This is a genomic window from Pseudomonas sp. Root329 (assembly GCF_001424925.1).
Classification (GTDB): domain Bacteria; phylum Pseudomonadota; class Gammaproteobacteria; order Pseudomonadales; family Pseudomonadaceae; genus Aquipseudomonas; species Aquipseudomonas arabinosi.
In genome coordinates this window covers 1-115,343 of sequence record NZ_LMCV01000007.1, presented here as the reverse complement: position 1 = coordinate 115,343, position 115,343 = coordinate 1, and the positions used below count along the sequence as shown (strand labels likewise).

Sequence of the window (115,343 nt, the reverse complement as noted above, 5' to 3'; positions counted from 1 at the left end):
GCTGAACACCTGCCAACGCACGGCATCCGGCCAGCCGATACGCACCGCGGCATACATCGCACACGCATACAGCGCCATCATCAGCAGTTGCCCGCGAATATCGCGCCATAGACTGGCAAGGCCCTCGGCCTGAACCAGCACCAAAGCCTGAAAAATCACACACGCTGCGGCGAACCCCACCATCAGCGCATCAAGCATGCCTGCGATTTCGTCGATCAGCAGCGGTGCCAGGCCAATCTTGCCCAGCACCGGCAGCAGACCGATGTGCAACAGCCACAGGCCGCCAACCCACAACATCTGAGTCAGTTGCCAAAGCATGGCGCCCGCACGTAGCGGGCGCCTGCGCTCAGATGTGGCGAACTTCGACAATCTCGTACTCGATAACGCCGCCAGGCGTTTTCACGGCAACCACATCACCCTCTTCCTTGGCAATCAAGGCGCGGGCCAATGGCGAACCGACCGAAATCTTGCCGAGCTTGAAGTCAGCCTCATCCTCACCAACGATGTGGTAAGTGACGCTTTCATCCGTCTCGACGTTGGCGATTTCAACGGTGGTGCCGAAGATCACTTTGCCGGTGTGAGGAATGGTCGTGACATCAATGATCACCGCGTTTTGCATGCGGCCTTCGATGTCGCGGATCCGCGCCTCGACCATACCTTGCTGCTCGCGAGCAGCGTGGTATTCGGCGTTTTCTTTCAAGTCACCCAACTCGCGGGCCGTACCGATGTCCTGGCTGAGCTTCGGACGAACGACCTTGGTCAGGTGAGCGTGTTCTTCTTCCAGGGCTTTTGCGCCCTTGACGGTCATTGGGTATTTGATCATGCCTTCAATCCTGCGTGTAGATCCTGCAAGCGGCGCACGGTCTTCTCGGGACCGAACTTCAGCGCTTCGCAGATAGCTTCGCCAGCAGCAATGGTAGTGGTGCAGTAAATCTTGTGCTGCAAGGCATTACGACGAATGGAGTACGAATCAGCGATCGACTGACGACCTTCGGTGGTGTTGATGATCAGGGTGACTTCGTCATTCTTGATCATGTCGACCACGTGCGGACGACCCTCGGTCACCTTGTTCACACGACGCACTTTCAGGCCTGCGGCTTCGATCAGCTTGGCAGTACCGGCAGTGGCAACCACTTCGAAGCCCAAGTTGATCAGATCACGGGCCACGCCTGCAACCAGTGGCTTGTCGTCATCGCGCACGCTGATGAATGCGGTACCGCCGGTCGGCAGCACTTCGCTGGCGCCCATTTGGGCTTTGGCAAACGCTTCACCGAAGGTGTCGCCCACGCCCATCACTTCACCCGTGGACTTCATCTCTGGGCCCAGGATCGGGTCCACGCCAGGGAATTTGGCGAATGGGAACACCGCCTCTTTCACACTGTAGAAGTTCGGAATGATTTCTTTGGTGAAACCGATTTCCTTCAGGGTTTTACCGGCCATCACGCGAGCCGCGATCATCGCCAGGGAAACACCGATGCACTTGGACACGAACGGTACGGTACGGGAAGCGCGCGGGTTGACTTCGATGACGTAGATGTCTTCGCCTTGCAGCGCCAACTGAACGTTCATCAGGCCGACAACGCCCAGTTCCAGGGCCATTTTCTTGACCTGTTCGCGCATCTCGTCCTGGATGTGTGCAGGCAGCGAGTACGGCGGCAGGGAGCACGCGGAGTCACCGGAGTGAACGCCGGCCTGCTCGATGTGCTGCATGATCGCGCCGATCACCACGTCGGTGCCGTCGCAAACTGCATCCACGTCCATTTCGATGGCGCAGTTGAGGAAGTGGTCGAGCAGCACCGGGCTGTCGTTGGACACTTTCACCGCATCGCGCAGGTAGCGCTTGAGCTCTTCTTCTTCGTAAACGATTTCCATCGCGCGGCCGCCCAGTACGTAGGACGGACGAACGACCAGCGGGTAACCGATCTTGCTGGCCGCACGAATCGCTTCGTCTTCGCTGCGCACGGTGGCGTTTGGCGGCTGACGCAGGTTCAGGCGCTCGACCATTTGCTGGAAGCGCTCACGGTCTTCGGCACGGTCGATGGCATCAGGGCTGGTGCCGATGATCGGCACGCCAGCTTCTTCCAGGGCACGAGCCAGTTTCAACGGGGTTTGGCCGCCGTATTGGACGATCACGCCTTTTGGCTTCTCGACGCGGCAGATTTCCAGGACGTCTTCCAGGGTGACCGGCTCGAAGTACAGGCGATCGGAGGTGTCGTAGTCGGTGGAAACGGTTTCCGGGTTGCAGTTGACCATGATGGTCTCGTAACCGTCTTCGCGCAGGGCCAATGCCGCGTGTACGCAGCAGTAGTCGAACTCGATGCCCTGACCGATACGGTTAGGACCACCGCCGAGGATCATGATCTTGTCGCGACCCGATGGCGCGGCTTCGCACTCTTCCTCGTAAGTCGAGTACATGTAGGCAGTGTCGGTGGCGAACTCGGCCGCGCAGGTGTCAACGCGCTTGTAGACCGGGAAAATCTCAAGTTTGTGACGGTGGCGACGCAGAGCCTTCTCGGTCACGCCCAGCAGCTTGGCCAGACGCATGTCGGAGAAGCCTTTGCGCTTGAGGCGGAACATCACGTCGCGGTCGATGCTGGCCAGACCCAGGGTCTTGACCTTCTCTTCTTCCTTGATCAGATCTTCGATCTGCACCAGGAACCACGGGTCGATCATGTTCATGCCGAAGATGTCTTCGACCGACAGGCCGGCGCGGAACGCGTCAGCCACGTACCAGATACGCTCGGCACCCGGCACGGTCAGTTCGCGCTTGAGGATGCTCATGCTTTCCGGATTGCTCAGGTCGAGCTTCTCGTCCAGGCCGCAAACGCCCACTTCCAGACCGCGCAGGGCTTTCTGCAGGGATTCCTGGAAAGTCCGGCCGATGGCCATGACTTCACCCACCGACTTCATTTGAGTGGTCAGGCGCGCGTCGGCTTTCGGGAACTTCTCGAAGGCGAAGCGTGGCAGCTTGGTCACGACGTAGTCGATGGACGGCTCGAAGGATGCAGGAGTAGCGCCGCCGGTGATTTCGTTCTGCAGCTCGTCCAGGGTGTAGCCGATCGCCAGCTTGGCGGCGATACGCGCAATCGGGAAACCAGTGGCTTTCGAGGCCAGCGCCGAAGAGCGGGATACCCGCGGGTTCATCTCGATCACGACCATACGGCCAGTGTCCGGGCAGATGCCAAACTGAACGTTGGAGCCGCCGGTTTCCACACCGATCTCACGCAGTACCGCCAACGAGGCGTTACGCATGATCTGGTATTCCTTGTCCGTCAGGGTTTGTGCCGGAGCAACGGTGATCGAGTCACCGGTGTGCACGCCCATCGGGTCAAAGTTTTCGATGGAGCAGACGATGATGCAGTTGTCCTTCTTATCGCGGACAACCTCCATCTCGTATTCTTTCCAGCCGATCAGGGATTCGTCGATCAGCAGCTCTTTGGTCGGCGACAGGTCGAGGCCGCGGGCGCAGATTTCTTCGAACTCTTCACGGTTGTAAGCGATACCGCCACCGGTGCCGCCCATGGTGAAGGACGGACGGATGATGCACGGGAAGCCAAGCTTCTCGAGGACCACGTTGGCCTCTTCCATGCTGTGGGCGATACCCGAGCGCGGGCAGTCCAGGCCGATGGATTTCATCGCCTTGTCGAAGCGCGAACGGTCTTCAGCCTTGTCGATGGTGTCAGCATTGGCGCCGATCATCTCTACGCCAAACTTCTCCAGAACGCCTTCGCGCTCCAGATCCAGTGCGCAGTTCAGAGCGGTCTGGCCACCCATGGTCGGCAGCAGCGCGTCCGGACGCTCCTTCTCGATGATCTTGGCAACGGTCTGCCACTTGATCGGCTCGATGTAGGTGGCGTCAGCCATGTCCGGGTCGGTCATGATGGTCGCTGGGTTGGAGTTCACCAGGATGACGCGGTAACCCTCCTCGCGCAGGGCTTTACAGGCCTGGGCGCCGGAGTAGTCGAATTCGCAGGCCTGGCCGATCACGATCGGGCCAGCGCCGAGAATCAGGATGCTTTTAATGTCTGTACGTTTTGGCATGGGTTTGTCACTCAAATCCGCAGGTCAGTCGGCAAGCCGTCTTGTTCAATCTTTGAAGCCTTGAGGGGGTCGCCGGTTGCGGGACCGCCCTCAAGCTATGCAACATCAAGGCGAGCGATCAGCGTCGCTTGGCCATTTCGTTGATGAAGCGATCAAACAGTGGTGCTACGTCGTTCGGGCCAGGGCTGGCTTCCGGGTGACCCTGGAAGCTGAAGGCGCTCTTGTCGGTACGCTCGATACCTTGCAGGGTGCCGTCGAACAGCGATTTGTGGATCGCGCGGACGTTGGCTGGCAGGGTCGTTTCGTCTACCGCGAAACCGTGGTTCTGGCTGGTGATCATCACCACACCGGTATCCAGATCCTGGACCGGGTGGTTGGCACCGTGGTGGCCGTGACCCATTTTCAGGGTCTTGGCACCGGAGGCCAGGGCCAGCAGTTGGTGACCAAGGCAGATACCGAAGACCGGAATTTCGGTTTCCAGCACGTCTTTGATCGCCTGGATCGCGTAGTCGCAAGGCTCCGGATCGCCAGGGCCGTTGGACAGGAACACACCGTCCGGCTTCAGAGCCAGAGCTTCAGCAGCTGGAGTTTGAGCCGGCACTACGGTCACGCGGCAACCGCGCTCGACGAGCATGCGCAGGATGTTCAGCTTGACGCCGTAGTCGTAGGCAACCACGTGGTACGGCAGCTCAGAGGCTTCGATGGTCGCGTGGCTGTCGGTTTTCAAATCCCAGACAGTCGAGCGCCACTCGTACTTCTCTTTGGTGCTGACGACTTTCGCCAGGTCCATGCCTTTGAGGCCAGGAAAACCCTGAGCGGCGGCGATGGCGGCTTCTTCGGAAATGTTGTCACCGGCCATGATGCAGCCGTTCTGCGCGCCTTTTTCACGCAGGATGCGCGTCAGGCGGCGAGTGTCGATACCAGCGATTGCCACAACGTTATTGGCTTTCAGGTAGTCGGACAGAGACATCGTGTTACGCCAGTTGCTCGCAACCAGTGGCAGGTCACGGATAACCAGGCCCGCGGACCAGACGCGGTCGGACTCGGCGTCTTCCGGCGTGGTGCCGGTGTTGCCGATGTGCGGGTAAGTCAGGGTAACGATCTGTTGGGCGTAGGAAGGATCGGTAAGGATTTCCTGATAGCCGGTCATGGCGGTGTTGAACACCACCTCTCCAACGGTCTGACCGTCGGCTCCAATGGCTTCGCCGCGAAAAATGCTGCCATCAGCAAGGGCGAGTATGGCTGGCTTAGTCAAGAAGACCTCCCGTAAATAAAGCCTGAAAGGGCGATCGCAGGTTGTAAAAAAGCGGAGTGACGTATGGACACGTCACCCCGCTTCTTCACCGAATAATTCTGCGCGCTTTTAGTGGACACACTAAAGCTGTAGCTTACAGAAAAAGGCATTTTTGGTCTACCGCCAATGAGCCTTAAAGGCCGGGGAATGCGACAGGACGTCGCTTGGCGTAATAAAACCGGGCCCAAACACTGTGTTGGAACCCGATTTCAGGGGCATCTTAACGCAGATCGAGCACGTCTTGCATGTCGTAAAGACCCGGCTCACGACCGTCCAGCCATAACGCAGCACGTACCGCGCCCTTGGCGAAGGTCATGCGACTGGACGCTTTATGCGTGATCTCCAGTCGCTCACCCTCACAGGCGAACAGCACCGTATGATCGCCGACCACATCACCACCGCGAACAGTCGCGAAGCCGATCGTTTCACGCTCTCGCACACCGGTGTGACCTTCACGACCATAGACCGCGACCTTTTGCAGATCACGATCCAACGCATTGGCGATGACTTCGCCCATGCGCAGGGCCGTACCCGAAGGCGCATCGATCTTGTGCCGATGATGAGCCTCGATGATCTCGATATCCGCATCATCACCCAGCACACGAGCAGCCATGTCGAGCAGCTTCAGCGACAGGTTTACACCGACACTGAAATTGACTGCGAACACGATCGGAATATCCTTGCCGGCCTCGGCCAGCAACTGCTTCTGCGCGGCGTCCAACCCCGTCGTGCCGATCACCATGGCCTTGCCCGCCTTACGGCAGAACGCCAGGTTTTTCAGCATGACTTCCGGGAGCGTGAAGTCGATCAGCACGTCGAACTCATCAGCCACCGCGTCCAGATTGCCGGACAGCGGAACGCCGATACGCCCCAGCGAGGCCAGTTCGCCAGCATCCACGCCAATCAGCGTACTGCCGGGGCGTACGATGGCTGCCGTCAACCCGGTCAGCGGCGCACGTTGCTGAACCGCCTCGACCAGGATCTTGCCCATGCGCCCGGCAGCGCCCATCACAGCTATACGTCGCATGCCGACTCCTTACAAATCGCCGAAGAAGCGCTTCACGCCTTCGAACCAACCAGTGGTTTTAGGCGAATGACTGTTGTCATCTGCCAGCGAGCTACGGAACTCTTCCAGCAGTTCGCGCTGACGACGCCCCAGATTGACAGGGGTTTCGACCGCCACACGGCACATCAAGTCACCAGCACCGCCGCCGCGCACTGGCGCAACACCCTTGCCGCGAACACGGAACTGCTTGCCGGTCTGAGTCCCTTCAGGGATTTTCAGTTTGACTCGACCATCAAGGGTCGGAATCTCCAGCTCACCACCCAGCGCAGCATCGACAAAGCTGATTGGCACTTCGCAGAACAGGTGCTTGCCGTCGCGCTGGAAGATCGCGTGCTCACGCACGTTGATCACCACGTACAGGTCGCCCGTCGGACCACCCTGAGCACCCGCCTCGCCTTCGCCGGACAGACGAATGCGGTCACCGGTATCGACACCGGCCGGCACTTTCACCGAGAGGGTTTTGTACTCTTCGACACGGCCCTGGCCATCGCAGGAGTTGCACGGATCAGAAATGATCTTGCCTTGGCCATGGCAGCGCGGGCAGGTTTGCTGCACCGAGAAGAAGCCTTGCTGCATGCGAACCTGGCCGATACCGCCGCACGTCGGGCAGGTCACCGGCGAGGAGCCTTTCTTGGCACCCGAACCGTCGCACGGCTTGCAGTTGACCAATGTCGGAACACGGATATTCACGGTCGTACCGCGCACCGCTTCTTCCAGATCCAGTTCCAGGGTGTAACGCAGGTCGCTGCCGCGCTGAGCGCCGCCACGAGAACCGCCGCGACCACCGCCGAAGAAGTCACTGAAGACATCACCAAAGATGTCGGAGAAGTTCTGACCGCCAAACCCGGCACCGCCGCCGCCCATGCTTGGGTCGACACCGGCATGACCGTACTGGTCGTACGCCGCGCGCTTGCTGGAATCGGACAGTACTTCGTAGGCCTCGTTGGCCTCCTTGAACATATCTTCCGACGCTTTGTCATCGGGATTACGGTCCGGGTGGTGCTTCATCGCCAGGCGACGGTAGGCCTTTTTCAGGTCTGCTTCGCTTGAGCCACGCTCAACACCCAATACTTCGTAATAGTCACGCTTTGCCATAAGTCTTTGCACTCTTAAGGACGTTCGGCAAACCTCTCCTGAGCCTTGCCAAACTCGTTGAGCCCCAATACAGGCCCGGACCCAACTCACGTCAATTCAACGATCCTGGTCTTTGATTCGATGCGGTACTTTCGGCTCGAAAAGCAGGAGCATTCCCGGCCATACCATCAGCACCCGAGCGTTGTCGCATGCTGTAAAAATTCGCTAACTCCAGACACGCCAACGCGGGAGCAAGCCCCCGCGCGGCGACATCCTACCAGTCACTGCCTAAAGGCAGTCAACCGGCCGACCAACAACTTACTTGTGGTCTTTGACTTCTTCGAACTCAGCGTCGACGACGTCGTCAGCCTTCTCAGCCGATTCGCCTTGCGGTGCAGCACCTTCAGCAGGTTGAGCCTGCTCGGCGTACATCTTCTGCGCTACTGGAGCGGAGACTTTCGACAGCTCTTCAACCTTGGCTTCGATTGCAGCCTTGTCGTCGCCTTTGACAGCGGCTTCCAGCGCAACAACAGCAGCTTCGATTGCAGTCTTCTCTTCAGCAGTCACTTTATCGCCAGCGTCTGCGACCATTTTGCGAGTCGAGTGAACCAGTGCATCGCCCTGGTTGCGAGCGGTTGCCAGCTCTTCGAACTGGCGATCTGCGTCGACGTTGGCTTCAGCATCGCGAATCATCTGCTGAATTTCTTCCTCGGACAGACCGGAGTTGGCCTTGATCACGATCGACTGAGTCTTGCCGGTAGCCTTGTCTTTGGCGCCTACGTGCAGAATGCCGTTGGCGTCGATGTCGAAGGTCACTTCAATTTGTGGCACGCCACGTGGTGCTGGTGGAATCTCGGCCAGGTCGAACTTGCCCAAAGACTTGTTCTGAGCGGCTTGCTTACGCTCACCTTGCAGCACGTGAATGGTCACAGCGCCCTGATTGTCGTCGGCAGTCGAGAACACTTGCGATTTCTTGGTAGGAATCGTGGTGTTTTTCTCGATCAGCGCGGTCATCACGCCGCCCATGGTTTCGATACCCAGAGTCAGCGGGCTAACGTCCAGCAGCAGAACGTCTTTCACGTCACCGGCCAATACTGCGCCCTGGATAGCAGCACCCATGGCAACCGCTTCGTCCGGGTTCACGTCTTTACGTGCTTCTTTACCGAAGAACTCGGTCACCAGCTTCTGAACCAGTGGCATACGGGTCTGACCGCCGACCAGGATCACGTCGTTGATGGCGCCGATGTCGATGCCCGAGTCTTTCAGAGCGATGCGGCAAGGTTCGATGGTGCGCTGAACCAGGTCTTCTACCAGCGCTTCGAGCTTGGCGCGGGAGATTTTCACGTTCAAGTGCTTAGGACCGGTGGCGTCTGCAGTGATGTACGGCAGGTTCACGTCGGTCGAATTGCTCGAAGACAGTTCGATCTTGGCTTTTTCAGCGGCTTCTTTCAGGCGCTGCATGGCCAGCGGGTCACCTTTAAGGTTCATGCCGCTTTCTTTCTTGAATTCGTCGACGAGGTAGTCGATCAGACGAATGTCAAAGTCTTCACCGCCCAGGAACGTGTCACCGTTGGTGGCCAGTACTTCGAACTGGTGCTCGCCATCGACTTCAGCGATTTCGATCACGGAAACGTCGAAAGTACCGCCGCCCAAGTCGTAAACGATCACGGTGTGATCGCCCTTCGCCTTGTCCATACCGTAAGCCAGAGCAGCTGCGGTTGGTTCGTTGATGATACGTTTTACGTCCAGGCCCGCGATGCGGCCGGCGTCTTTGGTGGCTTGACGCTGGCTGTCGTTGAAGTAGGCCGGAACGGTGATCACCGCTTCGGTCACTGGCTCGCCGAGGTAGTCTTCGGCGGTCTTCTTCATTTTCTTCAGAATTTCAGCCGAGATTTGTGGCGGCGACATTTTCTGGCCGTTCACTTCAACCCATGCATCGCCGTTGTCAGCCTTGGCGATTTTGTACGGGACCATCTTGATGTCTTTCTGTACGACTTCTTCGTCGAACTTACGACCGATCAGACGCTTCACCGCATACAGGGTGTTGTGCGGATTGGTCACAGCCTGACGCTTGGCCGATTGGCCAACGAGGATTTCACCATCGTTGGCGTAAGCGATGATCGACGGCGTGGTACGCGTGCCTTCAGCGTTTTCAATAACTTTGGCTACGCCGTTTTCAAGCACGGAGACGCAGGAGTTGGTAGTCCCCAGGTCGATACCGATAATTTTGCCCATGTTCACTCTCCCGAAACTTTGGATTTGGTTACCGCAGCAGTGGTGGCTAACTGCGGTAGCACTTAAACGCTTGACTTCTAAATGGGGGCCTTGCGGCTAATTTCAAGCCTGCTCGTCAATCGAAGGCGAAACCGGCGCCGGAGCCTTGCTGACCACGACCATGGCCGGGCGCAGCAGGCGACCGTTGAGCTGATAGCCCTTCTGGAACACCTTGAGCACGCTGTTCGGCTCGACGTCGGCGCTTTCCTGCATGGCCATTGCCTGATGCTGAACGGCGTTGAACGGTTCGCCATGCGGATCGATCGCTTCCAGCTGATAACGCTTCAGGGTGTCCTGGAACATTTTCAGGGTCAGCTCGATGCCTTCGCGCATTGGACGGATGCTTTCGTCATCCGGGCTGGACAACTCCAGACCACGCTCCAGGCTGTCGATGATCGGCAACAAGTCACCGGCGAATTTCTCCAGTGCGAACTTGTGAGCCTTTTCTACATCCTGCTCGGCGCGACGGCGGACGTTCTGCAGATCAGCCGCAACACGCAAAGCCTGATCATGAGCGCCAGCCAATTGCTCTTCGAGCACTTGAACACGCGCCGCCAGTTCATCACCCGAATCCGGGGCAGCCTGATCGGCGTCTAGATTTTGCGTATCCACTGTCTGTTCGTCAGCCATAGATTTCTCCTTTCAATATCGTCCGCGAGCTCAACTCGCGCTTCTGCCCAGCTATATGGGGCCGCAAAATTCAGCTTCAAGGGGCGCTGATTTATTAACCCTACAAAAAACAGCTGCATTGTCATTCCCGGGCGCACTAAGGATTTCGTCGGATCAAGCAAATAGAGCTAAGTGAGGGCATTGTCAGCCAGAAACAAAACACTGTATAAATAACCAGACCTAAAGCCTGGGAGCGGCCTTTATGCTGGTGCACCTGTCCGTACATAACTACGCCATCGTTGAACATCTCGATCTCGAACTCGATCGCGGGATGAGCGTGATCACTGGGGAAACCGGCGCCGGCAAGTCGATCATGCTCGACGCCCTCGGCCTGACCCTGGGCGATCGCGCCGACAGCGGCGTGGTCCGTCCCGGCGCCGACAAGGCCGATATCCTGGCAACCTTCGACCTGGTCGATATTCCAGAAGCCAGCGCCTGGCTGGCCGAGCGCGATCTGGAGAGCGACGGCCCGTGCATCCTGCGCCGGGTGATCACCGCCGAAGGGCGCTCGCGTGGCTACATCAACGGCACGCCCTGCCCCCTCGGCGACCTCAAAGCCCTGGGTGAGCTGCTGATCGATATCCACAGCCAGCACGAACATCAATCCCTGCTCAAGACCGACACGCACCGCCGCCTGCTCGACGAGTACGCTGGTGCAACGGACCTTGCCCGTCAGGTACACCTGGCCGCCCAACGTTGGCGCCAGACCCGCCAGGAGCTGGAACGCCTTTCCAATTCCGGCGACGAGCAGCGCGCTCGCCATCAATTGCTCAGCTATCAACTTGAAGAGCTGGAAAACCTCGGCCTCGGCGAAAACGAGCTTGAGCAGCTGGAACAGGAACACAAGAACCTGACCAACGCCGAAACCCTGCTGGGCATTTGCCGGCAGGTGGTCGAGCAATGCAGCGAAAGTGATTCCGGGAATGTGCTGAATGCCCTCACCGCCAGCCTCAATCGCCTTTCGAGCGTCAACAACTCGATTGGGGCCCTGGGTGAAGCCAGCAGCCTGCTGACCAGCGCACAGATCCAGGTCGAAGAAGCCGTGGGAGAACTGAACCGCTTCCTTGATAACTTCGATGCCGATCCAGCGCGTCTTCAGTACCTGGAGGAACGCCTTGATGCGATCTATACCATGGCGCGCAAACACCGCATCCAGCCGACTGAAGTGGCCGAGATGCAGCAGCGCTTGCTGGATGAAATCGAAACCCTGAATGCCAACGACGAATCCATTGAGCGACTGAGCGATGAACTGGCCTCCTATGCCCGTCATTATCAGGAGAAGGCTCGTGAGCTGAGCGACTTGCGCCACCAGGCGTCGAGCAGCCTGGCCAGCGCCGTGGAGCAGGAAATTCAGCGACTGGGCATGCCGGGTGGGCGCTTCACTATCGAGCTTCGCCCCAACAGTAGCGATGAACTGCTACCCAATGGCCTTGAGCAGGTAGAGCTGCTGGTGAGTGCTAACCCGGGCCAACCTTTGAAAGCGCTGGCAAAAGTGGCATCCGGCGGCGAATTGTCACGGATCAGCCTGGCGATTCAAGTGATCACCGCGCAGACCTCCCGCGTACCGACTCTGGTGTTCGACGAAGTGGACGTGGGCATCGGCGGCCCGACCGCCGAGATTGTAGGTCAGTTGCTGCGTCGACTTGGGGAGCGCGGGCAGGTATTGACGGTAACTCACTTGCCGCAAGTAGCTGCGCAGGGACATCAACATCTATTCGTACACAAAGTGCGCGGCGAAGATGCCACTCACACAGCCGTCTCCAAGCTGAGCAAGAACGATCGTGTCGAAGAAGTGGCGCGGATGCTGGGAGGCATCGACCTTACAAAGGAATCTCTGGCTCACGCCAGGAAAATGGTTGTCACCGCGAAAATTTAAGACCGGCAGAAAGCACGAAGGCGACCCTGGGGTCGCCTTCGCTCGTTTCGCGAACCTTAAGTTCGCGCGACATGCTTACTTTTTCTTGCGTACGTACAGTACAAGGTTGTGATCAACCATCTCGAAGCCATACTTGTCGACGATTGCCTTCTGCAGTCGCTCGATTTCTTCGTCGAAGAATTCGATCACTTCACTGGTCTCGACGTTGACCATATGGTCGTGATGCTTGCCGTCGTCCAGCTCGAAGACCGCATGGCCCCCGTCGAAGTTGTGCCGCACCACAAGGCCAGCTGCCTCGAACTGGGTCAGGACACGGTAAACCGTGGCCAGACCGACGTCCTCACCAGCCTCCATCAGCGCCTTGTAGACATCCTCGGCACTCATGTGGCGTTGCTCGGCGGAATCGAGCATTTGCAGAATTTTGACCCGTGGAAGGGTCACTTTGAGGCCGGCTTTGCGTAGTTCGCTATTTTCAACCATGGTCAGCTTTCTCGCGATGCTGCTTCGCAGCTTCTCTTAATGCGGGTATGATCGGCGTTTACGTTGTCCCAGCCAAGATAGTGGAAGTCGCCCACCGATGCAAAACACCAAGCTCTTGCTAACCAGTTTCACCTTTGTGGGACTGCTCGCACTCGCCGGTTGTTCATTCCCCGGGGTTTACAAAATCGACATCCAGCAGGGCAATGTCGTCACGCAGGACATGATAGACCAGTTACGCCCGGGAATGACCCGCAAGCAAGTACGGTTTATCATGGGCAACCCTCTGTTGACCGACACGTTCCATGCCGATCGCTGGGATTATCTGTACAGCCTGCAACCGGGTGGCGGCGAACGCCAACAGGAACGCATTAGCGTTATCTTCAACCCAAATGACCAGCTTGTCAGCCTCTCTGGTGATTTCATGCCAGGCGTGAGCCGCGACGAAGCCATTCTCGGCAAGGACAGCGGCACTACAGTTGCTGCGCCAGCAGAAAACGCCGAGAAGCCGAAACCAGAAAAACCGGTCAAGCCAGGTTCGTTGCTGGACCAGATCCAGAAGGACGTCGACGGTGTAGAAACCGTTCCAGTCCCGACTCCAGAACCTCTGGAAACCTCGCCGCAATAATTTGCGACGCAATAAAAAACCCGGCATGTCCGGGTTTTTTATTGTCCAGCGCTTGAGCGAGTTACTGATTCCGGGTTTTGGCCTCAGCAGCCTTGGCTGCGCGCAACCGACGAACCTCTTTCGGATCAGCCAGCAATGGCCGGTATATCTCGATGCGATCTCCAGCCTGGACAGGATGCTTGTCCGGATCAGCGATCACTTTGCCGAAGATTCCTACCGGGCAATCGGCCAGATCCAACTCAACAAACGCCTCGCCGACACCTGACATCAGCAAAGCCGCCCTCACGGTTGTTCCTGCCGGTACCGACACCGACAGGAGCACCTGACGATCAATGGCGGCATACACCACCTCAACGTCGATCATGACCTCAACCATGCATCTGTTTGGCGCGCTGGCAGAAGGCATCCACCAGCGTATTGGCCGCCTGATTGAACAACGGCCCCAAGGTCGCGCGGACAATCGGCCCGGCGTAATCGAACGACAGGTCCAGGCTGATCTTGCAGGCTTTCTCGCCCAACGGTTTGAACACCCAGACGCCATGCAGTTGATTGAACGGGCCTTCCTCGAGGTTCATCTCGATCGAATGCCCAGGCACCAGCGTGTTGCGCGTTACGAAATGCTGGCTGAGACCGCCCTTGGCCACACCGACGCTAGCGCGCATATGCTCAGGAGAACTCTCCAGGACTTCGGCCGATGAGCACCACGGAAGAAATTCCGGGTAACGTGCCACGTCGTTGACCAGGTCATACAGCGCTTGTGCCGGATACGGCAGCAGGGCCGAACGTTGAATGTGTGTCGTCATGTCAGCGTCACTTCCACAGCTGGGCGGCAAACACTACAAGAATGCCGATGGGCGCCACATAGCGCATCAAGAACAAGGACAGGGCGAACAACGCAGGGTTGCGGATCGACAACTCGTCGCGTACCGCTTCACGCCCCATCACCCAGCCTGCAAACACCACGAAACACAAACCACCGAGTGGCAACATGATTCGCGAGGTGAAGAAATCGATCACACCAAAGAAGTCCAGGCCACCGGCCGCACCCCATTGATAGAGGTGGAACATCCCGCCTTCGTTCACGAAAAATTTGGCTTCCTTCCAGATATTGAAGGAAAACACTGTGCCCAGACCGACAAACCAGCAGATAAATGCCAGCCAAAAGGTCACCCAGGCGCGGCTGACTTTCGTGCGTTCAACCAAGTAAGCCACCATCGGCTCAAGCAGGGAAATCGCCGAACTCCAGGCTGCAATCGCTACAAGCACGAAGAACACTACGCCCATCAACTGGCCGAACGCTACGTTACCAAACGCAAAGGGCAGGCTGACGAACATCAAGCCAGGACCTTCGCTTGGGTTCAGGCCGCCAGCGAACACAATCGGAAACAACGCCAGACCGGCCACCAGGGAAACGAAGGTATCGAGCAGTGCCACGCCGACGATGGTGCCGGAAATCGATGAATTCTTCGGCATATAGGCGCCGTAGATCATGATCGAGCCGACGCCCACGCTCAGGGAAAAAAACGCGTGCCCCATGGCGGGCAGCAAGCCGTCGAGTACTTTTTCCGGGTGGAAGTCGAACATGAAATGCACGCCTTCCATGAAGTGGCCGGTGGTCATGCTGTAGCCCAGCAACACCAGAATCATCACAAATAGAAGCGGCATCATGATCCGCAGACTGCGCTCCAGGCCGGCGACCACGCCTTTGGCGATGACGACAGCAGATAGCAGCATGAAAATCGTGTGCCAAAGTGTCAGGCGCCACGGATCAGCGATCACATTGCCGAAGTAAGCGCCAACCTGGTCGGGCGTTGCACCCTGGAAGTCGCCACGGCCCATGTCGATGATATAATCCAGCGACCAGCCGCCGACCACACTATAGAAAGACAAGATCAGCAACGCCGTGATCATCCCGGCAAATGCGCCCCAGGACCATTTACCCGAATGCCCGGCTTCCAGCGCCAATACCTTCAAGGCGTTGGCCGGACTCTGACGGGCGCGGCGGCCGATCAGGGTTTCGGCGAGCATGACCGGCACACCGATCAGCGCGATACAGGCCAGGAACATCAGCACGAAGGCGCCGCCGCCGTAGACGCCGACCATGTACGGGAATTTCCAGATACTACCCAGGCCCACGGCCGAACCGGTCGCGGCGAGTATGAAGACCCAGCGGCTAGCCCAACTGCCGTGGACAGAAACCTTGTCTGTCGACATCGTTATCACGCCCAAGCGTTCAAAAAAGAGGCCGCATTGTCCGGGATTCAATCAACCTGCTCAAGCACGTAGCGATACCGTAGCCGACTCGCGTGCAACTCCCTATAATGCCGCCCCTATGGCTAAACAGAAGAAACACCCAACAGGGACCATCGCGCAAAACAAAAAGGCGCGACACGATTACTTCATCGAGCACAAGTTCGAGGCTGGTCTGGTCCTGGCCGGCTGGGAAGTAAAAAGTCTGCGGGCAAGCAAGCTGCAACTGGTTGACAGTTACGTACTGCTCAAGGATGGCGAAGCCTGGCTGCTCGGCAGCCACATTACGCCGCTGATGACCGCCAGCACCCACGTCATCGCTGATCCGACCCGCACCCGAAAATTGCTGCTCAACCGGCGCGAGCTGGAAAAGCTGGCCACGGCTGTGCAGCAAAAAGGTTACGCCTGCGTGTGCCTGTCCTGGTACTGGAGCAAGCACATGGTCAAGTGCGAGATCGCTCTGGGCAAGGGCAAGAAGGAATACGACAAGCGTGATACCGAACGCGAACGCGACGCCGGTCGCGAGTTGCAGCGTGCGGTGCGCAACAAGGGCAAGGAAGATTAATCTTTCTGCCTGAGTGTTTGGCGCCAGCGAAAAGATCGCAGCCTGCGGCAGCTCCTACATTGATCGCGTATCCATGTAGGAGCTGCCGCAGGCTGCGATCTTTTGCTTTAAATAATCACATTCCCTTGCGCCGCTCCGCCCGAGCCATGCGCTGTACTTCCTGACGCACTTCTTCCAGCACTTCCTGCACATACAAAATGTGTCGACTGGAGACCTCCCGCGCCTGCTCGGCCCTTCCTTCAATAATCGCCAGGTACAACTCCCGGTGCTGAGTGATCAGCATGTCGCGGGTTTCCGTACGCTGCTTGTACATACCGCCGATGTTGGTCACCACGTTACGCTTGAGCAGATCGAACAACCCGCGAATGGTGTGCAGCAACACCGCGTTGTGACTGGCCTCAGCAATCGCCAGATGGAATTTCGCATCCGCCGCCCCCTCTTCCGCCCGACTTACCTCGTCGTGACGCGTATAGCAGTCCTGCAATTCATTGAAGGCCGCGGTCAATCGCTCGCGATCAACGTCCGTAGCACGCATGGCTGCGTAATAGGCGCAGGAGGCTTCCAGGGTGTGACGAAATTCCAGCAGATCGCGCTGCGCTTCAGGGTTGCTTTCCAGCAGATGCAGCAGCGGATCGCTGAAGGTTGACCCCAGCGACTCCACCACATAGTTGCCGCCACCCTGGCGACTGACCAGCAAGCCCTTGGCCGCCAGTTTCTGAATCGCTTCGCGCAACGAAGGGCGTGACACGCCGAACTGCTCGGCCAACGCACGTTCGGCCGGCAAGCGCTCACCCGCCTTCAGCGTGCCCTCGAGAATCATCCCCTCGAGCTGCTCGACAATATCGTCAGACAAACGGCGCTGACGAATTTGATCAAACCCCATAACTCATTTCTCCACGATCCCGACGGCTCGCCGGGGTCTCTATTCTGGCCTATCAGGGCTGTGTCAGCACCTGCCAGACGGCATTTGATCGAGCGGACCAGATGACTTCTGCACCACGTATTCGACAAAAGTTTTAGGGCGGCAAATTGACACGTCGCCTACAAGGCTTTTACCCTAGCCAACAGCGATTGTAAATTGGTATTACCAATTAACCAAGAACGCTGACCAGTGCCTGACCAACAACAATTAGGGGCCACCCCATATGCAAACCTGGCAACAGCTCTATTCTCCGCTCGGCAGTCTCGGCGTGTCCGCACTCGCGGCCGTTATCCCCATCGTGTTTTTCTTCCTGGCATTGGCCGTGTTCCGACTCAAAGGACATGTGGCCGGCAGCATCACGCTGGCCTTGTCCATTGCCGTGGCGATCTTCGCCTTCCAGATGCCGGTCGACATGGCCTTCGCCGCCGCCGGCTATGGTTTCGCCTACGGCCTGTGGCCGATTGCCTGGATCATCGTGGCGGCGGTATTCCTCTACAAACTGACGGTCAAGAGTGGTCAGTTCGAAGTGATCCGCAGCTCGGTGCTGTCGATCACCGACGACCAGCGCCTGCAAGTGCTGCTGATCGGCTTCTGCTTCGGCGCCTTCCTGGAAGGTGCCGCCGGTTTCGGTGCGCCGGTCGCGATTACCGCCGCACTGTTGGTAGGACTGGGCTTCAACCCGTTGTACGCCGCGGGCTTGTGCCTGATCGCCAACACCGCGCCGGTTGCGTTCGGTGCCCTGGGGATTCCGATCATCGTTGCCGGGCAAGTGACCGGTATCGACGCATTCAAGATCGGCGCCATGACCGGCCGCCAACTGCCGCTGCTGTCGCTGTTCGTGCCGTTCTGGCTGGTGTTCATGATGGATGGCCTGCGCGGCGTGCGGGAAACCTGGCCGGCAGCACTGGTGGCGGGTTTGAGCTTTGCCATCACTCAGTACTTCACGTCGAACTTCATTGGCCCGGAACTTCCGGACATCACCTCGGCCCTGGTCAGCCTGATTTCCCTGACGCTGTTCCTGAAAGTCTGGCAGCCAAAGCGCGCCGCAGGCCAACACATCGCTGGTGCCGTCTCGGCGTCCGTGGTGACGGCCAGCGTCGGAGGTTTCGGCCAGAAGCGCACAACCGTGGCTTCGCCCTACAGCCTGCTGGAAATTCTCAAAGCCTGGTCACCGTTCCTGATCCTTACAGTGCTGGTGACCATCTGGACCCTGAAACCCTTCAAGGCAATGTTTGCCGCTGGCGGATCGATGTACAGCTGGGTGTTCAACTTCGCCATCCCGCACCTGGACCAAATGGTGATCAAGGTCGCACCGATCGTGGCCGCCCCGACCGCCATTCCCGCGGTGTTCAAACTTGACCCGATTTCCGCGACGGGCACGGCGATTTTCTTCTCCGCGCTGATCTCGATGCTGGTCCTGAAGATCAATGTCAAAACTGGTCTGACCACTTTGAGAGAGACCTTCTACGAGCTGCGCTGGCCGATTCTGTCCATCGGCATGGTGCTCGCCTTTGCCTTCGTCACTAACTACTCCGGCATGTCCTCGACCATGGCGCTGGTTCTGGCAGGCACCGGTGCAGCATTCCCGTTTTTCTCGCCGTTCCTCGGCTGGCTGGGTGTGTTCCTGACCGGTTCCGATACCTCGTCCAACGCGCTGTTCAGCTCGTTGCAAGCGACCACTGCGCACCAGATCGGCGTCAACGATGTGTTACTGGTTGCGGCGAACACCAGCGGTGGCGTGACCGGCAAGATGATCTCGCCACAATCGATCGCCGTGGCCTGCGCCGCGACCGGCCTGGTAGGCAAGGAATCGGATCTGTTCCGCTTCACCCTCAAGCACAGCCTATTCTTCGCAACGATCGTCGGCCTGATTACCTACATCCAGGCCTATTGGCTCACCGGCATGCTGGTGCACTAAGTACTACACGATAAAAAGCAAAAACCGACGCCGGACCACGATTCCGGCGTCAGCTATTCACAACCCGGTCTGTAAGGCTGCTGAAAGCTTGCCTCTCTATATTCAGCAGCCTCAACAGACGGATAACCGGGACCACCCGGAGACACGCCTGATGAGCGAGCTTTTTTACAACGCAGTGCCGAATGCGACCCGCGTCGCCCCGCCACTGCCCGTGCCTCGGCAATACCCCAGCGAGAAACCGTCAAGGGTCTACCTGTTCGGAACTTGCGTGGTGGATTTGTTCTACCCTGAAGCCGGGATGGACGCGATTCACTTGCTGGAACGCGAGGGCATTCGTGTCGAGTATCCGCAGGGGCAAAGCTGCTGCGGGCAACCGGCCTACACCTCGGGTTACACCGAGCAGGCGAGGACCGTGGCACGCTCGCAACTGGCGCTGTTTGCCGGGGACTATCCGGTGGTGGTGCCATCGGGATCGTGTGCCGGGATGTTGCGCGAGCACTACGCCGACTTGTTCAAGGACGAGCCGGACACGCTGAAACAGGTTCAGGCGCTGGCTGCCCGGACTTATGAACTGGCCGAGTTTTTGTTGTTTGTCTGCAAGGTGCAGCTCAAGGACAGTGGCGAGCCAGTCAAAGTAGCGTTGCACACGTCGTGCTCGGCACGCCGTGAGATGAACACCCACTTGCATGGCCGCGAGTTGTTGGCGCAGCTCCGTAACGTGGAGCGAGTCGAGCACAGTCATGAAAGTGAATGCTGTGGCTTCGGTGGGACTTTCAGCGTCCGTATGCCAGACATTTCCGGCGCGATGGTGGCTGACAAGACCCGCTCGTTGAAGGAATCCGGCGCGCACAAGGTACTGAGTGCCGACTGCGGTTGCCTGATGAACATCAACGGTTCGCTGGAGAAACAGAAGGCAGCATTGCGCGGCCAACACCTGGCCAGCTTCCTTTGGCAGCGAACCGGAGGTGTTCTATGAACGCTTCCGCGATTATTCCTACGGTTGCCGTAGAAGAAGATTTTCGCATCCGGGCTCACAAGGCGTTGGATGACAAGCAACTGCGAAACAACTTTCGCACGGCGATGGATTCGCTGATGACAAAACGGGCAGCGTCCTTCAGCGATGCCCACGAAAGAGAACATTTGCGAGTGCTGGGCAATGCTGTCCGCGCCCGTGCTTTATCCAAGTTGCCCGACCTGCTCGAGCAGCTTGAACAGAACCTGACCCGCAACGGTGTGACAGTGCACTGGGCGGAAACGGTGGACGAAGCCAATGGCATCGTCCTCTCGATCATCCGCGCTCACGAGGGGCGGCAAGTGATCAAGGGCAAATCGATGGTCAGCGAAGAGATGGAAATGAATCATTTCCTCGCTGAACAGGGCATTGAATGCCTGGAATCGGACATGGGCGAGTACATCGTCCAGCTCGACCACGAGAAGCCTTCACACATTATTATGCCGGCGATCCACAAGAATGCCGGTCAGGTCGCGTCCTTGTTCCACGACAAACTTGGCGTGGAATACACCAAGGACGTTGACCAACTCATTCAGATCGGTCGCAAGGTCTTGCGGCAGAAATTCTTCGAAGCGGACATCGGCGTCTCCGGCGTCAACTTCGCCGTGGCCGAAACCGGCACCTTGCTGCTGGTGGAAAACGAAGGCAACGGGCGCATGACCACCACGGTGCCACCGGTGCACATCGCCGTCACCGGCATCGAAAAAGTCGTGGAAAACCTGCGCGATGTGGTGCCACTGCTGTCACTGCTGACCCGCTCAGCCCTCGGCCAGCCGATCACCACCTACGTCAACATGATCTCCGGCCCGCGCAAGGAACATGAGCTCGACGGCCCTCAGGAAGTGCACCTGGTATTGCTCGACAACGGTCGCAGCCAGGCCTTCGCCGACAGCGAATTGCGCCAGACCCTGAACTGCATCCGCTGCGGCGCCTGTATGAATCATTGCCCGGTCTACACCCGAATTGGCGGCCACGCCTATGGGGAGGTTTACCCTGGGCCTATCGGAAAAATCATCACCCCGCACATGGTTGGCCTGGCGAAAGTCCCGGACCACCCGAGTGCCTCGTCGCTGTGTGGCGCCTGCGGTGAAGTCTGTCCGGTAAAAATTCCGATTCCGGCACTGCTGCGGCGCCTACGGGAAGAGAACGTCAAAGCCCCGGACAGCCCCCATCAAGTGATGCGCGGCCAGGGCAGCAAGTACTCGCGCAAAGAACGGTTTATCTGGAATGCCTGGGCGAAGCTCAACAGCTCACCCACGCTTTATCGACTGTTCGGCTTCTTTGCCACTCGCTTGCGTGCACTGGCACCCAGCAACGTCGGCCCCTGGACGCAAAATCACAGCGCACCGAAACCCGCTGCCCGCTCACTGCATGACATGGCCCGCGAGCATCTGGCCAAACAGGGAGATCGCTGATGAGCGCCAAGCAAAATATCCTCGCCAAACTGCGCAAAAGTCTGACGGGCACCACGCCGGTGCCTGACGATTTTGACGTCGAACTGGTGACAGCGCCCTACACATACACCGCCGAGCAACGCATCCCGCAGCTGCGCAAACTGATGGAAGCGGTGCACACCGAAATCCACCTGACATCCGGCGAAGGTTGGCCTTCGTTGCTTGCTCAGTTGTTGCGGGACCGTCAGTTGCCGAGTTTGTTGATCGCACCGACTACACCTCACGGGCAACGCGTCACTCAGCACTGGGCGAAAAATCCTGACCTGCCGACACTCAAAGCCTACGACCGTCCGGCTGAAGAATGGAAAGCCGAGTTGTTCAACGACACTCCGGCCAGCCTGACCACCACCCTCGGCGCAATCGCTGCGACAGGTAGTCTGATTCTCTGGCCGACGCGGGAAGAACCGCGACTGATGAGCCTGGTGCCGCCGGTGCACTTCGCCCTGCTCAAGGCCAGTGAAATCCGCGACAACTTCTATCAAGTGCAGCAGGAATTCGAGTGGGCCCAAGGCATGCCGACCAATGCCCTGCTGGTGTCCGGCCCGTCAAAAACCGCCGATATCGAGCAGGTCCTGGCCTACGGCGCTCACGGTCCGAAAGACCTCGTGGTCTTGATCCTGGAGGACCAATGAATCTACCCGCGGCTTTCCTGCGAGATGCGCAGCAACTGATTCCCCAAGAGCGACGTTTCGACGATCCGCTGTCGACCTTGGCCTTCGGCACTGACGCCAGTTTCTACCGGTTGATTCCGAAACTGGTGATTCGTGTCGAGTCCGAAGATGAAGTCGTCGAGCTGCTCAAACTGGCGCAACGTGATCAGGTCCCGGTGACCTTCCGCGCCGCTGGCACCAGCCTGTCCGGGCAGGCCATCAGCGATTCGGTGTTGATCGTCCTGGGGGATAACTGGAACGGTCGCGAGATTCGCGGGCAAGGAACGCAAATCCGTCTGCAACCGGGCGTGATCGGCGCACAGGCCAACGCATGGTTGGCACCGTTCGGGCGCAAGATCGGCCCGGACCCGGCGTCGATCAACGCCTGCAAAATCGGCGGCATCGTCGCCAACAATGCCAGCGGCATGTGCTGCGGCACGGCGCAAAACACTTATCACACGTTGGCGGGCATTCGTCTGGTGCTGGCCGACGGCAGCCGTCTCGATACCGAAGATGCGGCGAGTGTTGCGGCGTTTCGTGAAAGCCACGCTTCGCTGCTTGAACGCCTGGCAACGTTGGGCCGCGAAACCCGCGCCAATGCCGAATTGGCGGCGAGAATTCGCCACAAATACCGTCTGAAAAATACCACCGGGCTGTCACTCAATGCGCTGGTGGATTTCGACGAGCCTGTGGATATCTTGAGCCACTTGCTGGTGGGCTCCGAAGGCACTCTCGGTTTCATCAGCGCGGTGACTTACGACACGGTGATCGATCATCCGAACAAAGCCTCGGCGCTGATCGTGTTTCCGGACGTGGAGACCTGCTGCAACGCCGTCACCGTGCTGAAAAGCCAACCGGTGTCGGCCGTGGAACTGCTGGACCGGCGCAGCCTGCGCTCAGTGCAGGACAAACCCGGCATGCCCGCTTTCGTACAGCAACTGTCGAACAATGCCTGCGCCTTGCTGATCGAATCCCGCGCCGCATCGTCCACTTTGCTACAGGAACAACTGGCGCACATCATGGCGTCGTTGACCTCGTTCCCTGTGGAAAAACAGGTCGACTTCACTGAAGACCCGGTGGAAAACGCCCGGCTCTGGGCGATCCGCAAAGACACCTTCCCCGCCGTCGGCGCCGTGCGCAAAACCGGCACCACGGTGATCATCGAAGACGTGACCTTCCCGGTTGAACAACTGGCCATCGGCGTAAACCGCCTGATCGAGCTGTTCGACAAACATCACTACGACGAAGCGATCCTTTTCGGACACGCGCTGGAAGGCAATCTGCACTTCGTCTTCACCCAAGGCTTCAACAACCCGGAAGAAGTCGCACGCTATCAGGCGTTCATGGACGACGTGGCACAACTGGTAGCGGTGGAATTCGGCGGCTCGCTGAAAGCCGAACACGGCACCGGGCGCAACATGGCACCCTTCGTCGAACTGGAATGGGGCAGCGATGCCTACCAGTTGATGTGGCAGCTTAAACGTCTGCTCGACCCCAACGGCATTCTCAACCCGGACGTGGTGCTCAGCGAGGATCCGCAGATCCACCTCAAGCATCTGAAGCCGTTGCCGGCCGCCGATGAGATTGTGGATAAGTGTATCGAGTGCGGCTTCTGCGAACCGGTCTGCCCGTCGAAAGGCCTGACCCTGAGTCCGCGCCAGCGCATCGTGATCTGGCGTGACATTCAGGCGAAGAAACGTGCTGGTGTGGACACCACCGAACTCGAAGCCGCGTACGAATACCAAGGCATCGACACCTGTGCCGCCACCGGCCTCTGCGCGCAACGTTGCCCTGTAGGAATCAACACCGGCGAGCTGGTGAAAAAGCTCCGCAGCCGGAAGGCAACTCATACAACAACCGCCAATTGGCTGGAAGGTAATTTCGCCACTGCGTTGCAAGGTGCACGTTTCACCCTGCACGTGGCCAACGGTGCACGGATGCTGCTGGGGGCGCCACGATTGGCAAAGCTTTCGGCAACATTGACGCGCCTATCCAAAGGTCAGGTCCCACAGTGGACCAACGCCATGCCGCAACCGGAAAAAGCCATTCGCTTCAGCCCGGCCGTGTCGGACGAACGCCCTCGAGTGGTGTACCTGGCGGCCTGCGTGTCGCGGGCAATGGGCCCGGCGGCGGGTGATAAAGAGCAAATGTCGCTGTACGACAAAACCCGTGGGCTGCTGGAAAAGGCCGGTTATCAAGTGGTCTTCCCGGACAACCTGGACAACCTCTGCTGCGGGCAACCGTTCGCCTCCAAGGGCTACGCCGAACAGGCCGAACACAAACGCCAGGAACTGATCGGCGCCTTGCTGCACGCCAGTCGCGGCGGGCTCGACCCGATCTATTGCGACACCAGTCCATGTACGTTGCGGCTGGTTCAGGATTTGGGCGATGTTCGACTGGACCTTTACGACCCGGTGCGTTTCATTCGTACGCACTTGATGGACCGCCTCGAATTCACACCACAGGAGGCGCCGATTGCAGTGCACGTCACTTGCAGTACCCAGCACCTTGGCGAGAGTCAGGCTCTGATCGATCTGGCGCGCAAATGCAGCAAAAACGTGGTCATTCCCGAGGGCATTCATTGCTGTGGGTTTGCTGGCGACAAGGGTTTCACCACGCCGGAACTGAACGCACACTCGTTAAGGACGCTCAAGGACGCGGTGCAGCAGTGCAGCGAAGGGATTTCCACCAGTCGCACGTGTGAGATCGGGCTGACGCAACACGGCGGAATCGACTATCACGGGCTAGTCTATTTGGTGGACAGGGTAACGCAGGCAAGGGTTACGCAAGAAAGATAGAACACCGACGCGCTGCCATAGTCCACTCATTAAGCCCGGACATTGCCGGGCTTTACCCAAAATCGGCAGCCCGTCCTGATGGCCAGCGATGCCTGGACCCTCAGTTCAAGGAGATACTCATGAAACGTTCTGTACTGTTAGGTCTGTTCGTTACTGTCTCGCTGATGGCGTCCACCTCGTTTGCCGCAGAAGACCTCTGTGCGGTCAACTTGAAAACCATCGAAAATGCCAAGGCACAGACTCCTCCGGAGATGACTGATCAGGTAATGGACAGCGTCAAGCAAGCCAAAGCCGATCAGGCAAAAGGCACCAAGGAAGGGACTGATGACTGCATCGCCGAGACCGAACAAACTATCCAGCAAATCAAGAACGCGAACAAAGGTGCGAAGTAATCCAGCACAAGGCCAACCTTCGAGTTGGGTTTGTGGCCCCCGGTGCCACCCAATATGAAGCAAACCAAAACCCGCCAATTGCGGGTTTTGTTGCATCTGGAATGGTCATGTGGAAGAGGCCACCAGCGAAAAGAAGCGATTGCGCCCGCTTTTAATGCCATTGCTTCTATCAAAAAATTTTTCCATAGCCTGTCTGCTAAAACCGAATTCCTGCGCCGCGCCGTAGTCTTTTAAGTAGGCCCCATCAATCGTGGCTTATTTTCCGACCTCGGCCGAGCCGCCTGCTGATACGGCAGCTCCGAGACCATCAGCTCAAGGAGATACCCATGAAACGTACCGCACTCGCCGGTCTTTTCATTTCTGCTGCAATGTTGGCCTCTCCCGTATTTGCTGCGGACAACGACCTTTGTACGAGCAAACTGCAGGAGCTCGAAGCCAAAGTGAATGCGCTACCAGCGACCTCCACCAACGCACCGGAGATCAAAAGATTGCTGGCCAGCGCCAAAACCTCAAAAGCCGCCGGGGACGACAAAAAATGCGCCACTGAGGCCATCCAGGCATTGGCGCTGACAAACTGAGCAACGAACCCAACCCATAATCACTCGCGGCCAACCTTCCGGTTGGCCTTCTGACGTGTGTTGGCGTACACTGCGCAGGCTTGTTGCTCACTTTGATTCACAGAGCAACAGGCTCGGGGCCGTTTAGGATTCGACGCCGGTTGCGAAACTTTAGGTGCATGCCGAGTTGGTAACAGAACTCGTAAATCCACTGTTGCAACTACTTATAGTTGCCAATGACGAAACCTACGGCCAGGAATTCGCTCTCGCTGCGTAAGCAGCCTTAGCTCCTGAGCTTCTGGTACCTTCGGGTCCAGCAATCACTAGGGGATGTCTGTAAACCCGAAGTGATTGTCATATAGAACAGAATCGCCGTGCAGTACGTTGTGGACGAAGCGGCTAAAACTTACACAACTCGCCCAAAGCACCCTGCCCGTCGGGTCGCTGAGGGTTAACTTAATAGACACGGCTACGCATGTAGTACCGACAGCGGAGTACTGGCGGACGGGGGTTCAAATCCCCCCGGCTCCACCATTTCATCATCTAAAGACGTCCACGGACGTCTTTTTTTGTGCCTGAAATCCAGAAAAATCAAGGGTTTAAGCGCTACTTGGCTCCGCAGAGGGTTTTTGAGTTCCAGCCGTTTGGGTATTCCAAATGGTATTCCAAGCCATCCGGTGCTATTTTTTGGAATACCAAAACGGTGTCAGAGGTAGCTCTCATGCCTGCTCCAGCCCTTCGCCTTTCCGACCGCCAGCTCAAGGCAGTCAAGGCAAAAGACAAGGATTACGTCCTCAGCGATGGTGACGGCCTCCAGCTCCGAGTCAGGAGCAACGGCTCGATGCTGTGGAACTTCAACTACCGCGAGCCGGTAACCAAAAATCGCATCAATATGGGGCTGGGCACGTACCCAGAGCTCTCACTAGCGAACGCCAGGAAAAAAGTGGTGGAAGCGCGCGAGCTGCTTGCACAAGGCATTGATCCCAAGGTGCAACGCAATGCACAGGACGAAGCCAAACGAGCAGAGACGGAACATACGTTCGAGAACGTGGCCACCGCCTGGTTCGAGCTGAAGAAGGACTCCGTCACGCCGGCGTACGCCGAAGACATTTGGCGCTCGCTCACGCTGCATGTATTTCCAGACCTGAAAACAACGCCGCTCTCAAAAATCAGCGCACCGATGGTCATCGAACTGCTTCGCCCAATCGAGGCCAAAGGCAGCCTCGAGACAGTGAAGCGATTGAGCCAACGGCTCAACGAGATCATGACGTACGGGGTCAATTCAGGACTGATCTTTGCGAACCCTCTCAGCGGCATTCGCGCAGTGTTCAAGAAACCCAAGAAACAGAACATGGCCGCGCTACGACCCGATGAGCTTTCCGAGCTCATGATCGAAATCGCGAACGCCAGCATCAAGCGGATCACCCGCTGCCTGATCGAATGGCAACTGCACACCATGACCCGTCCTGCCGAAGCGGCTACCACCCGGTGGGCAGACATCGACTTCGACAAACGCATCTGGACCATCCCGCCGGAGCGCATGAAAAAGCGTCGTCCGCACACCATCCCGCTGACCGAACAGGCACTCGCCTTACTAGAGACGCTCAAGCCCCACAGCGGCCACAGGGAATACGTGTTCCCGGCAGATAGAAACCCGCGTACCCACGCCAACAGTCAGACTGCCAACATGGCGTTGAAACGCATGGGCTTCCAGGACCGCTTGGTCAGCCACGGCATGCGCTCCATGGCCAGCACCATCCTGAACGAGTATGGGTGGGATCCGGAGCTGATCGAAGTCGCGCTGGCGCATGTCGACAAGGACGAAGTCCGAAGCGCTTACAACCGAGCGGACTACATCGAACGCCGGCGCCCGATGATGGCTTGGTGGAGTGAGCACATCCAAAAAGCAGCAACGGGAAGTCTGTCGGCAGCTGCCATCAATGACACCAGGAACTGCAATGTCGTGCCGATACGGTGAGCGCTTACCGGACGCCGCCGGTAACCGAAAATAACTCCCCAGATAGAGTGATGGTTGATTTGGCGACAGCGGCGACACCGGCGACAACCCGCGTCGTACTTGGCCTGCAGCATGGCGACAGAAGTGGCGACTGTCGCCGTTGCAAGCCTTGCTCTTGGGGCCTTTTCGACTAAGTCCATGCGGGCGGGAAAGCTCCGCATTCCCACTCGCATGGGCTCTGCGTAATTGCATCTCACTTGACCACCTAATTGCATTGCCACCGACTAGTCAATTGCATTCGCGCTGAGCAGCCGTTTGCAGTTGATGGATGTCAGTGGATGCCACTCAGCGCGAGTTCGTCAGCAAAGCACTGAAGGACTGCAACCGACCCAGGCTGTAAAAAAATACTCGCGAAAAATCGAACTGCGCGCTCCTGATTAAATTCTGAAAAAGATCGACTGGTGTACAGATCTAGAATTTACGTAGCGACGCGTTTTTCTGTTCGTTTTTTAGCCACCCGGTTGGTACGGGACGTTCTTACACAGCCTGGAGCCAGAGCTGCCAATCGTGGGCTATAGAAAGCCGAACAGATTACCGTACTAGAGAGCGGCCCAGCCGTCAGAGCCCTTTGATTGACGCTGCACAACAAGCTCGAAGATGAGCCGAGGCCGGCCATTCTCTCGGCCAAGCGCCTTCTCAACGAGTTTGCCAGTCCTATCGCCCGTCCAAAGCCCAATTACATCTTCCAACAACCAAGTGCCGAAACTCCTGCCTAGACCGGCAGCATTTGACGGAGACAGTGACATTGAACTGTTCTGTTTCATCAGATCGACCATAAGACCGGCTGGTATTACCGGCAGACGGCTACTTCCGTGCGCTGGCCCCAAGAGTAGCAGGAAGCTGGCGAGCGTTTGTGTTGCGATATCATCGAGCTGATCGCGCTTTATCGAATACACAAACGGCCGTCCATTGATCATTTGTAGTCTTTTGGCCTGGATCAGCGTTGCTCGTTGGCTCAAACAAACTCCATCGTCCATAGCTTTGAAGATAAGACAGACATCAGTAGAAAAACGTGGGTGGTCGATACCCGCACCACCCTCCTCTGGCTTTCCGATAATTCTTTGCGAAAGGCTGAAATCAAATCTCTCGTGTGCATCCAGCTCATTAGCTGCGAAGGCGAGCTGACTGGACAGTTTTTCAAGGCAGAACTTCAATTCCTTGAACAGCTCACTTAAGTGTGATTCTTCACCAGCATGTAGATTGTCGAAAATTTCGTCTCCGACGATTCTTGCCATCTCATTAACACTGCACTCAAAAAGCTGTTCTACACGAGCATCACCTAGCCAGGTTTTGGGTACTGGAGCCTTTGCGTTTACGCCGTTTTCGAAACTGCTTTGATAAGCATGGATCATCAGATCCAGGACGTCGGACGATCCCTCCATCATGCTCATACACGCCCGAGCCCGTCGATTGGCTAGTGTTGTCTCAGGGCTGATGTGGGCTGCCAAGCCGTCCTTGGGCAATCGCTCTGCGAGTTTGATGGTCGCTGATAGCAACTCATGGTCTTGTCCAGCCGGCCCCATAACAAAAAAGGTTTCCAGTACAGCTGCCGCCAACTCACTATTTTCGCCAACAACGGTTGCAAGCTCATCCCGCCAAGAGGTTTTTGCCGCACTGGGTAAATTGGATATGTTGTAATGATTTTTACCTGCCTTTGCGCCTAAGCCAAACTCAACGAGCAAGCTAGCAAGTTTTTCCACCTGAGGTGGGATATGCATATTAACCATAGTTTCATGACGATCACGCTTGGCGGGGTCGTACCACAACGCGTATTGCAGCTTTCCGTAAGCGCTTTCTCCGGCCCATTCCGCACACAACAGAGAAAATTGATGATGGACCGAACGATGCCCTGCAGCCCCGATTGCACGAAGCACTCGAGCAACACGTTTTTCGTCCCCGCTTAGAACCCGTATCTGAGAGAGAGAGGTCTCAAGATTCGCACGTTGGAATTCGATTGAATGAATGAAGCTGTTAAAAATCTCATCATCATTTGCAAGCTCTGGGAAGTCACGGATAACGCCTCCAAAGTGAACATAAGAAGCACCTGTATCGCGGTCAGGGATGTACCCAACCACCAAGGATCTAATAGTCTCGGAAAGTTCATTCCAGCGAGCGCAACCATATTTAACGATTTGAGCTCGCAAGGCGTTGCCGGAATAGCCGATCGCTACGAGTGCTTTGTAGAAATTCGAGTACTCGGCATCGCTAATGTCGAGAGTAGCTAGCTCACCAGACAATACTTCTTCCGCTGCAACCCAGTTGATCGGAACTTGCTCATATCGTCCTTGATGTTGGGGAAAGGCAATGATGGCATCCATTGCTGCGCGTGCGGATTCATAGCCCTCCGGCGCCGTCAAAGCTTGCCGTGCAGAACCATGAAAGCTGGCGCCATAAAAATCCATACGATGCAGATCCTTAACTTGTTCTGGCAAAGGTGACCGAATTCACCTGAAACAGCCAAAAATTATTGAGATGAAGGTTTAAGGATAAGGGGATTGGCAGAGGATATCAAAGTGCCACGTCATGGTTTAGCGGTCAACGCGACTGGCCGCTTCTGGCCGTTCTCCAGCGGTCGTCACTACGGCATTTGCTGGTCAAGTCGAATGCAAACGGTTGATCAGCACGAATGCAATTGACCGGTCAGTTACGAGGCAAATCGGTGGTCAAGTTATGCAATTACGCAGGCTCACCTAAAAACCGACGAACGACCACCCGGCCATAGAAAGCCACCGGCCTCCAAGGTCTTCCAGCGCTACCGATTGGCGCAACAGCCGCCCCCCAAAATACTGTTGACCGCGAGCAGAACGAGCGCTACACCAGAACTGTACCAGCGCTGTCCTCGACAGCACCCAGGTAGCCAGAGCCGTTGAGGCTACGCCACATTGTGGTGGTTCTCCCAAAGTGCGATTAGCGTCCGGCGGCTCGCACGGTCACAGCGATGTGATGGATGCCACTTCTTCCAGAATGCCCACTGCGGCAACTCATGCCCCCTCCTGGCTGCTCTGCAGCAATTTATCCGCTTGGCCATTTCTTGCGCCAAGTTTTTGCCCGTCTCTTTGCCCCCTAAAGAGACGGGCGCTCCTACCGCTGCTGCAGCCCAACTCGTACAAGGCTTTGCGGTATTCCCCCTCGTGACAATCGGCGTGACAAACACCGAAGTCACCAGCAACAGCGATGCCGATGACGGTGCCGCAGTCCATGGAATGGACTGCACCTGACTGACAGTCAGGCATGCCCCGGTCATCACCTCGCTGCCTTCACCCGACTCAGGATCTCGCGGCGCCGGTCTCGTCAGCCAGTGCAGCCTCCACCCGCCCACCGCTATCGGTGTTCAGGAGGCCAGATCATGAGATGCCCAAGCTCCCGGTCGTAAGGAGCCGTCAGTCCCGCGTAAGTGGACAAACCTCACAGGTCGCAGGGGCCTTGATCCCTGATAACACTCAACAACCGTGGCGGGATGAGTGAGGACGAAGTCGATAATCTCAGGAGAAGGGCGATGCAACTGTGCGAAGCGTTCGAGCCACCACAACCGTTGCTGGAATACCAGCAGGCACCACTGCCCTACCCGGTCGAAGCACTCGGGGATCTGCTGGGCCCTGCGGTCGAACGACTGGCCGAGGTGATCGGCGTGCCCTGCGCCATGGCCGCGCAATCGGTGCTGGCCAGCGCTGCCCTGGTGAGTCAGGGTCATGCCAATGTCGAACTCGATGGCCGAACCTATCCATTGTCCCTCTACCTACTGACGGTGGCGTCCTCGGGTGATCGCAAAAGCGCGGTGGATCATCTGGCACTGAAGGCGGCGCGCGACTGGGAACGACAGCAGTGGACCCTTTATGCGGAAAAGCTCAAAGTCTATCGCGCCGCTACCAGCATCAGGGACAAACCCAAAACCTCAAGGAGACACGCGGAGGCGGAAGGCGGTGAGCCATCCGAGCCGGTACCGCCGAGACTGATCATTGCCGAACCCACCATTGAGGCCCTGGTCAAAAGTCTGTGCCATGGCTTGCCCAGCATGGGCTTGTTTAATGATGAAGGTGGCCAGTTCTTGGGCAGCAGCACCATGAGCAAAGAGAATCTGCTCAAGGCGATCACCACCTTGTCGACACTGTGGGATGGCAGCCCGATCGACCGGGCGCGCTCCATGACAGGCGAAAGCCTGCGGGCCTATGACCGCCGCCTCAGTCTGCATCTGATGCTGCAACCCTACCTTGCCAACCAGCTGTTCAAAGACCCGGTGATCAATGGCCAAGGCATCCTCGGCCGTTGCCTAATCAGTTGGCCCGAGCGCCTGGCCGGCCAGCGGCTCTACAAGGCGATCGACTTGAGCCGGGATGCCAGAGTCCAGCGCTACCAACAGCGGATCACCGCCCTGCTGCAACAGCCCTGGTCGCTTCACAAGGATGGCTCACTCAATCCCACCACGCTGGAGCTGACTCCCCGGGCCCGTCGTGCCTGGATTGATATTCACGACACCATCGAATGTCAGTCTGGCGAGTTCGGCGAGCTGGCCTGCGTCCAGCCTGTCGCAGGCAAGGCCGCGGCGAATGTACTGCGCATCGCAGGTGTGCTGGCCATGGTTGAAGAGGCCAGTTCGTTGGACGAAGCACACATCCAGCGCGCTTCCACGTTGATGGATTACTACCTGGCCGAGATCCAACGCCTGACCGAACAGGAGCCGGTGAATAGCCGATGCGAAGAGGCGGATCGACTGCTGCGCTGGCTGGTGCAGAAAGGCTGGACTCACTTCGCCCTTCGCGATGTCAATCGCAACGGCCCGCGTTTTGCCCGCAAGAGCGCTGACCATACCGCCTCTCTATTGGTCGTGCTGATCACTCATCGCTGGCTGAGCAGCCGTGACGGAAAAACTTTCGAGGTCCGCCATGTTTCGCCTCAATGACGCGGTGCGCCGCTACCAAGCGCAACATCAACTACAACCTGAATCGCGTCGTGTCGCCGCCTCTGTCGCCAGCCTGTCGCCACGCGTCAGGCCAGAAACGACGCGGGTTGTCGCCACTGTCGCCGCTGTCGCCACACCACCTCCTGAGCCTGCCCACATTGCCCTGCTGATCGAGCAACTGCGCGAGGAAGGGGCGCTACTGCAACACCAGGAGAACACCCTCCTGATCCGCCCGACACACTGGCAGCAGCTGGACAGGCTCAGCCCTCACTGGAAAGCCCTGCTGCTCTTTCTGCAAACAAACGAAAACGGTGATAACGATGGCCTTGGTCGGTCGGCGTGAGGGTCGCAACTTTGGCTATGGCCGCCAGCTAAGCTATGCCGGCCCACAAGCACTCAAGGATCTGTTTGCCGGCGGCCACTTTGCCACGGTCAAAGCGCATAGCGATCGCTGGCAAGCGTTTGTGCGTTGGTGCCGGTCAGAGGACGGCCCGGGTTATAACGATGCGCGCCAGATCGACCGACAGACACTGCAGGACTACGCCGCGTACCTGCGCCAGCAGATCCAGCAAGGCGAACTCTGCATCGCTACCGCGCAGAACCGCCTGAGCAGCGTCAATCGCACCCTCGCTGCGCTGCGCGGTGATCAGGACGTGAGGATCGCCAGTCCGAGCCAGGCGTTAGGCCAACAGCGTTCGAGCGTACGCACCCGCGCACCGGATGGCCAAGACCGCCAACAGGTGCGGCGAGTACTCGAGGCGCTTGGCGAACAGCAACACGAGCGGGTAGCCGCGATTGTTCTTTTGGCCCGAACAACCGGTATGCGCCTGCGCGAAGCGATCCTGGCTGACCTGCCACGACTGCAACGCGAAGCCGAACACTTAGGTCGCATCAACATCCAGGACGGCACCAAAGGCGGCCGCTCAGGGGCTTTAGCACAGCGATGGGTCGTGGCCAATGAAGAGGTGAAGGCGGCACTGCAGTTGGCCCGTGATGCGTCGCCGACCGGCAGCCGCAACTTGCTGTCCCGCGTCGAAAGCTACGCCGCATTCCTGCAACAGACCGTGCTCCCCGCCCGCGAAACGCTGCATGCACAAGAGCTGAAGGGTTTTCATGAACTGCGAGCGGCCTACGCCTGCGAGCGTTACGAGCAGCTCACGGGCCACGCGGCCCCGATCAATGGTGGCCGCTGTTATCGCATTGATCGCGCCATTGATCAACAGGCGCGGCAACAGATCAGCCTTGAACTCGGGCATAACCGAGTCGATGTGGTGTCGGCCTACATTGGAGGCCGAGCGTGACCAAACCCTTCGATATGGCGCTGTTCCTGAGTGGCATACTGACCGGCTCGAAGGTCACGCAGCAACGACACCTACGGCAAGCCCGAGCCATGCAAGCGGCCATTCAAGAACGATGGCAACGGGATAACCCCTGGACTTGGCAACTCAAGCATGTTCGTTGGTTTCTAACTCACTATCTGAGGGATCGCTCCGAGGCTACCCGATATTGCTATCAACTTACCGCGCTGCTGATCTGGAAGCGGCTAGGTAACCGCCCGTTTCGTATTTAGACTGGCCTGACTGGTATATGTGATATCACCGGTATCAAGGGGCTGCGGTCGGCTAGAAGCGTAAGCTCGACATTGACTCAGCAACCGCAGCAACCGCAGCAACCGCAGCAACCAGCCTCGAGCTGGCGGCTCGCCCTGTCCCATTAACTACAACGCGGTTCCATTCCCTCAGACTACAGCTGGACTTGATGGGCGAAGCGTCAATTCCTTGTCCTCAGTTGAAGATTACGACGCCCTGTTGCCATGGAACTGCTTGCCGACGTCACCTAACTTCATCGCATGGCCGTACGTCATCATCGACTTAATAATGTTCTTCAATATAGGCGTATGCCTTCTCAAACAGGTCTTTGTCTTTGCTCAGGCCAAACTGCGCTAGGGTCAGCATCAATGCTTTCTGGATTTCGCGTGGGCCACTGTTAGAGTTTTGCCAGCCCTCAAAGCGAGTAGCATTGACAATTTTGTCGATCTGCTCGACCACATCACCAATCAGCTTCGGCGTGGTTTCCGGGCGGGTTTCCAGGAAGAGTTTGGTCAGCGCCTGCTTGTTGTCTGCCTCCGTTACCACCGGGTCACCGGTTTCACGCTCGGCCTGCACCGTATCTTTGGCGGCATCCAATAGGCCCTTGAGCCAATCAATGGCCTTGATTACGCCCGCTTCATATTCTCGGCGCAGCTTCTCCAGGCGCTCGCCCAGCTCGACGAATACAGCCTCGCCATGGCCGCGCAGACGTCCCATCAAGTCTATTTCCAGCCGGCGGGCACGTTTCTCCTGCTCTTTCTCGGTCAGGGTGAATATCGCGTGTTCATCCATGATCAGCTCATCGATGTCATCGCGTATGCGACTGATATCGGTGTGCTCGTGAATCATCTTAATGGTCTCGGGCCCTAACGCGGCCCAGACCAGCGCCCCCGTTTGACCAACCGGGCGTACTGATTCATAGATTTGCGCCAGCCATTTGTAATCCTGCCGGTAGGGCGTCAGGAAAGGGTCGGGGTTGATGGCCGACCAGAGTTTGGCCAGCACGCCAAAGGCTGCGGCAAACTCATCGCGTTTTTTATTGTCCGGCAAGCACTCCTGTGCGGCCAGGATGCCATCGAAACCTTCAAGGGTGCGGTCTACACTCGGGAAGAAGGCCAGGCACTGTTTCAGCTGCTCCGGCAGCAACTCCTTGAATTTCTCGATGCCTTCGACAATCCCGTCGATCTCTTCCGGGTTATAAGCCAGCGCCGTGCGCAGGTTTTCGAATACGCCCAGATAATCGATGATCAGGCCCATACGCTTGACCACCCCGTCCGCCTCATACAGGCGGTTGGTGCGGCACATGGCCTGCAGCAAGGTGTGGTCGCGTAGCGGTTTATCCAGGTACATGCAGTAGCAGATCGGCGCATCGAAACCGGTCAGCAGCTTGGCGGTCACGATCAGCAGTTGTAGGGGTTGTTTCGGGTCTTTGTAGGTTTCCAGCAGGTTTTTCTGCGCCTGTTCTTCACCATCGAATTTCTGCCAGCGCTCAAAGTCGGCTTGCTTGATCGGTAGATCGAGCTCTTCCTTCCACTTGTTCCAGTCCTTGTTGAGCTTACCGTTCTCATCCTTCACCGGAGCCTGGTCGAGGTTCATGACTACCTCCAGTGCGTCGAAACCCAGCTTGCTACCAAGTAGGTAATACATCTGCACGCAGGCATCGCGGTCGTAGACCACCACCATGGCCTTCATCTTTTTCGGCTGCACATGGCTGGTGAAGTGTTCGGCAATGTCGGCGCTGATGGCCTCCATGCGCTTCGGCGCCTTGAGCATCACGGCCAGCTTGCCGGCGCGTTTGGACAGGGCGGCCTTTTCGTCCTCGTCCAGGTTGTTGTCTTTGACCAGTTGTTCGAACTCTTCATTGATCGCCTCACGGTCAACCCGCAATTCGGCTAAACGGGGCTCGAACTTAACCGGATTAGTGGCACCGTCGCGTATCGACTGTTTGTAGCTATAGCGGTTCATATAGCGGCCGGGGTCTTCATCGGCACCGAACAACTTGAAGGTATTGCGCTCGATACCAGAGATCGGCGTGCCAGTCAGGCCATAGAAGTGAGCATTGGGCAGCGCCCAGCGCATCTTCTCGCCCAAGCCGCCTTCCTGGGTGCGGTGAGCTTCATCCACCAGCACGATGATGTTCTCGCGACTATTTAGGCCAGCCGGATTGAGTTCATCAATCTCAACATCTTTGAACTTGAAAATGGTGGTGATTAGGATACCGCGGCTATCCTGCTCGATGTGTTCACCGAGCTTCTTACAGCTCTGCACCTTGATCAGGTTTTTCACATCGGCACCGCCGAAGGTTTCGCTGATCTGGCTGTCCAGGTCGCGGCGGTCAACCACGATCAGCACGGTGGGGTTTTTGAGCTCATTGTCGGCACGCAGCATTTTGGCCGCGTAGAGCATCAGCAGCGACTTGCCCGAACCTTGGAAGTGCCAAATCAGGCCTTTTTTCGGGTAACCCTGTTTGACCCGCTCGACGATCTGCTTGGCCGTCTCGAACTGCGGGTAACGCGGCAGCAATTTGATGCGTTTGGGCGGCGTGTCTTTACCAGTTTTATGGGTAGAGAACAGCGCGAACGAGGCCAGAAGCTGCAGCAGGGTTTGCGGGTTCAGCAGCCCTTCGGCGCTCGACAGCACGGAGGCCAGCGTGGCGGGAATATCTTCGCGCTGATCCGTGTGGTGCCAGGGGCCCCAATCCTTGACCCGGGCATTAATCGCGCCGTAGGCAAAGGTCTTACCCTCGCTTGCAAAACAGAGCAAGTTGGGCACGAAAAAAGCCTGCACATTCCGCCAGTAGTGCTTCTTGCCGCCCATAAAGTCTGCGGCGCCGTCTTGCCAACTGACACTGGGGCGAGTGGCGCTTTTCACTTCACCTACTACCAGCGGGATGCCGTTTACATACAGCACAATATCGAAGAACACCTCGCCAGCCGCTACATAGTGCACCTGCTGGGCCACCACAAAATGGTTGTTGTCGAGGTTGTCGAAGTCGATCAGATTGATGGTGACGTGCTCACCGTTCTCGCCAAAGGCCAGGGTTTTTTCGGCCAGCAGCCACGCTTGGAAATTTTCGTTGGCCCTGACCAAGCCACTGTGCGACGCCTCCAACAGCACACCGCGCAGCTTGTGGATCACCTCATCGGCATAATCCGGCTGTTTTTCGATAGCTGGGTTTAACAAACATAACGCGTCTTTTAGCCACTCATCGACAAAGATATCCTGCGCCTTCTTGGGCAGGCTTTCGCCGTGGCAGTAAGTCCACTTTACCCCGCTTAAATTTCTTAAACGGTCGATAATTCCATTTTCGGTGACGGTTTGCTCGCTAAACACTATTGTTCTCCAATATCGGTACCGTTTCCAACTAAGTTCCGAAGCCTGAAAAGCTCCGCCAGCTTACTTTCAAGAATCACCCTCTCTTGAGTCAACGAGTTAATAAGCGAGACAAAATTAACCTTTTCGTTACGTGGAGGATAAGGGAAAAGCATGTTATCCGCCTTGTTTTTATTTAATTTCGGCTGGGCAGTACCAGTAAGATGCTGGGATATTTCCATACACTCAATTAACGCCACAATATAGTCGATATCGATAACGTCTTTAGGTTTGTACACATGAGCATGATTATTTACAAAGGACTTCCCTTCCACCTTGAAAGCAATAGGTGTTTTTCTCTCGACTAAATTAGCCCCATCTTCAGAAAGCAGCATTATAGGCTCGTCAAATATATGCCTATCAACGTAATCAATTATTCCCGATGCACCGTAGTATGGAATTTTTCCAGAAATCTTCTTCCTATCAGAAGATTTAATCGGGACTCTCATATTGTCTTTATTTATAAAAATATCTTCGAGCGAAACAATCTTCCAATTACTAGGCAGCCTTCCATTTGGCGCACCGTTAATAGGATTAGCCTCTCCACTCCCTTGCAAAAACGAATTAATTAATCGCTTTCTCAACTCATCAAGGGCGATTAACGCGTCCTGCGCATGAAAGATATTTAACTGCAAAGATGCAAATAAACTTACAAGAGCCAGCTGCTTTGCTTTCGTAGGAACTTTGAACACCTGCCTCTCAAGCGCCTTCCATTTTATTGTTGGAGAAAGGGAGCCTTCCGAAATGGAAACAGCACGACTCATAAACACATCAGACTGCATAAAAAACGGCAGAAACTCTGGAATCACTTTCTCCGGATTTGCTTCCAGGACCATCGCATGAGCAGAACAAATACAGTCCCAATCCGCTACGGCAACCTTGCGTTGATAAGCACGACGCTTACCAAAGATAATTTGGCCTTTTTTAACCAGAAGCTTTTGCCCAGCCACATCACTGGGCACGCCATGCCGCTTGATCTTTAAGCTATCTGGATCCAGATGTTCTAAGCCAACATAAATATCAAGCTCGGTTTCGCTGGGTTCGACGCGCGAGGAAATATGTTTGGCTATATCGCCAAACGTCACCATTTGCCAACCTTCGGGTAACTGCTGCGCTGTCATGTGTTGCTCACCTCGTACCCCATTACTGCGAGGCTTTTAAATAATTTACTGGTCTGCTTCTTTAACTGAACCCGGCTGATTTTCCAGGCTTCAATGGCATGTTCAATATCGTGCACCTCTACATCGCTGCGGGCCTGCACATATAGCGGTATCGATAGATTGTGCTGGTTCTCGCGAATCGTCTCGATATCCACTAGCTGGGCAATGGCCAGCTGCTTGCCCGGGGCAAAATAGGCTTCGGTGAGCACAGCCAGGTCGTCATCCGAGAGCCGGCTATGGGCGCGCTCGCGGGTGACATGCTCGATACCATTTATAAACAGGACTTTGCCTTTGCTCTCAGCGGGTTTGTTGCAGTTGAGCACCACCACGCAGGATTCCATTGGCGAGTTGTAGAATAGGTTGGGGCCGAGACCGATCACTGCTTCGATAATGTCTGACTCGATGACCTGTTTGCGGATGGCCTGCTCAGAGTCGCGGAATAGCACGCCGTGGGGCCAGAGCATGGCGGCGCGGCCTGTGCCGGGCTTCAGGCTTTTGATGATATGGGTGTAAAAGGCATAGTCGGCGCAGCCTTGGGGCGGTACGCCGTAGAGATTGCGGCCATAGGGGTCGGCAGCAAACTTGTCGCGGTTCCATTTTTTGATGGAGTACGGCGGGTTGGCGAAGATCACGTCGAACTGCTTGAGCTGATCGTCCTCGATAAATTTGGGCTCGGCCAGGGTGTCGCCGCGTAGCACTTCGAACTCTTCGATCTCGTGCAGGAACATGTTCATACGGGCGATGGCGGAGGTGAGCAAGTTCACTTCCTGACCATAGAGTTTGACACTACGCCATTCCTTACCTTCGTCCCGTAGGTCCATCACTGCATTAAGCAGCATGCCGCCAGTGCCGCAGGTGGGGTCATAGGCGGTTTCACCGGGTTTGAGCCCCATGATACGGGTCATCAAGTGCACCACGGTGCGGTTGGTGTAGAACTCAGCGGCAGTGTGGCCGGAGTCGTCGGCGAACTTCTTGATCAGATATTCATAAGCTTCGCCCAAGTCGTCCTGGGCCACTGATTTGAGGCCTAGGGGGATTTTGCTGAAGTGTTGAATCAGGTCTGCCAGCAAGTGATCGGGCAAACGCTCCTTGTTAGTCCACTGTGCATCGCCGAATACGCCATGCAGGCGTTCGTTGTGGGTCTCGATCAAGCGCAGGGCATTCTGGATGGCTTCGCCGATGTTCTTGCTGGTGTGGCGCACCTTTTCCCAGCGCGCCTCCTGGGGAATATGGAAGCGGTGAAACATGGGCATGACGGCATAGTCAGCATCGCCCTCGTTGATTTCCATGGCCTCGACATACTCTTCAAGGTAAACGTCGGACAGGCGTTTATAGAACAGTAGCGGGAAGATGTACTGCTTGTAGTCGGAGGCGTCGATCTGTCCGCGCAGAAACTCGGCCGCTCCCCAAAGGAGGTCTTCGAGTTTCTTTTTGCCGAGCTGGGAGGCCCGATTTTTCTGGTAATCAATCATTCTTACGGGTCTTGTCTGATAGCTGATGAGCAAGCTGGCTTAGGTCGGCGAGGCGTTTGTTTGCGTCGGCGGCATCTGCATTTTGGCGCCGCTGGTGAAACTGCTCGTACTGCGACTCGGCGTGTTGCTTGGCCATGTCGTGGGAGATCTTGCCGGCATTGTCGAGAATGTCGCGGTCGTTCAAGGTCAGGAAGCCATCGAGCTTTTTCACCCAGTCAGCCATGGACATGGGGATGCGGCGCATGGCCTGGCCCTCGGCAAACACCAGGTATTGCTCGACCAGGTTATTCAAGGCGCTGAGTTCATCTGCCGTGAGGTAGTTCTTGGCGTTGGCGATATCCTGCTTGCGCACCTTGGCACCGCGCCAGTTGGTCAGACCCATATGGGGTTTGCTGCTGTCGGCGCGGCGGTGAATAAGCTCGGCAGCGGTTTGCCCGGTAATTGCCCAGTGCACTTTGTTTTGCACGGTTTTGAAGAAGCCGATACTGGCATCCTGGGTTGGGTCGTAGTCCACGCTGGTGGCGTAGATGTCGGTGATCTTTTGGTAGAAGCGTTTTTCGCTGGTGCGAATATCCTGAATGCGCCGCGTCAGCTCTTCAAAGTAGTCGAAGGGCTGGTCAGGGTTTTTCAGGCGTTCATCATCGAGCACGAAGCCTTTGACGATGTATTCGCGCAGCTGCCGGGTGGCCCATTGGCGGAAGCGGGTTGCCGTATGGCTCTGTACGCGATACCCCACGGAGATGATGGCGTCCAGGTTGTAGTGTTTGAGGCTGCGTTTTACCTGGCGTGTGCCTTCTTGACGAACTACTAAGAAATCCTTAGTGGTTGCATTTTGATCAAGCTCGGCCTCGCTGAAGATGTTCTTCAGGTGCATCAGCACGTTCTCTGGCGTGGTGCTGAACAGCTCCGCCATCAAGGCCTGGGTCAGCCATACTGACTCGTCGACAAAGCGCACATCCAGCCGGGTTTGCCCGTCTTCGCTCTGATAGATGATGAACTGCGAGGTATTGCTGTCGGCGCTATCCGTGCTCATAGCTCAAACCCTTCCTTGATCAGCAACTCTTCTAGCTCCTGCTCGGCCTGCTCCAATGCGGCCAGTTTCTGCTGGAAGTCTTTCAGCGCCTCTTCGACGGTGATGGTTTCTTCTTCCAGCGGCTTTTGCACATAGCTGGCAATGTTCAGGTTGAAGTCGTTTTCTGCGATCTCGCTCAGTGGCGCCCAGCGCGCTACGCCTTCCAATGGCATGGCAGAGGGGCCTTGCTGATACTGCTCTAGGTAGATCTGGTAAATCTGATCCGCCTGGGCATTGCTCAGGGTGTTCTGCGCGCGCCCTTTGGTGAAAATCTCCTCGGCATTGATGATCAATACATGGTCACGATGCTCATCAGGGCGCTGCTTGCGCAGCAGCAGGATGCAAGCAGGGATAGTGGTGCCGTAAAACAGGTTGGGGGCCACGCCGATAATGGCTTCGATGCGGTTCTCTTTGAGCAGGCTGGTGCGGATTCTGCCCTCGGCAGCACCGCGAAACAGCACGCCATGAGGCAGCACAACCGTCATTCGCCCATCGGCATTGAGGGAGGCGAACATGTGCTGCACCCAAGCGAAGTCACCGTTGGTTTTCGGGGCCACGCCGTATGTGTTGCGGCTGTAGGCGTCCGCCGCCCACTGTTCATATCCCCACTCGCTGAGGCTGAACGGTGGATTGGCGATCACGCAATCAAAGGTTTCGAGCCGGTCATAGATCAGAAACTTGGGCTCACGCAGGGTATCGCCGCGAACAATCTCAAAGTCTTCCTGGCCATGGAGAAACAGGTTCATGCGGGCAATGGCTTCAGTGGTCAAGTTCTTTTCCTGACCTTTGAGCTTCAGCAGCCGGGGATCACCCGCGTTTTCTCGAACGTGGTGAATGGTCTCCAGCAACATGCCGCCCGTACCGCAAGCCGGGTCATAAACGCTTTCACCCGCTTTGGGGTCAAGAATGTTGACCATCAGCCGCACAATGGTGCGCGGGGTGTAGAACTCACCGGCTTTCTTGTTGGCTTTGTCGGCAAAGCGCTTGATCAGGTATTCGTAGGCGCGCCCCATATCGTCGTTACGAACGCTGGCAACCCCGAGATCGACTTTGTTGAAGTGGTTGAGCAGCGTGGCTAGCAGCTCATCCGGCAAGCGTTCTTTATTGGTCCAACTGGCATCGCCGAAGATGCCATGCAACTGGGTGTTGGCTTGCTCTATGCCTAGAAAAGCATCCTTAAGTGCCTTGCCGATATCGTGGGACTTGGCGAACACATCATCCCAGTGGCTGCCAACAGGAACCTGGATGCGATGGAAGATTTTCTCGCGCGCCAGCTCCGCGCTCCCGACCTTGGCCAGCACCTCTTCAAACTCTTCGTCATATACATCGCAGATCCGTTTGAAGAATAGGATCGGGAATATGTAGGTTTTGTAGTCGGAGGCGTCGATGGGGCCGGTGATGATGTGTGCGGCATGCCATAGGTGCGCTTCAAGGTCTTTTAATTTAATCAGGGTCATTTTTACTCGAAAAAATCTTGAGCAGCTGTTCGGGTAGCCTGCTCCGCTGGCAGGCTAGAGATGGGGCAAGTGTACTGGATATCATTGAATAGGAGGCCAGCATGTCGAAACTACGGGGCCTTAACGCTGTGATGGTGGAAGCGCTACAGGTTAGTAAAGATAATTGGCAGAGATATCGCTGAGCCAGCCGCCTGAAGTAAGCCCCTTACTGCCCAGTGACTGGGAGCAGTCAGCGCCTTCGCCCCCGTTACCGCGCCTTTACCCATCACCTTGCGCCGAGGGCAACTAGGAGATGCGAGAGTCATGCCTGTGGGAAGCGTCCATGCAGACCAATCAACCACCTTTTGATGGCGACGAGACGGACGCACGCCGATAGTGAGAAAAAAGGATGAAGGGAATCAAGAGATTCACTCAATGTCATCGCATTCAAGCATGAAGTTATAAGCGAGAGGCTTATCTGAACCCCGACAACCATGCGGAAATTTTTGGTGTTCCAAAAGGTATTCCAAACAAATCTCTAACGGAAAATTACCTATTACAATCAATAAGTTAACAATCCAGTTCAACTTACCCGGCCCCACTATTTCATCATCTAAAGTCGTCCACGCACGTCTTTTTTGCGCATGAAATCCTTTAAAATCAACTGTTTACAATACCTATGTGGGCAAGGGAGGTCTTGGAAGTTCCAGCTGGCTTGGTACCCCAGAAGGCATCCCGCCTACTCAAGCATCTGAATAGCGCAGCTTCATCGCTACCCCAACCGTGACTGCCAGCTTCATCCGTATGAAGAGCACACAATAAGAACACTTCGGTTACAACCCTCAGCGCCGCCCACAAGCCCCAAAATGCGCCACGCGACTCGCCAAGCGAGCTTCAGATCCAATGCCACTCATTTGGGTAATGACAGTTGCCAGTCGCAAGCATGGCAAATTGCTACCGAATCACGGTAAATTTGCCATATAAGTGCTGTCAGCAAACGTCACTACGGCTCAATACGACAAGGAAGAAGCTATGCCCGAAGCCAAGGACTCTCTCCTCAGGCAACTGCTCCTGTTGCACCTGCTTCTAGCGTCCTCGCACTACCCCTATTCACAGACGCTGCTCGAAAAGCGGCATGACCGTGGATAGGGAGAACTCACATGCCCCAACCATTTCATTTCCAGACTTCACCATCTGCCAGCCCCAACACGACAGAAGCCAACATATTTATCCACGGGTACAGCGCTGGGCATAGTGACCAGGAAAAAAAGCTCTTACTCGAAAAAATTCCCGATCAATTCAGCAACTACACCAACATCTTCGCGTTCTGGCCTTCAAATCACTATCTCCACTTCGACAAATCGTCGCTCTGGGCGCTAGGCGCAGCAGGCCTGTCCTCTGGGGTAGGAAGCACTGCTGGGCCCGTCAGTTACTGGGGCCTTGCGGGCTCTTTCGCCAAGGACCGGCTGAAGAATTTCACCGATGCCCGCTCACGGGCGGAAAGAATGGGAGTGGTTTTACTAGAGCAGTTGAAAGAGTACCTGCGCTGCAACCACCCACAGATCGACACCATCAACCTTATCGGCCACTCGCTCGGCAGCAGGGTGGTCGTCAGTAGCCTGAGAAACTTCACGAACAGGCAGCAGTTGGCCATCAACGATGTGCTGCTGATGGCTGCCGCAGTCGAGGTAACGTCCATCGAAGCGCGCCAGCTGCGCGGCCTGCTCCAAGGGCGACTGATCAATGCCTATTCAAAGGCAGACAAAACCCTGCTGCTGAACTGGGGTGAAACCTGCTTGGGACGTAACGAGGTCGAGCACTTCGAAAGCATCGAGATGAACGACTTTGGCCACACCGATTACTGGGAGCGGCTACCCGAAGTGCTGGCCGCAACTCGCTTCAAAGCGTGCACGCCCAGCTCGCCTGAGCCTGCTCAAACACCTGTTGACACACTCATGCCAACTCTGGCGCCCGAACAACCCGCCGAAGAGCGCGACATGACACTCGAACTGAACAGCCCACGTGAGGTTTACCAGCAAATCAACGACGAGCTGGCACTCATCATAGGTGAACTGAGACATCCCTCGGACGACGAAGCCTTGAACCAGGCCCGAGAAGAGGCACTCCGGCGGCTTACCGAGCATCGGACAGCACTGTTCGAGCGGCTCGCCGAACTGGAGAAAAACGCCGAGTGGAACACGTTTACCATTGCCTTCTACGGCGAAACCGGCGCAGGCAAATCGACCCTCATCGAGACCTTGCGCATCCTGCTCCAGGAGCCTGGAAAGCGAGCCAGTCAGCAGGCGTTCCGCAAGCTGCGCGAGCAGTATGGGTTGACTGAAGAAACCCTGCAGCGGTTGCAACAGAACATCGAGCAAGCTGAAGCTCGGCTTGGCGAATTGACGCAGCAGCTGAGTGTCACATTGCAGCAATTCGAACAGCCTTTCAGGGAAGCCCAGAGCGCCCTCGACCAAGCCAACGCCCAATTCAGTGAGTTGACGCAACGGCTTGGCAGCGCACTTGAAAAACGCGAGCAATCGCACAAGCACGCCCTTGCAGCCGTCACCCGCCTGCACACCCTTCTCGCCACGCGTAAAAGCACCGCCTCACTCTGGCAGACTCTGTTGAACCTGTTCAGAAAAATGCCGGAAGAGGTCGAGTTGAATAAGGCCACCGCGTCACTGACAGAGACCACTGCGGCACGCGACAGCGCTGCCGCGACCCTGGACGCCGAACAGCAGAACGCCGGGCAGGAGCGCCTTGTTCTGGAGCGGCAGCTGGGCGTGATCGCAACGTCGCGCGACGATGCCTGTGCGGCGCTTGCCGCCCAGCAGGCAGAGGCAGCACACCATCAGCGAACTCTTGTCCAGCAGCGCCTGGAAAATGAAACCCAGCTGGCACACTTGCTGGCGGAACTGCAGGTTCATGCCGATGGTGAAATCATCGGTGACGGCAGGGCCGACTTTACCCGAGAGACACAGCGCTATGAACTCGAGCTGGACGGCCAGCCCTTCGCTCTGTTGGATGTACCCGGTATCGAAGGCAAGGAAGGCCTGGTACTCGATCAGATAGAACGTGCCGTCCAGACAGCTCATGCGGTGTTCTATGTCACCAACCAGCCCGCACCGCCACAAACGGGCGACGGGCAGCACCAAGGCACACTGGAAAAAATCAAACAGCACCTGGGAGCTCAAACAGAGGTATGGACCATCTTCAACAAGAAGATCACCAGCCCCAAGCACTCGCTGACTGACCGCCCACTGATCTCCAACGACGAAAATACCAGCCTTGCTGGGCTTGACGAGAAGATGGTCGAGCAGCTTGGCAAGCACTATCAGGAGGTGTTCCCGCTAAGCGCGCTGCCTGCATTCCTTGCCTCGACCGACCACCTCGCGCCGGGGTCGCAGGATGCCAAACGCCGCAGCAAGGTGCTCGCGGACTTTGGTGCCGACGAGTTACTGGAAAAGTCCCGCCTGCGCGCCTTCCTGCAGCTGCTAAACAGTCGGTTGATCCATAATGGCAAGGCCAAGATCATTCGGGCCAACTTTAACAAGGCCAATGAGGCGCTCAACCAGACCACCGAAACACTCTCAAGTGTTCAGCAAACCCTGATCGGCCTGTCGAACAAGCTCTCCCAGGAAGAGCAAAGCGCCAAAAGTCAGTTGAACAGCAGCTTCCAGGCGCTGAAAAAACGTCTGGAGGCTTGCGGCGAAACCTTGATTGACGACTTCGCCAGCAACGTGCGTAACAGTGTCTACGCACGCATTGAAGACGATATCAGCAACGATGCCTTCAAGAATGCCCTGAGTGACCACCTCGATACCCAACAGCGACAGCTGGGCAGGCAACTGCCCAAGGAAGTGATCGCAGAGGTCGGCAAATTCCAGAACGCGGCCGAGGATATTCTTGCGCGCTTCGAAAAACATGCCCAAGAGCTGACCGCCAGCTACGCAAAGCTCGGCAGCATGCGATTTAACGAGCATTTCAACCTCAACATAAAGATCGACAACGGCATCAAGGTTGCGGGACTGCTGGCCAGCCTTGTCGGTATTGCCGCGGCACCGTTCACAGGCGGGGCCAGCCTGTGGCTTGTTGGGGCCTCAGTACTTACCGCACTGGTCTCGATCGGCAAAGCATTATGGAGCGCGCTCAGCACGGACTACAAAAAATCCCAGCAACGCCAAGCCCTTGATAAAAACCTGCGCAGCGCCACCGAGCAATTGCGCGACACGCTGCGTGTTAGCCTGGAAAATGCCCTGAGGGAAATGCAGGGGACTATCGACCAGCTCGACCTCGCATTGGAAGCGCCTGGTAAACAAGCCGCTAATCAGGTGCATACGCTGGCTCGCTCGACCAACCGCCTAAAAACCCTCTCCCGCCAAATCGAAATCGCAGGAAATCTGTAATGGAAAATACTCTCAAGACGTTCAAAGCCCAACAGACAAGCGCGCTGACGCTGCTCGACAGGCTGAAAGATTTTCTTGGCCAGGGCGCGCAGGCCGGAGTACCGATTGACCCTACTTTGAGCAGCAAACTGCAGAATGTCATCAACAGCGTGTCTGGTGAAAAACTCAAGGTCGCGCTGATTGGCGGGTTCTCTGAAGGCAAGACTTCGATTGCGGCGGCCTGGATGGAGAAGCTGGACAGATCCAGCATGAAGATCAGTCACCAGGAGTCTTCCAATGAGGTGAAAGTTTACGAAGTCGACGAAGACTTTGTGCTGATCGACACCCCAGGGCTGTTCGGCTTCAAGCAACAGGAAAATGCCGAAACTCACACCATCGAGAAGTACAAGGACATCACAAAAAAGTATGTGAGCGAATCTCACCTGGTGCTCTACGTGATGAACTCGACCAACCCCGTCAAAGAAAGCCACAAGGATGACCTGACCTGGTTGTTCCGCACACTGGATCTGCTACCGCGCACAGTTTTCGTCCTCAGTCGCTTCGATGAAGTGGCCGACGTGGATGACGAGCAGGACTACCAGGCCAACCTGCAGGTTAAGCGCGACAACGTGACAGGCCGGCTTCGCGAACAGATCGGCCTGAGCGACCAGGAAGCGGCCGAACTGTCCATTGTCGCTGTGGCTGCCAACCCCTTCGACATGGGTGTGGAGCACTGGCTGGACAATCTAGAGCAGTTCAAGGCTCTGTCGCATATCACCATGTTGCAGACGGCCACCACAGGAAAGATGCAGCAGAACGGTGGAAGCGTCGCGCTGGTCAACGAAATGCGCGCCAGCGTTATCCGTGACGTGCTCAGCAACCAACTACCCGTTGCCATCGAGAACGATCAGAAGGTTTCCCTGGAGGTCGATAAGCTCGACGAGCTCAATGCTCGCCTGGGCAAACAGTTGACAATTACCGGGCAGCAAATCGAACACGCACGCATCAGCTTGCGCGAGTTTGCCACTCGCTACTTCTCCGACCTGATCCTGCAAGCCAAAGGTTGCAGCCTGGAAACCTTCGCTGACTTCTTCGAGCGAGAGGTCGGTGCCGAAGGCATTATCTTGTCTACCCGCCTGCAGAATGAATTCAGCCGCCAGACCCAGTCGATCACGCTTGAGGTCGAAAAGATGCAGGTTGGCTTCGATAGCGAGGTCAACCACTTCAACACCACCGTCAAAGCCTTGGGCAAACAAGGCATCAACCACGTGCTCAAAGGCAACCTGATCAACAACACCACGGTACTGGCCGCACGTGATGGCCTCACTACGATTGCCAAGACGGTGGGTATGGATATCGGCAAGTACCTGAAGTTCAAACCATGGGGCGCCGTGAAGTTTGCCAAAGGCGCCAACGGGGCACTGGCCTTGGTCGGTGTGGCCCTTGAGGCTTGGGACAGCTGGGAGCAATACAAGCGCGAAGAAGCATTCAAGAAGACCATTGCAACAATGGTCGACAACTTCGAACAGCAGCGTCAGGACTTTCTCGCTCTTGTGAACTCCGAGCGCTTCAAGGAGGAGTTCTTCCCCGACTACCTGCTGCTCAATACACGCCGACAAGAACTGCAAATCAATCTGGATGAAAGCCGTGTACGTCAGCAGCGCTTTCAAGCATGGCGCGTTGAAGCTGAGGCCATCGACGCAGAATTCAGAAGATTGAACTGACTCTGCTCAGGTGCCCCGAGCAGGATGCAACGGGCGCCTGAACGGCCAGAGCTAATCCACTATCGAATATCAGGTATTTGCGAACGGAGTTGTAAGTTACGACATGCGAGAAATGGCGAGCGCCATCCTCAATGAACAAGGTCGGTATCCCGAGTTAATCGAGATTTCGCTAGCCCACGTCGATAAAGATGAGGTACACAGTACCTACAACCGGGCCGACTACATTTAGCGCAGATGCCCGATGATGGCTTAGTGGGATTTTATTGGCACAGCCCCTCAACTTCCGGGATATGCCAGCTCGATCTGCTGATCGAACTCCCCGTCATACCCGCAATACTCACGCGGAATGCGCTCGACATCCTCCGCAATTTGCACAATAACCTGACGCAATTCCAGTCGATCAAACCATCGAGCAGGAATCGCTGCAGCACCATACTGTGCCCCCAACAAGTGCCCGGCGATGAGCCCGGTACTGTCACTATCACCGCCGTGATTCACCGCTCTGATCACGCCCTCTTCAAACGAGGAGACTACCCGGTGGTGCGGGTCTGACGTCCTCAGTCTGTACCACTGATTGCCGCATCCATCTAACAAGTGAAGCACCGCTTTCCTTTCAAAAATCGTGCAACAAGGAAATTTGCAATGAACAAGATGTTTGTCAGTCCCTGGCTAATGGTTTCCCCCGAAGGCCCTGTTACCTGCGCCCTCGACAAACCGGGCCTGATACACATGCGTCAAGGTGATGCCGACGCCGCTTGCGGCCCCTACGCCCTCATGATGGGCCTGATCACCCTGGGTGCGCTTGAGCGGGAACATATCGCCTACATGGGTGACTGGGATGGACGCAGTCGCGAAGGCCGATTCCGTAATGCACTACGAGAGCATGGCGCACTGGTTTCCCGGGGCACAACCACCAAGGACCTGATTGGCCTGGCGGGGCATTTTCGGGGTGAGGGAATTTTGTCTGAGCTGATCAATGGCAATAAGAAAGAGATCGTCGACGCTGTACAGGACGCCATCAAAAGCGACGCTGTCGTCCTGGTCTGCGTGAGCTGGTCGAAGCTGGAAGGCCACTGGTTGATGGTCGTGGGGCATCAGGGCTATGAGGATGGCGGTGTCTACCAACCCACTCATCTGCTGTGCCTGGATCCTCTGAGCGAAGCACCAAAGGCATCACTTTGGAACGCGGTCATTGCCGTCTATGACGAAGAAGGCAAAGCGGTGCGCGGCGGCACCTACTCTTGCGATCATTGGGGCATGGACGGTCAGGTATCGCCATGCAAGCTGGATCAGTTGTTGACGCTCTGCCCGGAAAGTTAATGCACAGTGCCCAAGCCCTGGGCCTCAAGGATCATGCGGTCGAGCATTGCGAGCATGTCATCGACATCGATTTCCTGGAAACAGCCATTCTCCTCCTGTTCCAGGTTCATGGCGGCGAACTCCTCGCTGTACTCGACCTCACTATCAGCCTCAACTACTGAGGGAGATGGGGTATCCGAGGGACTTTCAGTTTTATCGTTACACATCGCAAATCTCGCACCGAATGAATCTCTAGCTGAACGGTCGCGTCAGCTTGGCCTTGAAGATTTCCAGCCCGGTCGCAGGCCGGACATCCAGGTCGAAATGCTCGCATGCAGGGCAAGCTGAAAACCAGTCTTTGCCCTCACGCAGCGCATCGCTGGGTGGCACAGTTGTTTTATGCCAATGGCATTGGGGGCAGGTGAATGTGAAGGGATGTGGTGGCCAGGGCATTAGAGAAGAACCTGCTGGTGGTGGAAAAAACGCGGTCGACAGTGCCGCAGTTATCAGGCCGATTCAGCCGCTCGTTTTTCCAGCTCCTGTTTCATCTCCATGTATTCACGGAAGAACTCGTAGCCTTTTTTGGCGACGACGATGACGCCAACAATTGCGAACAGTTTTTTCATGGTGCAGCCTCTCGGGGTTACAGATCTCAGTGGCTCGGGTCGATGAAAACCATCGCTTTGCCTGTTGATGAGAGAAGCATGAGGGGCTTCGCGACAAGGAGTGTCGTGATCGGTCGAGTCGACAGTTTTCGCTGAGAACCGCATCCTGGGCCTGAGCGCCATTCCGGATGCGGTGTTCAAAGCGAGGTTGTTGAGTTACCAGATGCACCTGCATCGTTACTCGGTTTCGTGTTTACTGGCGAGGCTCTGGAGCAACACGGTTTTCATTTGTTCGCAATGCGTACGTATAGCGTCGACATCCCAAGATGTTGTTTCCATCATCAGATACTGCTTGACACTATCGATGCTGTTGTCCTGATAAAACTCTTTCTTCGCCATAGGCATGAAATTGCTCAAACGAGAGTTCTTGCTGTGGCTGATCAGGCATAGATTACCGAATGAATTAAGCGTGTCAGCGTCGAGCTGAACTTGTCCGTCTAATGGATGCTGCGGGTAGTAATGCTCTACCGAACTACGGAAGGTGAATTCATAGGATTTAACCGGCTCGCTTGCGCCGTGCTCAAGCCAAAGCAGGTAGTCCAGAAAGTTGAACACCAGGTTGTTTTCGATGTTGCCAAACGTCAATCTGGACTCAAATTTCTCCGCCGTAATGCTTTCGCGGCGTGTCTGACATCCACCCTTGTTCTGATAGATGATCGCGTAGTACTCCAGGCCAGCCTCTGGAGCGAGAAAGCGGTCAAAGACAAACGCCTTGGCGACCGACTCCATGTGCTGAAGATAAGCTTGAGCGTCAATCTGATCAGCATGAAACAGGTGATGCAGCGCCGCATTCAGCCAGTGTTTGTAGACCAGCGTTGGCGTAGAAACATGAAATGCCGACAGCAGCATCAGAATGCGACGGTTGATGCCTTCATTACCGTCCTCTTCGCCGAAGGTATTCACATAACTTCCTCGACCAGCGCGGCTGCGCTCACCGCCCTCATTCCACTTGAAGCGTTTGAGGCTCCAGCCATCAGCGCCCTTGATGAACTCGCGCTTGATTACATACTGGTCAAACAGATACTTGCAGCGCAACAGGCTGAAGGTAAAACGCTTCACCGCGGCCACTGGGTCAGGTTGTTTTAATACGTACTCTTCAAAGGTGTCGAGCAGGCGTTTGTCATCCAGAGGGATGTCCACTTGGATATCGACGCGCAGCACATGCAACAGGAAGTTCGGGAAGTTGATAATCGTGTTGAAACGCTCTGGCAAGTCCTCGCTTGGCTCATCCTGCTTCGCAGCGACCGGTGCCTTGGCAATGATCTGATCAAGGGTCAAGCGAGTGTCCTGCTGGGCAGCCACCTCTTGCGTACTGTGCAACGCAGCCCGAAGCGAATCGAAGTCAGCGAGTTCAAACCGTCCCCAGTTCTTTTCGCCAAAAATGCTGCCACGCTGGCCAGGCGTGAAGCCCATTTGCACATAGCGCTCCATGTTGGCACAGGCTTCCCACACTGCGTGCAAGCAATTCTGACTCTGCTCGCAGCCCTGCAACTTCTCCATCATCCGCGCCTTGAGCACTTCGTGCTTTTCCAGCTGCTCACCCCGGTTGTTCATAATCTCGAAGTAATGGTTCAGGTCCGTATCAGCCGGTACCTTAACCCGCATGATTTGTACGAAGTCAAACAAGTAGTCGGCGAATTGCTGAGGCGAAATTCCCTTCTCCTTCAGCTTCTGAGGCAAGACTTTCTGGATCAGCCGATAGCCATTGAGGATTCCGGTATTGATCTGCCTCTCGACCAATACCTCGGCAGGATCGTCGTTGAACTTCCCCTCGAAGATGGCCTCAAAGGTCGCGCGCGAATGTTCGCGGCTGTCAAAGTGAATGCTCAAAGTCGAATACCAGGCGAGATCCACCAACCGGGTGTTTTTCAGATACGACGTCAACAACGACAGGGTCGTCAGCCGCTGTTGGCCGTCAATGGTTTCAAACACCGGGGTTTTGCTATCCGGGCGCTCATACACCACCAGAGTGCCAATGTAGTAATTGCGCGCTTTATCAGAGGTCATTGGCAGGTAGTCGATCACGTCCTGAATCAGCTGAGTTATCTCACCCTCCTCCCAGGCGTAATTACGCTGATACATCGGGATAACATACTCAACGCTACCGCTCAGCAGCGCCTTGATGGAAAGCTGGCTGATTTCATTACTCATAATATTTCATCGCCTTGAACAGAGCCTCGATCTCACCGGTCTTGGTTGACTTCGTACCGCTCATCACCGCCAGGCTGCAGTTGGTAAAGTCGGCAGGACGTGTGGCGTCCTTGATCAACCTGAACAAATTGTTCTCCAGCACGTGGTTATCCATGCTTGCCAGCTGCACTACCTGCATCTTCAGGCGCAGGCTATAGGCCCAGATGAAAACCTTTTCGATGGCGCGGGAGATATCCGCGTGACCAAACTTGTCGATGTAATAGATCAACAGGCAATCGAACATCGCCCGTACATAACAATCGCCGGTTCGGGTTCTTGCCGGGTAAGTGTTGAGGGTATCCATGATAGTTTTCGCATAGCCATCGAGCCCTTCAGCCCCCACCAGTTCATGCCCGTTCCAGGACTCGGCGCTGATCCGCGCCACTTTACTCTGGTAGTGGCTGATCAGCTCAAAAAAGCGCCGACCATTGATGATGAGCTGGTCCAGATGGAAGGGAAAACCGAGCTCGCGCGAGTCGATCTTGCGCTCGTACTGCCCGTTGTAGTTATCGACAAAATGGTGGGCGATGCGCAGTTGCTCCACATAGGGATAGCTGGCCACCGTGTCGATGTTCACGCCCTTGAACAAGTCGCTGTCATCTTTGCTGAAGTAACGAGCCGAAACCCCTTTCGACCAGTTGCGGATGCGGTACAGGTACTGGGAGAACAGTGTGGCCAACTCCTTGGAGTCGCTGTTCTCCCAACGCGCTACAGTTGCCGCCTTCAATGGCTCGTCATGCGGGCCGAACTCACGCAGATGATAAGCCTTGAGCAAATCATGGGGCTCCAGGTCCCGGCCCCGCGCATTCTGCGAGTCGAAGAATTGGAAGGCTTCCGACACATCGTTCAAGGCCACGGCCACGACCTGGCACTTGTTCAGGAAGAAGTCGATATGCACCTCGGTGAAGTCCGCACGGGAAACGATGCGGGCCACCTCAAGGTAATTGCTGTGGATGTTCTTCTGCGAGATCTCGCTGCTAAAGCTTGGGTTCACCATCGCTTGCTCAAGTTTAAGCAGGCGCTCTTGCAGATCTTTGCGTTCGAGCTTTTTTTCTTTGTTACGCTGAATCAACGCACGGGCCGCCAGCAGCAGGCTGACAGTCCGCTGCTGGCCGTCGACGATGTTCCTTGTCCCACCCTCTTGATGAAAAACGATAGTGCCCAAGCGGTAGGCGGACTTGTCCTTGTGGATGGCGATATCGGAGAACAGTTGGTTGATATTCTTCCCGGTCCACTTGTAGGGACGCTGGTACTGGGGAACATCCAGCGCAGAATCCATAAGCAGTTCATAGACACTGACGATCTTGCTGGATAGTTCAGTGGGTTGCGGCAGGTGAATCGCTTCCGTGCTCAGATTGGTCATAGCAGTCGGGTTCTTCCGGTTAGGAGTTCTTGCATCATGCCTTGCTCAGGAGAGCGGGTTAAGGTGGGCAGCAGACTCGGATGCTGCGCACAGTAAGCCGCTGAGCTTTCGGCGCCAATACTGCACGTGTGCACAGGTAAGCAATCCGCTCACAGGTTGTACCAGACAAGCGCCACTTGGCTGGTTTTTGCCTATTTGCAAACCCGAGCAGGAACTTACCTGTACTTATATTTGACATATCGCCAAGCAACGTTTTCCTGCAAGTCGGGCTCAGCGTGTTTTCAGCAGCGCCTCAAAGTCCGAAGCCTGAATATCCGAAGCCCCACTCAACATGTCCCGCGCCAACGCCCGCCGCTTACTCAGCAACTCATCGAGTGTCGCTTCGAACGTCGGCATCTGCGCATCACGAACCGTCGGGTAGTACACATAGACATCCTTCTCCTGCCCAATCCGATAAGCCCTGTCAGTTGCTTGATCTTCCTTGGCCGGGTTCCAGCAACGGGTGAAGTGAATGACGTGGTTGGCTGCCTGCACGTTCACCCCAAACCCGACAGCGATGGTCGACAGAATGATGACTGCGAATCCCGGCAGCTCCTGGAATTGGTCGATCAGCCGCTGCCGGCTATTCGCACTCTGGCTGCTGGTACTGGTATCGCCGTTGATGACGGTTGCCCGAAACCCGAAATGCTCCTGGATCGAGTGCTGCAACTCCCGCTGAATATCACGCAACTCGGTAAAGACAATGACCTTGTCGCCATTTCCAGCTCTTTTGATCGACTCAAGGGTCTGCATCAACCATTGCAGCTTCGGCGAGTTGTCGCGCAATCGCTTGTCTGGCTGAACGCTGTAAGGATGAGCACAAATGAGCTTGAGCTTGTGCAGCAACCCGAGCATGCCGGAGGTCTTTTGATCGAGCTGTTCTTCAATCTGCTGCTTCTGGCTGTACGCGGATATTTCGGACAGGTACAGATTGCGTTGCAAGGCATGCATGCTAAGTGAACGGCATGCTGTGTCTTCGATTTTGGCGGGCAGGTCTTTGGCAATGTCCTGCTTGGTTCGGCGCAAAGTCTGCGGATCGATAAGCCCTCGAAGGCGCTCCAGGGCAACCGTGTCACGCTCCAACGCGGCTTCGATTGGGCGCTGATACTCGCGACCGAACTGGTTCAAACCACCTAGAAAACCTGGTTGAATGAAGTCGAACAGACACCAGAGATCGATCAGGGTGTTCTCGACAGGCGTACCGGTACACGCCACTCGAAATCTCGCAGGAATGGCTTTGATCGCTTGAGTCACCAGTGCCGCGGGGTTCTTCAGCTTCTGCGCTTCATCGCACACGACGATCGACCACTGCTGGCGCGCCAGGGAAAACTCCTGATCGCGAAGTGTCTCGTAAGTCGTCAGGACGATTCGGGCGCCGCCCACCCAACCTGGGCGCAGCAAATTCTTGATGCCTTTTGCTTTCAAGTCAGCAGGTATTTCTTCCTTCTTGAACTTCACTGCACTCAAGGCTGAGCCATACAGCTTCAACACTGGTAGTGCATCAGCGAAGAAGAACCGATGAAGCTCACGCTCCCAGTTATCAAGCAACGAAACTGGGGCGACGATAAGTGTCGGTTTGTCTTGTGGATATTTTTCCAGGTACCAGACAAGGAAGGTGAGCAACTGGATCGTTTTCCCAAGCCCCATGTCATCAGCGAGCAAGCAACCTGACACGTCCGCGGGGGACAAGCGGAACAAATGCTGCAACCACGCGACGCCTTGAAGCTGGTGCTCACGCAATACGACCTCAGGCTTGAGCAAGCTGGGCAACTCTGGTATTGCATCCAAAGCGGCGCGTAATGCTGCTTGGCGAATCTCAACGTAGGTCGGTTCGTCGATGTTGTGGCCGATTTGCAGTACGGCGCGACCAACTTTTTCCTGTTGCTGGACCAGGCCGGTCTCGACAGGGGCGATCTTCTTGGACCAGGCATTAAACAGTCGCTCGGCGGCGGCAATCGACAGCGGTGTTTCGGACTCTGGCAAACAGACCGTTTCATCACCGGCAGCGCGAGCTTCGTCCAGCCGCTGCTCAAACGCTTCAAATTGAGCACGGTCGGATGGATCCCAACGCCCAAGAATTTCTGCGTCAATGCCCAGCGCCGCCACATCCTTCGGCAACCAGTTCTCGGTCGCCTCCTTGACGAGGAAAGGCGAAGTAATTCTTTCCGCTTCCCCGATGCCAGTCACACGGTCTCCGTAAAGAGACAGGTCTAGGACTGAGTCGAACTCAATACCGGCCGCTTCGTTTTGCCAACGCTTAAGCAGATCGCTGATGCCTGCCAACTGGCGCAAATCAAAATCGCTGAGTTCCAGCTCATAGCCCTGCCAGAAACCAGCTGGCATTCCAGCGGCTAACTTCAGTTGCAATTCATGCACGAACGGCGCGAGCTCATAGGCCGCTTTGAATTCAACTTCGATGGGCGCTTGCGGCGTTGGCGAGATCGGTTCGAGAGTCAGATTTACCTGCTCGATGCGCTGTCCCGCTTCATCCAGTTTGGGCTCCAGATGAAAGCGATGAAAGAAAATCCCAGCCTCGGCCAGGTCGTCTTCATAAGTCTCGGCATCCAACACTTGCGCGGCACTTTCGCCGAGTGCGCTGTAAGGGTTGCGGACGAAAGAAAGAGCATCGTCCCCAGCGACCCGACGCCCGGGCAACGAGCGCACATAGTCCAATACAGATTTGACTTCGGGATCAATCAGCACGTGTGTCAGCGATCCATCATCACCAGTCACCCGATATCGATCCTGAACCTGATTAGCGCCGTCGAAACTTTCAAGCCAGTTTGCCGGCTGGCCTTCAAAGGTGGGTTCCAGTTCGATAACCGGTATATTGCCTACTGTCGATTTTCGCGGGTTGAGTCGCAAGCTTTCAGGTTTGATAACGACGGTCTTATCCAAGAAGCCATCCATACCGGCACCAGCCTTGCGCGCCAACTTCCTGATGCTAGCCCAGCCAATCTGGTTAGTTACTTCACCCGGCTCATTTTGCTGAGCCAGATAAAGTTGCCGTACCGCACCGGTCAGTTTCCACGACGACTCGGGCAGAATTTCCATTATTCCGTTGCGCTGGACGATGGCACCTGTACGCTGCACCTGCACCTGCACATTTGCATTGGACTGCGGGTCGCGCCATCCACTGACAGCGACCTTGAAGTCGTCAGAGGCAAGACTGCCTTGGCTGCTCAATTGAGGGATGAGGGCTGTCTGTGGCGGCAACCCCAATAGCGGCAGACTTGTTAAGTGCTCTGGCTCATCAAGAAGCCGATAAAGCTCGTCCCACGTCAGCAACCAACGATCGCTGAGCTGAGAGACGAACTCCTCCTCTTCCAACTGATCCAAATAGCTTGCCAGCGGCCAGGACTGCGCATTCTCCGCCAAGCTCAGGGGATAACAAAACCCCTGCTCCTCAATGGAAAAAACAGGCTCAGTATTTTCTACCGCCGAATTCGGCTGCCGGCCGATGCCTTTCAGCAAACGCTTGAGCATTACTGTCTCCAAAACCTGAGTGGCTGGTGATTGACGGGCTTGAAGCCCAGGCGTTGGAGCGCTGCAACGGCAGCCTGATCATTGTCATCAAGCTGGACCTGAAACGCGCCACCGCGCGCGCGCTGGTCATAGACTTTGTGCTTGACCGACTTCAGGGCGTCACGGACTTGGTCTTCGAAAGCCATGGGTTTGGATGACCCTGGCGTGCCGGCCTGACTCTGCACGCGAATGCCCAATTTCCCTAGAGAGTCATCGAATTTGCTCAGCCAACCCTCTATACGGTTTGGGCGGCTCGGTGCAGGTGAATGCCGCATTCGATCCAGCGCACGATTTGCCTGCTTCAGCTCGGCGGTCAGCTCAAGCTGGGATTTGTCTGGGTTGAATGGCGAATCATCTGCTTTGTACACATAGCAGGCATTGCCTGTGCCGGAGAACTCCACGAAAAAGTAGTTCCCAATCTGCATCACTACAGCGTTGTTGTGCCCAGGACCGCCTATCAGCTTGCTCAAGCGCCCTTTGTTTTTCTCACGGAAATGGACGAAGTCCCGCCCGCGGTCATTCCACGCATCCGCCCCCATAACAATTCGGGTGTAGCTCATTTGGTTGGCAAATCGCAGCCAATAGTGCAGACGCGATTGATCGACCTCGGAGTCTCCCTTCAACAGGTTGAAGAAGTGTTCAAGATCTTCCTTTGCGAACCATGCAACGACCATTGCACAGACATCTTTTTCAACATACTGCAGCCAGCTGTTTTGCCTGGAACGGATCTGAGGGCTGCCCCAATTGTCGAGTGCAACCTGTTTGAGCAGCGACGACGGCTTTTCTCGATAGGCTGCCAAGTGATAACGCGACAGACATGCACTCAGAATGTCGTTCATGTACCGCGGATGCTGCCGACCGATATCGACAAGGTCGGCTAAGCGCTGAGAAAACTCGGCGTCATCCAACATAAAAATACGAGAGATAAGTACGTTAAAGATCCTTCGCCACAGCCAACTGCTGTCAGGGATCTGCGCAATCGTCTGCAATGCCGAAAGGTCGCTGATCTCTCCCTTGAACATCTGGTCACCCAGCCTGGCACCTGCCTGCTCGGAGAAAAGCTCCTGATGCTGCTGGACGATGTGAACCCATTCCTTCTCGCGTTTTTGCTGGCCTCTGACGCATTCGAAGCCAAGCTGAACGTCTTCCCGCAACAGACACCAATTGGCGCTCTTATCAGGCGTGGCGGCCTCGTACCCAAAGTAGCTAAAGCACAGCGCCAACCAGTCTCGGCGGCTCAGCCTCCGCTTTTCGATACGGTGATGGATTTCTTTGTGCACTCGGTCAAAAAGCTGGTCATCGTCCAGTATCGGTCCGACTCGCTCACTCTTGTCCGAGAGACCGGCAAAAACCAAACGCCATTCTGAGGCGTTGAGTGGGAGTACATTGCGGAATTTGTTTATCGCAGCGCGGCGCTTTTCCTGAGGTGGCGGCAAAGCTTTTTCAGCGCGTTCGAATCTTTCGTAAAGATCAATTCCCGCAGCACCCAGACGGGGGAATCGCGCCAACGGTTCAGGCGCCGGCCCTGTGCGATGTGCCAACAGACTCAGGTTAATAGCGGCGGAAAGCCTCGCGATTGGGCTAGTCATCGGCTCATCGCCAACTGACACTTTTCCATATCAGTGTTATTGAACACCGGTACCTCTGGCTTGAGGTTGTCCTCCTTTTCCTTCAAGCCAAAGAACTGCATGCGCAACTCCACTCGCCGGCTTTCTTCTTTGGTGTCCTTTGCATTGTTGAACGACACACCGCCCGCCAGGAAAATCGATCTGATTTGCTGTTGGTGCTCCGGCGACAATCCGACTTGGAGCGGGCTGCGGCTATCGAGCAGGCTGCACATCACCCACTCTGAACGCTGCAGTGAAAGGTGCAGGTTATAAAGATAAGAGCCGTCGGTGTCTGTCGATCCCTCGATCACAACCTGTTTGAACCATTTTCGGCCTTCTTCACTGTTAGCCGCGTCCAGAATCATCGGCACAACCTCCTGAAGTGCCGACTGGCCATCGTTGCTCAGCGCGTACTGGTTATGCCCAAATCGGCCAGCATCGCCGAAGCTAATCCGATTGTCCTTACAGTCCACAACGATGGTTTTACTGGCAGTCTTCGCCTTAAGGCTCAGGTGCTCGCAGATCTGACTGATGTCCCTATTACGTTGCTTCTCTCCTTGCTCCGCTTGGTTAATACGCTGCGTCACAGAACTCAAAGCCGCCACCATGACCACCAGAAATAGAATCATCATCGCAGTCATCAAATCAGCGAAGGAGATCCAGAACGGCTTCTCTCCCTCGTCTTTTGAACGGACAACCGAAGGCATTTGCTTACCAAACATCGACTAGTCTCCGTTACTGCCTGATTCGTTCCATGATGTCGCCGAAGTCTTCGAGACTTTCCTTGACCCCTTCTACACCGCCAGCGAGGCTCTTGACTGCTTTATCTAGCTCGGCATCCAGACTACCCAGCGTTTGTCTCAAGGTCCGATCCATGCCATCACCGAACTCTTTAAAGCCGTTACCCAACACACCACTGATGTTTTCCAGGTATTCATAAACTTCACGGTTAAGCGCCTGCATCCGCTCGCTTTGAACCTTCAGGTCCTGGAGATACTGGCTGCGGCCGCTGGCCTCCCCTTGTGCACTTGCGACAACCCCTTCGATGACCGCGAGAGTTTTCGCCAGCGCTTCACGATTGTTTCGATAGTCCGCGACCACGGTGTTCAACTCACGTGATGCTTGTGCAAGCTCAGTACCTGCGCCCTGGACTGTGCCCATCAGCCCCGCAGTCGACTCACTGGCTCGCGCAACGCTTTGTCCGGCCGTTTCGAACCGCTCAGCCGCCGCCCGCATCTTGTCTGCGCCTAGCTGCATGCTTTGCAAATGCTGCTCTGTTTGGGCACTCAACGCCTTAACGGTGTCCTGTGCAGACTTCTGTTGCTCTGACACTGTTTGCAGCAACGCCTTGACCTGCTCGTCAAGGCCGCCCACCAGGTCGCGGGTGCCTTGATGCAGGTCAGCCTGTGCAGCGCGGGTGGTTTGATCCATCTGCTGCTGGCCGTGCTCCAATTGCTTGAAGACTGCCGAGAGTTGCTCACCCAGCACCTCAACGGAGCCCGCAATTTTCGCCATGGTTTCCTGTTGACCTTGGCCGATGTTCTGCTTGATCGACTCAACAAAAGCCTGGAGATTCTCAGCCATTGCCTGTTGGCGAGCCTCGCTTTGAGCAAACAACTTCTCCAACTGCTCGGCCATTCGAGCACCTGCCCCCTCCCCTTCGTTGCCGATACGGGCAACCGAAGCCTGGAGATTGGCGAGCATCTCGTTCATCCCCGCTTGCATGGCGTTCTGTCCGGCCTGCATATCGGAGAGTAACTGAGCGATCATAGTCGAGCTGTTTTGGGTCGAGGACTCGCTAGCCGAACGCATATCTTGGATCAGCGTCGAAAAGCCTTGCTGCATCGACTGCATGGCGGCAACGGACTGACCCATCAGTTCGTGTAGACCGTTGAACTGTTGGCCGAACGTACCTTCCAGCTTGTTCATGAAGGCAACTAGAACATCCTGAAGAAGGTTCTGTACTTGCCCTGACTGGTCGCCACTGGCGGCCTGAACCGCACCCGCGATAGCTTCAAGGGGGGATTTGAGACTGTTCTCAATCGCACTGCTTACCTGATCGGCCAACAACTGCCCAGAGTCACGGTAAGTCGTAGACAAGGTATCCGCTAATTTGAGGCTTTCGCGGACTTGGGTATCAACGAGGTTCTGCAGCATTTCCCGCAGATCGGTTACCAGGCTGTCCTTGAGCTGACGGGTTTGCACGGAGCTTTCAGCACTCGAGCGCACAAGCTCCGCTAGATATTCCTCACCGACACCACTGTCGAAAAGCCCGTCGATGGTTTCGTTGAACGCTTCAAGAAGCCTGTAGCATTGGCCCAGACGCCACTTTTCAGTAATCGTGACGGCTATAGAGGCCATGATTGAAATAAAGGAGCCGATGAACGCAAACAACACGTCCTTGAGCAGCTTATCGACGCTGGCATTTACCTGCTCAGGGGTGCTTGGATCAAAATGCTGTAGGCCTAGCATCAAGCCGAAGAAGGTGCCGACAATACCGATGCCGGTCAAAATACCAGGCAGGTGTTTATAAAACTCGGTTCCCAGCGGGGTATCAACCACGCTTTGAGGTGAGAAAAAATGCGCGGCTCCGGCGGTGGCGCGCGACCGGACAAGAACCTGTTCGCCTTCTTGAAACTCAAACTGGTCGTGCAGCGTTTCAGCGTACTCGTGCCAGGAGTGCTCCAGCTTGCTTCCATTGAACAGTCGCTCCAATTCAGAGCGCCGTTGAGACGGGGCGAGCGCTTTCACACCGTGCACACGTTTAGTCAGTTTTTTCAGCTGACTGCTAAGTTTGAAGGATGGACAAAAATAACGGACAAAGTACCAAGCGCACAAAATGAAAACGAAGCCAACTACCGTTATTGGCGCGATCAGTTGCTCGGAGCTTGCTGCACCCCATAGATGCAACAGCGTCGAAAAATCCATACTTTCCGCCTTCAATTTAGCAATTTTTTGATGTTCGGGACGCCTGCAACACCCACATTGATGCGTCAATCGCCAATCCCGTTGGTGATCGATGACAGCACCTTGCTCGGCACGCGTTTTTTAGGGCACAACAAAGTCGGAAAGGAAGGGCGGTAGTTTCACTACGGCTAATCAGGAACCTTCCGTGGACAAATGTTAGAAAATCATGTCCTTATGCCAGCACCTTAGCCTGAGCCTTGACCGTCGTAAAGCCGGACGCGATCAATGGATCCCTGATCTGAGAGATCCGATAGGCTTATCGGGTGTGTGCTCCGCGACCACTGTACAGAGACACCAAATCCCCTCCAGCCCCTCTGCAATTTAATCCGTGTGGAAACTTTGATTCTGCACAGCCAATTCGCGAACCATCAGCTCAATACGAGCGACATCTTGAGGAGTTGGAGCACGAGCGCATTTGCCGTACGCGACAGCAATAAGGCACGCGCCGACTCGCCAGAGCGAGTGAAGGAATGAACCAAGCGCCAGCAATCGCTATCAGTAGCCGTTGGTTCCACTCAAAGGCGAAATCCGAAGTACAGCTGTGGAATTGAACTTTGGTCGACGTAAAGGCAGGAATTTAAGAAGATTCGCGAATGGTATTCCATAAGGTATTCCAATAGAAAATCCAACCGAAAATAATCAATAAAAATCAATACGATACAGAATCAATTCAGATTACCCCGGCCCACCAAATACGAAGCAAAACAAAACCCGCCAAGTGCGGGTTTTGTTGCATCTGGGGTTTGGTCATTTCTGTAGGCAGCATCACCATCCCCGGCAAAAGCAGGCCTGCCCGCGATAAGGCTCGCAAGACCACCACAAAAAACCCTGCGGCCAAGCCATCATCGTCGCGACCTCCCACGGAGACGCCCAGGCGCCAAGCCCTCGTCCAGCCCAGCTTCGCCCCACCTCAATAGCTCCTATGCTGCGGGTGCACCTGCAACCGCTTGAGCAACCAACGCACTCAGGAAGATCAACATGAACGTATGGATTGCAGCCGTTCTGGTCGCCATGGTTTCTGTGCCTGTACACGCCGCCACCGAGATCGCTCCTCGTGTCGAGCAGGTCACCTTCAAAAAGGGCTCCGACACCGTCAGGTTCGCCCGATCCATCAAAGGCCCGCTCACCGCGCAGTACCGTCTAGACGCGAAGGCCGGCCAAATGATGACCGTGGACTTCAAGTCTTCCAACGCATCTGCCTACTTCAACATCACCGCGAAAGGTGCGGACTACGCGTTGTTTAACGGATCGATCATGGGCAATCACTTTCTGGGACCATTGCCCGCCGATGGCGAATATACGGTTCAGGTATGCCTGATGCGCAACGCCGCTCGGCGCAATGAAGTGGCCAACTACAGCCTTTCATTAAGCCTCTCGGGTGATACGACGGACAGCAACCAGCCGTTCGACCAGACACTTGAATTGCAGGGCATTGGCTTTCACGTGACGAGCGTGTCGGTCGATGGAAATCGTGCTCTACGCATTGCCCCCCAAGGTCTGGAAATCGATAACTCAGAGATTGTACGTCCCCTCACCGGCACCATCGTCCGAGTAGAGGTCGCCGACCTTGATCGCAATGGCGCTCCAGAGATTTACGTCTTCATCAGGTCACCGGAGCGCGGGATGCCGGGCGAGCTCATTGCTTACGCTGCCAACCGCAAGAAGTCGCTGAGCGAGATTTATCTACCACCTGTCAGAGAGAACCCGAAAACAGCGGTGGGCTACCAGGGCGAGGATGAGTTTGCCGTGGTGGAAAATGCGTTGGTGCAGCGGTTCCCGGTTTATGACAGCACGGATGCCGATGCGGGCAGGACGGGGAAAATTCGGCAGGTTCGGTACACGTTGCTGCCTGGTGAGGCAGGGTGGGTTTTGAGGGTTTTGGGGGTGACGGAATGTTGAAAGATGCTCGTTGGCGAAGTCGCCCATTTTTTTGACTGCCGCCACCCATTCCTGCGGTATTACATTTTGAAGCCCGAGCCCTGAACGCTTTCATGGCCGCTCAGCGCTTTCTCTGTCATCACATACAACTCACGTATATGACCCACCAAAAATGTCCAGAACGCAGGTTCATTCACGGTTTGCGCTACCAATTCACCCGGTAGAAACCGACTCATTTCCTTGCGAAACTCAATGACAACTTTCGGATCGGTCTCAAGCTGTGCGGAACGCTCTTTGAACTGCCTCAAGAAATCATCCTGCTCGCAGTGATGATCACCCAGCTTCTTCGCGATCAAATCCAGTTGTGGCGTTATGCCCAGCTGACGCAGCCAAACCATATCCCAGAGATCACGGTTCTTGATTCGGTTGGGACGCAGCGCAAAAGCCACGATCTTGTCGGCATAAATTTCTTCGCGTGTTTCAGCCTGCAAAATCAGGCCACTCGTGCCCATGTCGACACCATAAGGATTAAGCAACTGCATAGGTTGCGGCTGATAACTTGGAATGGAACACACATCGATATTAATGCGCTGTGCCGGTAAATCCTTGCGTCCTGCCCGGGTTTGGACCTTTAACTTCCAGGTAGCGACATTACCCTCCTCACGAACAGGCTCACCGACTTCGACCTCAAGACCATATTTGGTTTTTAGTGTGCTGACTAATACTTGGGCCAGCTCGGTCAGGCTCTCGCAATTGAAATCTGCGCCCCCGGTAAAGTCCAGGTCCTCGCTCAAACGGTTGGCCCCGTAGCAGGTGCGCAAACAGGTGCCGCCGATGAAGGTAAGTTTGGCGAGCATACCGGCCGAACTCAGCGCCAGCATGATGTCGTGATGCAGTAATTCCTTTTCCACGACGACCCGCAACGGCGCGAGATCCTGTTTGTTTTTTAATGCTTCATTTACCAGCTCATCAAACAAACTCATTGGCAACGCTCCAATCGATCAAGTCCATATTTCGTTTCGCTGCCTTCATGTCTCGCAATGCTTGTTGCGGTGTCGCACGCCATAGCCGGCAACGAGCGTCATAGTGAACCTGGCCAACGAGATCCTGAGGCTTCTGGCGTGTGTGTACGAACTCGATGGTGCCCCAGCGGCCGCATGAAATAGTGCTGCTGCGCCCGGATGACATCAGCGTGATCCAGTTGATGGGGATTTGCGAGATGACCCCACCATCACTCAACGCCGTTTCAAGGCTGATGTAATTGAACTGCATGGCACGCAGCCGGGCGGCCGCGTGAAACAGCACCAGCCCACTAGACGGTTTGGCCGCGTCAAACAAGTAGAGCCCTCGGCACACTCGTATCAGATGACCGTCAGAAGCTGCACGACTCAACAATGTTTTATAGGCACCTTCGGAAATATCTGGTACCAAAGCCCTGAGATCGTCCGGGGTGTACAGATAGCGCTCATCATTGGCCAGGTGGCTCAGATTCCGGAGGAGGCGCCCCATCGGCTGGGTGGACTTTGAGTGTGGCTGCATGCTCAATAACTCAACAGAAGGTTTCACTTAATGTAACTTACTGCTGAGCAAATCAAAAAGCCAATAGTCTTTTCCCGTGTACCGCCACCCTCTCACTTTCAATGCCTCCCGAATGACACCGCCTTCTGCGCTACGGCGCGACCGTCCCGCCACCAAGCTCTCGCACATAGGCTGCCAACTTCAATTCGCTCTTGCCAAGGAAAGGTCCCGAGCATTGCGAGCAATACTCAGTGACCTGTCGGTGTATTACTCGGCGGCCGAATGGTTTCCCTTGAGGATTTAGTGCAACGCAAGACAACGGGGTCGCAAGACGGGACAACACCAGTCATGGAGATCAACATCTGCACCGCCGAGAGCAGTCGAAGTACGCCTATTACCAATTTGTTGCCAATCATTGAACCCGTACTGTATTGACTGAGGTAGGCCTGAAACTTTAGGTGATGTCGATCTTCGGCTTCAACCGCCGCACTTCGTAGGAATCAGCTCGCAAAAATGCAGGCCACGTCCTACAGCGTTCATACCTCAGCCAACTATTTCGATGCACCAATTGCCATCAATACTCCCACCAGCAAATACCCCATCGCCATCCAGACATCGTATGAAGACCCGAAGCCCTTCTACACTCATCTCTCACACGTCTAAAACACTCACCAAACGAGCCCACATGACCACCCTCAACGACCGCTTGAAGCAAGGCAAGGATGCTCGCAAGAACTGCTCCCGCAGTTCGCAGGCGTCCATGGGGAAAATAAATCGCGACCCGCTGCCGCTGATCAAAACGTCCAGTGAAGGCCGCATCAAGTCGCTGGTCGAGTTGCGCTACGGCCGCATGCTGGTCTCGCCCTTCACCTTCTATCGCGGCAACGCGCTGCTGCAAGCCCACGACTTGGCCGCAACGTCCAACATGGGTCTGGTATCGCCCATCTGCGGTGACAGTCACCTGATGAACTTCGGCGGTTTTGCAACGCCGGAACGCAATCTGCTGTTCAGCGTCAACGACTTCGACGAAGCCCATCCCGGCCCTTGGGAGTGGGACTTGAAACGGCTGGTGGCAAGTTTCGTGGTGGCAGCGCGCGACCTGCGTCATGGCGACACGGTCGAAGAAACGGTCTGCCGCCAGGCGGTCGGCGCCTATCAACAGACCATGCTCGAATGCGCCGAACAAAGCGCCATGGAAACCTGGTACGAGTCCATCAGTTACCGCGATCTGCGGCAGCAGGCGAGCAAAGCGACACTGGAGCATGTAGAGCGCGCCATCGAAAAAGCCGAACGGCGTACCCATGCTGAACTACTGCCGAAAATCAGTGACCGTGACGCACAGGGCCGACTGATCATTCGCGATGATCTGCCGGAAATTTTCCATTTACACGAAAACACCACGCTGCTGGATGCCGACGACGACTGGCTGCGTCTGTCGAACTGGCGTGCGCTTTACGACGCGTTCATGCGCGATTATCCCGGCACGCTGCAAGCCGACCGTCGCGAGCTGTTGTCGCGTTTTCATGCCCACGACATGGCGTTCAAAGTGGTCGGCGTGGGCAGCGTCGGGACTCGTTGCCTGGTAGCTCTGCTGACCGATGATCAGGAGTTCCCGCTGTTCCTGCAGTTCAAGGAGGCACGTCGTTCGGTGCTTGCCGATTATGTGAAGACTAAATCGCGAGTTCGGCACAACGGTCAGCGCGTGGTCGATGGTCAACGGTTGATGCAATCGGCCAGTGACCTGTTCCTCGGCTGGACCACCGGCCCCAGCGGTCGACACTTCTATGTGCGCCAGTTGCGCGACATGAAAGTCTCGGCTGAACTCGAGACTTTCGACGCGGACACCTTCGCCGCCTACGGACGCATTTGTGGCCGCGCGTTAGCCCGCGCCCATGCCAAATCGTCCGGGAACGCCGCACACATCAGCGGCTACATCGGCAAAAGCGATGCGCTGGCCGACGCGCTATTCAAGTATGCGCAAAGCTACACCGCGCAGAATGAGCGCGACTTCGAACAGTTCCAGCAGGCCTGCCGCAAGGGCCGTTTGCGGGCGCGCTCGGAAGCGGACTTTGCGGCGGATCATTTGCCGTAGGCATGTCTCAGGGTGTGAAGCGGCGGGCACTCATCGACATGAATTTTTCTTCACCCTACGACCTCTCACCAAACGGTACATTGCACTGGCTCATTCAAGAAACTACGGTTTGCCCGCCCTCCCGCGGGCTTTTTTTTGCCTGCTGTTTTGTTGTATTTCCCCGCTGGCCACGCAATGCTTGCGCGACGATCCCCGTGAACCGGAGCGCCCTATGCCGCTGTTATCCCTACCCTGCAAGCGCTTGACGCTGGCGGTGCTCGACCCTGAACAGGCGGCGCTGGAAAGCGACTTCTACCGGCGCAACCTGAGGCATCTCGCCCGGTGGTCGCCGATTCGCCCCGTCGATTACCACAGCCCTGAACGCATCCGCCCGCGCCTTGAGGTGCAAGCCAGCGCTTTCCAGGCCGGTCTGGCGGTGCATTTCGCGTTGCTGGATCCGGACAACGGCCAGATGATCGGCGCCTGCAACTTCAGCGGCATCACTCGCGGGGCGTTTCAGGCCTGCTATCTCGGTTACCACATCGACGAATCTCATCAGGGCCGGGGCTTGATGCAGGAAGCCCTGGAAGCGGGAATCGGCTACATGTTCGATGAGCAGAAGCTGCACCGGATCATGGCCAATTACATCCCTGGCAATGAACGCAGTGCGCGGCTGCTGGAGCGCCTGGGATTTGAACGTGAAGGCTACGCCAAGGCCTACCTGAGTATCGCCGGGCGCTGGCAGGACCATGTGTTGACCGCGTTGATCAACCCAGCAGCGAATACCGCGTTCCGCTAAGCGCTCATCGTGTTATTGCGCAACCACCTGTCGCGCAACGTAGGGCAACAGGCAGCCTTTCGCCATCCACTGACAATCCCGGTCCCAACGATAACCGGTTTCCAGGTTGCCTCGTTCGTCATAGTAGTTCAGCCGCAATTGGCTGGGATTCAAATCAAGTTTGGCAAAACCGGCGTGTGCGGTGGCAAACGAGGTGTCCTGCGCTCCGGCGCCAACGGCGTAGAGTTTCTGGCCCCCGGCCCCGGAAACCACCCAGGCTGGCTCGGCAGCGCGTAGCAGCAGTTGCTGATTGTGGTCGTGCCCGGCCAGGAACACGTCGACCTTGTTGCGTTCCAGCGCGGGCAACAACAGGTTGACCAGTTCACCGTCCTCACCATGCTGGCCATGATTGCGGACCGGGTGATGGGCCGCCGCGATGCGCCATACAGGCGCCGGTCCCGGCTGCTGGAAGGCTTGGTCAAGCAAGTCGATCTGACGCTGAAAGGATTCCCGTGGCGCCGAGGTGTCGAGGAACACCATTCGCACCAACGGGCGCCCCTCGACGCTGCCGAAATCCTTGACGTAGAAATTGCTCGGCATCTGCCAGCGACCCGAGCCCTTGCGCTGCTGGCCATATTCGAGTTCGAACTTCTGCGACACGGGGTAATCGTGATTGCCCAGCACAGCGAAGAACGGCACATGACTCAGCCACTGGCCCCAATAGACGCGCTCGAATTTCATTTGCCAGCCAAGGTCGTGGGTACTGGTCAGCGGTTTGCCATAGAAGTTGTCGCCCAACAACACGACCATGTCCAGCCGCCCGTCTCTGGCCGCGACTCGCTCCATGGCCTGTCCCACTCGCCACTGTTGCAGATCACCACTGCCCTGATCGCCCAAGGCAATCATCGACACGGCGGAAGGATCCAGACCACTCAACGGAACAAACGGCGCCGGCGGTATAAACATCCAGTACCCGACCATCGCTGCGCCAATCAGTAGGACGACCGCGACGATGCTTAACCTGCGAACAGCTTTTCCGGGCACAAAACGTTTTGCAGCCGGCGATGGAATTGGGGGGCGTTTCAATCAAGGGCTCACTTGGCATGGCCAGCCAGGCATTAAGGGAAAGCAAGGGTTGCTATTAATAGATCACACCAGTTGTTCACACTTTGTTAATAATTCGCCCCGTATACCTTTTTTTAGCCCGTTGTTTTTCAGTAGGAGCGAGCCTGCTCGCGAAGGCAATTTCCCGAACACCGCCCCACAAGACGGACAACAAAAAACCCGCCACCCTCTTCAGGGTTGGCGGGTTTTGTCGTTCAAGTCTTTTGAATCAGCTAGCCGTCTGCGGCTGTGCAACGCTTTCAGGTCGCTCATGCGCTTGCAGCACCGGTTGCTCCAGCCGCGCTCGCCCATAGAACGCCAGCGCTGTCAGCAAACACGCCAGCCATACGAAGATCCCGGCCCAGAAGGTGTGGGACATGTAGTGCCAGCCTTGCACAACTCGCGTCGTGCCGTAGACGAAACCGAGCAGCAGCGAGCCGTACATCACCGCTTTGGAATAGCGCCAGCGGTAACGACGCGCCACGAAGTACAACGCCAGCATGGTGAAACCGCCCGAGGCATGGCCGCCCGGCCAGCAGCGACCGGGCCCCGCGACTTTCAGCAGATCAAAATTCTGGTACCACTCCTTGTGCTCGATCTTCCCCGCATACTGGGTCGTTTCGACCGGGCAGTACACGCTGGTGTGGCCCTTGAGGTAGTGGATCACCCCAGTGCTGATGGAGAACGCGAACACCACATAGAGGAAGTCCCGGCGGTGCCTGGTGGCGAACCGAAGCACCGGCGCGACTTTGATTTTTTCCAGGAATGCGATGATCTTCGAATGCTTTTCCGCCTTCAGGCGCGGCCAGAGAAACGACAGCAAGGCGCCGACGATCGCTATCTCTCCGGTCCAGTTAGGGATGATCCGCGCCCATTTATGGGTGATCTTTTCGAACAGATGGACATGATCCAGCGGAAACGTCTGCGTGACCGGGTCATAAAAAAGATCATTGAACGCGATGTCGATTTTGGTCAGGTCGAACAGCAGGAAAACCACGACCGCACAGGCCAGCGGAATGCCAAAGTTCACCCAATAAAAGCGGTAACGGGAAGAAGTCAACATCGTGTGTCCTGATCCAGAAAGTGAATTCATTCGGTGGTCAACGAGTGCCAGTCCGAGGCTTCGATGACACCGAGCATCCGTGGTGCCTGAGGTGTTTCGGCCGAGATAAACAAAGAAGCGCCGTAGCCGAGGGTAGCGGTCGGCAATTTGAGGTCTTTCTCAAGTTGTGACATGCATTCGCTGTGGGTCACCAGAATCAGGTTTCGCCCGGCCACCTTGTGCGCCAGAGCGTCGCGTAGCATGGTGCCCTTGCAATTGATCAACCATTTTTCACCGACCCCGACCTTGTTGAACATGTAGCCAGCGGTCTGCGCTGTACGGAGGATGGGGCTGTTGTAGATGTCGGCCTTGTTCAACCCCAGTTGTTCGAACTGCGCACCAACCTCCACCGCGACGCTGCGAGAGCGTTCGGTAATGCCATCGTTACCGATCAGACAGGGGGCGCTGGAATGATCGCAGCGTTCAACGTGACGCACCAGCACGATCACGTTGCCCTTGGCCCAATCGGCCTTCAACGCCCGGGCGCCGGCCACATTGCCGTGGGCCAGGTCCGGTACAGCGGCAGGATGCAACAGCCAGACCGTCAGTGCAATCACCAACAGCGCCGAGGTGAGCACGACAGCCGCATTGCGATAGCGGGCAAAACGGCTCAGATCAATCGAGCGTTTTATCCCGAACAGCCTCAGTCTCAATTCCACATCAAACCGCCTCACCGGCACGCATCACTGTCATTCGATGCCGCGAGGGTAAAGAGGCTGGCGTCGGCAGCCGGTGAAACTCATGTGAAAAAAAGCTTAAGACCGCACGAAAGTCTTGTTACACATCGGTCCTACAAAAACCATTCAGCTCTCGCAATTGCTGCCGATACAGTCCTGCTACACACCTTGCTGGCTACCAAAAACAACAATCTTCCAGCCAACCGACGATCTAGAAGCACAACGTTCCTGGAGGACTTTTGATGAATAGCTGGTTCGGCAATATCAGCGTGAACATGAAGCTGGGCTTGGGGTTCGGCCTGGTCCTGGCTCTGACCTGCGTCCTCGCCCTGACCGGCTGGACGAGCCTGGGCGGATTGATTGACCGCAGCAACTGGATGAGCGACATCACCCAGCTCAATGCCGGCCTGACCAAGCTGCGTGTGGTTCGCCTGCAATACATGCTGACCAACGGCGACGAAACCGCCGCACAGAACGTCCAGACCACGCTCGAGGCGTTCTCCGCTCAGCAACAAGCGCTGCTGGTGAAATTCAAGAGCCCGGAAAACCTCAAGCTGCTCAAAGAGCAAGGCGCCGTCATCGACGCCTACAAGACGTCCCTGAACAAAATGCGCAGCGCGTACCGCACCGGTAACAGCGCCCGCGACACCATGGGCGCCAATGCCAACACCGCGAACACGCTGATCAACGCCATCAACACTCGCGTGCAGCAAATGCCTCTGAGCGACCAACGCTTCGAACAGTTCCAGGCCATCACGGCGGCCAAGGAAGCCTTCTTGCTGGCCCGCTACGAAGTGCGCGGCTACACCGCGACCACCAACGCCGAGACCGAGCAAAAAGCCGTCGGCCAACTGGACCTGGCCATCGCCAGCCTGAAACCCCTCAACGTGCATTTCGCCGACACTCAGCAAGACGCCCTGCGTCAGCTGGAAACCGCACTGACCAACTACCGCAGCGCCTTGCAGGCTTATAAAGCAGCGAACAGCGATGCGGTGCAGGCGCGCAAGGAAATGACCGATCAGGGCGCCGCCATCGTGACTCTGAGCGATCAGCTGTATCAGATCCAGCTCGACCGCCGTGACGCCGAAAGCGCCCAGGCTCGCACGCTGCAGCTGATCAGCACCTTGCTGGCGTTGCTGGTGGGCATCATTGCTGCCGTGATCATCACCCGTCAGATTACCGGCCCGCTGCGCGACACCTTGGCTGTGGTTGAGCGCATCGCCAGCGGCGACCTGTCCCAGGACGTCAAAGTGACTCGCCGCGACGAACTCGGCGTATTGCAACAAGGCATCGCTCGCATGGGCGTGACCTTGCGCGATTTGATCAGCGGCATCCGCGACGGCGTCGCCCAGATCGCCAGCGCTGCCGAAGAACTGTCCGCCGTGACCGAGCAAACCAGCGCCGGGGTTAACAGCCAGAAGATCGAAACCGATCAAGTGGCCACCGCCATGCACGAGATGACAGCCACCGTGCAGGAAGTCGCGCGCAACGCCGAAGAAGCCTCCCAGGCGGCCGCTGCTGCTGACGGCGAAGCCCGCGAAGGCGACAAGGTTGTCAACGAAGCCATCGCCCAGATCGAACGCTTGGCCACTGAAGTGGCGCGCTCGACCGAAGCCATGAGCGTGCTGCAACAGGAAAGCGACAAGATCGGCAGCGTCATGGACGTGATCAAGGCCGTGGCCGAACAGACCAACCTGCTGGCGCTCAACGCCGCTATCGAAGCCGCCCGTGCCGGTGAAGCCGGTCGAGGCTTTGCCGTGGTTGCCGACGAAGTCCGTGGCCTGGCTCAGCGCACGCAGAAGTCCACCGAAGAAATCGAAGGCCTGGTGGCCGGTCTGCAGAATGGCACTCAACAAGTGTCGGCGGTGATGAACAACAGCCGCGCCCTGACCGACAGCAGCGTCGCGCTGACTCGCAAGGCCGGTGTGTCACTGGAAAACATCACCCGCACAGTGTCCAACATCCAGTCGATGAACCAACAGATCGCGGCAGCCGCCGAGCAGCAAAGCGCCGTGGCTGAAGAGATCAGCCGCAGCATCATCAACGTGCGCGACGTGTCCGAACAGACCGCCGCCGCCAGCGACGAAACCGCTGCGTCCAGTGTTGAACTGGCGCGGTTGGGCAATCAGTTGCAGATGATGGTCAGCCACTTCCGGGTCTGACATTCACTTTGCGGTGAATGAAAGAACCATTCGCGAGCAAGCCCGCTCCCACATTGAATCTCGGTTGCTCACACATGTTGTGTTCGCTGAAGTTCTAATGTGGGAGCGGGCTTGCTCGCGAAGGCGATCTAACAAACAACTGATATTTTCGAGTTGTCCCCAACATTCCCCTCTCTGTTTGCTCTAGCGAGAAGGCAGCTCCAACTCCACGCCTAGATCGGCGCCGAATCGATTGCTGATTCGAGTCCCCAAACCACCAGCAAGTGCATTCGTCAAAATCAGACGAGCCTCTTCTTCCACCGAACGGCCATTACTGTCTGCCGCGATACGCAATTGCTCATAGAGCTGATGATCAAGATTCCCAATGGTGAAGCTTGCCATAAGCCCCCTCCGGTACTCGCTGAATTGATCGACGAGACTAGCACGGGGCCCCGCGCATCCTCTGCGATCAGACACAAATCGCATTGGTAAACACCAACCGATTCCCGAACGGGTCGGTCACGGTCATGTCCTGACTGCCCCACGGCATGGCCTGGATTTGTGGGTGTGCGAACTTATATTCCTTGGCCAGCAACTGCTGCTGGAACACTTCCAACTCATCAGTCTCAATCCGCAATGCCGAGCCCGGCGTGCTGTCTCCGTGGTGCTCTGACAAGTGCAGCACGCATTCGCCGCGAGAGACTTGCAGGTACAACGGAAAGTTGGGCTCGAAACGATGCTGCCAGTCAATCTTGAATCCCAGGAAGTCGACGTAGAACTCCACGGCCTTGATTTCATCGAAAATCCGCAGGATCGGGGTGGTTTTGCCGAAGCTCATGGAGTTGCTCCCAGACTGATAAGGCCCAGAGTGTAGCTGGGCGAGATGTCAGCGCTTCGGCTTGGCGATGGCTTTCTTTAGTCTCAATGTGCCATCACTGTGACGCAGCACTCGGAATGTTTACTGGAATCCATCACGCAAGTCCCCTTGCCGCGCCAGAAACCGCCCTTCCCTTCTCCCGTTTGCCTGGCCTTCGCTGTAACTCAAGACACCGTTGACCCAAACCCCATCGATACCTTCCGCCGCTCGTTGCGGATCATTGAAATCCGCTACATCGCGAATCGTCACGGGATTGAACAATACCAGATCCGCCCAATGCCCTTCACGGATTTCGCCACGTTCCTTCAAGCCAAATCGCGCCGCCGATAATCCGGTCATCTTGTGCACGGCGGTGTGCAGCGGAAACAGCCCTACGTCACGACTGAAATGTCCGAGCACGCGTGGGAATGCCCCCCACAAGCGTGGATGCGGAAACGGGTCTTCCGGCAATCCGTCAGAGCCCACCATCGACAGCGGATGGGCGAGGATTCTTCTTACATCGGCTTCGTCCATTCCGTAGTACACCGCGCCCGCCGGTTGCAGGCGTCGAGCGGCATCAAGTAGCGGCACGCCCCACTCGGCGGCGATGTCCATCAGGTCATGGCCACCCACTTCAGGGTGCGGCGTGGACCAGGTGATGGTGATGCGATGAGCGTCGGTGACTTGCTTGAGGTCCAGCGTCGATGAACTCGCCGCGTAGGGATAACAGTCGCAGCCCACCGGGTGGGTTTTCGCCGCGTGTTCGAGGGACGCCAACAGTTGCGGACTGCGCCCCCAGTTACCGGCGCCGGCACATTTGAGGTGGGAAATGATCACGGGCGATTTTGCATGACGGCCGATCTGGAACGCCTCGTCCATGGCCTCCAGCACCGGCTCGAATTCGCTGCGCAAATGGGTGGTGTAGACCGCGCCGAAGGCGGTCAGCTCTTCGGTCAACTGCATCACTTCATCGGTGGAAGCCGAGAACGCGTTGGCGTAGGCAAGCCCCGTGGACAGGCCCAACGCACCCGCCTCAAGGCTCTCGCGCAATTGCTCGCGCATCGCGCTGATTTCGTCCGGTGTGGCAGTGCGGAATAAGTCGTCGAGGTGGTTGCTGCGCAGTGCCGTATGGCCGACCAGTGCGGCCACGTTCAGCGTGGTGTTTGCCGCTTCGACAGCTGCGCGGTAGTCGCTGAACCTCGGATAAACGAACGCTGCTGCGGTGCCGAGCAGGTTCATCGGATCGGGCGGATCGCCGCGCAAACTCACCGGCGAAGCGCTGATCCCGCAGTTGCCGACAATCACCGTGGTCACGCCCTGGCTGAGCTTGGGCAGCATTTGCGGCTGGCGGATCACCACGGTGTCGTCGTGGGTATGCACGTCGATGAAACCTGGCGCCAACACGCGGCCGGCGGCGTCGATTTCTTCAGTGGCGCTGGCGTCGTGCAAGTCGCCGATACGCTCGATGCGGCCGTTCAGAATCGCCACGTCGGCGGGATAACCGGGGGCGTTGCTGCCGTCGATGATCAGGGCGTTGCGAATCAGCGTGTCGTACATCATGTCAGTCTCCCAGCGGCAAATGATCGTCGCCGCCGCGGTAATCGTCGAGGGCGAGTTTGATCCGCCGCAGACGCTCTTGATTGTCTTCAGGATTGGCCAGCGCCAGCTCGGTGGCAAGCACGTCGATGGCCAGCAACATGCCGTAGCGCGCCGCCGTGGGTTTGTAGATAAACGAGGTCTCGACACCTTGCAGCGGCAGCAGCACATCAGCCAATTGCGCCAGCGGCGACTCGGACCGGGTGATGGCGAGAATTCGTGCGCCGTAGCTGCGCGCCAGCTCGACGGCCTCGAGCAGTTCGGGGGTGATGCCGGTCAGCGAGCAGGCAATGACGGCGCGTTCGGCATCGAGGCTGGCGGCGGTGACGCGCATCATCACCGGGTCGTGGCACACCGCAATCGGGTAGCCGAATCGCACCAGCCGCACTTGCAGTTCATCACTGCACAAGGTCGAGCATCCGCCCATGCCGAAGGCGTGAATCATCCGCGCCTTGCCCAGCAATTTCACCGCGTCGGCGAAACGCGACTCATCGAACGCCGACAGATGCTGGCGCAGGGTCGATTCGATGTCGCCAACAATTTGCCCGTAAAACGCCGACTGCTCGGGCGTGCCCGCAGGGTCCAAAAAACGACTGCCGACGCCGCTGGCCTGGGCCAGTTGCAGGCGCAGATCGCGCAAGTCGCGGCAGCCGACGGTGCGAGCAAAACGCGAGAGCGTGGCAGTGCTGACTTCCGCTCTCAGCGCCAGTTCATCGAGGCTGGCGGCGGAGGCAAATCCTACGTCGTCGAGCATCAGCCGAGCGATGCGTCCTTCGCCCGCGCTGAAGGAATCCTGACGGGCGCGGATCTGGTAGAGGATGTCCATGGCAGGTGGCTCCGGCTAAAGCAGATAAGAAAGACCCACGGTCAGACCGAAGGCGACGACCGAGATAATGGTCTCGAGCACCGTCCAGGTCTTGAAAGTCTGGGCGACGGTCATGTTGAAGTATTCCTTGATCAACCAGAAGCCGCCGTCATTGACGTGAGAAAAGATAACCGACCCCGCGCCCGTCGCCAGCACCAACAGCTCTGGATGGGGATAACCCAGACCAATGGCCACCGGCGCGACGATGCCCGACGCGGTGGTCATGGCCACCGTGGCAGAACCGGTGGCGATGCGCATCAATGCAGCAAACAGCCAGCCCATCAACAGCGGCGACAGGTGGAATACCTGGGCCAGGCTGACGATCTGGTCGGTGACGCCCGCGTCCACCAGAATCCGGTTCAAGCCACCGCCCGCGCCGACCAGCAAGGTGATGCTGGCAGTCGGTGCCAGGCATTCGTTGGTGAATTTCAGAATAGATTCGCGGTTGAATCCTTGGGCCAGACCAAGCGTCCAGAAGCTCAGCAAGGTCGCCAGCAGCAAGGCGATCACCGAATTGCCGATGAACAACAGAAACTGATTGAAACCGCTGCCCGGCGTGGAAATCAGATTGGCCCAACCACCGACCAGCATCAGCACCACTGGCAACAGAATGGTCGCCATGGTGATGCCGAAACCCGGCAGGCTGTCGCGCGGTTCACGCTCGAGGAACTGACGCTCCAGCGGGTTATCTTCCGGCAGTTGAATGCGCGGCACGATGAACTTGGCGTACAGGGGGCCGGCGATGATCGCGGTCGGTATCCCGATCAGAATCGCATAGAGCAAGGTCTGCCCCACCGAGGCCTGATAAGCCTGCACTGCCAGCATCGCCGCCGGGTGTGGCGGCACCAGGGCGTGGACCACCGAAAGCCCGGCGACCATCGGCAAACCGACCATCAGAATCGAAACGCCCACACGCCGGGCCACGGTGAAAGCAATCGGCACCAGCAGTACAAAACCGACTTCGAAAAACAGCGGCAGTCCTACAAGAAAAGCGATGCAAACCATCGCCCAGTGAGCATTTTTCTCACCGAAGCGGTCGATCAACGTTCGCGCCATCTGCTCGGCACCGCCGGACTCGGCCATCATTTTGCCGAGCATCGTGCCCAGTGCGACCACCAGCGCGATATGGCCCAGCGTCTTGCCGACGCCCGCCTCGTACGCCCCCACCACGCCCGACGGCGGCATCCCGGCCAGCAGCGCCAGGCCGATGGACACCAGGGTGATGACAATGAACGGATTGAGCCGGTAACGGGCGATCAGAACGATCAGCGCGATGATGGCGATGGCGGCGTAAACCAGCAGCCAATAGCCGAAGGACGGTGTCATGCGGTACTCCTCGAAAGGGTCACGTCGAATGGGTTGTGAAACTCATAAAACATTTCGAGGTGTGATTTTCAAACGAGGTGAAAGTAATTTTCGTGGAGGGATAAGGGTTGTCGCGCAGAGGTATGGGCGGTCGTAGGTAATGAAAATCAGGCAGGTGGATTTTCATCACACCTGCCGGGATTGGCGTTAGTCGTGATTCACGCGAGCGCGCTTGAGCAGTTTCTTGCAGCGTTCGGACAAGTGCAGCACCCGCAGGTGCTTGCCGGCCTTGGTGTAGCGCTCGCGTAAGGTCTTGAGTGCGGCGATGGCCGAGTAGTCGACGAAGCTCAAGTGGCGACAGTCGATCGTCACCACAGACGGGTCATTGGCAGGATCGAATTGGTTGAGAAAAGGCGCAGTCGAGGCGAAGAACAACGTGCCATGCAGAAGGTAAAGCTTACTGCCATCGGCTTCGAGGTGACTGTCGGCATAAAGCTCGCGGGCCTGTTGCCAGGCAAAGTTGAGCGCCGCAATGATGATCCCGCAGAGCACGGCGGTGGCCAGATCGGTGAACACGGTAATGACCGTTACCGCGATGATCACCAACACATCGTTCAGCGGCACCTTGTTCACTACCCGCAACGAGGCCCAGGCGAAGGTCTGCTGCGACACCACGAACATCACCCCGACCAATGCGGCCAGCGGGATGCGCTCGATCAGCGGCGAGAGGAAGAGGATGAACAGCAAGATCATCATCCCGGCCACCACACCGGACAGCCGACCGCGACCACCGGAACTGAGGTTGATCACCGTTTGGCCGATCATGGCGCAACCGCCCATGCCGCCGAATACACCAGAGACCATGTTGGCCGCCCCCAGCGCCACACACTCACGATCCGGGAAGCCACGGCTTTCTGTGATTTCATCGGTGAGGTTCAGGGTCAGCAAGGTTTCCAGCAGGCCAACCAACGCCATCAATATCGCGTAGGGCGCGATGATGCGCAGGGTTTCCAGGCTCCAGGGGATGTCTGGCAGCGCAAACGTCGGCAAGCCGCCGGCAATGTGCGCCATGTCACCCAAGGTGCGAGTCGGGAGACCGAGCAGATAAACCGCCAGCCCAACACCCAGAATCGCCACCAGCGCCGGCGGCACGGCGCGCGTCAGGCGCGGCAGCACGTAGACGATGGCCATCGTCACGGCAACCAACCCTGCCATCAGGTACAGCGGCGTGCCACTGAGCCAGACGTCACCGCTCTTGAAGTGCTCCAGCTGCGCCAGGGCAATGATGATCGCCAGGCCGTTGACGAAGCCGAGCATCACCGGGTGCGGCACCATGCGCACCAGCTTGCCAAGCTTCAGCAACCCAAACGCCAGCATGATCAGCCCACCCAGCAACACGGTGGCCAGCAAGTACTGCACACCGTGCTGCACCACCAGCGCGACGATCACCACGGCCATTGATCCGGCGGCACCGGACACCATGCCCGGCCGCCCACCGAACAGCGCGGTCAAGGTGCAAATGATGAAAGCGCCGTAAAGCCCCATCAATGGATTGAGGTGCGCAACCAGCGCGAAGGCGATGCATTCGGGTAGAAGAGCGAAAGACGTGGTGAGCCCGGCCAGGACATCGGCGCGCAGACGTTTGGGTTTCATGGCTGACCTAAAATTCAGGCGGGAAAAGAGGGGGCGGATGTTACGGAATTGAGGGCGGCCCGGCCAGTTGTTGGGACTTCGAAAATGCATTCGTCGGAACGCCGCCCGGAGCAAGCCCGCTCCCACATTTGATCTCCACTCGACACAGATTTTGTGTACGACGAAGATCCACTGTGGGAGCGGGCTTGCTCGCGAAGGCAGCGACTCGGTTTACAGCGAACTCAAACCATTTCGTCACGAATCCATTCAATCACCGATGTCCGCTTCGGCGCCCAGCCCAGCAATTCGCGCGCATGTTTACCGCGAACCCGGCTGTTGGAGCCCAGGCCATAGTTGGCCATTTCATAACCCCACTCGGCTTCGGCATCCTTCAGCGGCCAGTCCTGTGGCTCACCCAGATTCAGCGCTTGGGCAATCGCGGTGGTCATGTCGATGAACGACGCTTCACCGCTTTCGACGAAGTAGAAGGTGCCCGGTACGTTGTTGGTCAGCGCCAGCAGGTACAGGGAAACCACGTCTTCGATGTGCACGTTGGACCAGATGTTCTGACCGGTACCGACATGCCGGACCACACCACTTTTACGCGCCTGTTTCAGCAAGCGTGGTAGCTGCACGCTGTCACGATTGACGCCCAGGCTGTGGCCGTAGATCAGGGTGTTGCAGATGACTGCCGAGTTCACCCCTTCCTTTGCTGCGGCGAGGATCAGGTTGTCGATGGCCACGCGAGCAGCCTTGTCGACGGTAGGTGCCGGCAGGTTGTCTTCGTAATAGATAACGTCGCTGGATTTACCGCCCGACGCATCGCCAACAATGCTCGAGCCGCTGGTGTGCAGGAACACTTTGTTGGAACCGCGAAGTGCATCGAGCAACGCTTCTACCGCGCCGCGATGGTCGCTGCTGGCGGCGTTGATCACGGCGTCGGCAGCGCGGGCCTGTTCGGCCAGCAATACGCTGTCGTCAAGCGTGCCGAGCACCGGGGTGATACCCAGAGCACTCAGTTCATTGGCTTGTTCGGTACTGCGCACCAGGCCGGTGACCTTGTGACCGGCGCGGACCAGACCGGTGGCGATGGAGCCGCCGATAAAACCGGCGGCGCCGGTAATGAATACGTTCATGGAGAAACTCCCTGCGTTAATAAGTGATGCATCCAGTATCGAGGACCGATGCTTGCGGAAACAGACAGCGTTGCCCAATTCACTCTTGCGCAGGGGTCACGAATCAGCCCTTGAAATCCGCGTTCGCGTAAGCCGCCAATTTGCCCTGGATGAAGTCCAGGAAGCATTGAATCCGTAGGGCAAGTTGCGAGTTGCGGTAGTACACGGCATTGATCGGCTGACGATAACCGCTGTTGAAATCCGCCAGCAGCACCTGCAAACGTCCGGCGCGGATGTCATCAATCGTCATGAAGTGCGACAAGCAGGCAATGCCTTGGCCTTCCAGCGCCAAGTGCCTGATCGTCTCGCCGCTGGAGGCGCTGATTGAAGCCTGAATCGGCCAGCGATCACCGTGAACGTAACGCAGCGGCCATTGATTGAGGCCCTCGTTCTGGGTAAAGCCCAGCAGCGTGTGCCTGGACAAATCCGCCACTTCAGCCGGTACACCGCGTTTTTCAAGATAGGCCGGGCTGGCGACGATGTGCAGCGGACTGCAACCCAGAGATCGAGCGTGCAAGGTCGAGTCGGCGAGCGTGCCGATACGGATGGCGATGTCGGTGCTTTGCTCGAGCAAATCGATGATCAGGTCGTTACTGTTGAGTTCCAGCTGGATGTCCGGATAGAGCCGGCGGAACTCGTCGATGTACGGCACGATGGCGTGCAGCATGAACGGCGATGCGGCATTGATCCGCAGACGCCCGGACGGCGTTTGCTGGCGTGAGGTCAGGCGTTCTTCAAGCTCGTCCATCTGATCGAGAATCAGCTTGGCGTGCTCGAAGAAGTACTTGCCCTCTTCGGTCAGGTCCATGCGCCGCGTGGTGCGATTGATCAGCGTGGTATCGAGTTTCGCCTCCAGCCGCGACAGCGTGCGGCTGACTGCTGAAGGCGTTTGCCCGACCTGTTCGGCCGCAGCGGAAATCGATCCGCACTCAATCACGCAGACGAAAATCTGCAACTCATCGGATCTGGCTTTCACGGGTGCCCCTCATTCAAAACTGGCTTGATAGTAGCTGGATGCGGGGCAAAAGGAACCTTACGCCGGCAGGCCGAACACCTCGGTCAAATGCTGCTGATAGCGCGCCACATCGGCTTCGACATTCGGGCGCTTCATCACATCGACGGCCAGGAACGTCGGCAAACCGGTCATGCCGAGGAACTCGTTGGCCTTGTGGAACGGGAAGTACACCGCGTCAACGCCCTTAGCTTCGAAGAAGTCGGTCGGGTCGTCGAAGGCTTGCTGCGGCGCGTTCCAGGTCAGGGACAACATGTATTGCTTGCCCTGCAACAGACCACCGCTGCCGTACTTTTGCGACGAGTCGGACCGGGTGCGACCGTCGCTGGCGTAGAGGCTGCCATGGCCTTCGGTGAAGACTTCGTCGATGTACTTCTTGACGGTCCAGGGCGCACCCATCCACCAGCCGGGCATCTGATAAATGATCACGTCGGCCCAGAGAAATTTGGCGACTTCTTCGGCGACGTCGTAACCCTCATCGATGAAGGTGGCTTTCACGTCGACACCGCCGCGATCCAGCACGCTCAGCGCAGCTTCATGCAGGGTGGCGTTGTAGCGGCCATCGGAGTGGGCAAATTTTTTGCCGCCATTGAGCAACAGGACTTTTTTCATGGGAAGTCTCGGAAGGTTGGAATTCGATGGCGGCAGCGTAGCGATCTGCCTCGCGCGGAATAAGCGCTGAATTCACAAAATTCATTTGACCAATACGCACGAATCGACAGGCGATTGTTGCCATAAACTTGCGCCGATTCTGAATTTGAGGAGATTTCTGATGAGTGAAATGCAAGGCTTCATCCTGCACGCCAAGGCCCGCCCGGAAAAATCCGACGCCTTCGAAGCGTTTTTCAGCGCTTATGTGCAAGCGAGCCGCGCCGAGCCGGGTTGCATCGAATACCACATGTTGCGCGACAAACAGGACCCGACGCTGTTTATCTTCTACGAGATCTGGCAGTCCCAGGCTCACTTGGACGTGCACTCGAACCTTCCGCACATGAAGCAGTTCCTCGAGCAGCGCGATGAGTACCTGGAACGGGATTTCGATATCCGCGCCATCGACATGCTCAGCCCGTCGTCCGCTATCCGCTGATCAGCAAGTGACCGCCGAGCACGCCCAGGCCGATGAAAAACACACGTTTGAACAGCACGGAGCTGATCCGCTGGCGCAGCCATTGCCCCAGCAACATGCCGAGCACCGCCGGGATCAGCGCCAGCAACGACGCAATTAGCTCGCCACCGCCCAGTGCGTCGCGCCATAACAGGCCGGCGGCCAAGGCCAGGGTCGAGACGGTGAACGACAGACCCAGCGCCTGCACCAGTTCATCCTTGCTCAAGCCCAAGGCTTGCAGATAAGGCACGGCGGGAATCACGAAGACGCCGGTGGCCGAGGTGATGACGCCCGTCAACAGGCCGCACAGCGGACCGAGCCAACGCTCGGTGTGACGGCCGACACGCAAGGTCGGCAGAAACAATCCGCTCAACGCATAGAGCAACAGCGCCGCGCCCAATCCCCGCACGACCCAATGACCACCGGCCATGCCGATCCACAACGTGCCGGCCCCGGTGCCAATGAAGATCGCCAGCAACATCGGCCACAACCGTTTGATCAACCCTCGCAGATGCCCACCGAATGCCAGTTGCCAGACATTGGTGAGCGTTGCGGGGATGATCAGCAGCGCGGCAGCCTGCGTCGGAGCCATAGCCAGACCGAGCAGGCCCATCGCGATGGTTGGCAGTCCGAGGCCGATCACCCCCTTGATCATGCCGGCCAGCAGAAAGGTCGCGATGACCATCAATGAAAGGGCTAGACCGAGGTTTTGATAGAACGTGGCGAGAGTATTCATGGCGCTATCGTGAGCCCGGACTGGCTGCTTGAAAATCTGCCATATACTGAGGCAGCCTCTTTCCTGGCAAGAGGCTGAAGACTTCGTCGTTTTGACTGACGCCTTCGCGAGCAAGCCCGCTCCCACAATGGATCTTCGTCGTACACAAGATCCGTGCCCTATGGAGATCAAATGTGGGAGCGGCGGTGCGACGATTCGACTTGCTCGCGAAGAGGCCCGCCGGAACAACAAACATCCCGAGACAGTAACAATGCACTTCGACCTGACCGACCTGCGCCTCTACCTGAACATCCTCGACAGCGGCAACATCACCGCCGGCGCGGCTCGCAGTCATCTGTCCCTGGCAGCGGCGAGTGCGCGCATCCGTGCCATGGAGGCTTCGTTGGGGATCGAGTTTCTGCAACGCAGTCGCCGCGGTGTCAGCCCGACCCCGGCCGGCAAGGCCCTGGCGCAACACGCCCGCGTCCTGCTGCAACAGGCTGAACGCATGCAGCAGGACCTGGCCGAGTACGCCAACGGAGTCAAAGGTCAGGTGCGGTTGTTGTGCAACACCACGGCAATCACCGAGTACCTGCCGGAGTTGCTCGCGGACTTTCTTCGCGACCACCCCAACCTCGACATCGATCTGCAAGAACTGCCCAGTGCACGCATCACCCACGCCTTGCGTCAGGGGGCGGCAGACCTCGGTATCGTGTCCGACGCCGTAGACACCGATGATTTGCAAACTCGTCCGTTTCGCGATGACCCGCTGGTGCTGATCCTGCCCCCGGACCATCCCCTGGCCGAACAACCGTCACTGACCTTTGCCGACACCTTGGGCCATGACTACGTGGCCCTGGGCGCTGGCAGTGCATTGGCCATCCATCTGGAGGAACAAGCCCTGCACATTGGGCAGCGGATGCCGATCCGCATCCGCGCCGATGGCTTCGATGGGGTCATTCGCATGGTTGCTCGCGGTGCCGGGCTGGCCATCGTGCCACGGGAGGCCATTGAGCGCTGGCCGCCAGAGCAAGCGGTTATGACCCGACCTCTTCGCGAAGACTGGGCCAACCGCACACTGAAAATCTGTGCCCGCGACTTCGACAGCCTTCCCGGTTACGCCCGGGCCTTGCTGGAGGCGCTGACGCCGGGAACGCCTTGACTCTACCGTTAGGGGCAGACTCTAAGCTGCGAGCTTCATTTCAGGAGTACACGCGATGAGCAAACGAATGCTCGTGATTCTGGGGCACCCCTCCACCGACAGCTTCTGTGGGGCATTGAGCGAAACGTACGTCCAGGCCGCCAAGGATGCCGGGCATGACGTGCGGCTGCTGCGGCTGGATGCGCTGGACTTCGATCCGGTCTTGCACGAGGGTTATCACACGATCCAGCCACTGGAGCCGGACTTGCTGCAAGCCCAGGCCGATATCACCTGGGCCGAACACCTGACGTTCGTTTATCCGATCTGGTGGGGCGGGATACCGGCCCTGATGAAGGGCTTTCTCGACCGCATTTTCCTGCCTGGCTTTGCCTTCAAATACCGTGAGGGCAAGGCCTTCCCCGACAAACTGCTCAAAGGCCGGACCGCGCATCTGCTGGTGACCATGGACACGCCGCCCTGGTACTACAAATGGGTCTATCGCATGCCCGGCCTGCACCAGATGCGCAAGACGACCTTGGAGTTCTGCGGCATCAAGCCGTTGAAGACGTTGACCTTCGGACCGATCCTGGGCTCCAAGTCGACCCAGCGCGATGCCTGGCTGGAACAGGCCCGGGTCACCGCCGGCATCTGACCCCTCCCTCGCTGTTCGCTGACGGCGCGCCCTCGCCGTCAGCCCCTCCCCAAGTCCCCTTCAAGCGGTCGGTCGTCGCGTGCGCGTGTCATTTACACGCAGCTGCAACCTTTGAATGTTATTCACTATATTATTCGCTCCGATCAGGCATGAGGCCTGGTCGTGCTACGCCCTGTTTGTTCATCTAGACGGATCTTTATGTATATCGGCAAAGCCGCCCAGCTGTCGGGCACCACAGTCAAAAGCATTCGCCACTACGAAGAAATCGGCCTGTTGCCCGAGCCCAAGCGCGAAGGTAAATACCGCATCTACAGCCAACAAAGTGTCGAGGTGTTGACGTTCATCAAATGCGCCCAGCAACTGGGCTTCAAGCTCAAGGAGCTGCAGGTGATGTTGAATAACTACCACGGCGACGAATTCCCGTGGGACATGGCGCAAAAAGCGATTGCCGAAAAAAAGGCCGAACTGGTCTCCCAGATCGGCGCTCTACAACAATTGCACAACGGCCTCGAAGCGTTCGAAAACAACCTCAACGATGCCCGAGAGGAATGTCAGTTCGAGCGTATCGCCCGCTATGGCGAAAAAAACCCGAACAATACGCTGAACTGAATACCCTGCTGCGCTGGATGACCCGGCTCGCAGGCCACCTGGGCGCCTACGGTCCCGGTCGTCAAGTCAGCTCAAGGCAGGATCCCCCACGGCTCGGTCCTGTTCAGGCACCGGAACAATTTCCGCAAAGAACCACGGCGACACCAGCGTCACCAGCAGAATGGTCATGACACCGCTGGAGAACAGCGCCATCGCCACCAGCGCGCCCAGATCGACGATCGGCTTGAAGTCGGAAAACAGCAGTGCCATAAAGCCCACGGAGAAAATCACCACGTTGACCACGGTCGAACGGCCGACGCTGTGCATCGCCTGCAAAATAGCCGCATCGACATGAATCCCTTGCTGCACCAGCAGTTTGATCCGTGACAGCAGGTGCACTGCGTAATCGACCACGCCGACGACCAGGAACGTCACTAGCGTCGTGCCGATGTTCAGCTCGATGCCGAACAGGAACATGAAACCATAGACCGTCACCGACGTGGTCAACAGGGTCAGCATGCCGAGAATTCCCAGTCGTACCGACTTGAGCCAATACATCATCATCAACGTGACCACCAGCAACGCCAGGGAAAAACTCAAGACCTGACCCTGAGTGATCTCCTGTAGCACGCCAGTCCAAATCAGCGGTGTACCGGCGTGCGTCACGTCGAGGTTGGCTGGTTTGTTCACCAGCAACCAGGCATCGAGCCGATCCAGCATGTCCTGATAGTCGCTGGCCACCGACGACGTCATGGTGTACAGCGTCAGCGCCTTGGAATAGTCGGCATTGAGCACGTTGTTGAGGTCCGAGCCGCCGCCGTTTTCGAACAGCATCACGTGTTGCTCGATCAGCGAATTGCCCGGCACCTCGAACCGCTCGACCTGGCCCTCGTCATTGACCGACGTGACCTGCTCCAGCGCCTGAGGCACGCGCAGGTAGTCGGGGTTCATGTCGTTGAGCACCAGGTTCATGCGCTTGACGTACGTGGCCAGGGAATAGCCGTAGCTGACATGCGGTTGCTGCTTGATGAAGTGGTCGAGCTTGTCGATGAACTGCACCACTTCTGTGGTCAGCACGCCGCGAGGCTCTTTGCTGTCGATGGCGATCCAGCCTGGCGCTGTGCCCGCGACCTTGGCGTGGTTGATGAACTGGTCCGAAACGCGAACATGGCTCTCGGGCTTGAAGTAGGCGATGCCCGAGTCTTCGATATCGACGCGAAAGGTAAACACCGTCATCAAGACCAGCAGCGGCAGTGTCACGATCAGGATCGGTTTGCGCCACTGAATCAGTCGCGCACAAAACGCCACCAGGTAACGCGAAATGATCGACTCCTTGTGCACGGCAGCCAGCGTTTTCGGCGTCTGGTCCTTGCCCCAGATCGAGATCCAGGCCGGAATCAGCAGCAGCGAAATGATCAACGCCGCCGTCAGGCCAATGGACATGAACACGCCGAAATTGCGGATACTGACAATATTGTTGGTGGTGGAAATCATGAAGGTGGCAATGGTTGTCACCGTCGTCAACACCACCGGCACCACCATCAGCCGCTGCGTCTCGCGATTGGCTTCGCGATTACTTTTACCGGCGTTTTTCTGCTCGTAATACTCGGCCATCACATGGATCGCATCCGAGCAGCAAATGGTGAACAGAAACACCGGCAGGACGCTGGTCAGCAAGTCGAACGGCACCCGCAACAGGGCCATCAGGCCCAGCGTCCAGATGGTGCAAAACAGAATATTGAACAGCGGCAACAGCACGCCCAGCGGTTTGCGGAAGAAGAAAATCAACAGCAGGGTGATCAGCAAAAAGACAATCGGAAACAGCACCGCCAGGTCATGGTCGATGATCTCCTGCTGGGCCGCGATGAAGATCGGCATGCCGGCAATGAAAATCTCGTCCTTGAACTCGGGGTGCGCGGCCTGATAGTCCGCAACGATGCCGCGCACAATCTGGTAAGCGCGCAATTGCGCCTGGGCATCGTCTTGCTTGGTGCCCAGTTCGGCCACCAGCATCGCGACTTTCTTGTCCTTGGAAACCACCCCGTCGACCATCAGCTCGTTGCCCATGATCTGCGACTCGACCAGCGCCGGGTCCATGTCGTAGGCGTTGAGGGTCTTGTGGATCAGCAACTCGCCATCGTCGGTCAGCACGATGTTTTCCAGGTCGCCCATGGACGCCATTTCGCGGATCGGGTTGATCCGCTCGGCGAGAAAGGTCAGGAACAGTTGATCATGGGTCTCCCAGTTCTGGCTCTGGGCGTAATCACGCAGGGTCTTGGCCTGGGCGTAATCGTTCTGGGAAAAACCGTTCTCCAGAATGTCCCGCGCCAATAACTGCGCATGGCTGTCGTCCGGATGCCTGGCGACGATTTGCGTCAACTGCTCCTTGTCGGCGTCGTTGGCAAGGATCATTTTGCGCACCGATTGCGACATCGAAAACAGTGCGTTGAGGGTCGGCTTGTTGAACACCGTCTGCGGGTTGTTCAGCGCCACCATTACCGAGTCGAACGTGCCGGTGAACTCACTTTGCAGATCGATGATGGTCTTGCGCGCCGGATGGCTTTCCTTGAGCAGATAAGGGTTGGTGTCGGAGATCAGCGCGCCCAGCGTATAGGTGAAATACGCCGTGACCGCCACCAGCAGGAAAACGATCGCCCGCGCATAGCGCTCGACGAAGTTCAGGTATCTTTCCATGATCATGCGTTCCAGGGTCGTCAGGGTCGGCGCTTAGCGGGCAGACAGGGCAAAGTCCGGCACGTCGCCGGTTTTCAGCCCGCGCTTGATGGCGGTCTGGGTGAACAAACGGTCTTCCAGTTGCACGTTGTATTGCAGGTGGTTGAAGCGCATTTCTGAACGCGTGCCGTCGATGAAGTGCTCGGTTTCGCTCAGCACGATGCTGTCGATAGAGCTAATGGTGTCGACTTTCTGCGTCCGCATCTGCTTGACCAGTACGCCTTTGACGTCGAAGAAGTCCTGGCGCATGACCAGGAAATTCTGTTTGTCGATCCACACCTTCAGTTTGTTGTAGCCGGTCTTCGCCAGCACCTCGGGCGACGCCGGCTCACGCTCGATCACGTAGCAGTCGCGACCCTTGACCTGCTCTTCGCCGACCAGCTTCTGGGTGTAATCCTTGACCCGGATCTTGTCGAGGTCAGCGTAGGAGTACTCGCTGCCCATGAACGAGCCGCGCTTGTCGGTGGTGGAGATCCGCCGTGTCTGGCGGCTGACCGGCAAGTACATCCACTGGCTGTCTTCCAGGCCCAGGGTTTCGTGGGGGTTTTCGATATGAAAGGCCACGTCGCGCACGTCCGTGGGGGCGGAGAAATACATGCTGAATTTGTCGCTGTCCGGGTAATCCTTTTGCAGGTAGGTGAACTCGCGAACCCGGGTATTGCCCTTTTTGTCGTGGAGGATCAGCGACACCTGGGACATGAAACTTGTACCGTCGTTTCGATCCCGCACCTGGCGGATGATTTCATCGGCATTCTTGCCATCGGCGGCGGTAGCGCACGCGCCGCTCAGGATCAATGCGGCAGCGGTCAGACTTTTGAACAGAGGTAACATGGGAACTTCCCTTTTCGTCAGATAAGTACGGTCGAGCCAATGCGCCAGGGGCACGCAGGCGTCATGGGGTTAAAACAGGTAACCGGCGGACAGTCGCACTTGATCGCGGTTGTCGTACTCGCCGAAGGGTTTGTCGGGCTTGCCGAAGAACACATCCACTTCCAGCCCGAGCTTGATCCAGTCCACCGGTTTGTAGGTAAAGATGCCTTGCAACAGCGCATCGTCCTTAAACGGTGGCGAGGCGGCGACCACCAGCCGGCTCTTGAGTCGGTCCTGCCAATGGGTGCCTTCGGCCGACAGGGTGAACAGATGCTCGCGCTTGTCCTGCAGCATGCCGTTCTGCCAGTCGAGCAGTTGCTGTTGCTGCCATTGCAGCGAAATCAGCCAGTCGCGCAGCAGGTAATCGACGCCCAGCAACGACTTGACCATCGGGGTGCTGTCGGCGCCGTAGGCGCGGGTCGGATTGGTCACCCGCCAGTTGTCGAACCAGGCAATTTCGCTGCGCACCACGATGCTGTGACCGGCATCGAGCGCTAGCCCCGCGCCGCCCATCGTGTAACGGGGGAACTGGCGCTCCAACCGAGTGCGACCGTCATCGGCCAGGCCTTCGACGGCGTACACCGGGTCTTGCTGGCGGGCGTTCAGTGCGACGAAACTAGTGTCTACCGCGCCGATCCGCCCGTTGGCGCTCAGGCCATACGAGAACCCCTCGTCACCGTCGTAGCCGGGCTTTGAATCCAGCAGAAAGTACTGCGGATCCGGCACGGCAAACAGCGGCGCGTCGAACTCGCTGCCCGCCACCGGCGGCTGGTTTTTGACAAAATCGGTGACCCACAGCGCCTCCAGTTCCCACTCGCCAACCAGTTGCGCAAATCGCACCATGGGCACCGCGATCCGGCTGTCTTCCAGTAGCGGAGTCAGGCCATCGCGATAGTCCACCGGGTTGACCTGATCGAGCACCCGCAACTCATCGGCACGACCCCAGACCACTTGCTGCCAGCCGATGGTCACCTCGCCGTCGCCCACCGACTGGCCCCAGTACAAATGCCGCCAGTCGGCGTCGAAGCGGTATTTGTCCCGCGCCCGTTCGCTGTACGGATTGTTGCCGTCGTAACGGGCGTCGTAACGCACCCGGCCCTTGGCTTTGTAATAACCGCCGTCCCAGTTGTCTTCCAGATTGGCCTTGAAATACATGGCCTTCTGGGTGACCTGGTTGTCACCGTGCAAGCGCAACGCGGTGGCCACGCCGACTTCGGCGTCGGCGTAATCCGGCTTGAGGTCATCGACCGTCAATTCGGCCAGCGCCGACGGCGCGACCATGCAGGCAAATATCGCCCACGCGGTGCGGCTGATGTGTGATCCCTGCATGGTCACATTCCCAACCCGACACCGCCGTCGATCACCAGACTCTGGGCCGTCACCCCGCCCGCTTCGGGGCTGGCCAGGTAACGCACCATCGCCGCGACCTCGTCGCTTTGAATAAAGCGACGCATCGGCAGTTTCTTCTTGGCGTTGCGCAGGATCTGTTCCTGGGTCAGCCCGGCAATGGCCGCTTGCGCCGCCAGTTCACCTTGCAGCATCGGCGTATCGATCCACGCGGGCAGAATCGCATTCACCGTGATCTGCCGAGGCGCGAGGTCCATCGCCAGGGCTTTGGTCATGCCGACGATGCCGTGCTTGGAAGCGCAGTACGCGGTGTTGCGGACCTTGCCGGCGCGGCCGAGGATCGACGACATGTTGATGATCCGCCCGCGATCCGGCATCAATGGCAGGCACAACGAAGTGACGTAGAACGTACCGTTGAGGTTGACCGAAATCACCTTGTGCCAGTTGTGCAAATCTTCCGGTTCGTTCTCGTTGCAGATGCCGGCGCTGTTGACCAGCACATCGACGTACTCCACCTGTTTGCCCAGCATCTTGAAGAACGCTTCCATGCCCGGCAGGTCGGCAATGTTCGCGGCATGGGTTTCGACCTGTGCCTTGATCTGCCCGTGTTGCTCGTCGACCCAGCGTTGCAATTCCGGCAAATCCAGGTCCAGCAGGATCAAGCGGTGACTGGCGTCGGCGGCAAAATTCTCCGCCACCGCGCGGCCGATGCCCTTGGCGGCACCGGTAATCAGAATGGTCCGGCTCATGGCATTTTCAACCCGCCGTTGACCGGCAAGACCTCACCCGTCAGGTACAAACCGCGATCGGCGATGTACAGCACCGCCTCGGCAATTTCATGGGGTTCGGCGTAACGCTTGATCAGTAATCGTGACTGGATTTCCTGTTCCTGACTGCCGATCAGCGCCGTACTCATTTCCGTGTTAACGATGCCGGGAGCCACCGCATTCACCCGGATGTTGCGCGGCGCCAGCTCCACCGCCAGCGCGCGGGTCAGCGCTTCGACGCCGCCCTTGGCCGCGGCATAGTTGCTTTGACCCTTGCCGGGCTTCTGCGCGGCCACCGAACTGATGTTGACGATGCAACCACTGCGCTGGCGCATCATGCCCGGCACCACCTGCTGACAACAGAGCAAAGTGCCGATCAGGTTGGTCTGGATCACGTCGATGATGTCGCGGCCCGGCATCGTCGCCAGCAACCCGTCACGGGTGATGCCGGCGTTGTTGACCAGTAGATCGACGCGCTGGAAGTGCTGGTCGATCCGCTCGAAAAAACCCTTGATGCTGTCGCCGCTGCTGATATCGCATTGCAGCGCCAGGCACTCAAGGCCCAACGCCTGGACCTCGTCACGCAATGACGCGGCGGCCACTTCGTCGCGCACATAACTGAATGCAATCTGATAGCCCGCGCCGGCCAGGGCCAGGACAATCGCCCGGCCGATGCCACGACTGCCACCGGTCACCACTGCTACTTTATTCGGCATGACCGTTCCTTAGAGTGAGTTGTCAGTCTTGAACTGCGCGAGGCTGAAGCCGTGGGTCGCGGCCAGGGCACGAATCTGCTGCACTTGTTCGCGGCTGATATCGCCGTAGGAGTAGTGCTGTTTCATCCCGGACAAGCCCATCAACACCGACTCCGCCATGCAAGCGTACAGCTGACCTTCCTTGAGGTAGGCGCGCACGTTGCGGATCAGGCCATCGCCCAGCGGGGTCTGGACAATCCCGCCGTGCATGTACAACACGTCGGCCCGTTGGCTGAAGAGGTTCTGATCGACGTTCAGCGGCACCGCGATGTCGCAGATCACGCTGTTTTCGGCGAAGTGTCCGGCGCCGAGAAACGGTTGTGGAGCGTTCGCTGCACAGAGGACGATGCGTGCCTGTTTCACCACATCAAGGTCATTGCTGACGGTGATGAACGCATTCGCGCCCAGGCGCTCTTCGACCAGACGCTGCACCCGCAGACCGAGGTCGGCGCCGGCACCGTGGGCCTGCAACAAAGCGTCGATGCCGTCGAGCTTCTGCAAACGGCTGGCGAGGCGGTCGTGTTCGGCGACGCCCTTGAGAATCGCGCGGGCGGCCTCGGCGTAAATCAGTTGGGCGGTCTTCTCCAGACGCCGCAAGGAACCGTCGCGACCGCTACCGATGAGGATCAAGTGTTCGACGCTGGTGGACAGCAACGAGGCGTACGTCGAGGCAATGTTGCCGGCAGCACCGACCACCGCCGCCGTCTGCTGGCTCAGTTCCAGGCCTTGCTGCTTGCAGCCTTGCTCGATTGCTTCGAGGCCCATGCCAATGGTCAGCGCGTTGCCGGAGGTCAGCGCCATGTCGGGGATTTTCAGCGCCTGACAATTGTTGGTAACGATCGAGGTGTACATGCCCAGGCCGGCCACGCTGTAGCCATCGGCACGGGCATCACGGATGCGATTACCGACTTCGTCGCGGATGGCGTCCAGGTCGCCACTGGCGATGTACGCGGCCATGGCATCGGAGTCCATGCACAACGGGTACAAGGTGAATTCCACGGCGGTGCCGAGTTTCGAGCGAATCAATACCGGGCCGATCGGTGCGGCACGCCGCTCCGGGGCCATGCGCTTGATGAACTCGCGTTTCTGTTCGGCACTGAGGGTGGACAGCGACGGGTCGACGTCACTGAGCATGTCCGAATCGATCAGGTGATTGACGAACGCCACACGTGCCACCACGCGAACGTTCTCGTCAGGCTTTGGGAGGTTTTCAAGCGCCTTGAAGCTCACCTCGCGTGCCGGCACCTCGCGGATGCTGTCGGCACACACCCCGGCCGCGAGCGGGAAGGCATCGCGGCGACGCAGCATGTCGCAGACCTTTTGCAACGAGCCAATCAAACCGTCGATTTCCTCGAAGGTGACGCACACCGGCGGCTCCAGGCGGATCACGTTGGCGTTGCTCCCCGACGGCGCGACCCGCAGCGACTCGAATTGCAGCAGGTAGCCGGCGATGATGTAACCCAGCGCATCGTTGTACTGCGCCGATGCCTGGACCAGTGAACTGGTGCCGGTCAGGTCGTGCAGTTCGAACCCCAGCAACAACCCGCGGCCACGCACATCGGCAATCACGTCCGGGTACGCGGCTTTGAGTTCGAGCAACGACGACTTGAGGTATTCGCCTTTCCTGCTCACGTCCTTGAGCATCGCGCTGTCGTTCTCGAACAAGCGGCGCAACGCCGACAGGGCGATATGGCACGAGGCATCGTCTTCGGCGAAGGTCGAGCTGTGGATGTAGCTGAAATCAGTTTCGTAGTGGCTGGCGCGGATGACGGTCGCGGCAATTTTCATCAGGCCACCGCCCAACGCTTTGGACAGGCAGTAGTAATCGCCCTGCAAGTTGAAATGGCTGGCGCCAAGCAACGTGCCGGTGCGGCCGAAACCCGATTGCACTTCGTCGATGATCAGTGGGCATTGCTGCTCGTTGCACAAGCGACGCAGGCCCAGGTAGAACTCGCTGGCGAACTCGTTGATGCCACCCTCGCCCTGGATCGGCTCCAGCAACACCGCGGTGATCGCGCTGAAAGCTTCACGGCGCACCCGCAATGTCTCACCGCTCCATTCCAGGCCCAGCCAATGCCGCGTATGTCGGGCCGGCAAGTCCTGGAGTTGCTGGGGTTGCTGCGGATCGATGAACTCGACGTTGAGACCAAAACGAGCGAACGGCTGACGGTACTGTTTGCCGTAAGTCAGCTGGACGGTGTTCACCAACTTGCCGTGGAAGCTGCCGCGCAGGGCGACGAATACCGGCTCGACATGCAACTGCGCAAGGTTGTGTTGACGCACCGCTTCCACCACCTGGCGCACGGTCACGTAAGACAGATTGTCCGGCAGCAACCCGGCTGGCAGGTCGAGGTCGTCGACGTCCAGCTCGACATAGGCCTTGTCGCTGGCGGTCAGGTTGGCGAGGGCGAAATCCCGCTCGTCAAACTGCTTCTGCAAGGTTTTCTGGCGGCGGTATTCGGCATGCTTGACGGCGATTTCCACCGACTCGGCGCCACTGTTGGAGAAGGTCGAAATGTAACGCTCGCTGTTGTTCAGCTCGCGGTTGAACGCCTCGCTGAGTTCGCGCCCCAGCAGACCGGCCGCGCCACGCACGGACATCTGCGCATTGAACGGCACATCGGTGCGCAACAGGCTGCAGAGTTGATCGACGAACTGCGGGTCATTGTGACCAAACAACGCAGCGCCATAACCGCCGAGAAAGTCGGTGACGGTCACATCGCAGCCCTGTTTGTCGCGGTAAAACAACTTGCTGCCCAACGCCCGGTGAAACTGGCACTCCAGGCCGAGGGCCTGCATCAGTTCAACGAATTTCGGTCGTACGTAGTCGCGGTAATCCATGACAGTCATATCCCTTGATTAGAAAAATAGAAACGATTCAACGCGTCCAAACGGTTAGCCGACCGCCTGATAATCGAGGTGGTAACAGGCGCTGAAACCATTGTCATCGCGGTTGATGATCAGGCAGTCGTGCAGCACCGCATCCCGTCCATCACCGACCACAAACGGCAGGTGCGGGTCTACCGACTGCTGTAATCCGATGATCGGCGGCACACGCTGGGCATGCAGTGCATGGCGGGCCAGGATCAGGTCGACCAGGCTCGGTGCGCCGCTGAGAATGCCGGTCACCGGCACGGCACTGGTGATGTGCGCGGCACCGGTGCGGGCCAGCGTGCGGGCCAGGTCGGCGTCCTTGTGCGGATCACCGCTGGCGCTGCTGACCAACAGATCGACCTGTTTGTCCGGCAGGTTCAACGAGCCCAGGTGCGGATGGGCGAAGAGCGCCGACAGGCAGGTCTGCGGCCCGTCCGGCAGGTCGTCGGCCCGGCGCAAAATCAACGCCGCCGCCCCTTCACCGGCAATCCCGCCCGTGCCTTGGCGATCGAATGCACGCAAGGTTTGCGAACCGTCGGTGCTGATCACGCCGGCCTCGGCCAATGCGGCCAATGCCAATGGATCGAGTTCACTGCCGGCGCCGACCACAATCGCCGCGTCGATCCGACCGCTTTGCAACGCCGCGCACGCCTCGCGCAATGCCGCCAGGTTGCCGGCCACGCCTTGCATGTAGGCGTTGCACTCGCACTCCAGTTTCAGCGCCAGGCTGACAATCCCGAGCAAGCCGTTGCTCAGGCTTTTGAGCACCAGGAACGGGTCGAGCGCGCGCGCCTGTAATACCCGTTGAGCGAGGCGCCGCATGTCGGCGCCAGACTCATCGCGGCACTCGTGGAGCAACTCGCCATAGGCCGCCAACGACGGATGGGTGTAACCGCCCTGGCAGCAATAGAGGCCATAACGCAGGCCGTCAATGCCCGGTTCCAACCCGGCTTCGGCCAACGCCTGACGCACCGCGCTGACACCCCAGATCACTGCCGGCGGGCAGTAGCGCTGGAGGTTCTGGGCTACGTCCTGGCGACTGGTTTGATGATCTTCATCACTGACATGCCCGAAGGCCGTCACGCGCTCACTGTGAAACAATTTCGACTGCAGCAAGGCGATGCCGCTGCGGGCTTCACTGGCCGCCGACCAGAAGCGTTGCACGCCCCAGCCGCTGGGTAATACACAACCGCTGCCGGCGATCGCAACACGCACAGTAGCGCCAGTCATTGTCCGCGCTCCCGATATTTGCCAAGGGCCAGCGAGGTGTTGAGGCCACCAAAACCGAAGGAGTTGCTCAAGGCAAAATCCACTCGGCGGCTGACCGCTTGCCCGACGCAATAGTCCAGGTCGCACTGTTCATCGACGTCATGCAGGTTCACCGTAGGTGTGACCAGATCGTTCAGGCACGCCAGCGCCGTGACCATGCATTCGGGCGCCCCGGCGGCAGCAATCAAGTGCCCGAACTGTGATTTGTTGGCGCTGACGGCCAGGGACCGGTAGTGCTTGTGCTCGGCGAACACACTTTTGATCGCCAGGGTTTCGGCGACGTCATTGAGCGGCGTCGAAGTGCCGTGGGCATTGATCAGATCGATCTGTTGCGCACGCAGGCCAGCGTCGTCCAGCGCGGCTTGCATCGCCAGCGCCGCCCCCCGGCCTTCGGGTTGCGGGGCGGTGACTTTGTAGGCGTCCAGGCTGCTGCCAAAGCCGAGCACTTCAGCATAGGGCGTCGCCCCTCGCGCCAACGCATGTTCAAGGCTTTCCAGCACCACGAAACCGCCGCCCTCGCCGGCAATCAGGCCACTGCGATCACGGTCGAACGGCCGGCACACATCGGCGCCCCAGCGCTGTTCGCTCGAGGCCGCGCCGAGCAGGTACAGCGCGGCCATGGTGTCGAGGTTCAGCACCGAATCGGCGCCACCGGCAATCGCCACGCTGACTTCTCCGCGACGAATCATCTGGAAGGCATTGCCGATGGCCTGGGAGGCTCCGGCGCACGCGCTACTGATATTGATCACAGGCCCTTCGCAGCCCAATCCGTCGGCAATCACCCGCGTCAGTCGATCATTGCTTTGACGCAGCGAGCCCTCTGCACTTACCTGATCGGCACGGGGCATCAGGTGCTGCCAGCCCGGCGCAGCACCGTTTTGAGTCTGGGTCAACAGCATGTCGGCCAGCATGTGCTGGGGCGCACCAGAGGCGCAAAGCACAGCGGCCTCACGCAGTTGCGAGGGCGTCAGTCCGCTATCGGTCACCGCTTGGGTGGCGGCCACCCAGCCAAAGCGGCTGCGTTTTTCCAGCGCAACGGTCCAGGCCGGATGGTCCTTCAAGGCCTCGGGCAACAGGGTCATATCCACGGCTGCGGCGTAGCGCACCGGGAACGTGCCGTCTTCCACCCCCTCGGGCTGCCATGGACGTACACAATGTTCGGCACCGAGCATTTTTTCCCAGAGGGTCTGCCATTCGAAACCGAACCCGGTCACGGCGCCCATGCCGGTAATCACAATCCGTGTTGCACTCATGTGTGCTTCTCCATGGTTTCACTGAGCAGCAGCAAGGCGCCCCAATGTCCGGCGCGGCTGTGGCTGACAAACAGCGTGTAGCCGGGTGTCACCGAAGCGTCGTGGTTACGGTGCAAAGTCAGCGCGATTTCGGTCAGCAAGGCACTGGCACCCAGATCGCCGGTCATGGCACGGACACTACGAACAACCCGAGGGTGTTCGGTGAACAGGCTCATCAGCAGCGGATCCTCGGGATTTGCGACGATGTTCTCGACGTCACCGAGGCGCAGTTTTTCCCCGCTCAGCGCTTGCTCGATCACCCTTGCGCCCACTGCCGCGCCGCGTTGCGGATCAGCGCTGTAACCGCGAGCAAACCCGACGATGCGCAACGAGTTCGGGAGGGTGCGCGCAGGTGCTGAAGCCAGCAGCAGCGCTGCGGCCCCCTCACCGAAAATCGTCTCGGCTAACGGAGTGGGTTCCCGCAGATACAGGGCCGGCGTCAGGTTCGGACTGCTGCTGACCACCAGCGCGGCGTCGGCGCGTTGCTCGACAATCTGCTGACAGGCTTCAATCAGGGCATCGAGCCCGGCGTTGTCTTGGGAACAGAACCCGCCCATCGGCCCATGGCATTGCAACGCTTCGGCCACGTAAGCCATTACGCTGCTGTTGAGCAGCGTCAGGGCATGCAGCGGCGGTGTGTTGGCCAACAGTTGCGCCAGAAGCTTTTGCGGTTGCTCGCCGATCGCTTGCACCGCGTCCCAGCAAGGGCTTGGCGCATCGACCTCCGGAATGGCCGCGGTCAGGGCAATCCGTACCGACGGCAGTTGCAGGGCCGCCATTGCGGGCGCCAGGCGCGCCACGCAATGCAACAGGCGCAAGCCTTGTGGTTCGACGCTGCGCTGGATCTTGCGATCGAACAGATCGCTGGCCAGGCGCGGTGTTGGCAGCGGATAAGCCCGTCGCGTTGCGTCGAATGCCAGCGGTTGCGGCGAGGGCGGCGTTCCGAGCAGGTCGGCACAATCGCTGCCGGCGGCGTTCAAAACGGCCGCCGAATGGATGTAAACGGCAATGCTCATGTCATGCCCTCCCCAGGACCAGCGAGCTGTTGACGCCGCCGAAACCGAACGAGTTGGACATCACCACGTTGATCGACTGGCGCATCGGCTCGCTGAGAAATTTCAGCGAGGGGTATTCGGCGCGGTCATGATCGTAGTTCAAGGTCGGCAACAGCACGCCGTCCCGCAAGCTCATCAGCGACAGCACAGCTTCAATCGCGCCGCTGCCCGCCAGGGAATGACCGATGGCCGATTTGTTGGCGGTGAACGTCACGTGTTCCTGGCACTCGCCGAACACCCGCTGCAAGGCCAAGGCCTCGCAGCTGTCGTTGGCCTGGGTGGACGTGCCGTGGGTGTTGACGTGTTGCACGGCACTGCTGAGCAGCCCGGCGTCTTCAATTGCAGCTTCCATGCATTCCTCGTATTTGCTGCCATCCCGGCTGCTGGAGGTCATTTTCTGTGCCTCGCACACATTCGCATAACCCAGCACTCGTCCTACCGTCGTGGCTTTGCGACGTTGCGCATGCTCGGCGGATTCGAGAATGACCATGGCCGCGCCCTCGCTGATCACGAAGCCGCAGCGGTCCGGCATGAACGGTCGGCTCTGCTCGCTTGCCGGCAGGTCGGCCTGGCACAGCGCGCCGAGGCTGTTGAACATGTAATACGGCAACTCGTTGGCCATCAGTTCGACGGCACCGCAAATGGCCAGATCGATTTCACCGCGCTCGATCGCCCGGTAGGCGCTGCCGATCGCCATCGTGCCGGCGGCGCAGGCATCGGAATGGGTCGAAATGTGATCGCGGATACCGAGCGTCTCGGCCAGGTGCAGAGTCTGCTGATCGACCCGGCGCCCGAAGACCGCGCTCGACGCCGCCGGGTTATCCAGCAGTTGATCCAGATCGACACGCCCCGCCTTATCCATGCAGCGACTGGCCCGATGCAGATCGTGACTGTCCACGCAGTACTTGTTGGCCCCAAGGAACAATCCGCTGCGGCTGTGAGCAAAGTCTACCGGGGTCAGGCCGGCGTGCTGCAAGGCTTGTCGGGCGACAAATTCGGCCAGCACACTTTGCCGCGGATGCCGCGCGGCATTGCCACCGAAACCGGCGGCAATCTGCTGCCACTGGCCGTCGTCGATAAACCCGGCAGCGCTGTTGTTGAACCCCAACGCCTTGAACCGTGGATGTTCGCGAACACAGGACTGCTTCTGACAGATCCGCTCGAACAACGTGGCGGCGTCCAGCGCCATAGGCGCCACCAGACCGAATCCGGTCACATAGACTTCTCGTGTCCGCATGAGAACTCCTACACCGTCTCTTGGGCGTGAGCGGCAACAAATTGCTCCACCTGTTGGCGTGAAACCTCATCACCGTCGGCCGGCACCAGCCGCGCACTGCAAGCGCCACAGACCACTTGCTTACGTTCGTTCAGTACGGCTTGATGAGCGCCGCAATCGGGGCAGCTCTGCGGCAGATAGTTGAAGAGATTGCGGCACTGTTGCGCCCAGTTGCGCACGGTGGTGGCGGCAAATACCTGCGCCGGTTGCATACCGGCCTTGAGTTGATCCGGGGAGTAGGCGCTCAGGCTTTGTTCAAGCAAGACCTTGCCGTTCTCGGTGATGCGACCGCTGGCCAGGAACTCGCTCGCGTCGCCGCAGACGGCGACGGCGTGATCCAGCACGCTGGTTTTGGGCAAGGTGCAGCCATACTGACGGCCCAGTTGAAAGCTCAGATCGACGATGTCCAGCGAATCAGCGCTGAGGTCTTCGACGATACTGCTGTTCTCATCGATATCATCGGCGCTCATCACCAACAGTTGCGCGAGAATCTCGCGGGTGCTGGCAATGACGTTCTCCAACTCCAATGGGTTGTTCAATTCTTATCTCCCTATACGTGGTGATTGCTTCACAAATTCCGTATGTGAGAAGTAACTATTCCCACAGCAACTTCTCACGCGGCGGGAATCTAAACTCTGCCCTTAAGGGGAGAGTCAACGAACTATTAAAAGTTTTTTAACAACTTGAGACAGGTGTTCCGAACGAGCTTGCGCGTCACACTCGATGGGTACGAAGCCTCGCGCCAATCGACTTATTTACTTAACAAAGGCTGCGTATGGTGGGGGAACACACTGTATCGTTGGCAATAGAGAGGGGAGCGAAAGTATAAACTTCCAGCTAATAGCACGGACGTACAAACAATAAAAACCGGACAAGTAAAACAGTTACAACTTCAGAATCGTTATATCTATATCTGCGCAGCCGACAAATAATGCGGTGCGGGTTTGCTAGCCGATCCGGGCAGTCCTCCACAGCGCTTCTGGGTAACTGAGTGTCGAGCACAGACAACTGACCGGTGGACGGGCGCTATAGGGTGCGACTTCAGTTCTCTAGTCCACAGCCCCGGAGTCCACATGACCGCACCTATTACCGTTCTTCGCGATACTCACCCACTGCCGGTGCTCGACGCCTGCAAATGGGAAAAACTCGAAGGCGACCCGCACACCGTCAACCTCAACGCCTACACCAGCGAAGACGGCAGCAAAATCATGGGCACCTGGATCTGCACGCCGGGCAAGTGGTATGTGGAATACGTGAAGTGGGAATACTGCGATTTCCGCGAGGGGTACTGCATCATCACCCCAGAGGGAAAGGAGCCGATCCATCTGCGCGCCGGTGATATTTTCGTCATCGAGCCGGGCATGAAAGGCACGTGGGAAGTGGTTGAAACCGTGCGCAAGTATTTCGTGTTTGCCTGATGCAAAAAAACCGGGAGATCACCCGACGTGATTTCCCGGTAAATGTCGATAGGAACATGCAGCCATTGTGGGAGCGAGCAGGCTCGCTCCCACAGGTTTCCAGCCCGATTATTGGGGTTTGCGATAGCTGTTGATGATCGCCGAGAAGTCCTTGCCTCCTTCCCCACGCTGACTCATCGCCTGGTACAACTGCTGAGCCACCGCGCCGAGCACCACCGGTTGGTGCGCCTGACGTGCCGCTTCCGTGGCCAGCCCCAGATCCTTGAGCATCAGTTCGGCACCGAAGCCGCCGGTATAACCGCGCGAGGCCGGCGCCGTTTCGACGATGCCTGGCCATGGGTTGTACATCTCCGAACTCCAGCAACGGCCAGTGGAACTGTTGATGATTCCCGCCAACACCGTCGTGTCGATGCCGAGCGCATCACCCAGTGCCATGGCTTCGCTGACGCCTACCATGGAGATCGCCAGCAGCAGGTTGTTGCAGATCTTGGCGATTTGCCCGGTGCCGACTTCGCCGCAATGGACGATGTTGCGGCCCATCTGCGCCAATACCGGTTGCAGGGTGGCGAACAGCTCAGGGGTAGCGCCGACCATAAACGTCAGGGTCCCGGCTGCCGCACCGCCAGTACCGCCGGAGACCGGCGCGTCCGCCATGGCCACGCCTTGCTTGGCCGCCGCCGCGGCAACATCACGCGCTGTCTGCGGATCGATGGTGCTGCAATCGACTGCCGGCACGCCCTTGGCGATCCCCGCCAGCACGCCGTCTTCACCCAGCCACACACTGCGCACATGCACAGCGGCGGGCAGCATGGTGATCACCAGCTCTGCACCTTGAGCCGCTTCACGCGCCGAAGCGCTGATGCTGCCGCCCAGTTGCTCCAGCTCCGCCAGAACGGTTTTGTTCAGGTCGACCAGGTTCAGCGAATGGCCAGCCTTGATCAGGTTGCGCGCCATCGGCGCGCCCATGTTGCCGAGACCGATAAAAGCGATTTTCATGTCCGGCTCCTTAACGCAAGTTAATGGTGGTGTTCACACCGTCGTTGACGCTGTTGTCATCGAACCAGCGACTGGTGACAGTCTTGGTCTGAGTGTAGAACTGCACCACTTGCTTGCCATACGGACCGAGGTCGCCGAGTTTGGACCCGCGCGAACCGGTGAAGCTGAAGAACGGAACCGGCACCGGAATCGGGATGTTGATGCCGACCTGGCCAACGTCGATTTCAGTCTGGAATTTACGCGCCGCCGCACCGCTTTGGGTGAACAGCCCAGTGCCGTTGCCGAACGGGTTGGCGTTGACCAGTGCGATCGCCTCATCAAGGGTATCGACTTCCAGCACCACCAGCACCGGACCGAAGATTTCTTGGGTGTAGATCTGCATCTCTGGGGTTACGCCAGAGAACAGGGTCGGGCCGACAAAGTTGCCCTTCTCGAAGCCTGGAACCGTGATATCGCGACCGTCCAGTTCAAGCTTGGCGCCTTCCTTGATGCCGCTCTCGATCAGATCCAGAATTCGCGCCTTGGCCTTCTTGGAAATCACCGGACCAACATCAGTGCCCGGCTCGCTGCCGGCATTCACTTTGAGTTTCTGCGCCAGCGCCTTCAGATCAGGCAGCCATTGCTTGGCCGCGCCCACCAGCACCACAACGGACGTGGCCATGCAGCGTTGCCCGGCCGCACCGAAACCGGCACCGACCAGCGCATTGAGAGCTTGTTCGCGGTTGGCATCCGCCAGCACAACGGCGTGGTTCTTCGCGCCCATCATCGATTGCACGCGCTTGCCGTGTTTACCGGCCAGGTCATAGACGTGAGTGCCGACGGCGGTCGAACCGACGAAGGAAACAGCCTTGATGTCCTTGTGGGTGCAGAGCGCATCCACCACGTCTTTACCGCCATGAACGACGTTGAGCACGCCCGCCGGAACGCCGGCCTCGATCGCCAGTTCCACCAGCATCATGGTCGACATCGGGTCCTGTTCGGATGGCTTGAGCACGAAGGTGTTGCCGCAGGCGATGGCCATCGGGAACATCCACAGCGGAATCATGGCCGGGAAGTTGAATGGGGTGATGCCGGCGCAAACGCCGATTGGCTGACGCAGGGTGTAGGTATCGACGCCGCCAGCAACGTTCTCGGCGAACTCGCCCATTTGCAGGCTGCCGATGGAGCAAGCGTGTTCGACCACTTCCAGGCCGCGGAAAATATCGCCTTCAGCGTCGGCTATGGTTTTGCCTTGTTCGTTGCTGAGCACCACGGCGATGCGCTTGGAGTGTTCGCGAATCAACGCCTGGAGCTTGAGCATGATGCGCATCCGCGCGCCGATCGGCGTCAGCTTCCAGGTCTGGAAGGCGCGATGGGCGGCGCTGATCGCAGCGTCCACTTCCTGAGCGGTCGCGAACGGCACTTTCGCCAGCACTTGCTGGGTCGCCGGGTTGACGATGTCGTGCCATTCGGTGGTCTGGGACTCGACCCACTCGCCGTCGATCAACAGCTTTACCGTTTGGACAGTGGTTTCGTTTGGCGTGAGCGATGCGTTCATGTTGGGTCTCCGGGACGTTGTTCTTATTTAGAGAGCTATCTGTGGAGCCAAGGCGAGAAAGTCGCCTTGAGATGAGACGTGTGTCGCGAATTGGTTGTCGGACTGTTTTTGGAGTATAGATGTGCAAACTTCTAATAAGAACGCACATAAAAGCCGGTCCATCATGCAAAAAAACATCACGTCTCTAGGCTCGTTGAACTGGGACGACCTCAAGTTTTTCCTTGAAGTCGCCCGCACCCGCAAGGCCAGCACCGCAGCCAAGCGCCTGGCGGTCGACTACACCACCGTGTCGCGGCGCATCAGTTCGCTGGAAGCGGCGTTGGGCACTTTGCTATTCGAGAAATCCCGGACCAGCGGTTTTGTCCTGACCGCCGAAGGCCAGCGGTTGCTGGGTTACGCCGAGTCGATTGAAAGCACGTTGCACATGGCCTGCGAGCAGGTTTCAGGCTCTGGGGTGGCCTTGTCCGGGCATGTACGCATGGGCTGCACCGAAGGCTTCGGCAGCTTTTTCATCACCCCACAGCTGAGCCATTTCGTCGACGCCTACCCGGCGATCTCCGTAGACATCCTGCCGCTGCCGCACTTCATCAGCCTGTCCAAGCGCGAGGCGGACATCGTCATCGCCCTGGAGCGCCCGGAGCATGGCCCGTACGTCTGCTGCAAACTCTGCGACTACAAATTACAGCTCTACGCGACTCAGGATTATCTCGACAAGCACCCACCGATCCGCCGCCCGGCTGACTTGGGTAAACATTCATTCATTAGTTACGTCGACGATCTGGCGTTCAGCTCGGAGCTGTTGTACCTGGCAAATGTGTTGCCCGGCGCCAGTGCCAACCTGCGCAGCACCAGCGTGATCGCGCAATTCGTGGCCGCGCAGCAAGGGCGGTCGCTGGCGATTCTGCCGTGCTTCCTGGCAGCCCAGGATCCGCGATTGCTGCCGGTGTTGCCGGAGGAAATCAACATCACTCGACAGTTCTGGATGTACTGCCGCGAGGACCTGCGCAAACTCAAGCGGATCACTCTGCTGTGGGATTACATCCGCGCGGTCACCGAGAAGAATCAGGGGCTGTTGATGGGTGAAAGTCGGGACATGCTGTTCGCCGATTAGTCGGCGCCCAACTCCAGCATCAACCCGCTCAAGCGCTTGACCTTGCGCCGCACCGCCTCTTCGAATACGCCGGGACGCGGCTCGATCAGGGTGAACCAGTTTTTCGCCCGGGTAATCCCGGTATAGATCAATTCCTTGGTGAGTACAGGGTTCAGGGCATCCGGCAAAATCAACGCCGTATGGGCAAATTCCGAGCCCTGGGATTTGTGCACCGTCATCGCGTACACGGTTTCGACATCATTGAGCCGGCTTGGCAGTACAAACCGTACGCCGCCCTGACCATCATTACGCGGGAACGCCACACGCAGTACCTGCTTCCCAACTTCTGGCCCCTCGCGTTCCGGCAGCTTGAGGGCAATGCCGATGTCGCCGTTCATCAAACCCAGACCATAGTCATTGCGAGTCATCAGCACTGGCCGACCTTCGTACCACTGCTGGTCGCTGTCGATCAGGCGAGCCTTGAGCAGCGCGGCGGTCACGCGTTGATTCAACCCCTCCACGCCCCACGGCCCTTTGCGTACGGCGCACAACAGCTGGAAAGCGTCGAAGGCTTGCAACACCTGCCGGGCCCAATCGGTCCAGCAGGGATCATCAAGCGTGCTGTCGAGCGGTGGTCGCAGGCTGCGCAAGAGACTCAGGTAATGGCGATAACCCTGCGGTCCATCGCCATGCCCCTCAAGCAGCAAGCGTTCGAGCGCCCGGTCCTGCTCCCCCTTGAGGGACAGGGAAAACACGTCGTCATGGCTTCGAGCCGCCAATAACTTGCGGGCTTCCTCGGGTTGCTGCTGGTTGACCCAACGAGCCAGTTGGCCGATGCCGCTGCCCTCGCCGAACCGGCGTGAATGACGCAGCATCACAACTTGCTGGGCCAGGGGATGAGTCCCTTGGGTGTCTTCCTGCAAACCGCTGGCATCCAGGTTTTCACCACTGACCGCTTGCAGCCACAGGCGAGTCTGTGGGCTGTACCAACCGGCCTCGGCGTCGCGGCACAGGTCACCCAGAACGGCGCCGGCCTCCACCGATGCCAGTTGGTCCTTGTCACCGAGCAGCACCAGACGGGCATGGGCCGGCAACGCATCGAGCAGGTTGGCCATCATTTCCAGATCGATCATCGAGGCTTCGTCCACCACCAAGACATCCAGCGGCAAGCGATTACCGGCGTGGTGACGGAAGTGTCGAGTACCGGGACGACTGCCGAGCAGACGGTGCACGGTGGTGACGTCTGACGGGATCTTCACTCGTACGGTTTCATCGACTTCCAGGGTTCTGACCTGCTGACTGATGGACTCCGTCAGTCGGGCTGCAGCCTTGCCGGTGGGTGCTGCGAGACGGATGCGCAACGGTTTGCCGGCCTCCACCGCTGGCGCCTGGAGCAACGCCAGCAAACGCACGACCGTCGTCGTCTTGCCGGTCCCCGGGCCACCGGTAACGATGCTGAATGCGCTGCGGGTGGCGAGGGCACAGGCGAGCTTTTGCCAGTCAATCACTTCACCGGGCTTGGCTGGGCCGAACAAGCTGGTGAGGCGTTGGGACAAATCATCCGGCGTGGTTTCGTGTTCGACCAGGCGTTGACGCAGCGAGGTGTCGATACGCCGTTCGTAAGCCCAGTAGCGACGCAAGTACAGGCGTTTGCCCGATAACACCAATGGCCGATGCTGCGCCGCCTCGCGGCCGTCGACCGCCAAAGCGACCAGACTGCTGGAGGCCAGGACTTTGCACCAATGGGCACCGTCCAGCGCCTCAAGCAATTGCGACGGCAACAACATCGCACCATTTTGCGGATCGCCTTCCGGTGGCAGCGACAGTGCGAAGTCCGGTTCCTTGAGCGTTTCGAATAAATCCAGGCACACATGACCGTGGCCCAGTTGATGACTGGCCAACGCGGCGGCCAACAGCACCAACGGATCATCGCCGGGAGCGAGCTCATGAAGAAAAGCGACGAAGGCTTTGTCCAGCGCTCGCAGCCAGCCGCGCTCAACCCAGCGTGTCAGCAACAGCAGCAAGTCCTCGGCACGACTCAGCGGCGCCAGATCCGCCAGGCTTTCAGCTGTCAACGAAGTGGGCAGCAAATCAGCGAAGGTGCGACTCATAACAAAACTCCCTGTTCCCAGGCGGGTTCTGCCTTGGGTTCTGGCTTGCCCTGGAACAGCCGGTCCAGACGTTCGATCAGCTCTCTTGGAGGACGGGCGAAATACACGCCTTGGCTGGGCGCGCGCGTACCGCGCAGGAACAGATACAGCGCGCCACCGACATGCCGGTCGTAATCGTAATCGGCAAGTCGCGCCTTGAGCTGGCGATGCAGGGCCAACAGGTACAGCACGTATTGAAGGTCGTAACGGTTGTCGAGAATCGACTGCTCCATGGCCTGCTCGGTATAGGCCGCGTCATCGACGCCCAGCCAGTTGGATTTGTAGTCGGCGACGTAGTAGCGGCCGTCGTGCTCGAACGTCAGGTCGATGAAGCCTTTGAACATGCCATTGAGCAACACCGGCTCGGCAGCCACCCGGGCCACGCCGTTGTGGGTGTATTGGCGCACCAGTTCATCGAGTTTGAGCACATCGACTTTATGGCTGGCGAACCAGAACTCCATCTCGACCCGGTATTGGGTGAGCCGCTCGAATACCACGGGGGCCTGCCCGCCGCCGATATGCAGCGGGGACGTAAGCAGATGCTGCAACCAGTCGCTCAGGGCGGTGATCCAGCCCTCCCAGCCACGGCGGTTGCAGCGACGGGCAATGGCGTCTTCCACCGTTTGCGGCGTGGCGACAAAGCCCTCATCACCGGCCCATTCGAGCAAACCATGGAGAAAGGTGCCGGGGTTCGGGCCACGAGGGAATCGATGGATATCAGCACCACCGGCCACCACTTCTCGTGGTGCTTGCGGATCGAGGCGTTCGTCGTCGAAGAGCTTTTGCGCTTGCGGGCTCTCCGGCGCTTCATCAGTGCCCACGCTCATGCTGTCGCCAATGCGCAGGGCACTGTAGGAGGCAATCCACCAGTTTTCGCTGGCCTTGCGTTTGGGTATCAGCGGAGCAAGCAACGTCGCATCGTTGTGCGGCGGATGGTAGTGCTCGACGGTCGCTTCAGGCATTTCACCGTAGTTCAGCGCAGGACAGTCCTGCTGCAGGTCTTCCAGCCAACGCTTCAAACCTGCCGACTCGGCCAATGGTGCTCCGCCGCCCAGCAGATAACCCAATGCCGACAGGTGCAGCACCGAGCTGTTGTTATTGCCGCGTTTGAGATCAGTCACTCCGAGCCAGCAGGCGTGTTGCGCCCGGGTCAGGGCCACGTAAATCAAGCGCAAATCTTCGGCAAGACGCTCATCATCCGCCTGAACAATTAACTCGGCCGTCGGCTTCAAGGTCACTTGGGCCTTGCCCGTGGCGTCGTGGTAATGCAATGGCAGACGGCTGCCATCCACCGGCTTCGCCGAGCAAATGAACGGCAGGAACACCAAGGGATACTCAAGCCCCTTGGACTTGTGAATGGTCACGACTTTGACCAGTTGTTCGTCACTCTCCAGACGCAGGATCTGCTCTTCGCCGGCCTGACCGGACAACGCCAGATGCTCGGACAAATGACGGATCAGCGCTTGCTCACCATCGAGTTCGGCGGCCGCTTGTTGCAGCAATTCGGACAAGTGCAGCAAATTGGTCAGCACCCGCTCGCCGTCACTGCGCGTGATCAATGTCTGAGGCAGCTGGAAGTCATGCAGCAATCGCCGCAGCATGGGCAACACGCCCTGCTTGCGCCAGAGCTCGCGATAATGGCGGAACTGCATGACCCGCGCTTCCCAGGCCAGTTCGTCCTGATTGAGGCGTTCCAGTTCAGCCAGTGACAGGTTCAGCGTGATACAGGCCAACGCGGCTCGCAGCGGGCGCTCGACATCCGGCTCAGCGCAGGCCTTGAGCCAGGTCAGCAGATCGTGGGCCTCTTGGGCGGCGAACACCGAGTCCTTGTCCGACAGATAGACGCTGCGAACGCCACGTGCGGAGAGTTCGCCGCGCACAGCCTGGGCCTCTTTACCGTCGCGGACCAGGATCGCGATATCCGCTGGCAGCAGCCCTCTGAAGTCCTTGCCGTCCTGGATGAAACCCGCGCGACCTTGTTGCCCGCCGTTGAGCAAAGCGGTGATTTCACTGGCGCAGGCAGCGGCGAGTTGTTGTCGGTACACCGCGCCGGACAGCGGCTGATCGGCAGACAGGTGCCAAATGTTCAGGGCTGGCACGACCTGGCCGTCAATGTGCAGAATTTCTTTGCGCCCTTGGGATTCGACGGGCAGGAACGGTACCGGGTTCTCACCGTTCTTTTCACGAAACAGGAACGCGCCTCGCCCGGTCTCGCGAGACTCGGCACGCTCGAATACATGGTTCACGGCATTGACCATGCCATGGCTGGAACGGAAATTCGTACCCAGGGTGTGCAGTCGGCCAGCGGTGGCTTGGCGGGCGCGCAAGTAGGTGTAGATGTCGGCACCGCGGAATGCGTAGATCGCTTGCTTGGGGTCGCCGATCAGGAACAGACCGCATTCGGGATTGTTGTCTTCGATGCGATAGATGCTCTCGAAGATCCGGTACTGCACCGGGTCGGTGTCCTGGAACTCATCGATCAGTGCCACCGGGAACTGCTCGCGAATAAGGGTCGCCAGCCGCTCACCGCCATCGGATTGCAACGCTGCATCCAGGCGCAGCAGCATGTCATCGAAGCCCATCTCCGCACGGCGACGCTTTTCTTCCTCGAACCGTGTACCGACCCACTGGGCGGCGTGTTGCAGCACGGCGGCATCAGGTGTCGGCAATCCATCGAGACTGGCCTTGAGGCCGGGCATGGCGTCCAGCCCGGGATGACTGGGTGCTTCGCCCTTCCAGGCTTCAGCCATACCCTCGGGAGTCAGGCGCGTGAATCCGGTGCCAATATCCAGTTGCTCAAGGGATTCGTCTTCAGCCCAGGCCCTGATCTTTTCAAACCAGGGTTCGAAATAGCGCGCCTGCATCTTGCGACCGTCGACACTCTTGCTCGCAACACCCTGGTGACAGATGGCAAGCAATTCGTCCGCCCACTGGCGCCAGGGCATCTTGAGTTCGAGCAAGGCTGCCCGTCGCTCTTGCAGACACTCCGTGATCAGCTCAGCAGGCTCTTTACCTTCAACACTGTCTCGCTCACTGGCGAACAAACCACGTACTCGCGGCAGTAAAGCCGCCGGACCGCCCCAATTCCCACGCACCCAGCTCAGCGCATCGCCTTGCATCGGGTAGCAAAACAGGCGCCAGTAATCGCGCAGGACTTCGCCCAGCAAATCGCTGTGATCGGTTTCCAGGGTTTGTGTAAACAGGCTGCCACTGTCGAACGCGTGCTCGCGCAACATGCGCTGACACCAACTGTGGATAGTTGAAACTGCTGCCTCGTCCATCCACTGCGCGGCGATGTCCAGGCGGTTCGCGCACCCCGACCACTGCTCGGGAAGGTACTCCTCACGAAGCTCCGCGATTAGGCTATCGGGCGCTGGTGTTTCATCACGGAAAAACCGTGCAGCTTCAGCAAGACGCGTGCGGATACGTTCGCGCAATTCTTTGGTCGCAGCATCGGTGAACGTCACAACGAGGATTTGCGGCGGCAACAGTTCACGTCCGAAGCCGCTCGACTCTGCGCCGTGGCCAAGGACCAGGCGCAGATACAGCGCGGAAATGGTGAAGGTCTTGCCGGTCCCGGCGCTCGCTTCGATCAATTGGCTGCCGCGCAGGGGAAATGCCAAGGCCAGAGGTTTCGTGCTCATCAGCGCGCCTCCTCGCTGTTCAATGAACGCCAAGGCGCTTCAAGCAACGGCCGGTACAACGCGTTGCACCAATCCGGGAACGTTTCGTCTGCGACAAGCGTGTCGAAGTCGGCGAACTGCCGTGCGAGTGCCGGGCTTTCGCGACGCTCGCCGTCGGTGGTCAGGCCATCGCCTTCATAGGCCTTGCGGGCCGCGGCCTGGGCTTTGACCGGATCAGTTTGACCAAGCCAAGCGAAGCCGGTCTTCACTGCAATCGGCAGCGGTTGACGCATGCCGGTTTGCCAAGCCATTAACAGGTCACCCAGAATCCGCAAGGCTGCACCCTCCTCCATCGGACCGAGCAGCAGACTGTCGTCGCTGGCCACCAACGCGGTGGTCATCGCCATACCACTGGCGCAGGCAACCAGATGATTGACCCATGGCCGTGTCAGCCGATGCCATTTGCGCGACTTGATCGCGCCGATGCTGTTGGGGATTGTAGTGACTGATAGCAAACCACCGTCCGCACGTTGATGCAGGCCGCTGAGCCAACCTTCCAGGCGCAGCCCCTGCAACTCCAGATTCACTGGCAGAGCGTTGGTGAGCGGCGTTGGCCATAACGCCAAAAGCTGTTGGTAACGCTGCAACAGATCCGGCAACGGTTCGATCAACTCTCGCTGAAGGCATTCGCCGAACCCGGCCATGGGCAGGAGCCCCCTGTTTTGCAGGCGTTTTGCCTGCGCTTCCAGTATCTGATCGGTGCTATCCAGATGTCCCAGCGCCGCTTCGAGCAAGCTGTCGCTGAGGCTGTAACGTTGCAACGCGTCGAGTACAAATGGCTCTTCATCAGCCAAGGGCACTTCAGCCGCTTCGAAGTACACCTTCAGTCGCTGACTGAAGAAATGTCGCACAGGATTACGCAGAAAGTCCTGCAGTTGACCGAGACTCAGCGGCTCCTCCTGAACGTAGGGATCAAGGACCTCGATATCAGTCGACGGCTCACTGGTTTGATGCAGCACCTGCCATTCATTCGCGTAGCTGAACAAATCATCGCCTTCATGGAAGTAACGGGCGCTGAACGGTTGCAGTGGATGTTCCTGAGTGATGGCCTCAAGCAGATCTTCGTCGACATCATGCAGTCGCCAACCGCTGGCCAGATGATCTCGCAATTGGCCAATCAGTACCGACGCTGGGCGTTCACTGTTATCGCGAATGCTGCGACCGACCCAACTGATATAGAGTTGGTCACGTGCCGACAACAGGGCTTCCAACAGCAGATAGCGGTCATCTTCGCGTCGGGAGCGATCGCCAGGGCGGTAGTCACTGCCCATGAGGTCGAAGTCCAGTGGCGGCTGTGCCCGCGGGTAGTCGCCGTCATTCATGCCCAGCAGACAGACCAGTTTGAACGGGATCGCGCGCATGGGCATCAAGGTGCAGAAGTTAACCGCACCGGCCAGAAAACGCTGGGACAGGCGGCCTTGGTCAAGGCCGGCGAGCCAGGCTTCACGGACCACGGTCAACGGCAGTTCATCATGCAAGCCAACTGACTCGCACGTCTCAAGCCAGGTTTCACGCAGCTCTTCGAGTTGGGCCAACACGTAGTCGTCATGCTCGTTACTGGCCAGGAAAAACAACTGAACCAGTGCGTGCAATCGAAAGCCCCATTGTTTGGGAGCAGCAGGTTGAGAGAGTTCCTGGTGGGCAATTTCCAATGCATCCAGCAGCGCGACCAAAGGACCAATGAGCGCGGCATCCAGACCACCGATTTCGTCGTAGGGTTCGATACCCTCGCAAGCACTGGCACTGCCCACGGCATAACCGAGCAGCATCCGTCGCAGGCCGAAACGCCAACTGTTTTGTTCCAGCTCCTGCGGCAGACCAAGACCTGCGCGCTGCTCGGCATTCATGCCCCAGCGGATGCCTGCGCCTTCGATCCAACGGTGCAGGGTCGGCAGATCACGCTCCTCTACACCGAAGCGAGCGCGTAGTGCAGGGACATCCAGCAGATCGAGGATCTCGCTCACGGGGAAACGGCTGTCGGGCAGTTTGAGCAGATGTTCGATAGCAATCAGTAACGGGTCACGACCACGCTGGCCTTGATCGGCGAGCGTGAAGGGAATGAAACGCGGATCGTGGCGTTCAAGCTGAGCAAATACCGCACGGATATGCGGTGCGTAGCTGTCGATGTCCGGGACCATCACGATCACATCGCGAGGCCTTAAATCCGGATCAGCACTGAAGCGTGCGAGCAACTGGTCGTGGAGGATCTCCACTTCACGCTGGGCACTATGGGCAATGTGAAAACGGATCGACTCGTCCTCTGCCGGATCGACAGCTGGCCAGCGCTCGCGAGTCTCGTTCAAGGGACGCAATTCAAGAATGTCGTCCTGCAATTGATTGAGCATATTCTGTGGCTGGCTATCGCTGAACAGGTCGATACGGTCATCGCGGAATGCCGAGCGGTAGCTGTTGGGATCGTCGTAGCTGTCGAGCAAATTGATATAGTCCCGCCCCTGTTTGCCCCACGCCGCCAGCAGTGGATGGGCATGCTGGTGAAGGGTTTGCGGGTCGAGCACAACCGGCATTCCGCTCTTGCGAGCCTGACGCTTGTATTGATGCCGCAACAGGTCTTTATCGGCGACGATGTCTGCCCAATGGTGACGACACGGGTTGTGTACGCAGAGCAGAACCTGGCTGAAGCGGGCCAGCCCCGCCAGTGCTTCCAGGGCTTGAGCGGGCAGTGAGGAAATCCCGAAAACGATCACCCGCGAAGGCAATCCGCTGGGAGCTACGTCGAGGCTATTGATGCGTTCGATAAACCGTTGATGGACGCCGGCTCGGCTTTGCGCCATGCCTTGTTCACCCACATCCAGCAACAGCGCACGCCACAACTCTGCCTGCCAGCAGTTAGCCGGGGTCAGAGGTTTGGTTTCACCTCTGCCATTTCGTAATTGATGGCGACCTTCTGCCCAGTCTTCAAGCCAGTCGGCCCTGTACACCTGATATTGGTCGAACAGATCCGCCAGTCGTTCCGCCAATTGATAGCGTTTACGTAAGTCTGTGTCATTCGTAAGGAAGCGCTGCAGGGGTTCGAAGTGCGGTTGGTTGATCAACTGCGGAAGCAGACGCATCAGACGCCAGGTCAAGGGAGCTTTATCGAGAAGGGATTTGACCGGGATTTCGTCACGTCCAAGCACCATGCGATAGAGCTGCCACATGAAGCTACCCGGTAACTGCACATCGATGGCTGCTGCGATTCCGCAGCCGCCCATGTCATCGTCTTCAGGGTCTTCTGCCAGTGCCAGCTTCAGCCATTGGGCGATGCCGTTGCTCTGTACCAGGGCAATTTCATTTTCCAAGGGAGCCAGCGGGTAACGCCGCATCCAGCTGACCACCAGGCTGCGCAACTCGTCCAGGCGGTTGCCGTGAACCACCATAAAACCAGCACTGAGGGACGTCGCGTCCGGCATAAAGGCTTCCTTGGGAAAATACAAAAGCTAGGGCCGAACCTTAGCATTGTCGGGAGACTGTGACAGCCGGGAGCCGTCCGGTATTGCTGTGAGAACTTTCCTGCGGGCAAAACAAAACCCCTACCTGCATACGCAGATAGGGGTTTCGGAATTTAATCTTGACGATGACCTACTCTCACATGGGGAAACCCCACACTACCATCGGCGATGCATC

General features: G+C 57.8%; 87 protein-coding genes, 1 other RNA gene and 2 pseudogenes (1 of these 90 running past the window's edge). 33 read left to right on the top strand and 57 right to left on the bottom strand.

What is annotated here, in order from left to right; genetic code table 11:
* The 8 genes from ASC74_RS09330 to grpE form a co-directional block, all read right to left on the bottom strand.
* On the bottom strand, window positions 1-318 hold the 5' portion of the coding sequence (locus ASC74_RS09330) for a hypothetical protein (protein ID WP_056741068.1). The gene continues 87 nt to the left of window position 1, outside the view; the window shows 318 of its 405 coding nt (coding positions 1-318); it begins with the start codon at window positions 316-318; its stop codon lies off the left edge, out of view.
* 28 nt (window positions 319-346) lie between these two features.
* Window positions 347-823 (bottom strand): transcription elongation factor GreA, encoded by a 477-nt coding sequence (gene greA / locus ASC74_RS09325; protein WP_046045786.1) that lies wholly within the window; start codon window positions 821-823, stop codon window positions 347-349.
* Window positions 820-4,041 carry a carbamoyl-phosphate synthase large subunit gene (gene carB, locus ASC74_RS09320; RefSeq protein ID WP_056741066.1) on the bottom strand — a complete coding sequence of 1,074 codons (3,222 nt, stop codon included), beginning with the start codon at window positions 4,039-4,041 and terminating at the stop codon, window positions 820-822. Before carB ends, greA begins: the two co-directional genes overlap by 4 nt.
* A gap of 118 nt (window positions 4,042-4,159) precedes the next feature.
* Complete coding sequence (carA, locus tag ASC74_RS09315) at window positions 4,160-5,296, bottom strand: glutamine-hydrolyzing carbamoyl-phosphate synthase small subunit (RefSeq protein ID WP_046045784.1); 1,137 nt, start codon at window positions 5,294-5,296, stop codon at window positions 4,160-4,162.
* 259 nt (window positions 5,297-5,555) lie between these two features.
* Window positions 5,556-6,362 carry a 4-hydroxy-tetrahydrodipicolinate reductase gene (gene dapB / locus ASC74_RS09310; RefSeq protein WP_056741064.1) on the bottom strand — a complete coding sequence of 269 codons (807 nt, stop codon included), beginning with the start codon at window positions 6,360-6,362 and terminating at the stop codon, window positions 5,556-5,558.
* 9 nt (window positions 6,363-6,371) lie between these two features.
* The gene (dnaJ, locus tag ASC74_RS09305; RefSeq protein ID WP_056741062.1) at window positions 6,372-7,496 is read right to left on the bottom strand and encodes a molecular chaperone DnaJ; all 1,125 of its coding nucleotides are present in this window, start codon (window positions 7,494-7,496) and stop codon (window positions 6,372-6,374) included.
* 297 nt (window positions 7,497-7,793) lie between these two features.
* The gene (dnaK, locus tag ASC74_RS09300) at window positions 7,794-9,710 is read right to left on the bottom strand and encodes a molecular chaperone DnaK (protein WP_008149038.1); all 1,917 of its coding nucleotides are present in this window, start codon (window positions 9,708-9,710) and stop codon (window positions 7,794-7,796) included.
* Window positions 9,711-9,812: 102 nt separating this feature from the next.
* The gene (gene grpE, locus ASC74_RS09295) at window positions 9,813-10,379 is read right to left on the bottom strand and encodes a nucleotide exchange factor GrpE (protein ID WP_046045781.1); all 567 of its coding nucleotides are present in this window, start codon (window positions 10,377-10,379) and stop codon (window positions 9,813-9,815) included.
* Between the two features lie 241 nt (window positions 10,380-10,620).
* Between grpE and recN the strand changes: the two genes are divergently transcribed.
* Window positions 10,621-12,294 (top strand): DNA repair protein RecN, encoded by a 1,674-nt coding sequence (gene recN, locus ASC74_RS09290; protein WP_046045780.1) that lies wholly within the window; start codon window positions 10,621-10,623, stop codon window positions 12,292-12,294.
* A gap of 75 nt (window positions 12,295-12,369) precedes the next feature.
* On the opposite strand, the gene fur is transcribed toward recN, so the two are convergent.
* Window positions 12,370-12,774 carry a ferric iron uptake transcriptional regulator gene (gene fur / locus ASC74_RS09285; protein WP_003197684.1) on the bottom strand — a complete coding sequence of 135 codons (405 nt, stop codon included), beginning with the start codon at window positions 12,772-12,774 and terminating at the stop codon, window positions 12,370-12,372.
* Window positions 12,775-12,871: 97 nt separating this feature from the next.
* Between fur and ASC74_RS09280 the strand changes: the two genes are divergently transcribed.
* Complete coding sequence (locus ASC74_RS09280; protein ID WP_008149042.1) at window positions 12,872-13,399, top strand: outer membrane protein assembly factor BamE; 528 nt, start codon at window positions 12,872-12,874, stop codon at window positions 13,397-13,399.
* 61 nt (window positions 13,400-13,460) lie between these two features.
* Here ASC74_RS09280 and ASC74_RS09275 read toward each other — a convergent pair whose 3' ends face one another.
* Genes ASC74_RS09275 through ASC74_RS09265 form a run of 3 tightly spaced genes read right to left on the bottom strand, consistent with a single transcriptional unit; the run spans window position 13,461 to window position 15,613 of the window.
* Window positions 13,461-13,775 carry an RnfH family protein gene (locus ASC74_RS09275; RefSeq protein WP_056741060.1) on the bottom strand — a complete coding sequence of 105 codons (315 nt, stop codon included), beginning with the start codon at window positions 13,773-13,775 and terminating at the stop codon, window positions 13,461-13,463.
* Entirely contained in the window at window positions 13,768-14,202 is a 435-nt protein-coding gene (locus tag ASC74_RS09270) for a type II toxin-antitoxin system RatA family toxin (RefSeq protein ID WP_033058141.1), read from the bottom strand. Before ASC74_RS09270 ends, ASC74_RS09275 begins: the two co-directional genes overlap by 8 nt.
* Window positions 14,203-14,209: 7 nt before the next feature.
* On the bottom strand, window positions 14,210-15,613 hold the full coding sequence (locus ASC74_RS09265) for a sodium-dependent transporter (protein WP_056741058.1): 1,404 nt from the start codon (window positions 15,611-15,613) through the stop codon (window positions 14,210-14,212).
* A gap of 118 nt (window positions 15,614-15,731) precedes the next feature.
* On the opposite strand from ASC74_RS09265, the gene smpB reads away from it, so the two are divergent.
* Window positions 15,732-16,214: an SsrA-binding protein SmpB gene (gene smpB / locus ASC74_RS09260; RefSeq protein WP_008149046.1), complete on the top strand. Its 483-nt coding sequence runs from the start codon at window positions 15,732-15,734 to the stop codon at window positions 16,212-16,214.
* 115 nt (window positions 16,215-16,329) lie between these two features.
* On the opposite strand, the gene ASC74_RS09255 is transcribed toward smpB, so the two are convergent.
* The gene (locus ASC74_RS09255; RefSeq protein WP_008149047.1) at window positions 16,330-17,097 is read right to left on the bottom strand and encodes a GntR family transcriptional regulator; all 768 of its coding nucleotides are present in this window, start codon (window positions 17,095-17,097) and stop codon (window positions 16,330-16,332) included.
* A gap of 262 nt (window positions 17,098-17,359) precedes the next feature.
* Between ASC74_RS09255 and ASC74_RS09250 the strand changes: the two genes are divergently transcribed.
* From ASC74_RS09250 to ASC74_RS09215, 10 genes are all read left to right on the top strand, one after another.
* Complete coding sequence (locus ASC74_RS09250; protein WP_056741056.1) at window positions 17,360-19,054, top strand: lactate permease LctP family transporter; 1,695 nt, start codon at window positions 17,360-17,362, stop codon at window positions 19,052-19,054.
* Window positions 19,055-19,205: 151 nt separating this feature from the next.
* Window positions 19,206-20,030, top strand: a complete 825-nt coding sequence (locus tag ASC74_RS09245; protein ID WP_056741054.1) for a (Fe-S)-binding protein — start codon at window positions 19,206-19,208, stop codon at window positions 20,028-20,030.
* Window positions 20,027-21,481: a LutB/LldF family L-lactate oxidation iron-sulfur protein gene (locus tag ASC74_RS09240; protein WP_056741052.1), complete on the top strand. Its 1,455-nt coding sequence runs from the start codon at window positions 20,027-20,029 to the stop codon at window positions 21,479-21,481. Before ASC74_RS09245 ends, ASC74_RS09240 begins: the two co-directional genes overlap by 4 nt.
* Window positions 21,481-22,152 (top strand): LutC/YkgG family protein, encoded by a 672-nt coding sequence (locus ASC74_RS09235; protein WP_056741051.1) that lies wholly within the window; start codon window positions 21,481-21,483, stop codon window positions 22,150-22,152. Before ASC74_RS09240 ends, ASC74_RS09235 begins: the two co-directional genes overlap by 1 nt.
* The gene (locus tag ASC74_RS09230; RefSeq protein ID WP_056741049.1) at window positions 22,149-24,968 is read left to right on the top strand and encodes an FAD-binding and (Fe-S)-binding domain-containing protein; all 2,820 of its coding nucleotides are present in this window, start codon (window positions 22,149-22,151) and stop codon (window positions 24,966-24,968) included. Before ASC74_RS09235 ends, ASC74_RS09230 begins: the two co-directional genes overlap by 4 nt.
* A gap of 119 nt (window positions 24,969-25,087) precedes the next feature.
* A complete protein-coding gene (locus ASC74_RS09225; protein ID WP_056741047.1) occupies window positions 25,088-25,360 on the top strand; it encodes a hypothetical protein in 273 nt (90 codons plus the stop codon).
* 54 nt (window positions 25,361-25,414) lie between these two features.
* Window positions 25,415-25,594 (top strand): hypothetical protein, encoded by a 180-nt coding sequence (locus ASC74_RS31590; RefSeq protein ID WP_156400808.1) that lies wholly within the window; start codon window positions 25,415-25,417, stop codon window positions 25,592-25,594.
* 92 nt (window positions 25,595-25,686) lie between these two features.
* Window positions 25,687-25,938, top strand: coding sequence for a hypothetical protein (locus ASC74_RS09220; protein WP_056741045.1), 252 nt, complete (start codon window positions 25,687-25,689; stop codon window positions 25,936-25,938).
* Window positions 25,939-26,053: 115 nt separating this feature from the next.
* Window positions 26,054-26,451: a transfer-messenger RNA gene (gene ssrA / locus ASC74_RS30905) on the top strand.
* 187 nt (window positions 26,452-26,638) lie between these two features.
* Window positions 26,639-27,895 carry an integrase domain-containing protein gene (locus tag ASC74_RS09215; protein ID WP_056741043.1) on the top strand — a complete coding sequence of 419 codons (1,257 nt, stop codon included), beginning with the start codon at window positions 26,639-26,641 and terminating at the stop codon, window positions 27,893-27,895.
* Between the two features lie 578 nt (window positions 27,896-28,473).
* Here ASC74_RS09215 and ASC74_RS09210 read toward each other — a convergent pair.
* Window positions 28,474-30,336 (bottom strand): hypothetical protein, encoded by a 1,863-nt coding sequence (locus ASC74_RS09210; RefSeq protein ID WP_056741041.1) that lies wholly within the window; start codon window positions 30,334-30,336, stop codon window positions 28,474-28,476.
* 1,094 nt (window positions 30,337-31,430) lie between these two features.
* Here ASC74_RS09210 and ASC74_RS09200 point away from each other — a divergent pair.
* From ASC74_RS09200 to ASC74_RS32035, 4 genes are read left to right on the top strand one after another with little or no spacing between them, the layout of a single operon-like run.
* On the top strand, window positions 31,431-32,831 hold the full coding sequence (locus ASC74_RS09200) for a YfjI family protein (protein WP_056741036.1): 1,401 nt from the start codon (window positions 31,431-31,433) through the stop codon (window positions 32,829-32,831).
* Window positions 32,815-33,174, top strand: a complete 360-nt coding sequence (locus tag ASC74_RS09195) for a hypothetical protein (RefSeq protein WP_056741035.1) — start codon at window positions 32,815-32,817, stop codon at window positions 33,172-33,174. Before ASC74_RS09200 ends, ASC74_RS09195 begins: the two co-directional genes overlap by 17 nt.
* Window positions 33,152-34,132: an integrase domain-containing protein gene (locus ASC74_RS09190; protein WP_056741034.1), complete on the top strand. Its 981-nt coding sequence runs from the start codon at window positions 33,152-33,154 to the stop codon at window positions 34,130-34,132. Before ASC74_RS09195 ends, ASC74_RS09190 begins: the two co-directional genes overlap by 23 nt.
* Entirely contained in the window at window positions 34,129-34,401 is a 273-nt protein-coding gene (locus tag ASC74_RS32035; protein ID WP_056741032.1) for a hypothetical protein, read from the top strand. Before ASC74_RS09190 ends, ASC74_RS32035 begins: the two co-directional genes overlap by 4 nt.
* A gap of 301 nt (window positions 34,402-34,702) precedes the next feature.
* Here the strand turns inward: ASC74_RS32035 and ASC74_RS09180 are convergent, their stop codons facing one another.
* Genes ASC74_RS09180 through ASC74_RS09160 form a run of 5 tightly spaced genes read right to left on the bottom strand, consistent with a single transcriptional unit; the run spans window position 34,703 to window position 42,953 of the window.
* On the bottom strand, window positions 34,703-37,753 hold the full coding sequence (locus tag ASC74_RS09180; protein WP_056741030.1) for a type I restriction endonuclease subunit R: 3,051 nt from the start codon (window positions 37,751-37,753) through the stop codon (window positions 34,703-34,705).
* Window positions 37,753-38,913 (bottom strand): restriction endonuclease subunit S, encoded by a 1,161-nt coding sequence (locus ASC74_RS31760; RefSeq protein ID WP_162247437.1) that lies wholly within the window; start codon window positions 38,911-38,913, stop codon window positions 37,753-37,755. Before ASC74_RS31760 ends, ASC74_RS09180 begins: the two co-directional genes overlap by 1 nt.
* Window positions 38,910-40,424, bottom strand: coding sequence for a type I restriction-modification system subunit M (locus ASC74_RS09170; RefSeq protein ID WP_056741028.1), 1,515 nt, complete (start codon window positions 40,422-40,424; stop codon window positions 38,910-38,912). The genes ASC74_RS31760 and ASC74_RS09170 overlap by 4 nt, the downstream gene beginning before the upstream one ends.
* Window positions 40,417-41,457 carry a virulence RhuM family protein gene (locus tag ASC74_RS09165; protein ID WP_056741025.1) on the bottom strand — a complete coding sequence of 347 codons (1,041 nt, stop codon included), beginning with the start codon at window positions 41,455-41,457 and terminating at the stop codon, window positions 40,417-40,419. Before ASC74_RS09165 ends, ASC74_RS09170 begins: the two co-directional genes overlap by 8 nt.
* Window positions 41,454-42,953 (bottom strand): type I restriction-modification system subunit M, encoded by a 1,500-nt coding sequence (locus ASC74_RS09160; RefSeq protein ID WP_056741023.1) that lies wholly within the window; start codon window positions 42,951-42,953, stop codon window positions 41,454-41,456. The genes ASC74_RS09165 and ASC74_RS09160 overlap by 4 nt, the downstream gene beginning before the upstream one ends.
* Before the next feature lie 1,139 nt (window positions 42,954-44,092).
* On the opposite strand from ASC74_RS09160, the gene ASC74_RS09155 reads away from it, so the two are divergent.
* From ASC74_RS09155 to ASC74_RS32030, 3 genes and pseudogenes are all read left to right on the top strand, one after another.
* Window positions 44,093-47,338, top strand: a complete 3,246-nt coding sequence (locus tag ASC74_RS09155; RefSeq protein ID WP_056741021.1) for a DUF726 domain-containing protein — start codon at window positions 44,093-44,095, stop codon at window positions 47,336-47,338.
* Window positions 47,338-49,041 carry a LeoA/HP0731 family dynamin-like GTPase gene (locus ASC74_RS09150; RefSeq protein ID WP_056741019.1) on the top strand — a complete coding sequence of 568 codons (1,704 nt, stop codon included), beginning with the start codon at window positions 47,338-47,340 and terminating at the stop codon, window positions 49,039-49,041. Before ASC74_RS09155 ends, ASC74_RS09150 begins: the two co-directional genes overlap by 1 nt.
* Before the next feature lie 91 nt (window positions 49,042-49,132).
* Window positions 49,133-49,267 (top strand): annotated as a pseudogene (locus ASC74_RS32030) (integrase); the annotation flags it as partial.
* A 50-nt stretch (window positions 49,268-49,317) separates the two neighbouring features.
* Here the strand turns inward: ASC74_RS32030 and ASC74_RS09145 are convergent.
* Entirely contained in the window at window positions 49,318-49,539 is a 222-nt protein-coding gene (locus tag ASC74_RS09145) for an ADP-ribosylglycohydrolase family protein (protein WP_236713264.1), read from the bottom strand.
* A 144-nt stretch (window positions 49,540-49,683) separates the two neighbouring features.
* Between ASC74_RS09145 and ASC74_RS09140 the strand changes: the two genes are divergently transcribed.
* Complete coding sequence (locus ASC74_RS09140; RefSeq protein ID WP_056741015.1) at window positions 49,684-50,361, top strand: hypothetical protein; 678 nt, start codon at window positions 49,684-49,686, stop codon at window positions 50,359-50,361.
* Window positions 50,361-50,522 carry a hypothetical protein gene (locus ASC74_RS31585; protein ID WP_156400807.1) on the top strand — a complete coding sequence of 54 codons (162 nt, stop codon included), beginning with the start codon at window positions 50,361-50,363 and terminating at the stop codon, window positions 50,520-50,522. Before ASC74_RS09140 ends, ASC74_RS31585 begins: the two co-directional genes overlap by 1 nt.
* 660 nt (window positions 50,523-51,182) lie before the next feature.
* Here ASC74_RS31585 and ASC74_RS09135 read toward each other — a convergent pair.
* From ASC74_RS09135 to zorA1, 6 genes are all read right to left on the bottom strand, one after another.
* Window positions 51,183-53,156 carry a DUF262 domain-containing protein gene (locus ASC74_RS09135; protein WP_056741013.1) on the bottom strand — a complete coding sequence of 658 codons (1,974 nt, stop codon included), beginning with the start codon at window positions 53,154-53,156 and terminating at the stop codon, window positions 51,183-51,185.
* The gene (locus ASC74_RS09130) at window positions 53,149-54,558 is read right to left on the bottom strand and encodes a DUF262 domain-containing protein (RefSeq protein ID WP_056741011.1); all 1,410 of its coding nucleotides are present in this window, start codon (window positions 54,556-54,558) and stop codon (window positions 53,149-53,151) included. The genes ASC74_RS09135 and ASC74_RS09130 overlap by 8 nt, the downstream gene beginning before the upstream one ends.
* 270 nt (window positions 54,559-54,828) lie before the next feature.
* Window positions 54,829-58,083 carry a type I Zorya anti-phage system protein ZorD gene (gene zorD / locus ASC74_RS09125; RefSeq protein ID WP_056741009.1) on the bottom strand — a complete coding sequence of 1,085 codons (3,255 nt, stop codon included), beginning with the start codon at window positions 58,081-58,083 and terminating at the stop codon, window positions 54,829-54,831.
* Window positions 58,083-59,711 carry a type I Zorya anti-phage system protein ZorC gene (gene zorC, locus ASC74_RS09120; RefSeq protein WP_056741007.1) on the bottom strand — a complete coding sequence of 543 codons (1,629 nt, stop codon included), beginning with the start codon at window positions 59,709-59,711 and terminating at the stop codon, window positions 58,083-58,085. Before zorC ends, zorD begins: the two co-directional genes overlap by 1 nt.
* Window positions 59,708-60,451, bottom strand: coding sequence for a type I Zorya anti-phage system protein ZorB1 (zorB1, locus tag ASC74_RS09115; RefSeq protein ID WP_056741006.1), 744 nt, complete (start codon window positions 60,449-60,451; stop codon window positions 59,708-59,710). Before zorB1 ends, zorC begins: the two co-directional genes overlap by 4 nt.
* Before the next feature lie 13 nt (window positions 60,452-60,464).
* Window positions 60,465-62,657, bottom strand: a complete 2,193-nt coding sequence (zorA1, locus tag ASC74_RS09110; protein ID WP_056741004.1) for a type I Zorya anti-phage system protein ZorA1 — start codon at window positions 62,655-62,657, stop codon at window positions 60,465-60,467.
* 1,017 nt (window positions 62,658-63,674) lie between these two features.
* On the opposite strand from zorA1, the gene ASC74_RS09105 reads away from it, so the two are divergent.
* On the top strand, window positions 63,675-64,595 hold the full coding sequence (locus ASC74_RS09105; protein ID WP_056741002.1) for a hypothetical protein: 921 nt from the start codon (window positions 63,675-63,677) through the stop codon (window positions 64,593-64,595).
* 59 nt (window positions 64,596-64,654) lie between these two features.
* Here ASC74_RS09105 and ASC74_RS09100 read toward each other — a convergent pair whose 3' ends face one another.
* Together ASC74_RS09100 and abiEi are read right to left on the bottom strand one after the other, a co-directional pair.
* Window positions 64,655-65,557, bottom strand: a complete 903-nt coding sequence (locus ASC74_RS09100) for a nucleotidyl transferase AbiEii/AbiGii toxin family protein (protein ID WP_056741000.1) — start codon at window positions 65,555-65,557, stop codon at window positions 64,655-64,657.
* Window positions 65,544-66,140 carry a type IV toxin-antitoxin system AbiEi family antitoxin gene (gene abiEi, locus ASC74_RS09095; RefSeq protein WP_236713261.1) on the bottom strand — a complete coding sequence of 199 codons (597 nt, stop codon included), beginning with the start codon at window positions 66,138-66,140 and terminating at the stop codon, window positions 65,544-65,546. The genes ASC74_RS09100 and abiEi overlap by 14 nt, the downstream gene beginning before the upstream one ends.
* 637 nt (window positions 66,141-66,777) lie before the next feature.
* On the opposite strand from abiEi, the gene ASC74_RS09090 reads away from it, so the two are divergent.
* Window positions 66,778-68,184: a DUF2252 domain-containing protein gene (locus tag ASC74_RS09090; protein ID WP_056740997.1), complete on the top strand. Its 1,407-nt coding sequence runs from the start codon at window positions 66,778-66,780 to the stop codon at window positions 68,182-68,184.
* A gap of 211 nt (window positions 68,185-68,395) precedes the next feature.
* Window positions 68,396-68,962 carry a ribosomal protein S5-alanine N-acetyltransferase gene (gene rimJ / locus ASC74_RS09085; RefSeq protein WP_056740995.1) on the top strand — a complete coding sequence of 189 codons (567 nt, stop codon included), beginning with the start codon at window positions 68,396-68,398 and terminating at the stop codon, window positions 68,960-68,962.
* A 12-nt stretch (window positions 68,963-68,974) separates the two neighbouring features.
* On the opposite strand, the gene ASC74_RS09080 is transcribed toward rimJ, so the two are convergent.
* The 3 genes from ASC74_RS09080 to ASC74_RS09070 all read right to left on the bottom strand — a co-directional run bounded on the left by ASC74_RS09080 (window position 68,975) and on the right by ASC74_RS09070 (window position 71,806).
* Window positions 68,975-69,907: a metallophosphoesterase gene (locus ASC74_RS09080; RefSeq protein WP_236713259.1), complete on the bottom strand. Its 933-nt coding sequence runs from the start codon at window positions 69,905-69,907 to the stop codon at window positions 68,975-68,977.
* A 367-nt stretch (window positions 69,908-70,274) separates the two neighbouring features.
* Window positions 70,275-71,108: a phosphatase PAP2 family protein gene (locus ASC74_RS09075; RefSeq protein WP_056740993.1), complete on the bottom strand. Its 834-nt coding sequence runs from the start codon at window positions 71,106-71,108 to the stop codon at window positions 70,275-70,277.
* A gap of 26 nt (window positions 71,109-71,134) precedes the next feature.
* Window positions 71,135-71,806 carry a phosphoglycerate kinase gene (locus tag ASC74_RS09070; protein ID WP_056740992.1) on the bottom strand — a complete coding sequence of 224 codons (672 nt, stop codon included), beginning with the start codon at window positions 71,804-71,806 and terminating at the stop codon, window positions 71,135-71,137.
* A gap of 260 nt (window positions 71,807-72,066) precedes the next feature.
* Here ASC74_RS09070 and ASC74_RS32595 point away from each other — a divergent pair.
* Both ASC74_RS32595 and ASC74_RS32590 read left to right on the top strand, forming a co-directional pair.
* Window positions 72,067-73,080: pseudogene (locus ASC74_RS32595) on the top strand (methyl-accepting chemotaxis protein); the annotation flags it as partial.
* A 42-nt stretch (window positions 73,081-73,122) separates the two neighbouring features.
* On the top strand, window positions 73,123-73,986 hold the full coding sequence (locus ASC74_RS32590) for a methyl-accepting chemotaxis protein (protein ID WP_409201448.1): 864 nt from the start codon (window positions 73,123-73,125) through the stop codon (window positions 73,984-73,986).
* A gap of 183 nt (window positions 73,987-74,169) precedes the next feature.
* On the opposite strand, the gene ASC74_RS09060 is transcribed toward ASC74_RS32590, so the two are convergent.
* From ASC74_RS09060 to ASC74_RS09020, 9 genes are all read right to left on the bottom strand, one after another.
* Entirely contained in the window at window positions 74,170-74,367 is a 198-nt protein-coding gene (locus ASC74_RS09060; RefSeq protein ID WP_056740988.1) for a FitA-like ribbon-helix-helix domain-containing protein, read from the bottom strand.
* A gap of 67 nt (window positions 74,368-74,434) precedes the next feature.
* On the bottom strand, window positions 74,435-74,803 hold the full coding sequence (locus ASC74_RS09055; RefSeq protein WP_056740987.1) for a glyoxalase superfamily protein: 369 nt from the start codon (window positions 74,801-74,803) through the stop codon (window positions 74,435-74,437).
* A gap of 120 nt (window positions 74,804-74,923) precedes the next feature.
* Window positions 74,924-76,381, bottom strand: a complete 1,458-nt coding sequence (locus ASC74_RS09050) for an N-acyl-D-amino-acid deacylase family protein (RefSeq protein WP_056740985.1) — start codon at window positions 76,379-76,381, stop codon at window positions 74,924-74,926.
* Between the two features lies 1 nt (window position 76,382).
* Entirely contained in the window at window positions 76,383-77,243 is an 861-nt protein-coding gene (locus tag ASC74_RS09045; RefSeq protein WP_056740983.1) for a MurR/RpiR family transcriptional regulator, read from the bottom strand.
* A 15-nt stretch (window positions 77,244-77,258) separates the two neighbouring features.
* Entirely contained in the window at window positions 77,259-78,608 is a 1,350-nt protein-coding gene (locus ASC74_RS09040) for a GntP family permease (RefSeq protein WP_008149082.1), read from the bottom strand.
* 186 nt (window positions 78,609-78,794) lie between these two features.
* Complete coding sequence (locus ASC74_RS09035; protein ID WP_056740981.1) at window positions 78,795-80,240, bottom strand: SulP family inorganic anion transporter; 1,446 nt, start codon at window positions 80,238-80,240, stop codon at window positions 78,795-78,797.
* A gap of 221 nt (window positions 80,241-80,461) precedes the next feature.
* Window positions 80,462-81,355 carry an NAD-dependent epimerase/dehydratase family protein gene (locus tag ASC74_RS09030; protein WP_056740978.1) on the bottom strand — a complete coding sequence of 298 codons (894 nt, stop codon included), beginning with the start codon at window positions 81,353-81,355 and terminating at the stop codon, window positions 80,462-80,464.
* Between the two features lie 103 nt (window positions 81,356-81,458).
* Window positions 81,459-82,370, bottom strand: coding sequence for a LysR family transcriptional regulator (locus tag ASC74_RS09025; RefSeq protein WP_056740977.1), 912 nt, complete (start codon window positions 82,368-82,370; stop codon window positions 81,459-81,461).
* Between the two features lie 57 nt (window positions 82,371-82,427).
* Window positions 82,428-83,018 carry an NAD(P)H-dependent oxidoreductase gene (locus tag ASC74_RS09020; RefSeq protein ID WP_056740974.1) on the bottom strand — a complete coding sequence of 197 codons (591 nt, stop codon included), beginning with the start codon at window positions 83,016-83,018 and terminating at the stop codon, window positions 82,428-82,430.
* Window positions 83,019-83,178: 160 nt separating this feature from the next.
* On the opposite strand from ASC74_RS09020, the gene ASC74_RS09015 reads away from it, so the two are divergent.
* Window positions 83,179-83,493, top strand: coding sequence for a putative quinol monooxygenase (locus ASC74_RS09015; protein WP_056740972.1), 315 nt, complete (start codon window positions 83,179-83,181; stop codon window positions 83,491-83,493).
* Here ASC74_RS09015 and ASC74_RS09010 read toward each other — a convergent pair.
* Window positions 83,483-84,247: a sulfite exporter TauE/SafE family protein gene (locus tag ASC74_RS09010; RefSeq protein WP_056740970.1), complete on the bottom strand. Its 765-nt coding sequence runs from the start codon at window positions 84,245-84,247 to the stop codon at window positions 83,483-83,485. The genes ASC74_RS09015 and ASC74_RS09010 overlap by 11 nt on opposite strands.
* Window positions 84,248-84,497: 250 nt before the next feature.
* Between ASC74_RS09010 and ASC74_RS09005 the strand changes: the two genes are divergently transcribed.
* The 3 genes from ASC74_RS09005 (at window position 84,498) to ASC74_RS08995 (ending at window position 86,628) form a co-directional block, all read left to right on the top strand.
* Window positions 84,498-85,388 (top strand): LysR family transcriptional regulator, encoded by an 891-nt coding sequence (locus ASC74_RS09005; RefSeq protein ID WP_056740968.1) that lies wholly within the window; start codon window positions 84,498-84,500, stop codon window positions 85,386-85,388.
* 55 nt (window positions 85,389-85,443) lie between these two features.
* Window positions 85,444-86,019 carry an NAD(P)H-dependent oxidoreductase gene (locus tag ASC74_RS09000; protein WP_056740966.1) on the top strand — a complete coding sequence of 192 codons (576 nt, stop codon included), beginning with the start codon at window positions 85,444-85,446 and terminating at the stop codon, window positions 86,017-86,019.
* Window positions 86,020-86,217: 198 nt separating this feature from the next.
* Window positions 86,218-86,628 carry a MerR family transcriptional regulator gene (locus ASC74_RS08995; protein ID WP_056740964.1) on the top strand — a complete coding sequence of 137 codons (411 nt, stop codon included), beginning with the start codon at window positions 86,218-86,220 and terminating at the stop codon, window positions 86,626-86,628.
* Window positions 86,629-86,694: 66 nt separating this feature from the next.
* Here ASC74_RS08995 and ASC74_RS08990 read toward each other — a convergent pair whose 3' ends face one another.
* From ASC74_RS08990 to ASC74_RS08940, 11 genes are all read right to left on the bottom strand, one after another.
* Window positions 86,695-89,301, bottom strand: coding sequence for an efflux RND transporter permease subunit (locus ASC74_RS08990; RefSeq protein ID WP_056741086.1), 2,607 nt, complete (start codon window positions 89,299-89,301; stop codon window positions 86,695-86,697).
* 33 nt (window positions 89,302-89,334) lie between these two features.
* Window positions 89,335-90,171, bottom strand: a complete 837-nt coding sequence (locus ASC74_RS08985; protein WP_056740962.1) for an outer membrane lipoprotein-sorting protein — start codon at window positions 90,169-90,171, stop codon at window positions 89,335-89,337.
* Window positions 90,172-90,240: 69 nt separating this feature from the next.
* Complete coding sequence (locus ASC74_RS08980; RefSeq protein WP_056740960.1) at window positions 90,241-91,539, bottom strand: hypothetical protein; 1,299 nt, start codon at window positions 91,537-91,539, stop codon at window positions 90,241-90,243.
* Window positions 91,540-91,541: 2 nt separating this feature from the next.
* Window positions 91,542-92,306 (bottom strand): SDR family NAD(P)-dependent oxidoreductase, encoded by a 765-nt coding sequence (locus tag ASC74_RS08975; RefSeq protein ID WP_056740959.1) that lies wholly within the window; start codon window positions 92,304-92,306, stop codon window positions 91,542-91,544.
* On the bottom strand, window positions 92,303-93,040 hold the full coding sequence (locus ASC74_RS08970) for a 3-oxoacyl-ACP reductase family protein (RefSeq protein ID WP_056740957.1): 738 nt from the start codon (window positions 93,038-93,040) through the stop codon (window positions 92,303-92,305). Before ASC74_RS08970 ends, ASC74_RS08975 begins: the two co-directional genes overlap by 4 nt.
* 9 nt (window positions 93,041-93,049) lie before the next feature.
* Window positions 93,050-95,920: an aminotransferase class III-fold pyridoxal phosphate-dependent enzyme gene (locus ASC74_RS08965; protein WP_056740955.1), complete on the bottom strand. Its 2,871-nt coding sequence runs from the start codon at window positions 95,918-95,920 to the stop codon at window positions 93,050-93,052.
* A gap of 54 nt (window positions 95,921-95,974) precedes the next feature.
* Window positions 95,975-97,183: a beta-ketoacyl synthase N-terminal-like domain-containing protein gene (locus ASC74_RS08960; protein ID WP_056740953.1), complete on the bottom strand. Its 1,209-nt coding sequence runs from the start codon at window positions 97,181-97,183 to the stop codon at window positions 95,975-95,977.
* Window positions 97,180-98,475: a beta-ketoacyl-[acyl-carrier-protein] synthase family protein gene (locus ASC74_RS08955; RefSeq protein WP_056740952.1), complete on the bottom strand. Its 1,296-nt coding sequence runs from the start codon at window positions 98,473-98,475 to the stop codon at window positions 97,180-97,182. The genes ASC74_RS08960 and ASC74_RS08955 overlap by 4 nt, the downstream gene beginning before the upstream one ends.
* Entirely contained in the window at window positions 98,472-99,530 is a 1,059-nt protein-coding gene (locus ASC74_RS08950; protein WP_056740949.1) for a hypothetical protein, read from the bottom strand. The genes ASC74_RS08955 and ASC74_RS08950 overlap by 4 nt, the downstream gene beginning before the upstream one ends.
* 1 nt (window position 99,531) lies before the next feature.
* Window positions 99,532-100,806, bottom strand: coding sequence for a beta-ketoacyl-[acyl-carrier-protein] synthase family protein (locus ASC74_RS08945; RefSeq protein WP_056740947.1), 1,275 nt, complete (start codon window positions 100,804-100,806; stop codon window positions 99,532-99,534).
* A gap of 8 nt (window positions 100,807-100,814) precedes the next feature.
* Window positions 100,815-101,384 (bottom strand): acyl carrier protein, encoded by a 570-nt coding sequence (locus tag ASC74_RS08940; RefSeq protein WP_056740945.1) that lies wholly within the window; start codon window positions 101,382-101,384, stop codon window positions 100,815-100,817.
* Window positions 101,385-101,918: 534 nt separating this feature from the next.
* On the opposite strand from ASC74_RS08940, the gene ASC74_RS08935 reads away from it, so the two are divergent.
* Entirely contained in the window at window positions 101,919-102,263 is a 345-nt protein-coding gene (locus ASC74_RS08935) for a cupin domain-containing protein (RefSeq protein WP_007946320.1), read from the top strand.
* A gap of 108 nt (window positions 102,264-102,371) precedes the next feature.
* Here the strand turns inward: ASC74_RS08935 and mmsB are convergent, their stop codons facing one another.
* Window positions 102,372-103,259, bottom strand: a complete 888-nt coding sequence (gene mmsB, locus ASC74_RS08930) for a 3-hydroxyisobutyrate dehydrogenase (RefSeq protein ID WP_046045740.1) — start codon at window positions 103,257-103,259, stop codon at window positions 102,372-102,374.
* A 10-nt stretch (window positions 103,260-103,269) separates the two neighbouring features.
* On the bottom strand, window positions 103,270-104,796 hold the full coding sequence (locus tag ASC74_RS08925) for a CoA-acylating methylmalonate-semialdehyde dehydrogenase (protein WP_056740943.1): 1,527 nt from the start codon (window positions 104,794-104,796) through the stop codon (window positions 103,270-103,272).
* A 163-nt stretch (window positions 104,797-104,959) separates the two neighbouring features.
* Here ASC74_RS08925 and ASC74_RS08920 point away from each other — a divergent pair, with 163 nt between their 5' ends.
* Window positions 104,960-105,907, top strand: a complete 948-nt coding sequence (locus ASC74_RS08920) for a LysR family transcriptional regulator (RefSeq protein ID WP_056740941.1) — start codon at window positions 104,960-104,962, stop codon at window positions 105,905-105,907.
* On the opposite strand, the gene recD is transcribed toward ASC74_RS08920, so the two are convergent.
* The 3 genes from recD to recC are packed head-to-tail and all read right to left on the bottom strand — an operon-like array spanning window position 105,904 to window position 115,129.
* Window positions 105,904-107,997 (bottom strand): exodeoxyribonuclease V subunit alpha, encoded by a 2,094-nt coding sequence (recD, locus tag ASC74_RS08915; RefSeq protein WP_056740939.1) that lies wholly within the window; start codon window positions 107,995-107,997, stop codon window positions 105,904-105,906. The two genes, ASC74_RS08920 and recD, sit on opposite strands and share 4 nt — an antisense overlap.
* Window positions 107,994-111,680 (bottom strand): exodeoxyribonuclease V subunit beta, encoded by a 3,687-nt coding sequence (gene recB, locus ASC74_RS08910; protein ID WP_056740937.1) that lies wholly within the window; start codon window positions 111,678-111,680, stop codon window positions 107,994-107,996. The genes recD and recB overlap by 4 nt, the downstream gene beginning before the upstream one ends.
* Window positions 111,680-115,129: an exodeoxyribonuclease V subunit gamma gene (recC, locus tag ASC74_RS08905; RefSeq protein ID WP_056740935.1), complete on the bottom strand. Its 3,450-nt coding sequence runs from the start codon at window positions 115,127-115,129 to the stop codon at window positions 111,680-111,682. Before recC ends, recB begins: the two co-directional genes overlap by 1 nt.
* Window positions 115,130-115,343: the final 214 nt, after the last annotated feature.

What these genes read in the sequence shown, in the direction of transcription:
- greA (WP_046045786.1), bottom strand. Translation starts at nt 823, where the DNA reads ATGATCAAATACCCAATGACCGTCAAGGGCGCAAAAGCCCTGGAAGAA.
- carB (WP_056741066.1), bottom strand. Translation starts at nt 4,041, where the DNA reads ATGCCAAAACGTACAGACATTAAAAGCATCCTGATTCTCGGCGCTGGC.
- dapB (WP_056741064.1), bottom strand. Translation starts at nt 6,362, where the DNA reads ATGCGACGTATAGCTGTGATGGGCGCTGCCGGGCGCATGGGCAAGATC.
- dnaJ (WP_056741062.1), bottom strand. Translation starts at nt 7,496, where the DNA reads ATGGCAAAGCGTGACTATTACGAAGTATTGGGTGTTGAGCGTGGCTCA.
- dnaK (WP_008149038.1), bottom strand. Translation starts at nt 9,710, where the DNA reads ATGGGCAAAATTATCGGTATCGACCTGGGGACTACCAACTCCTGCGTC.
- grpE (WP_046045781.1), bottom strand. Translation starts at nt 10,379, where the DNA reads ATGGCTGACGAACAGACAGTGGATACGCAAAATCTAGACGCCGATCAG.
- recN (WP_046045780.1), top strand. Translation starts at nt 10,621, where the DNA reads ATGCTGGTGCACCTGTCCGTACATAACTACGCCATCGTTGAACATCTC.
- fur (WP_003197684.1), bottom strand. Translation starts at nt 12,774, where the DNA reads ATGGTTGAAAATAGCGAACTACGCAAAGCCGGCCTCAAAGTGACCCTT.
- ASC74_RS09280 (WP_008149042.1), top strand. Translation starts at nt 12,872, where the DNA reads ATGCAAAACACCAAGCTCTTGCTAACCAGTTTCACCTTTGTGGGACTG.
- ASC74_RS09275 (WP_056741060.1), bottom strand. Translation starts at nt 13,775, where the DNA reads ATGGTTGAGGTCATGATCGACGTTGAGGTGGTGTATGCCGCCATTGAT.
- ASC74_RS09270 (WP_033058141.1), bottom strand. Translation starts at nt 14,202, where the DNA reads ATGACGACACACATTCAACGTTCGGCCCTGCTGCCGTATCCGGCACAA.
- ASC74_RS09265 (WP_056741058.1), bottom strand. Translation starts at nt 15,613, where the DNA reads ATGTCGACAGACAAGGTTTCTGTCCACGGCAGTTGGGCTAGCCGCTGG.
- smpB (WP_008149046.1), top strand. Translation starts at nt 15,732, where the DNA reads ATGGCTAAACAGAAGAAACACCCAACAGGGACCATCGCGCAAAACAAA.
- ASC74_RS09255 (WP_008149047.1), bottom strand. Translation starts at nt 17,097, where the DNA reads ATGGGGTTTGATCAAATTCGTCAGCGCCGTTTGTCTGACGATATTGTC.
- ASC74_RS09250 (WP_056741056.1), top strand. Translation starts at nt 17,360, where the DNA reads ATGCAAACCTGGCAACAGCTCTATTCTCCGCTCGGCAGTCTCGGCGTG.
- ASC74_RS09245 (WP_056741054.1), top strand. Translation starts at nt 19,206, where the DNA reads ATGAGCGAGCTTTTTTACAACGCAGTGCCGAATGCGACCCGCGTCGCC.
- ASC74_RS09240 (WP_056741052.1), top strand. Translation starts at nt 20,027, where the DNA reads ATGAACGCTTCCGCGATTATTCCTACGGTTGCCGTAGAAGAAGATTTT.
- ASC74_RS09235 (WP_056741051.1), top strand. Translation starts at nt 21,481, where the DNA reads ATGAGCGCCAAGCAAAATATCCTCGCCAAACTGCGCAAAAGTCTGACG.
- ASC74_RS09230 (WP_056741049.1), top strand. Translation starts at nt 22,149, where the DNA reads ATGAATCTACCCGCGGCTTTCCTGCGAGATGCGCAGCAACTGATTCCC.
- ASC74_RS09225 (WP_056741047.1), top strand. Translation starts at nt 25,088, where the DNA reads ATGAAACGTTCTGTACTGTTAGGTCTGTTCGTTACTGTCTCGCTGATG.
- ASC74_RS31590 (WP_156400808.1), top strand. Translation starts at nt 25,415, where the DNA reads ATGAAGCAAACCAAAACCCGCCAATTGCGGGTTTTGTTGCATCTGGAA.
- ASC74_RS09220 (WP_056741045.1), top strand. Translation starts at nt 25,687, where the DNA reads ATGAAACGTACCGCACTCGCCGGTCTTTTCATTTCTGCTGCAATGTTG.
- ASC74_RS09215 (WP_056741043.1), top strand. Translation starts at nt 26,639, where the DNA reads ATGCCTGCTCCAGCCCTTCGCCTTTCCGACCGCCAGCTCAAGGCAGTC.
- ASC74_RS09210 (WP_056741041.1), bottom strand. Translation starts at nt 30,336, where the DNA reads ATGGATTTTTATGGCGCCAGCTTTCATGGTTCTGCACGGCAAGCTTTG.
- ASC74_RS09200 (WP_056741036.1), top strand. Translation starts at nt 31,431, where the DNA reads ATGCAACTGTGCGAAGCGTTCGAGCCACCACAACCGTTGCTGGAATAC.
- ASC74_RS09195 (WP_056741035.1), top strand. Translation starts at nt 32,815, where the DNA reads ATGTTTCGCCTCAATGACGCGGTGCGCCGCTACCAAGCGCAACATCAA.
- ASC74_RS09190 (WP_056741034.1), top strand. Translation starts at nt 33,152, where the DNA reads ATGGCCTTGGTCGGTCGGCGTGAGGGTCGCAACTTTGGCTATGGCCGC.
- ASC74_RS31760 (WP_162247437.1), bottom strand. Translation starts at nt 38,913, where the DNA reads ATGACAGCGCAGCAGTTACCCGAAGGTTGGCAAATGGTGACGTTTGGC.
- ASC74_RS09170 (WP_056741028.1), bottom strand. Translation starts at nt 40,424, where the DNA reads ATGATTGATTACCAGAAAAATCGGGCCTCCCAGCTCGGCAAAAAGAAA.
- ASC74_RS09165 (WP_056741025.1), bottom strand. Translation starts at nt 41,457, where the DNA reads ATGAGCACGGATAGCGCCGACAGCAATACCTCGCAGTTCATCATCTAT.
- ASC74_RS09160 (WP_056741023.1), bottom strand. Translation starts at nt 42,953, where the DNA reads ATGACCCTGATTAAATTAAAAGACCTTGAAGCGCACCTATGGCATGCC.
- ASC74_RS09155 (WP_056741021.1), top strand. Translation starts at nt 44,093, where the DNA reads ATGCCCCAACCATTTCATTTCCAGACTTCACCATCTGCCAGCCCCAAC.
- ASC74_RS09150 (WP_056741019.1), top strand. Translation starts at nt 47,338, where the DNA reads ATGGAAAATACTCTCAAGACGTTCAAAGCCCAACAGACAAGCGCGCTG.
- ASC74_RS09140 (WP_056741015.1), top strand. Translation starts at nt 49,684, where the DNA reads ATGAACAAGATGTTTGTCAGTCCCTGGCTAATGGTTTCCCCCGAAGGC.
- ASC74_RS31585 (WP_156400807.1), top strand. Translation starts at nt 50,361, where the DNA reads ATGCACAGTGCCCAAGCCCTGGGCCTCAAGGATCATGCGGTCGAGCAT.
- ASC74_RS09135 (WP_056741013.1), bottom strand. Translation starts at nt 53,156, where the DNA reads ATGAGTAATGAAATCAGCCAGCTTTCCATCAAGGCGCTGCTGAGCGGT.
- ASC74_RS09130 (WP_056741011.1), bottom strand. Translation starts at nt 54,558, where the DNA reads ATGACCAATCTGAGCACGGAAGCGATTCACCTGCCGCAACCCACTGAA.
- zorD (WP_056741009.1), bottom strand. Translation starts at nt 58,083, where the DNA reads ATGCTCAAGCGTTTGCTGAAAGGCATCGGCCGGCAGCCGAATTCGGCG.
- zorC (WP_056741007.1), bottom strand. Translation starts at nt 59,711, where the DNA reads ATGACTAGCCCAATCGCGAGGCTTTCCGCCGCTATTAACCTGAGTCTG.
- zorB1 (WP_056741006.1), bottom strand. Translation starts at nt 60,451, where the DNA reads ATGTTTGGTAAGCAAATGCCTTCGGTTGTCCGTTCAAAAGACGAGGGA.
- zorA1 (WP_056741004.1), bottom strand. Translation starts at nt 62,657, where the DNA reads ATGGATTTTTCGACGCTGTTGCATCTATGGGGTGCAGCAAGCTCCGAG.
- ASC74_RS09105 (WP_056741002.1), top strand. Translation starts at nt 63,675, where the DNA reads ATGAACGTATGGATTGCAGCCGTTCTGGTCGCCATGGTTTCTGTGCCT.
- ASC74_RS09100 (WP_056741000.1), bottom strand. Translation starts at nt 65,557, where the DNA reads ATGAGTTTGTTTGATGAGCTGGTAAATGAAGCATTAAAAAACAAACAG.
- ASC74_RS09090 (WP_056740997.1), top strand. Translation starts at nt 66,778, where the DNA reads ATGACCACCCTCAACGACCGCTTGAAGCAAGGCAAGGATGCTCGCAAG.
- rimJ (WP_056740995.1), top strand. Translation starts at nt 68,396, where the DNA reads ATGCCGCTGTTATCCCTACCCTGCAAGCGCTTGACGCTGGCGGTGCTC.
- ASC74_RS09080 (WP_236713259.1), bottom strand. Translation starts at nt 69,907, where the DNA reads ATGTTTATACCGCCGGCGCCGTTTGTTCCGTTGAGTGGTCTGGATCCT.
- ASC74_RS09075 (WP_056740993.1), bottom strand. Translation starts at nt 71,108, where the DNA reads ATGTTGACTTCTTCCCGTTACCGCTTTTATTGGGTGAACTTTGGCATT.
- ASC74_RS32590 (WP_409201448.1), top strand. Translation starts at nt 73,123, where the DNA reads ATGGGCGTGACCTTGCGCGATTTGATCAGCGGCATCCGCGACGGCGTC.
- ASC74_RS09060 (WP_056740988.1), bottom strand. Translation starts at nt 74,367, where the DNA reads ATGGCAAGCTTCACCATTGGGAATCTTGATCATCAGCTCTATGAGCAA.
- ASC74_RS09055 (WP_056740987.1), bottom strand. Translation starts at nt 74,803, where the DNA reads ATGAGCTTCGGCAAAACCACCCCGATCCTGCGGATTTTCGATGAAATC.
- ASC74_RS09050 (WP_056740985.1), bottom strand. Translation starts at nt 76,381, where the DNA reads ATGATGTACGACACGCTGATTCGCAACGCCCTGATCATCGACGGCAGC.
- ASC74_RS09045 (WP_056740983.1), bottom strand. Translation starts at nt 77,243, where the DNA reads ATGGACATCCTCTACCAGATCCGCGCCCGTCAGGATTCCTTCAGCGCG.
- ASC74_RS09040 (WP_008149082.1), bottom strand. Translation starts at nt 78,608, where the DNA reads ATGACACCGTCCTTCGGCTATTGGCTGCTGGTTTACGCCGCCATCGCC.
- ASC74_RS09035 (WP_056740981.1), bottom strand. Translation starts at nt 80,240, where the DNA reads ATGAAACCCAAACGTCTGCGCGCCGATGTCCTGGCCGGGCTCACCACG.
- ASC74_RS09030 (WP_056740978.1), bottom strand. Translation starts at nt 81,355, where the DNA reads ATGAACGTATTCATTACCGGCGCCGCCGGTTTTATCGGCGGCTCCATC.
- ASC74_RS09020 (WP_056740974.1), bottom strand. Translation starts at nt 83,018, where the DNA reads ATGAAAAAAGTCCTGTTGCTCAATGGCGGCAAAAAATTTGCCCACTCC.
- ASC74_RS09015 (WP_056740972.1), top strand. Translation starts at nt 83,179, where the DNA reads ATGAGTGAAATGCAAGGCTTCATCCTGCACGCCAAGGCCCGCCCGGAA.
- ASC74_RS09010 (WP_056740970.1), bottom strand. Translation starts at nt 84,247, where the DNA reads ATGAATACTCTCGCCACGTTCTATCAAAACCTCGGTCTAGCCCTTTCA.
- ASC74_RS09005 (WP_056740968.1), top strand. Translation starts at nt 84,498, where the DNA reads ATGCACTTCGACCTGACCGACCTGCGCCTCTACCTGAACATCCTCGAC.
- ASC74_RS09000 (WP_056740966.1), top strand. Translation starts at nt 85,444, where the DNA reads ATGAGCAAACGAATGCTCGTGATTCTGGGGCACCCCTCCACCGACAGC.
- ASC74_RS08995 (WP_056740964.1), top strand. Translation starts at nt 86,218, where the DNA reads ATGTATATCGGCAAAGCCGCCCAGCTGTCGGGCACCACAGTCAAAAGC.
- ASC74_RS08990 (WP_056741086.1), bottom strand. Translation starts at nt 89,301, where the DNA reads ATGGAAAGATACCTGAACTTCGTCGAGCGCTATGCGCGGGCGATCGTT.
- ASC74_RS08985 (WP_056740962.1), bottom strand. Translation starts at nt 90,171, where the DNA reads ATGTTACCTCTGTTCAAAAGTCTGACCGCTGCCGCATTGATCCTGAGC.
- ASC74_RS08980 (WP_056740960.1), bottom strand. Translation starts at nt 91,539, where the DNA reads ATGCAGGGATCACACATCAGCCGCACCGCGTGGGCGATATTTGCCTGC.
- ASC74_RS08975 (WP_056740959.1), bottom strand. Translation starts at nt 92,306, where the DNA reads ATGAGCCGGACCATTCTGATTACCGGTGCCGCCAAGGGCATCGGCCGC.
- ASC74_RS08970 (WP_056740957.1), bottom strand. Translation starts at nt 93,040, where the DNA reads ATGCCGAATAAAGTAGCAGTGGTGACCGGTGGCAGTCGTGGCATCGGC.
- ASC74_RS08965 (WP_056740955.1), bottom strand. Translation starts at nt 95,920, where the DNA reads ATGGATTACCGCGACTACGTACGACCGAAATTCGTTGAACTGATGCAG.
- ASC74_RS08960 (WP_056740953.1), bottom strand. Translation starts at nt 97,183, where the DNA reads ATGACTGGCGCTACTGTGCGTGTTGCGATCGCCGGCAGCGGTTGTGTA.
- ASC74_RS08955 (WP_056740952.1), bottom strand. Translation starts at nt 98,475, where the DNA reads ATGAGTGCAACACGGATTGTGATTACCGGCATGGGCGCCGTGACCGGG.
- ASC74_RS08950 (WP_056740949.1), bottom strand. Translation starts at nt 99,530, where the DNA reads ATGAGCATTGCCGTTTACATCCATTCGGCGGCCGTTTTGAACGCCGCC.
- ASC74_RS08945 (WP_056740947.1), bottom strand. Translation starts at nt 100,806, where the DNA reads ATGCGGACACGAGAAGTCTATGTGACCGGATTCGGTCTGGTGGCGCCT.
- ASC74_RS08935 (WP_007946320.1), top strand. Translation starts at nt 101,919, where the DNA reads ATGACCGCACCTATTACCGTTCTTCGCGATACTCACCCACTGCCGGTG.
- mmsB (WP_046045740.1), bottom strand. Translation starts at nt 103,259, where the DNA reads ATGAAAATCGCTTTTATCGGTCTCGGCAACATGGGCGCGCCGATGGCG.
- ASC74_RS08925 (WP_056740943.1), bottom strand. Translation starts at nt 104,796, where the DNA reads ATGAACGCATCGCTCACGCCAAACGAAACCACTGTCCAAACGGTAAAG.
- ASC74_RS08920 (WP_056740941.1), top strand. Translation starts at nt 104,960, where the DNA reads ATGCAAAAAAACATCACGTCTCTAGGCTCGTTGAACTGGGACGACCTC.
- recD (WP_056740939.1), bottom strand. Translation starts at nt 107,997, where the DNA reads ATGAGTCGCACCTTCGCTGATTTGCTGCCCACTTCGTTGACAGCTGAA.
- recB (WP_056740937.1), bottom strand. Translation starts at nt 111,680, where the DNA reads ATGAGCACGAAACCTCTGGCCTTGGCATTTCCCCTGCGCGGCAGCCAA.
- recC (WP_056740935.1), bottom strand. Translation starts at nt 115,129, where the DNA reads ATGCCGGACGCGACGTCCCTCAGTGCTGGTTTTATGGTGGTTCACGGC.